Here is an 85,632-nt window from a genome sequence, read left to right on the forward strand (position 1 = left end):
CTCTGCCACCCAAATATCATCGTTCACCCGTCATGATTAACAGGATTCGGGGCAAAAATCCGATCAAAACGCCGATACAGCCAAAAATAAACGCGACTGTAGTACTAGGCGTCGTACTGTGCGCGCAGGAACGTGACGATCTCGCCGAGTTCGGCCTGCGAGATGGAATGGCCCATACCCTCGTAGATGCGCTCGGTGAGCGTGGAGTGCTCGGGCAGCCAGGCCTGGGTGCGGTCGACGGCATCCTGCGGGATGACCTGGTCGGCCGTGCCGCGGCCCCAGAAGACTGGGAGGCGTCGCTCGAGCAGGCGCTCGTCACCCGGGTGCTCGCTGCGCCCCACAAAGCCGGACAGCTGAACTGCGAACGCGAATCGGTCGGGTGACTGCCGCAGCAACTGGAGCGCCATCGCACCGCCCTGCGAGAATCCGAGCAGCCCGATGGACGAGGGCTGCTCGGGCAGGCCGTCCAGCCAGTCGAGCACTCCGCCGGCGGCCGCATCCAGGGCGTCGGCGCTCGGCGAGCCCGGGTTGACCTTGGCCCCGGCGGCGCCGATCGGGAACCAGGCCCAGCCCGGTCCGGCAGGCAGTGGCGCGCGCAGGGCGGCGATCACCGGATGCAGCGGCAGATGTGGCGCCAGCGAGAAGAGGTCCCCCTCGTGCGAACCGTAGCCGTGCAGGATGAGCAGCAGCGGTCGCCCGGTGCGGTCGGCGGCCGACGCGCTCCACAGCACGGCAGCCGGGTCGATGGGCTCGGCGCGCGGGACGGGGGTTCCGGGGGTGCGGCCGCCGGCCTCGGTGCCGTCGGTGTTGTTGCTCTCGGCGCCATCCTTGCCGGTGGGGGTGCTGTCGTTCTGGCCCATGGTGGTCCTTCTGTTCGAGGTCGACACCGGGAAACGCCGACGCATCAATCTTTCCACTCCCCGAGGGAGCGTCGGGATCGGTTGACAGGAGGCGGCAGTTGTCGTTAGCCGGCGGTATCCGTCGGCGTCCGTCGCTACCCGTGCATAACTCCTGCAATCTGCCGTGGGAGGGCGGAGACCGCCCCGAATTCCGGGGAAGCGGGCCGCCGCTCCGCCGAATTGCAGGAGTTACGCACACAGCCGGCCGTACTCCCGAATGGTTGGCGGCATCCGTCGCAGCCCGTGGCCAACTCAGGAGATCCCGGAAACGGAGGCCACGGCCGCGCAGAGTTCCGCGTAGCGCTGCGGAGTTCTGCGGAGAGTCGGAACCGTCCGCGCGTTTCTCCTGAGTTAGCCCCCGGCAGCGGTCGCAGGAGTCAGAGTCTCCGCGACGGACGCGACGGTGATCGCGGCGACCACCGACTCCTGCGCGGCGACCACCGACGCCTGCGCGGCGACGGATGTCCGCACCAGCTGGTCCACCGGCGAGGGGAGCGGACCCTATCGCGATCCCCACGGGGTGATGGCCATGGCCGCGCTTCCGTTTCCGTACTGTCGCTGTAAGTGTCGCTGTCGCTGTCGCTGTCGCTGTAGCTGTAGCTGTAGCTGTAGCTGTAGCTGTAGCTGTAGCTGTAGCTGTAGCTGTAGCTGTAGCTGTAGCCGTCCCCGTCCCCGTCCCCGCCCCCGTCCCCGTGGCCGCAAGCGCCCCGCCCGCGCCCGCTCTGCCGTCACATCGGCACTCGTGGCGCATCCGGGCGCAGGGTAAGACAGAATAGTTTCATGAGCGTGCGCACCCCTGACCCCGATCCGGACTGGACGCCTGGACCCGAGGGCGCAGGGCCGCCCAATATTAACCCGGGCTGGCTGAGCGACATCGAGCTGGCCGAAGTGCGCCGCCGACTGCCGATTCTCTACATCGAGGCGGTGCCCGTGCGCGTCGACGGCCTCGGCCAGGTCGTCGAAGTCGGCGTGCTCCTGCGCGCCCGGTCGACCGGCGAGATGACCCGGATGCTCGTGTCCGGCCGCGTGCTCTACGGCGAGACCCTGCGCGACGCCCTCTTCCGCCACCTCGAGAAGGACCTCGGCCCGATGGCCTTCCCGCAGCTGCCGATCAGTCCGGTGCCGTTCACGGTCGCCGAGTACTTCCCGATGCCGGGCATCACCGCGTTCACGGATGACCGCCAGCACGCCGTCTCGATGGCCTACGTCGTTCCCGTGACCGGCACCTGCGACCCGCGCCAGGACGCCCTCGAACTCACATGGATGACCCCGAAGGAGGCTGCCTCCGACGCGGTGGCAGCCGAGATGGAGGGCGGGCGCGGAGCGCTGCTTCGGATGGCGCTCGCCTCGGTCGGCCAGCTGCGCTAGCCGCGGCGGCGACTCGACGCGCGCTAACGAGCCGGCGCGCGACCGGCAGCGCACGCGCTGGCCGCTGGCCGCTGGCCGCGGCAGCCGGCCTCACGCACGCGGGAGCGTTGCCGCCGCGGGAGCCGGGCCGCCGGCTGCTGCTAGTCGTTCGTGACGAGTGACAGCCGGCGCGCCAGCGAGCGTGGCCGCACCAGTCGCACCTCGTGGAGTTGTTCGCCGAGCACTTCCTGATCCTGCTCGTGTCCGTCGGGGGCGTAGCCGTTGCGCTTGTAGAACGAGTGCGCGCGGGGGTTGACTTCGGCGACCCACAGGGAGGACGGGCCGTCGTCGACAACCGCATCGAAGAGCTGCTGGCCGATGCCGGTGCCGTGGTAGGCGTCGAGCAGGTAGATGAAGTAGAGCTCCATCGGCGCCGGCTTGTCGTCGTCGCGGGACGGCCCGCTGCCGGCGAATCCGACGATCTCGCCGTCGACGAGGGCCGCTACCTGGCGGTGGTTCGGTCCCTGCGCGCTGAACCGGCGCCACATGGCGGCTAGGCGGGCGGGCTGCAGCTGTTCGAGGGCGGCCTCGCTGAGCAACTGGTCGTAGGTTTCGTGCCAGCAGGTGGCATGCACGCGGCCGAGGCTGTCGGCATCCGATTCTGTGACAGGACGAAGGACTGCTGTGGTGACCATGACCCGAGACTAGCTCAGCCGCGCGGCTCCGAATGACGCTGCGCCGCCCCGACCGTGGCCGCCCCGCCGAGGGATGCCGGGCGACCCACGACTTCAGCTCTGCACGCCTGCTGCCGACTTCGCCGTTGAGCCGGGGAACAAGTGGCTAATTCCTGAGATCCGGTGTCGGCACGGTGGGTCTTCGCGTGATAGCGGGGCGGAGCATCCGTCACCGCCACGTTTCTCCTGAGTTGGCCACAAGGGGCCCTGCCCGCACGGGGGCGCCGGGCGCGTGTCGGTACTGCCCCGGCAACGCAAAACGGGCCGGCCTCCCCAGAGACCGACCCGTTCCACAGTGGAACAAACTCGCGGATGCCGCCTGGTGACTAGCCCTGCGCGCGGCGCGGAGCCGAGCGACGGGCGCCGCCGGAGGCACCGGCACCGCGCACGAGGCCGCCGACCTGGAGGCCGCCGGAGCGTCCACCCTGGGCCGGACGGCCCTGACCGTTGCCCGAACCCTGGCTGCGACCGGATGCCGCTGGCCGTCCCGAACGTTCCGGGCGCGCTCCACCGGTGGGTGCCACGGCATCGCTGCCGCGGTGTCCGCGGTTGCCGCGGGTCGCGCCGGCCCGGGCACCGCCGTCGCGGGGGCCGGAGTCGCGCTCGTCGCGGTTGACGCGCTTGCGCTGGGCGTTGGCGCCCTGCGAGCGGCCGCCCTGGGACTGGCCGTGCGGCTGCTCCACACGGGGGAGCGGCTTGACGTAGGCGGCGACGTCGCCGACAAGGGCGTCCACGGCGGGGGAGGCCGCGGTCACCCGCTGCGGGGTCACCTTGATCGCGGCCTTGCGCAGCAGCGCGTCGGTGTCGCGGCGCTGCTCGGGGAGAACCAGCGTCACGACGTCACCGGCGCTGCCGGCACGGGCGGTGCGGCCCGAGCGATGCAGGTACGCCTTGTGCTCGGCCGGCGGGTCGACGTGGATGACGAGTTCGATGTCGTCGACGTGCACGCCGCGAGCCGCGACATCCGTGGCCACGAGCACCTTGACGTCGCCGGCGCTGAACGCGGCGAGGTTGCGGTCACGGGCGACCTGAGAGAGGTTGCCGTGCAGGTCGACGGAGGGAATCCCGGCGTCGGTGAGCGACTTGGCGAGCTTTTTGGCCTGGTGCTTGGTGCGCATGAAGAGGATGCGGCGGCCGGAACCGCTCGCGAGCTTCTCGACGAGCGCCTTCTTCGATTCGACGCCGTCGATCTCGAACACGTGGTGGGTCATCGCGGAAACGTGGCTGTTGGCCTCGTCGACCGAATGCATCACCTCGTTGTGCAGGAAGCGGCGAACGATCTTGTCCACGCCGTTGTCGAGCGTGGCCGAGAACAGCAGGCGCTGGCCGCTGCTGGGCGTCTTGTCCATGATGCGAGTGACGACGGGCAGGAAGCCCAGGTCGGCCATGTGGTCGGCCTCGTCGAGCACGGTGATCTCGACGGCGTCCAGGCTGATGAAGCCCTGCTTCATCAGGTCCTCGAGACGGCCGGGGCAGGCCACGACGATGTCGACGCCGGCCTTGAGTGCGGAGACCTGACGGCCCTGGGAGACGCCACCGAAGATCGTGGTGGTGTTGAGACCGTAGGCCTCGGCCAGTGGGGTGAGCGCGTTGGTGATCTGCGTGGCCAGCTCGCGGGTCGGGGCGAGGATCAGGCCGAGCGGGCGGCCCGGACGACGTCGGCCGCCGGCGAGCTTGCCGCCGAGGCGCGACACCATGGGCAGGGCGAACGCGAGGGTCTTGCCGGAGCCGGTTTTGCCGCGGCCGAGCACGTCGCGGCCGTTCAGGGTGTCGGGCAGCGTGTCCACCTGGATCGGGAACGGGCTGTCGATGCCCTGCTCCGTCAGGATGGCGACGAGAGGGGCTGGCACGCCAAGCGCGCTGAAGGAAGTTTCTGACAAGGTGGTGCCTTTCGGGCATCAGATTCCCCAGGCATCCGTTCCGCACGGGCGGTAACTCGGAGCCTTGAGAGGATTCACATGGCGAAGGTGCCAATGGGCACATCCGTTCGCCGTAAGAAGGTTTGATTCGAAAAATCGGGCCGGCCCGGGTGGGCTGCCGCAATAAGAAGAGGGCGTTCTACGACGCAGCAAGCGCAACTACGCACTCGCAAGCTTCCATCTTAGCGGATGCTGTCAAGCCTCCGGGTCGAAGGCCCGTCCGGCGGGTGCCGTGGGGTGACGCTCCTCACCCGGTGCCAGTTCGCCGACGGGCACCTCCGCGGCCACGGTATTGCCGGCCTGGGGGAGCGGGCAGGCCCACATCGGGTCGTAGGCGCAGGACGGGTTGTAGGCGAAGTTGAAGTCGAGGATGATGCTGTCGTCGTCGGCCCCCGAGCCCAGGTCGGCGCCCTTGACCGTGTCGAGCAGGTAGCGGCCGCCGCCGTAGGTTCCGCCGGGCTTGCCCGCCAGACCGTCGCGCAGGGGTAGGAACAAGCCGCCGCCGTAGCTGGAGAGCCGCCAGAGGTCGATCGGTCCGAGGTACGGCAAGCGCACGGTCCCGACGAGGTCGAACGGCACCTTCCCATCGGATCCGGCGCCGGTTCCGGTGTCGACCGTGATGCGCACCGGATGCTCCGCACGGTGCACCTCGGCCTCGAACCGCCAGTCGGGGTCGTAGGCGGCGACCGGCAGCCCGGTGAAGCCGGCCCGGTCGTCGGGCATCAACGGTGAGGCGGAGTGCCCGCCGAACAGATCGTCCCGGCCGCTCCGCCACAACTCGTGGCCGGCGGCCGGGTCCTGCGCGCTGAGCTGGCGCACGCCGGCGTACAGCCCGAACACGCGCCGACGCCAGTCGGCCACCTGCAGGGCGCCGAGGGTGGTGGTCACGACGTCACGCCGGATTCGCGGGGCTCGGCGGCGCCTGGCCGGACCGGCTCGTCGACGCCGAGGTCGAGGCTCCAGTTCGGTGCGAGGCGCTTGAGCTGGTGCAGCCGCCACTGCCAGATCGACCAGAACACCGGCCAGCTGGCCAGGGTGAGCGCACCGGTGCGAAAGATCAGCTGGTCGCGGAAGAGCGTCTTCCCGGTGCCGGCCGGGTCGGGAGCCACGGCCATCCGGTGGTCCCAGAGCGTGACCGAGGCGAGCGGCCCTGACACGCCGCGGCCGGTGTCGCGCAGGATGCGCACCCCGTCCTTCCGGGTGGTCGCCATGGTGAGTCGAATGACCTGGTCGCCCATCGGCACCAGGCCGAGCGCGGTCAGGCTGACCGGATGCTCACCCGGCTCCCAGATGGTGGGGAAGCCATCCATCTCGAGCGATTCGACGCTCATCACGGGTGAGCTCACCTCGCGGAACACGGCGGGACTCCGCAGAGCTCGCCAGGCGGCATCGGGGGAGCAGTCGAGGATCTCTTTCAGAAGAACACGCATGACCCCAGTCTGTGGTGCCGGGGCATGCAGTACAACTAAGAGCGTGGCAATTCGATATTGGCTGGGCGTTGCCTCGCGCGAACACGTGCTGCGTGCCGTGGCGGTGGGGCTCGTTCAGGCCAGCCACGGGGCCCGGGCGGCGCTCGAGCAGATGGGCGAGTCCGACGGGGTGGTCTACTACTCCCCGAAGACGCACATCGACGGCGAGTCCCTGCGCGAGTTCACCGCGATCGGGCGCATCGCCCCCGGAATCGTGCACCAGGGGGAATCCGCCGCCCCGAGTTCGTACCGGCCGTGGCGACGCCACATCGACTACGAGACGGATGTCGTGGCCGCCTCGATCCGCCCACTCCTGTCGGTTCTCGAGTTCACCCGCAGCAACCCCGACTGGGGGTACCAGCTGCGGCGGGGGCTGCTCGAGATCTCCCGGCACGACTTCGAGGTGATCCGGCGCCAGATGCGCCGGGAGTAGCGCCTGACTCGGCCTGGTCGAGGTCCGCCTTCGGCGAGAGTCGTCGAAGCCGCCGAGGTGACCTGTCCCTGCTGCGATTATGGGCGGGATCGGCGATTTTCGAGAAGGTGCTGCCGCGTTCGGCGCCGGGTGGTGCGCATCCGTTCGGTACACTGAAGGCATGACTGGCGAGTTCTGGTGGGTGCCTTCGGCCGTCGTTTTCGGCGGGACGGCAGCGGTCGCCGTGGTGATCTCGATGATGCTGCGGCGCCGAGCTCAGGCGCGCGCCCGCGTCGACCAAACGCTGGCTGTCGAGCGCACCCGGGCTGCCGCCATCTCCCTCGTGCGCGCGGATGATCTGATCGAGGCGGCCACCGACGAACTCGGTTTCGCGGTCGCCCAGTTCGGGGAGAACGCCACCAGCGATTTTGCGGCCGCGCTCGACGCCTCCCGGCGGCAGGTGCGCGACGCCTTTCTGCTGCAGCAGAGGCTCGACGACAGCGTGCCCGACTCTGAGGGCGAGCGCCGCCGCTGGACCGAGCAGATCATCGTGCTCTCCGACGAGGCCGTCACACGTCTCGGTGCCGAGACCCGCGATTTCGACTCCCGGCGCGGTGTCGAACGGGATGCCCCGATTCTGCTCGAGAAGTTGCGGCGCCGCCTCGACCGGGTTGCCGACCGCGTGGCGGCCGGCACCGCCAGTCTCTCCCGGCTCAGTCGCACCTATGCCGCGCCCGCCCTGGCCCCGATCAGCGGCAACGTCGCCCGCGCCGAGGCGGCCCTCGTCGATGCCCGCCGGGCAGTGGATGCCGCGGCCGCGCGGCTCGCCCACGAGGCCACCGATCCGGTGGGCGAGCAGTTGCTTGCGGCCGAGCAGGCCCTGCACCACGCCGGCACACTCCTCGACGCGATCGAACTCGGCGAAGACCAACTGCACGTCGGGTTCGCCTCCCTGGCCCGTGCGCTCGATGGGGCCGATCTCGAACTGGCCGAGGTGCGCGCCCTGCGCGACGGGCACGAGGAGACCGCCGCGCGCGGCGAACTCAACCGTGTCGTGGCGGAGGCCGACCGCGTGGTGGGCGAGCTGCGGCATCCGTCGCGCCTGAGCGATCCGGCCGCCGACCAGGCCTGGCTGCGCACGGCGATGGACGGTCTTGACGTGATCCGTTCCGAGGCCCGTAACCGCCAGCTGCGGCTCGACAATGCCCGCGGTGCGCTGACCGGCGCCCTTCTGGCCGCGCGCAGCCAGATCACCGTGACCCGCGATTTCATCACCGCCCACCCCGGACGCGTGGGCGCGGAGGCGCGCACCCGCCTCGCCGAGGCCGAACGAAAGCTGAGCTTGGCGACGTCGGAGGCCGATCCGATCTCCGCCCTGGACACCGCGCGCAGTGCGATGACCCACGCCACGGATGCCGACGCCCTCGCCCGCTTCGACGCCCACTAGCGCTGCCCGGTGGCGCTGCCCACTAGCGCTGCCCGGTGGCGCTGCCCACTAGCGCTGCCCGGTGGCGCTGCCGCTACCCTGAGGGCGTGAACAACGCCGCGCCCCAGCAGAAGTACCAGGTCCGTTTCGACGTCGGCCTGGCCGGATTCCAGGCCCTGGCCGCCGCGGCCGACGTGGTCATCCTCGCCGACGCGCTGCCGTCGGTCGGCGCCGAGTCCGTGCGCCCGACCGCGCTGCTCGACCACGAGGTCATCGCCGCCAACCTCACCAACCGCACGAGCGTGGCGGAATGGGTGCTCGCCCGTCAGACGGAGAAGGGGGACCGGTTCTCCGTGGCCGTGATCATGGTGGGTGAGCGTCGACCAGACGGCGGCGCCCGGTTCGCGGTGGAGGATTTCCTCGCCGCCGGCGCCGTGATCGACGCCCTCGCCGCGCGCGGCATCGACCACTGCTCGCCGGAGGCCGCTGGGGCCGCCGCGGGTTTCGCGGGGCTCGCGCAGGCCGTGCGGCACCTGGTCACCGCGTCGGAGACCGCCCAGGAGCTGGTTGCCGCGGGACGGGCGGCCGAGGTGCAGGCGGCGGCGCGTCTCGACGCTCCGGCACTCCAGGCTGCGGCGGTCCGGGTTCCGGCGACGGATGTCCCGGCTCCCTCCCCGGGAATCTCCCGACTGCGGGAATTCGCGTTCCCGGCCTGAGGTTGCCCCTGACACGGCCGGCACCTTGACCGAACCTCTCGTTCGAACCTCACCGAAGGAACAACTCCCATGAAGGCAGTACTCAACGGCACCGTCATCGCCGAAGCACCCCAGTCCGACCTGCTCAAGATCGAGGGAAACTGGTACTTTCCGCCGGCGAGCGTGAACGCCGAGTTCCTTGTGAAGAGTCCCACGCAGTACACCTGCTCCTGGAAGGGCGAGTGCCAGTACTTCGGCGTCAAGGACGGCGAAACCCTGCTGCAAGACCGCGCATTCAGCTACCCGGCCCCGCCCGCGGCCTCGTTCGACCGGGTCGGTCAGGACTACAGCGACTACGTCGCCTTCTGGAAAGAGATCCGGGTCACCGAGTAGCCGACGCTAACCGGATTGCGGCTCGAGTAATCGGTGGTCGAGCCTCTCGAGACCGTAGCGCCCAGCTAGCCCGCGCTCGCCGCGGCAGCCTGCCGCCGTGCCGCGGCCGTGATCTCGCGTCGGGCCCATCGGATCAGGAACCGCTTGTCGAATCCGCGCACGCACAGCCCGCAGGCGAACGCCCGGGTCGGTTGCCGGTAGCGGTAGTGCACGTGCCCGGCCGGGCAGGTGCCGACCCACGGTGCCAGCTCGTCGGCGATTTCGCCGTCGTGGGTGCTTTTGCCGTCGTAGCCGAGGTCGTGGGCGATCAGCTTCCACTTCGGCCCGTGGCCGGCGCGCGGCCCGGCCAGGGCGTGCGCGACCTCGTGCAGCAGGATCTGGTGCACCTCGTCGTCTTCGTAGCGCGCCGCCAGGTAGCGGGAGACGGTGATGCGGCGCACGGTGAAGTTGCAGAGCCCCGCCCGCTTTTTCGCGTTGTCGAACGCGAAGGTCCAGCTGGGGTCGAGGTGCAGCGTGATCAGGGCGCTCGCCCAGTGCCGCACCCGCTCGAGGTCGGCCATCAGGGAGCCACGCTCACCTGGTAGAGACGATCGTCGCCGGGGTAGGGGGTGCCGCGGCCGTCCGTATTGTTGCTCACGAACCAGAGTGTGCCATCGGGCCCCGACACCACATCGCGCAGCCGCCCGAAGCTGTTCACAAACCAGTCGTCGACCTCACCTGAGGAGGGATCGATGCGCCAGAGCCTCTCGCCGCGCAGGGCCGCCATGAAGATGGTGTTGTTAACGATGGCGAGCCCGCTCGGGCTGGCCTCGCTCGTGGGCCACTGCTCTTCCGGGGCGAGGAAGCCGGGGTCTGCGTCCTGCCCCAGACCCTCGACGATCGGCCAGCCATAATTGCCGCCCGAGGTGATGCGGTTGAGTTCGTCCCAGGTGTTCTGGCCGAACTCGCTGGCCCAGAGCCGGCCGCTCCCGTCCCAGGCGATGCCCTGCGGGTTGCGGTGGCCGTACGAGTAGACGTAAGTGCCGAACGGGTTGTCGTCCGGCACGTCGCCGGTCGGTGTCATCCGCAGGATCTTGCCGCCGAGGGAGTCCAGGTCCTGGGCGTTCGCGGGATTCCCGGCATCGCCGGCCGTTGCGTAGAGAAGACCGTCCGGGCCGAAACCGAGGCGGCCGCCGTTGTGATTCCCGGCCTTCGGGATGCCGCCGAACACGGGTTCGGATGCGCCGAAGGTGTGGCTTCCGACCGCGCCGAGGAGAGGCATCCGCGCGATCCTGTTGTCGTCGGCGGACGTGAAGTAGGCGTACACCCACCCGGTTCCGCCCGGTGCGGCCGGGTCGGCCAGCGCGGCGAGGCCGAGCAGGCCGCCCTCCCCATCCGGGGTTGCCTCGGTGACCTGCCCGGCGTCACGCAGGCTGCCGTCGGGCAGGAGCTCGCGCACCAGCGTCGTGTCGCGTTCGCTGATCAGGGTGCCGCCGTTCGGCAGGCGCAGGATGGACCACGGGGCGTCCAGTCCGGACGCGATCACGACCGGGTCATCGACCGGCCGCACCGGTGCCCCGGCGGTGGCGGTCGGCCCGGGCGATCCAGGTGCCCCAGTGTCGGACGGGCCCGGCCGCGCTGGGGTCGAGGTCTCCGCCGAAGGCCCGGGTGCGTTCGCCGTGCACGCGCTGAGTAGCAGGATCGTACACAGCGCGAGTACCCCGGCCGCACCGCTGCGTGTCGGCATCCGCCCGTTCATGTGCCACCTCCATCGCGCCGGCGCGCTCGCCGGCTGGGTTCCAGCATGCCCCGGATTCCGGCTGCCGGGTGCGCAGCCCCGCCCGTGGACGACTCTTGCAAGTAGCCGGTAGCCGGTAGCCGGTAGCCGGTAGCCGGTAGCCGGTAGCCGGTAGCCGACAGCCGACAGCCGACAGCCGGCAGCCGGTCGGCAGACGGGCGGTCGGCAGACGGACGACGCCTCCCGGCGACACCAGGCACAGGGCCGCCATCCGGCGCGGCTCCGGCACGCTACGGCTTGGGGAGGGCCTGTCGCCGTTCGGCGATGAAGGACTCGACCACGGCGACGGCGACGAGCGCGCTTTCGAGGAGGGCAGGCGTGGCGCCAGCCTGTTCCCGAAGCGTCACCGAGGCCCGGAAGTCGGCCAGGGCGGCGTCGAGGTCGCCCTGTTCGAAGTGCACTTTGCCGCGACTTTCCCGGGCGAACGATGCCACGCCGGCCCATTCGTGCGTCTCGGACTCGAGCACGCAGTGGGTCAGCTCGGTCACCGCCTCGTCGAGCTTGCCCCGGAACTGCTGCACTTGGGCGCGACGGATGCGACTGAGGGCGAGTTCCTCCCTCGAACCGGTGAACCGGGACTGGCGCAACGCCGTGTTCGCCATGTCCCAGGCCTCGTCGAGCCGATTGGTCAGCCGCAACAGCACGACCTTCTCATTGAGAGCGGAAAGGCTGCGCAGCTCGCCGAGTTCTTCGAGGCGCAGCTCGGCGGCGGGCAGGTCGACTTTCTCACGCAGGGTGACGGCGTCATAGCCAATGATGATGGGCAGGGTGTGGTCCTGAGGCGAAGGCGGCACGTGCCGCGGGAGAAACGTGGTCACGTCCAGAGTAGCCCGGACCGGCCGGGCCGGTCCCCGATTGGGGGCGATCGGTGGCCATCCGTCGCTATCCCGCCGCTCAGCTGCCGAGCTGGAACACCGTGCGGCCGGGGAGCGGCGACGGGGTGGCCGTCGCATCCGTCGTGACCATCGCTGTCGCCATGAACTGGGTGAGCTCCGCGCCCTCGACCACCTTCGACGGATGCGGCCCGCCGGCCAGCAGCCGCGACACCCAGCTCGTGTCGATGGGGGTGTGCGCGGCGACGAAGACGATGTTGCCGAACCGGCGCCCCTTGAGCACCTGGGTCTCCGCGAGGGCGAGCACGTGCCCGAAGACGGCGGACAGCGTCGCGGCCTGCGAGCGGGCGAACGGCAGGCCGGGTCCGTCGGCGACGTTCACGACGAGCACGCCGCGAGGCGACAGGAGGGGAGCGGCCAGCTCGTAGAACTCGCGGCTGGTCACGTGGGCCGGGGTGCGGGCGCCGGAGAAGATGTCGACGACGACGAGGTCCACAGCGCCGTGCAGTCCGGCCGGCAGCTTGGCCAGCACCTCGCGGGCGTCACCGTGCCGCACGCGCAGCTGCGCCCGCTTGTCCCAGGGCAGCTCGCCGCGCACGAAGTCGATCAGGTCGCTCTCCAGCTCCACGACCTGCTGGCGGGATCCGGGCCGGGTGGCCTCGACATAGCGGGGAAGGGTGAGTGCGCCGGCGCCGAGGTGCACGGCCGTGATCGGCTCGCCGACCTCGCCGATCAGGTCGATCACGTGACCGATTCGCTGCACGTACTCAAAGAACAGTTCGCCCGGGTCGTCCACGTTCACGTTCGACTGGGGCGTGCCGTCCACGATCAGGTTGAAGCTGCCCGAGGTGAACCGGTCCGGCTCGATGACGGCATGGTGGCCGCTCAGCTTCAGGGTGATCGACGGATGGTGCGCTACAGGCCTGCTCATCCCTCAAGTCTGCGCCCTCCGCAGCCTGAATCGGAGCCGCCCAAAACCGGGTTATACCTGAGAATTTCCGGAACGTCAAGATTTGAGTGGACATGGCCGGGTAATCGGCATATAGTTGATCTTTGCGCTCCCAGACTAAACTCTGCCTTCATATTGCGGTCGGCTTTGCGTGCTCAAGCCACCTTGACGCATACCTCGTTCCAGGATTTCAGAACAACGGAATTTCGGAACTCGAGGGTCTGAGGAGTTCGTACTCGGTATTCCTTACTAACAGTGACTAGACCTGACGGGGTCCACGGAGGTTATTTCCTTGGCTGCTGCGCGCAACGCAACCACCAACTCACCCAAGAACGGACGTGCCGCTGGCCGTCTTTCGTTCGCGAAGATCACCGACAATCTGACTGTTCCGGATCTGCTTGCTTTGCAGACCGAGAGCTTCGATTGGCTCGTCGGTAACGACAACTGGAAACAGCGTGTCGCAGAAGGCCAGGCGGCCGGTCGTCAGGACCTGCCGACTCGCACCGGGCTCGACGAGATCTTCGAAGAGATCTCACCCATCGAGGACCTCGGCGAAACGATGCAGCTGTCGTTCACCAACCCGGAGCTCGAGCCGGAGAAGTACACCATTGACGAGTGCAAGGAAAAGGGTAAGACCTACTCCGCACCTCTCTATGTGAACGCTGAGTTCATGAACCACCTCACCGGTGAGATCAAGACCCAGACCGTGTTCATGGGTGACTTCCCGCTGATGACCCCCAAGGGCACCTTCGTGATCAACGGCACCGAGCGTGTCGTCGTGTCGCAGCTGGTCCGCTCCCCGGGCGTCTACTTCGACCGCCAGCAGGAGAAGACCTCCGACAAGGACATCTACTCCGCTCGCGTCATCCCGAGCCGCGGTGCCTGGCTTGAATTCGAGATCGACAAGCGCGACCAGGTCGGCGTTCGCATCGACCGCAAGCGCAAGCAGTCCGTCACCGTCTTCCTCAAGGCCCTCGGCCTGACGAGCGAAGAGATCCTCGAAGAGTTCAAGGGTTTCGCGTCCATCGAACTCACCCTTGAGAAGGACAACATCCTCACCAAGGAAGAAGCCCTCAAGGACATCTACCGCAAGCTGCGTCCGGGCGAGCAGGTTGCCGCCGAGGCCGCGCGTGCGCTCCTCGACAACTTCTTCTTCAACTCCAAGCGCTACGACCTGGCCAAGGTCGGTCGCTACAAGATCAACCGCAAGCTCGGCCTCGAGGCGCCCCTCGGCGACTCCGTGCTGACGCTCAAGGACATCCTGGCCACGATCAAGTACCTGGTTGCGCTGCACGACAACCAGACCACGATCGCCGGGGTCCGCGACGGCAAGCCGGCCGACATCCGCATCGACATCGACGACATCGACCACTTCGGCAACCGTCGTATCCGTGCCGTCGGCGAGCTCATCCAGAACCAGGTGCGCACCGGCTTGTCCCGAATGGAGCGCGTCGTTCGCGAGCGCATGACCACGCAGGACATCGAAGCGATCACCCCGCAGACCCTGATCAACGTGCGCCCCGTCGTCGCCGCGATCAAGGAGTTCTTCGGTACCTCGCAGCTGTCGCAGTTCATGGACCAGAACAACCCGCTCGCCGGACTGACGCACAAGCGTCGCCTGTCCGCGCTGGGCCCGGGTGGTCTGTCCCGTGACCGTGCCGGCGTCGAGGTGCGAGACGTTCACCCCTCGCACTACGGCCGCATGTGCCCCATTGAAACCCCGGAAGGCCCGAACATCGGCCTGATCGGTTCGCTCGCCTCGTTCGCGCGGATCAACGCCTTCGGTTTCATTGAGACCCCGTACCGCCGCGTCGTCGATGGCAAGGTCATGAACGACCAGATCGACTACCTCACCGCCAGCGAAGAAGACGAGTTCATCGTCGCCCAGGCGAACGCACCCCTCACCAAGGACTGGCACTTCGCCGACGCCCGTGTTCTCGCCCGCAAGAAGGGTGGAGAGGTCGACCTCTTCCCCGCGGAAGACATCGGCTACATGGACGTCTCGCCTCGCCAGATGGTGTCCGTCGCCACCTCGCTCATCCCGTTCCTCGAGCACGACGATGCGAACCGCGCCCTGATGGGTGCCAACATGCAGCGTCAGGCCGTCCCGCTCCTGATGAGCGAGAGCCCCCTCGTCGGTACCGGCATGGAGGTCTTCGCAGCCATCGACGCCGGTGACGTGCTCACCGCCGACAAGGCCGGCGTGGTGATGGAGGTTTCGGCCGACGTCGTCACCATCCAGCTCGACGAGGGCGGCACGCAGGAGCACTACCTGCGCAAGTTCGCTCGCTCGAACCAGGGCACAAGCTACAACCACCGCGTCATCGTGCAGGCCGGCGAGCGGATCGAAGTCGGCGAAGTCATCGCCGACGGCCCCGCCACCGAAAACGGAGAGCTCGCTCTCGGCAAGAACCTGCTCGTCGCGTTCATGCCGTGGGAAGGGTACAACTTCGAGGACGCGATCATCCTGAGCCAGAACCTGGTCAAGGACGACACCCTCTCCTCGATTCACATCGAGGAGTACGAGGTAGACGCTCGCGACACCAAGCTGGGCAAGGAAGAGATCACTCGCGACCTGCCCAACGTGTCGCCGGATCTGCTCGCCGACCTCGACGAGCGCGGCATCATCCGGATCGGTGCCGAGGTTCGCCCCGGCGACATTCTCGTCGGCAAGGTCACGCCCAAGGGCGAGACCGAGCTGTCCGCCGAGGAGCGCCTTCTGCGCGCCATCTTCAACGAGAAGAGCCGCGAAGTTCGCGACACCTCGCTGAAGGTTCCCCACGGTGAGCGCGGCACCATCATCGGCGTCAAGGTCTTCGACTCGCAGGACGGCGACGATGAGCTCGGCTCGGGCGTCAACCAGCGCGTTGCCGTCTTCATCGCCCAGAAGCGCAAGATCACCGAGGGTGACAAGCTTGCCGGCCGTCACGGCAACAAGGGTGTCATCTCCCGCATCCTGCCGATCGAGGACATGCCGTTCCTCGCCGACGGAACCCCGGTCGACATCATCCTCAACCCGCTGGGTATCCCGGGCCGCATGAACTTCGGCCAGGTCCTGGAAACCCACTTGGGCTGGATCGCCAAGCAGGGCTGGCAGGTGGAAGGCAAGCCCAAGTGGGCCGGCCGTCTGCCCGAGGCCGCGCACAGCGCAGCTCCGAACACCAAGGTCGCGACCCCGGTATTCGACGGCGCGCTCGAGATCGAGATCGAGGGCCTTCTCGACTCCACGACCCCGACCCGTGACGGTGACCGCCTGATCGACCGCACCGGTAAGACCCAGTTGTTCGACGGCCGCTCCGGTGAGCCGTTCCCCAACCCGGTCTCCGTGGGCTACATGTACATCCTGAAGCTCCACCACCTTGTCGATGACAAGATCCACGCCCGTTCCACCGGCCCCTACTCCATGATCACGCAGCAGCCGCTGGGTGGTAAGGCGCAGTTCGGCGGACAGCGTTTCGGTGAGATGGAGGTGTGGGCGCTGGAAGCATATGGAGCCGCTTATGCCCTGCAGGAACTCCTGACCATCAAGAGCGATGACATCCTCGGCCGCGTGAAGGTCTACGAGGCCATCGTCAAGGGTGAGAACATCCAGGAGCCGGGTATCCCCGAGAGCTTCAAGGTTCTGATCAAGGAAATGCAGTCGCTGTGCCTGAACGTCGAGGTGCTGTCGAGCGACGGCACCGCCGTCAGCCTGCGCGACACGGATGACGAGGTGTTCCGTGCTGCGGAAGAGCTTGGAATCAACATTTCCACCCGGTTTGAGTCGTCCTCGATCGACGACATCTAGGCCCGGCCGATGACGAACACTTCGAATACTTTCCAAGGAGAGAAATTGCTCGACGTAACCACATTTGACGAGCTTCGCATTGGCCTTGCGACCGCCGACGACATCCGTCGCTGGTCCCATGGTGAGGTCAAGAAGCCCGAAACCATCAACTACCGCACGCTCAAGCCGGAAAAAGACGGCCTGTTCGGCGAGCAGATCTTCGGCCCGTCCAGGGACTGGGAATGCTCGTGCGGCAAGTACAAGCGGGTGCGCTTCAAAGGCATCGTCTGTGAGCGTTGTGGTGTAGAGGTCACCAAGTCGTCGGTGCGCCGTGAGCGCATGGGCCACATCGAACTCGCCGCCCCGGTCACCCACATCTGGTACTTCAAGGGTGTCCCCTCACGTCTCGGCTACCTGCTGGACATGGCTCCGAAGGACCTCGAAAAGGTCATCTACTTCGCCGCGTACATGGTCATCACGGTTGACGAAGACGGCCGCCACCAGGACATGCCCGGCCTTGAGAACGAGCTCCGCCTCGAGATCAAGACCATCGAAGGCCAGCGCGATTCCCGGATCGCTGACCGTCTGCAGCGCCTCGAAACCGACCTCGCCGCACTCGAGGCCGAGGGCGCCAAGAGCGACCAGAAGAAGCGCACCAAGGACGCAGCCGAGAAGGAGATGAGCCAGGTCCGCAAGTCTCTCGACGAGCAGATCGCTCACCTCGAGCGCGTGTGGGAGGACTTCCGCACCCTCAAGGTCGGCGACCTCAAGCCCGAGGACTCGGTCTTCCACGAGCTGCAGGACCGCTTCGGCATGTACTTCGAGGCCTACATGGGCGCCGAAGCCATCAAGAAGCGCCTCGAGGCCTTCGACCTGGTCACCGAGAGCGAAAACCTGCACCTGCAGATCGCCGAGGGCAAGGGCCAGAAGAAGATCCGCGCGATCAAGCGCCTCCGCGTGGTCAACGCGTTCATCATCACCGGCAACTCGCCGGCCGCCATGGTGCTCGACGTCGTGCCCGTGATCCCGCCCGAACTGCGCCCGATGGTGCAGCTCGACGGTGGCCGCTTCGCGACCTCCGACCTCAACGACCTCTACCGTCGTGTGATCAACCGCAACAACCGCCTGCGTCGTCTGCTTGACCTCGGTGCCCCCGAGATCATTGTGAACAACGAGAAGCGGATGCTGCAGGAGGCCGTTGACGCGCTCTTCGACAACGGTCGTCGTGGCCGCCCCGTCACGGGTACCGGCAACCGCGCCCTCAAGTCCCTGAGCGACATGCTCAAGGGCAAGCAGGGTCGTTTCCGCCAGAACCTGCTCGGCAAGCGCGTCGACTACTCCGGCCGTTCGGTCATCGTCGTCGGCCCGCAGCTCAAGCTGCACCAGTGTGGTCTGCCCAAGCAGATGGCACTCGAGCTGTTCAAGCCGTTCGTGATCAAGCGCCTGATCGACCTGAGCCACGCACAGAACATCAAGGCCGCCAAGCGCATGGTCGAGCGGAGCCGCCCGCAGGTCTGGGACGTGCTCGAGGAGATCATCCGCGAGCGCCCCGTGCTGCTGAACCGTGCGCCGACGCTTCACCGCCTCGGCATCCAGGCGTTCGAGCCTCAGCTCGTCGAGGGTAAGGCCATCCAGCTGCACCCTCTCGTCTGTGCCGCGTTCAACGCCGACTTCGATGGTGACCAGATGGCAGTCCACCTGCCGCTGTCGATGGAAGCCCAGGCCGAAGCACGCATCCTGATGCTCGCCTCGAACAACATCCTGAAGCCGTCCGACGGTCGCCCGGTGACCCTGCCCACGCAGGACATGATCATCGGGCTGCACCACCTGACCACGCTCAAGGAAGGCGTCATCGGCGAGGGCCGTGCGTTCTCCTCGATCTCGGAAGCGATTCTCGCTTTCGACCAGAAGAAGGACGCGAACCAGGGCCTCGACCTGAACGCCAAGGTGCGCATCCGTCTGACCGACAAGTACTTCGAAGAGGGCACGCAGCCCGACGGCGTCGAACTCGTCAACGGTCAGGCCGTCGGAACCGTGCTGGTGACCACCACGCTCGGCCGCGCGATCTTCAACGAGGCCATGCCGGTCGACTACCCGTACTTCGAGAAGGTCGCCGACAAGGGCAGCCTCTCGGCGATCGTCAACGACCTCGCCGAGCGGTACCCGAAGGTGGAGGTTGCCGCGACGCTTGACCGCGTCAAGGACGCCGGTTTCTACTGGGCCACCCGGTCCGGTGTGACCGTGGCGCTCAGCGACATCCTGACCCCGCCGAACAAGCCGCAGATCGTTGCCGGCTACGAGAAGCAGGCCGCCAAGGTGCAGTCGCAGTTCGAGAAGGGTCTCACGACCGACCTCGAGCGTCGCCAGGAGCTCATCCAGATCTGGACCAAGGCAACCGAAGACGTTGCCGCGGCCATGCAGGAGAACTTCCCGGCCGACAACACCATCAACCGAATGGTCACCTCCGGCGCCCGTGGTAACTGGCTGCAGGTGCGCAACATCGCCGGTATGCGAGGCCTGGTCAACAACCCGAAGGGTGAGATCATCCCTCGCCCGATCATCTCGAGCTACCGCGAAGGCCTGTCCGTCGCCGAGTACTTCATTGCTACTCACGGTGCTCGTAAGGGTCTGGCCGACACGGCTCTGCGTACCGCCGACTCCGGGTACCTCACGCGTCGTCTCGTGGACGTCTCGCAGGATGTCATCATCCGCGAAGACGACTGCGGCACGACCAAGGGTCTGGAACTGCCGATCGCCGAGGTCAACGCGATGGGCGATCTCGTTCGCCACCCCAACGTGGAGAACGCGGTCTACGCTCGCAGCCTGGCCACCCCGGCGGTCAACGCCAAGGGCGAGGTTGTCGCCGACGCCGGCGACGACGTGGGCGACGTGCTCATCGACAAGCTGGTCGAGGCCGGTGTCGAAACCATCAAGGTGCGCTCGGTCCTGACCTGTGAGTCGGCCGTCGGTGTCTGCGCGGTGTGCTACGGCCGTTCGCTCGCCACGGGGCTGCTCGTCGACATCGGTGAGGCCGTCGGTATCATCGCCGCGCAGTCCATCGGTGAGCCGGGTACCCAGCTCACGATGCGTACCTTCCACACCGGTGGATCGGCATCCGCCGACGACATCACCCAGGGTCTGCCTCGCGTGCAGGAACTGTTCGAGGCCCGTACCCCCAAGGGTGCGTCGCCGATCGTCGACACCGCCGGTCGCATCACCATCGAAGACACCGACCGCAGCCGGAAGGTCATCTTGACCCCCGACAACGGCGATGAGCCGATTGCCTACCCGGTGCTCAAGCGCTCCACCCTCCTCGTCGAGGATGGCCAGCACGTCGAGCTCGGCACGCAGATCATCATCGGCGCCGTCGACCCGAAGGAAGTTCTTCGCGTCAAGGGTGTTCGCGCCGTGCAGAAGCACATCGTCGGTGGAGTGCAGGACGTCTACCGCTCGCAGGGTGTGCCGATTCACGACAAGCACATCGAGGTCATTGTTCGTCAGATGCTTCGCAAGGTGACCGTCGTCGAGCACGGCGACACCGGCCTGCTCCCGGGCGAGCTCGTCGACCGGTTGAAGTACAACGACCTCAACCGCACGGCGCTCACCGAAGGCAAGAAGACGGCTTCGGCCCGTCAGGAAGTCATGGGTATCACCAAGGCTTCGCTGGCGACCGAGTCCTGGCTGTCGGCCGCTTCCTTCCAGGAGACCACCCGGGTTCTGACCCAGGCGGCCATGGAAGGCAAGAGCGACCCGCTGATGGGCCTCAAGGAGAACGTCATCATCGGTAAGTTGATCCCGGCCGGCACCGGTCTTCCCCGCTACCGCGACGTCACCGTCGAGGCAACGGATGAAGCCAAGGCTGAGCGTTACCCGAACCGCATCTTCACCGATGATGCAGCGTTCAACGAGGGTGACCTGAGTTTTGTCGACTTCGACAGCTTCTCGTCGGATGACTTCACCCCCGGCACCTACAACTAGTCACTAGCGATAGGTTCCCTGGATGGCCCCCTGCTTCGGCAGGGGGCCATCCGCCGTTAACGGCCGGTGGTCGAGCAACCTCGCTAGTTGAGCAACCTCGCTGGTCGAGCATCCCCGGTGGTCGAGCTTGTCGAGACCCGAGCCTGTCGAGACCCGGGCCCGACGGCACCCGCGATAAGCTGACCAGAACTCTCTGGGGGTATCGCATGGCTGCAGGTCCGGTGTCCGCTTCGGCAATGACGCGTCGACGGATGTGGGTGCTCCTCGGCGCCGTCGGCTCCCTGCTGGTCATCGCCCTCGTCGTCCTACTCATCGTGTGGCGTGGCGGCGCGAGCACCCCCGGCGCCGTGGAGGACACCGGGCGCCCGCAGCCGCACTCGTCCCCGGCACCCCTGGCCCTCGCCGCGCTGCCGGAGCAGACGTCGGCGCCGGACGGGCCGCGTCCGTCGACCTGCGACGAGCTGTACAGCCCGGCGATCGTGTCTGCCTTCGGCGATCTCGTGCTCAACCCCGCCTGGGTCGCCGAGGAGAACTCGGGAGTCAACCGAGGGTCCGAAGACCAGGAACTCATTGCTCTGATCGACGCCGCCGGGAAACCCCTCACCTGTGTCTGGGCGAACGAGAACGGCGGATCCGGTCTGGGTCTCACCACGGAACTCGTGTGGGTCACCCCGGAGCAGTCGGCCGCAGTGCAGAGCCGGCTGACCGCGATCGGCATGAACTGTTATGAGGAACTCGGCGGCATGCGCTGCCTCATCGAGTCCACGAACGACGGTGAAATCACGGGTGAGTCGCACTTCCTTCGCGACGGCCTCTGGCTGGCCACCAGCTACTTCAATGCCGGACCGGACGGCTACACGCACGACATCATCGCCAATGTGTGGGCCGGTGCGTAGCGCACGCCCATCGATCGGCGGATCCGCGCAATTCCCGCAGCCGGTATTGTTGGAACAACGACCAGCACTGTTGCTTTTCGGAATCAAAGGAACAGCATGCGCGTGATTGGGCAGTTCGGTGCGACGCTGGTCGGCGCCGCAGGGGTCATTATTCTCGTCTCCTGGTATGTCGGCATCGGTTCTCTGCCGCCGGCGCTCGTCTCCCTACTGGCAATGAAGCCGATGGCGGCCGTCGGGCTCGTCTTGGTGTCAGTGGCATTGCTTGTTGTCGAACGTCGCCGGCTGACCCTGGCGCTGGGGCTGTCGGCCCTCGTGATCGGTGCTCTCACTTTCGCCGAGTTCGTGCTCGATCGTTCATTCGGCATCGATACGCTCCTGCCCGGAATCGACTTCGAGGGGCTGCCCGAGCGCATGGCGCCGTCCACGGCCGTAGCTCTCACCTTGCTCGGGGCATCCGTCGTCGCCAGCCGAGCCGTTCGATCCGCCCCGATGCTCGGTTTTGCCTTCGGGGCCCTGGGCGTCAGCCTCGTCGCGACCCTGGGCTACGCCTACGGTGTCTCCTCGCTCTATTCGATCGGCGGCTACACCAGCATGGCCTGGCCGACGGCCTTGGGGATTGCGATCCTGGCGGCGGCGCTGTTGTTCCAACGCCCCGATGCCGGCCTGATCGGCCTTCTCCGCGACGGGGGGAGCGCGGGCCGACTCCTCTATCAGGTACTCCCATTTCTTGTTCCGGGCCCGTTCGTGCTCGGTTGGATCCTGCTGTGGGGTGAGCGTCAGGGGTGGTATGACACGGAGTTCGGCGTTGCCGGCCTGGTCCTGGGTCTGACGGTACTCACCGGCGTACTGGCCTGGGTCGCGGCTAAACGGCTGCGCAACCTCGATCGCGAGCGCGATGCCGCCATGCACGCTCTCGCCGAGGCCAACCACACGCTGGAGGACACGGTCGAGAACCGCACCCGCCAGCTCGCGGAGACGGCCGACACGCTGCACACCCTGATCAAGATCGCACCGGTCGGAATAGTGCAGTTAGACGCCGAAGGCGGGCTCATCTCTGCCAACGACCAGTGGTTGGCGCTCAGCGGTCTCACCAAGGCCGAGTCGCGCCGCGACGGCTGGGCGAAGGCCGTGCATCCCGACGATGCGGAGCGCGTGGTCCGTGAGTGGCAAGCGAGCGCCGCCGCCGGCGTGGCCTACGAAACTACCCTGCGGTTCCGCACTCCGACCGGCCAGGTCAACTGGGTGCAGGTGAGCACCGCCCCAATGCGTGACAACCAGGGCATCATCGGGCACCTGGCCAGCGTCACCGATGTGACCGCCCAGCGTGCGGCCGAGAACGCGGCGGCGGCCGCCGCCGCCCGGTTCGAGGCCGCCTTCGCCTCCTCGCCGCTTGGAACGGCCATCGTGACGGTGGACGGTCAGATCGTGGCCGCCAACAAGCGGCTCCTGGGTCTGGCGGGACGCACCGACACCCTGGTGGCCGAGCAGATCGAAACGATCTTCATGCCGGCCGAGAACGGTGACGACGATCTGCCGGAGGGCGCTGGTCAGGGCGCTGCGTCCACCCGTCAGCGGCTGGACCGACGGATGCGCCACGGCGGCAACCAGGACACCTGGGTCAAGGTCAGCATCGCCGAGATCGCGGAGATCTTCGAGGGTGACCAGGCCGGAGGACTGCTCTACCAGGTAGAGGACATCACCGCCCGGCGCCTTGCGGAGGCACGGGTGGAGCACCTGGCCTTCCATGATCCGCTGACCAACCTGCCCAACCGCCTGCTGCTGCTCGACCGTTTGAAGCAGGCACTGCTGCAGGCGTCACGCCGGAGTCGCGGTGTTGCGGTGCTGTTCATCGACCTCGACCGGTTCAAGTTCGTCAATGACAGCCTCGGGCACCACGCCGGCGACGCGGTGCTGACCGAGGTTGCCATCCGCCTCCGGCAGAGCATCCGGGCCAGCGACACGGTGTCCCGGATCGGGGGCGACGAGTTCGTCGTGATCTGCCCGGATGTCGGTGGCAGCGAGGACGTGCACCGCATCGCCGATTCGATCCAGGCATCCATCGCGCGGCCGATCATGATCGGTGACCAGATCGCATCCGTCGATGCCAGCATCGGAATCGCCTTCGGCCTCGGGCACGACGACGCCGAGGTGCTCCTGCGTAACGCGGACCAGGCCATGTACCTGGCGAAGGATCGCGGACGCGCCCGCTACGAGGTCTTCGACGACGACCTGCGGTACCGCATCCATCAGCGGCTCGACAGCGAACTCGCCCTGCGCGACGCAGTCGACCTGGGCGAGATCGAAACCTGGTATCAGCCGATCGTGGATCTGCAGAACCACACCGTGGTGGCCACCGAGGCACTGGCGCGCTGGCGGAGGCCCGAACGCGGGCTCGTCATGCCGGGCGACTTCATTGCGCTGGCTGAGGAAGTGGGCCTGATCAAGGGGATCGGGTCGACCGTGCTCGGTCAGGCGTGCCGGGCGGCCACGGCGTTGGAACAGGGAATGGCGGTCAGCGTCAACGTGTCCGCGCGGCAGTTCGTGCAGGATGACTTCGGTGACGTCGTCAAACGGGTCCTCGCCGAGTCGGGCCTGCCACCGGAACGGCTCTGGCTGGAGTTGACCGAGAGTGCGGTGCTGGAGGCTATCGATTCCGCCGCCCGCACCTTCCAGGAGCTGCGCGGAGTCGGCGTGCGGCTGGCGATCGACGACTTCGGCACAGGGTATTCGTCGTTCACCCACCTGCGCGCGTTCACAGTCGACCTCCTCAAGATCGATCTGACGTTCATCCGAGACCTCGAGAGTTCCGATCACGATCGGGCGATCGTGGAGGGAATCCTGCGTCTGGCCGACTCCCTGAACCTGGATGTCGTCGCGGAGGGCATCGAAACAGCCTCGCAGCGAGACCTGCTGCGGGGGATGGGCTGCCGCTACGGCCAGGGCTACCTCTTCTCGAAGCCGGCCCCGAGCGCGTATCCCGCCCTGCTCGTCGCCCCCTGACCCGGGTCGTCGAGCCTCGACGTGCTGAGGTTTCCCGCACTCGGTGGTTGAGCCTGTCGAAACCCGGTGCGCCGCCCTCCCGAGGTTCCCCCACCGGTGGTCGAGCCTGTCGAAACCCGGTGCGCCGCCCTCCGGAGTTTCCCCGTCCGGTGGTTGAGCCTGTCGAAACCCGGTGCGCCGCCCTCCCGAGGTTCCCCCACCGGTGGTTGAGCCTGTCGAAACCCGGTGCGCCGCCCTCCGGAGTTCCCCCGTCCGGTGGTTGAGCCTGTCGAAACCCGGTGCGCCGCCCTCCCGAGGTTCCCCCACCGGTGGGTCGAGCCTGTCGTGACCAGTGACCAGTGACCAGTGACCAGTGACCAGTGACCAGTGACCAGTGACCAGGAGCACTCACCCGCACGACTCACCTGAGACTGCCCTACAACCCCGCCCTCTTGCTCGGCAACGCGACCAGAGTCTGCTCCAAATCGACCTCCACCGGTGGCCGCAGCCAGTACTGCGTCCCCGTTCGGATGATCGTCCAGTGCTGATTGTGCAGCAGCAGATGGTGCGGATGACACAGCAGGACGCCGTCGGCGAGATCGGTGTACCCGTTGTCCTTCAACCACTCGTTGATGTGGTGGGCTTCGTTCCAGGCGGGTGACCGGTCGCAGTCGATCCAGAGGCATCCGCCATCGCGTACGGCCATCGCGGCCCGCTGTTTCTCGGTGAAGAGTCGCGCCTCGCGGCCGACATTCACGATTAGCCCGTTGTCATCGAACTTGATTCCGCGGGTGCCGGTGTCACAAAGCAACCGGTCAATGGTTTCCTGCGAGATCGGGACCGGATTTCCGTCGATCAGCCCGTGCGCGGCTGTTTCGGCCGACCCGTGCTCGCTGACCTTCTCGGCCTGATCCGTCTGGCCGGTTTGATCCGCCTGGCCGGCCTGATCCGTCTGGCCGGCCTGATCCGCCTGGCCGGCCTGACCACCGTTGAGCGCCTTCTCGGTCACGATGACCCGCACCGCGGGCCGGCGCCCGCCGAACACTCGGCCCGGGTCGGCCTCCCCGGCGATCTTGAGCAGCTGTACGAGCGAGTCCGCGGCGATCTGCTCGTTCGTGCGCGGGTCATCTTGCATCTTCTTCGCCCATGAGGCCCGCTCCTTGTCGACGAAGCGCACCCCGCCACGGCGTGGGCCGGTGATGGAGTCGAAGGTGGAGAGCACGAACTCGCCGTCTTCGGGCGAGAACAGCCCGTTCAGGCGCACATTGCCGTTATTGAGCCGGTAGACCTTCAGGTAGCGGTCGTCGTAGGCCTGCTTCTCGCGGGCGGCGATGCCGGCCTCGTCGAGCGAGTCGCGCATCCGTCTCGCCCGTTTGAAGACCTCGTCGGCATTCAACGAGGCCGCCTCGACCAGCAGCGCCTCCAGCGCCGCACCGAGCCTCTCCGCCGTGACCGCCGCGTCGATCTGGCCGAGTCCCGCGCGGATCGACTCGGCCGCGTCGACAGACAGCGTTCCCGCGGTGACGGCCCGGGCGATCGGTGCCTGCCACGGCACCTTCGCCTCGAACCCCGCAACCTCGGCAGCGTCCCTGTCGGGCGAGGAGAGTGCCGCCTCGACACGCTTCTCCGCCGCCTCCGCGTCGGCCATCATGGTGCCGACGGCCACGAGCTTGTAGGCGTCACCCTTCGACGACCCGGTCCACTTCTGGATCAACGCCTCCGGTGAGAGAAACCCCTGCTGGGCCGCCAGCCCCGAGTGCCCGAGCTCCGGTCGGGACCTCTCGGCGATGGTCGCCGCCATCCAGACGGAGTAGGTGTCGAGGAGGCGGCGGGCCGAAGCGATTCGCGTCTGCCCTGTCAACACGTCAGCGTCGGGCAGGGCCGCAAGGTCGGCGCTCGAGGAGCCCAGCAGGGCCACGGCGTCGGCCGCCTGCCTGAGGTCTTCCGCGAGGTTGGTCATGTTACGAGGATACCTCAGCCCGCATCTGTTGTCGAGAGTTTCTCACCGAAATTGGTCAAGAATATCGAATTTGTATTCGATCAGAGACTGCCGCACGGGGGCCGTCCCTTGCCATCCGTTGCCTCAATTGAGACCCCGGCAATGGTGGAGGCACAACCTCGGAGGAGACGCCGATGAGTCCAGAGAATGCGGCCGAGAACGAGAGCGCCGCCGGCCACTCGTCCCCGGTAGGGGGCCCGCCAGCAGCCCGACGACGAGCCTGGATCGGACTGGCCGCATTCGCCTCCGCACTCCTCATTGTTCTCGTGGTGGCGCTGGTCTGGCGGGTCGGCGAAGGCTTTCCACGCGCAGTCGACGCCACCGGAACCGCCAATGGAACCGGCTCCGGCACCGGCACCGGAACCGGAACCGGCACCGGAACCGGCACCGGAACCGCCACAGTGCCGCCCACCCCAACCAAGACACCCGGCGCTACAGAATCGCCTGCCACGGTAACACCCACCCAGGCGCCCACGGCAAACCCTGAGCCGGGCCAATCCGCAACCGCTGCACCCGGGCAGGCCGCGGCGCCGGGCGTTCCGCGTCCGGCCACCTGCACGCAGCTCTACACCCCGGAAATGATCCATGCACTCGGCGACCTCACGCTGAATCCCGAGTGGAGTCAGGACCAGGACAACGGGGTGGCCCACGGCACGGATGACTCCGAGTTGCGGGCCCAGATCGACGCCCTTGACCACCTGACCTGCGTTTGGGCGAGCCCCTACGGGGGATCCGACACCGGCATCATCACCAACGTGGTCTGGGTGACCCCGGAGCAGAGCGCGGCCGTGGAGGCCAGGCTCGTCGCGAAGGGCCTGGAATGTTTCAACCAATCGGAGGGCCGCCGCTGCGTCATCCAGACGAACACGGTGGATGGCGCCTTCGGGGAGTCACATTTTCTGCGCAACGGCATCTGGCTCGCCACGAAGTACACGAACGCTGGCCCGCTGGGCTACACACAGAACATCATCGACAACCTCTGGATGGGTGTTTAGGCTGCGCAGAGCAGGCAGGCAGGCAGGGTGAAAATCGCCACAGGGGACGCCCCACGAGCCAACCCATTCCGCCTGCGATCCGCGGGCCGTAACCGAGTCGCTGCCGGGCCCCATTAGGATCACTAATCAGAGGCTTTTTTCGAGCCGTGCCCCCCTCATTGTGGGTCTGGCAAGACTTCCCGCCCCAGAGATAGCGTTATTCGTTACTTACTTGCCGAGCCTGTTCGAGAGGATCGCGTGGCCAGCCTCACCGAAATCTTGATCCTGCACGGCCTGCTTCCCATTGAGGAGCTGGACCACCTCATGGCCGGCGACCCCGCCGACGAGTCTGCCGTTCGCGCCCTCGTGGCCAAGGGCGTCATCACCGAGGTGCAGTTCGCCAAGGCTCGGGCCCAGCAGGCCAACCTGCCCTTCGTCGAGCTGATCGACTACCCGGTCGATCGCCTGGCGGTGTCACTCGTGCCGGTGGCCGTCTGCAAGCGCCACGAGGTGCTCCCGATCGCGGTCGACGATGGTCGCCTCATCCTGGCCATGGTCGATCCCGGCAACGTTTTTGCCGTCGACGACGTGCGCGAAGCATCACGGATGCGCGTCACCCAGGTTGTCGCCGAGCGCGCCGACCTGCTCGCCGCCATCACCCGCTACCACCGAGCCGACGACGAGCTCAGCGACCTCACCTCCACACTCGAGGAAGAGAACGCCGCCGCCGAGAGCACCTCCTTCGGCGTCTCCGATTCCATCGACGACGACGCCCCGATCGTGCGGTTCGTGAACCTGCTGGTCAGTCAGGCCATCCAGGACCTGGCCTCCGATATTCACATCGAACCCGGCGAGCACAACCTGCGGGTGCGCTACCGCATCGACGGGGTGCTGCACGAGATGCAGACCGCGCCGAAGAGCATCCAGAACGGCGTCATCTCCCGGCTCAAGATCATGAGCGATATCGACATCGCCGAGCGGCGCAAACCGCAGGACGGCCGCATGACCGTGCGCCACGCCGGCCGCCAGATCGATCTGCGCGTCGCGACCCTCCCCACCGTGTGGGGCGAGAAGGTCGTCATGCGTATCCTCGACAATTCGAACACGACCCTCGACGTGCGCGCGCTGGCCCTGCTCGAGCACAACTTCGAGGCCTACAAGACCTCGTACTCCAAGCCCTACGGCATGATCCTGATCACCGGACCCACCGGTTCGGGCAAGTCGACCACTCTCTATACGACCCTGGGCGCGGTCGCCCGCCCCGAGATCAATGTGATCACGGTCGAAGACCCGGTCGAGTACCGCATGGCGGGCATCAATCAGGTGCAGGTGAACCCGAAGGCGGGCCTCACCTTTGCGAGTGCGCTGCGTTCCATCCTGCGAAGCGACCCGGATGTCGTCCTGCTGGGTGAGATCCGCGACCACGAGACCGCACAGATCGCCATTGAGGCGTCGTTGACCGGGCACCTCGTGCTCTCCACCCTGCACACCAACGACGCGCCGAGCGCCATCACCCGGCTCACGGAAATGGGCATCGAGCCCTTCCTGGTGGGCTCTGCACTCGACTGCGTGGTGGCCCAGCGACTCGCCCGCCGTCTCTGCGATAAGTGCAAGACGCCATCCGCTCTGACCGCCGACTATCTGACGCGGCTGCGCTTCTCGTTCGACCTGGAGCGCCCGCTGCCCACGATCTTCGAGGCGGTCGGCTGCACGCAGTGCTCAAAGACCGGATACCGGGGGCGCATCGCCGTGCACGAGGTGATGACCGTGACCGAGGAGATCGAGCGGCTCGCCGTGGCCCGAGCATCGAGCGCCGAAATCGGCCGGGTGGCGCGCGAACACGGCATGATCACCCTCCGCGAGGATGGCTGGGCGAAGGCGCAAATGGGTTTGACATCGATCGAAGAAATCTTGCGAGTGGTCGCATAGTGCAAAAGGGGACATCTGCATGAGCCAGCCCATTTACGAAATCCCGGTCACGCCCCCAGGGGCTGCCGAGGGCAGCTGGCGCCTTGGCGATCCCGACCGGCGCAAAGCTGAACCGGTCGCAATGCCCGACGTTGACGCCACGACGATCGATACAGCCAACACCAGGGTCTACTCGCTCGATGAATTCACGGCCCCGGGAGGTCGTCGCTCCGCTGAACCACAGGCGATCGCCCCACAGGTTGCCAGGGCGGAAGCAAGACTCACCCCTGAGGAGCGCGCCGCCCTCGGCAACGCAGACCCCGACCTCGTGGCGGCCCTCGAGGAGGTCGTGATGTGCAATGCGTCCGACCTTCATGTCACGGCGGGTGCGCCACCCAGCATCCGCGTGGACGGCGGTCTCCGCCCCATCGAAGGGGTGCCACGATGGATGCCGGAGAAGGTCACGAAGGCCCTTTACAGCCTGCTGCTCCCCGACCAGCGCGAGCGGTTCGAGCGTGAACAGGAACTTGACTTTGCCTATACCGCTGGTGGGGCTCGCTTCCGTGTCAACTATTACCAGCAGCGCAACTCCATCGGTGGAGCTTTTCGTCTGATTCCCCGAGAGATCAAGCCGCTTGAGCAGCTCGGCGTGCCTGCTTCCATCGGCAAATTCGCTGGGCTCGCGCGCGGGCTTGTGCTCGTGACCGGACCGACGGGGTCCGGCAAGTCGACGACGCTCGCGGCACTCATCGACCTTGTGAACCGCACCCGAGCAGACCACATCATGACCGTGGAAGACCCGATCGAATTTCTGCACAGACATCAGAAATCACTGGTCAACCAGCGGGAAGTCGGCCACGACACGCACAGCTTCGCAAACGCTCTAAAGCACGTTCTGCGCCAGGACCCCGACGTGATCTTGATCGGCGAGCTCCGCGACCTGGAGACGATCTCGGTTGCGTTGACCGCTGCTGAGACCGGGCACCTCGTCTTCGCCACGTTGCACACCCAGTCCGCAGCGCAGACCGTCGACCGAGTGATCGATGTCTTCCCGCCTCACCAGCAGGGTCAGGTGCGCGCTCAGCTGGCCGCCACCCTGCAGGGTGTCGTCTGTCAGACGCTGGTCAAGAAGGCCAGCGGGAAGGGCCGTGTTGTCGCCACCGAAGTGCTCGTGACCACTCCCGCGATTGGCAACCTGATCCGCGAGGGCAAGACCTACCAGATCACCTCGATGATGCAGGCCGGTCGAGGGCTGGGCATGCACACGATGGACCAGCATCTGGCAGAGCTCGTCGATGCCGGCCAGATCACCCGTGAAGCGGCGCTCGAAAAGGCACAAGAACCCGATGCCATCGGCCAACTGATCCAACGCTCAGAGACCCCAAGCGATGAGATCGGACGAGCGATAGCTTCCGGTGGTATCGATTTCGGTGACTCCTACTCGCGGGACAAGCACTGATGGCAACAGTCCAGGCATTCACCTATAAGGGGCGCGATTCAGCCGGGAAGATCGTCAAGGGAAAGTTGGATGCCTCGAGCGAGGCAGCAGTAGCGTCCCGGCTTAATTCGATGGGCTTGTCTCCGATTTCGATTAGCGCCTCACCGGAGGGAACCGGACTAAGCCGGGAAATCACGATCCCGGGATTCAGCAAGGGCGTTGGCCTGAAGGACCTCGCCATCATGAGCCGCCAGATGGCGACCATGATCGGCTCTGGCTTGTCCCTATTGCGCGCGCTCAACATTCTGGCCGAGCAAACCGAAAGCGCAGCGCTCTCGAAGCTCCTCGTACTTGTGCGCGACGATGTCGAGTCGGGCACATCTATCTCAGATGCGCTCGGCAAACACAGCGAGTCGTTTCCGCCGATCATGGTCAACATGGTTCGGGCCGGTGAAACGGGCGGATTCCTCGACGGCGCTCTCGAGTCAATCGCTGCGAACTTCGAAAAGGAAGTCAAGCTCCGAAACACGATCAAGTCGGCGCTGACCTACCCCGTCATCGTGCTGCTGATGTCCCTCGCTGCCGTCATGATCATGCTGATCTTCATCGTGCCGATCTTTGAGGATATGTTCGCGGGCGCGGGCGACAAGCTGCCTCTCCCAACGATGATTCTGGTCTACCTTTCGCGCTCGATGACGTGGGTGGGGCCGCTTCTCGCCGTTGTCATCATCGCCTTCAGCGTCTGGTGGAAAAAGAACAAGAACACGGACAGAGTGCGGAAGTTCGTTGACCCTCTCAAACTCAAACTGCCGGTCTTCGGGCCGTTGGCAAAGAAGATCGCCGTCGCCAGGTTCGCTCGCAACTTCTCGAACATGATCGGCGCCGGCGTGCCGATCCTTCAGGCACTGAAAATCGTGGGCGAGACCTCCGGAAACTGGGTGATCGAGAACGCCCTGACCGAGGTCGCAGAATCGGTGCGCCAGGGCCACTCCATTTCCGCGCCGCTCCTGAACCAGCCGGTGTTTCCTCCTATGGTTACCCAAATGATCGCAGTCGGTGAAGACGCCGGCTCGCTCGAGGTCATGCTCGACAAGATCGCGGACTTCTACGATGACGAGGTTCAGTCGGCCACCGAGCAGCTCACCGCCATGATCGAGCCCCTCATGATCGCATTTCTGGGCGTCATTATCGGAGGCATGGTCATTGCTCTTTACATGCCGATCTTCGGCATCGCCGGCGCAATCGAATAATCGCCCAGAGCTTGCTGCGTGTTCCGTGATGACCGATGTGAATATTGACCCCCACGACTGGGGGTGTTTCGAATTCACATTGCCCTCTCTCGCGGGTCGTGGGGGGTTATCGCTGCCCATACAGTGGAATCCTGATCGGTTCCCGAAAACCGGTTCCTGTGCAACCACTCACCGATTGGAACTCATCGTGCTCACTCGCAGCCTCAACGCCCTCAACGCCCGACGCAAGAACCCTGACGCGAACGAAAAGGGCTTCACCCTGATCGAACTCCTCGTCGTCGTCATCATCATCGGCATCCTCGCCGCCATCGCAATTCCGGTCTACTTGGGCATTCAGAACAACGCCAAGGAGTCGGGCGTGCAGTCGGACGTGGCCAACGCCAAGATTGGCGTTGTCGCAATTCAGACGGACACGGGTGCGCTTCCGGCTGCTGGGACGATCGACCCATCAGCGAACTCTAAGTACGGCTTCACCAAGAGTGCAAACACCGGCGCCCTCACCTTGACCGTCGGAGCGGGCGCTGCATTCTGCGTGTCTGCACCCAGCACGACCTCTCCAGTAGTGACTTTCGCGGCTAGCGACCTTGTCGGCGCCAAGAAGGGCACTTGTTCGGCAGGCGCCTTCGTAGCCCCGTAAGGAAAGAGTCTCACGAGGAGAGGGACGTCACACGGATGTCCCTCTCCTCGCACTCAGCATCTACGCGGCCACCCACCTTAACTACTACCCGCCCCTACTTCGCGGGAGGTCAATCATGAAGCCCCTATGTTCCCACCTGCGCCTTCTCGGCGGCCGCGACCCGGGCTTGGGTCTAGTCGAAATCCTCGTCTCCATGATGATTCTCGCGATCTTGGCCGTCGCTGTCCTGCCAGTCCTAGTCCAAGGGCTGCGAACCTCCGGCAGCAACGCAACGCTGGCAACGGCGAGTCAGTTCGCCGGGCAAGAACTCGACCTGGTTCGAAGATATAATTCCGATTGCTCCACGGTCAGCACATTTGATGACGTACCTACGCGAGTCGCAGCTGACGCACGCGGCGTGTCTCTCGAGATCCGGCGCTCCGTTGGCGCCTGCCCGGCCGCTACTGCCTACCCGGGTGTAGTGCGGGTCAGCGTCGAAATCACCCGCGCGGGCATTCCATCGCCCATCCTCGCCAAAGCGACTACATTCGTGCTGCTCGAAGGGGCTGCGCCGTGATCCGCCGCCTACACGATTCCGATCGCGGGTTCACTCTGATCGAGCTGGTTGTGTCATTGGCAATCGGCGTACTCGGTTTGGTCATCGTCGGAGGCATGCTGATAGGCACGATGAAAGCACAATCGAGCGTTCGAGAGGCAGCTCAATCGAGTAACACTGGCCAGCTCGTCTCCAAAGCGCTTACCCGCGACGTGCGCGCGGCGCGTGAGTTGAGGGCCACACCCTCTTCCGCCGGTACATGCTTGTTGCGCCTCACGGTTGTTGATAACGCCCTTGCGACGCCGGTATCAGTGCGCTATGTGGCCTGGTATTTCGGTAACGGGGAAATTCGCTCCACGCGTTCAGCATCCGCGATCGCGGTTCCAGCTTCCCCTAGTGACGTCGCGACTTGGACGTTATTTGCTTCCGGGGTCAGCCGGGCAAATTCAACGCCGGTGTTCAGCGCGAGTGGCCCTCAAGTCGTGCTCAGTTTCAGGGTTGCTGGCTCCTCCGGTGCGCCCGTTCTCATACAAACGACTGCAGCCAGCCGACAACCGATGCCTACACCAGGCCCAGGAGTGAGCCCGCCATGTTCATAACCAGAGAACTGTCTCGAGTCCGTCGTGGTGAACGCGGGAGTGCACTGGTGGCGGTGTTGGGTCTCATGATCGTCCTCTCGATCGTGACAATAACGATTGGCGCGGTGACTGTTCAATCAGCAGGAACGACGACCTCGTCCCGCGCCGGCGTGCAATCCCATGCGGCCGCAGACGCCGGCATCGATGTTGCTCTCGCGCGGCTGAAGACCACAAACGGCTGCACGACGGGGGGGAACGTTCTGACCTCGACAGTGGTGCCCGTCTTCACCTCGACAATCGGCTATTCGTTGAACGCCGGGTCGACCTGGACAAACGGGTGTCCGCCGGTCAGCGCGACCCACGTTCGCATTACGTCTGTCGGAACTGCCGAGCAGCTCGGTGTAGCGCGGGCCAGCTCAGGGGACAAGAGCACAGTTCAGGCCATCTACAAGTGGGTGCCGATCATCGTTCAGGTACCCATCGATGGAGCCGCCGTGTACGCCAACTCCGTCGATGGGGTCCTCAAGAAGTTCAACCTCAGTTCGGCGGACAACAGCGTTGCGACGTCTGTAATGGTGAAAACGGGCGACGTCGAATGCACGAACAACGCAAAGATCGGTGGTGATTTGATCCTGGGTGATGGCAACGCGAAGCTGAATGCGTGCGACGTAGCGGGGAAAATTCATGTCAATGGCAACGTCGTCATTGACTCGAGCAACGTCGGCGGGTCAATTTGGGCGACCGGGACGCTCTCCATTGCGGGCAGTACTTACAACACTGCGACCGTTAGGTCCGGCGCAACGGTGCCCATTCCTGCGATCCCGAACTGGACCGATATCAAGTGGGATCCCGCGCAATGGACCGGGATGGGGTACAACATCGTCAATTGGACAGGCTCGTGCGACATCAGCAAGAACAACGCGGCGGGTACAAAGTGGGCACAGATCGCGACCTACATCACGCCAACCGTCGTCAATTTCTTGAACGCGTGCCCCAACGTCCCGGTGACGACCAGCAATAGCATGGACTATGTCGATCTGAAATCGAACATCGTGTTGGTGGCGAACCAGTTCACGTTCGACAAGCTGTATTTCACCAACCTGAGCCTCCCCGTAACGCCGCGCACGCTGACCTTCCTTGTTCCTGACGACGTGCCTGATGGGCAACCAACCTGCAGCCCTACCGCTCCGAGCACCCTGAAGGGCGATATCTTCCTGACAAACGAAACAGATTTCGGAACCAATATCGCAGCGATGGTCTATACACCATGCAAGATCCGGAGCAATCGCAACGGCTTCCGTGGTCAGTTGTATGGGGGGGAGGTGGAGTTCAACCAACAGGCCTCCCTTGAATTTGTACCCGTTGGTGTGCAAGGGATCGATCTAAGTGGCGGCCTGACGAATCCCGTTCAAACGGGAGCGAAATTGGGCGATCCTCTCAGCACGCTGGATGTTGGGTGATTTACGCAGTACTCCCGCTGGTCGGTGCGGGAATCTTCGGGGCATTGATCGGCTCTTTCCTTAACGTTGTGATTTTCCGCGTTCCTGCCGGGCGGTCCATCATTGCACCGCCCAGCGCGTGCGGCTCATGTGGTGCCGGTATCCGCCCCTGGGATAACGTTCCCGTGCTCTCGTGGGTGCTTCTGCGTGGTCGATGCCGGGATTGCGCGGCATCGATTTCCGCAAGGTACCCCCTTGTCGAACTGGGCACGGCTCTGTTCTTCGTGGTCGTTGCCATTCACTTTCTTAGCGCACCATCCGACGTTCCCGGTGCAGGCGCCGCGGTCTTCACGGTCCTCGCGTACCTGTATCTGGCCGCAGTCAGCGTCACGCTCGCACTGATCGACTTCGACACTCATACGTTGCCCAACCGGATCGTGCTGCCGACCTATCTGGTTGGTTTTGCGCTGCTCGGCGGGGCAGCAGTCGCTGGCGGTGATCCCTCTGCGCTGATACGGGGGATATTGGGGCTCGCCATCCTTTGGGCTATCTACCTGGGCCTCGCGCTCATCTACCCAGGAGGAATGGGCTTCGGCGACGTCAAACTTGCCGGCGTCCTCGGACTATTTCTCGGTTGCCTCGGCTGGGGAGAGCTCATAGTCGGGGGTTTTGCGGCATTCTTGCTGGGGGGCATCTTCGGCCTTGGACTGCTACTGACGAAACGCGCCAGCCGGAAAAGCGGGATTCCGTTCGGCCCGTGGATGCTGGGCGGGGCCTGGGTCGGAATCTTCTTCGGGGATCAGCTGTGGCAAGGCTACTTGTCGCTCCTCGGTGTGGCGTAGCAATGACTATCAAATAGGTTAGAGAGAGCAGGATGCAGTGGCAACGAGCGTCGTAGGGATTGACATCGGCAGCGCCGCGCTTCGGGCCGTGGAATTGGCCGATCCGGCCAAGGCGAAGCCGACTTTACTGCGGTACTTCGAGGTCCCGTTGCCCGACGGTGCCGTCAGCCGCGGTGAGGTGCTTGAGCCGAACACGGTCGCGGGCGCACTCAAGCTGTTGTGGTCTCAGGGCGGATTCAAGTCGAAGGACGTCGTACTCGGGATGGGAAACCAGCGAGTGCTCGCCCGCGACCTGACCGTTCCGAAGATGTCGCTGAACCGCATCCGTGAGTCCTTGCCGTTCGAAGTGCAGGACATGCTTCCAGTCCCCGTCGCGGACGCCCTCCTTGACTTCTATCCCATCTCTGAATCGACCGGGCAGAACGGGCTGGTTGTTAACGGTCTGCTCATTGCGGCCGTGAAAGAAGCAGTGCTGGGCAACGTCAAGGCCGCCCAGTTAGCCGGGCTGACTACAGTTGACGTTGATCTCATCCCGTTCGCACTCAGCCGGGTGCTGGTGACCCGCCCGCAAATCACGGGCACGGTTGCCCTCCTCGATCTAGGGGGAAACACCAGCAGCGTCGTGATCATCAAGGATGGAGTTCCCCAGTTCGTGAGAATCATCCCGACGGGCGGCGACGACCTCACCGAGGCTCTCCGCAACGGGCTTGAAGTGGACGCGGTGCAGGCCGAATCGATCAAACGCACCCGGGGGTTAGCCACGGGCGCCGTTCCGTCGGCGGACCAGCCGGCAATCGAAATCATCTATCAGGTGACGAGTGAACTGTTGACGAGTCTCCGCAACACCATCAACTACTACGGAAATACACGGCCGGCTGATCAGGTGCAGCGGATTGTACTCACCGGGGGAGGATCGCTCCTCAACGGCTTTGCCGCAGCGTTGGCGGAATTGACGCGCTTGGACGTTTCGATGGCGGATCCGTTCTCGACAGTGTCTTTGGCCCGTTCGGTTGACGAAAAGGCGCTGCGAGGAAGCAGCTCAGCTTTCACTGTCGCGCTGGGCCTTGCGTTGGGGAGCGCAACATGAGTGGCGACAAACGCAAAGAGACACTGGTCATCGGCGGAGAACCGCGGGTAGACCTGCTTCCGATTGAGGTCCGAAAGGAACGCACAGCGAAAGTTATGCGCAGGCGCCTCGCTCTCGGCGTAGTGGGCGTGCTTGCTCTCGTGATCGTCGGATCCGTCGCAGCAACGGCCTTGTCCTTAGAAGCTCAAATGCGCTTGGCGGACGAGCAGGCGCGTACGGCCGGTCTCCTGGTAGAGCAGTCGAAGTACATCGAAGTGCGGAAGGTGCAAGACCAGGTCACCCTCGTCGAGGCGGCTCAGCAGGTCGGCTCTTCAACGGAGATCGACTGGAAGAAATACCTTGAGAACGTTCAAGCGACCCTGCCCCCGGGCGTGACGATTGACGGCATCGCCGTCGATTCGGCCTCGCCGCTCGCGATCTATGATCAGCCGACCCTGCCACTACAGGGTGCGCGCGTCGCCACGGTTGGCTTCACTGCGACAAGCGCTGTTCTTCCCGATGTTCCGACCTGGCTGAACGCGCTCGCGACGTTGCCGGGGTATGCCGACGCCCTTCCGAGTTCGGCCAACCTGGACGAGGCAACCAACACCTACAAAGTGAATATCACTATGCACATCAACGACGCCGCCTTCTCGAAGCGCTTCGCGACGGAAGGCAAGTAGCCATGGACAAGAACCGGCTCTGGATGATCGGCTCCGCGCTGATGATGGTTCTCGTCATTGCGCTGGGCTGGGTCATCGGCCTCCAGCCCCAGTTTGCGGCTATCGCGACTGCGAACGATCAGCGTGTTTCAGTCGAGCAGACCAATGTGGGCCACCGGGCTTCCCTGGCCAAGCTCAAGGAAGACTTCAAGGGAATCGACGGTCTCAATCAAAAACTTGCGTCTCTGAACAAGTCCGTTCCGTCTGGCACCAACGCGCCTGACTACGTCGATCAGCTCGACGCCCTGGCGAACGCGAACCAGGTCACCCTCAAGGGCCTCACCATCGCCGATGCGGAGGCCTACACACCCGTTGCACTCGTGGCCCCCGTTGCGCCCGCGGCCGAAGCCGGGGCCCCCGAGCCCAGCCCGGCTCCAACAGCGACCCCGGCACCGACTGCCGCACCGGGATCCCCGCCCGTAACCAACGCCGGAATCACGGCATCCAATTTCGCTTCGCTCTCGGTCCAGATCACTGTGTCGGGGACCTACAGCAACGTGCTCAATTTCGTGAACGGCCTGCAGATGGGCCCGAGACTATTCCTCGTTACTGGTCTGACTACGACTTCAGCGACGTTGAGTTCGGCGCCCGTCGGTGGCACCGCGGCACCGCAGCCGTCTGCCGAACCTGGAAACGATGGCCTCGTCGACGGGTCGATTTCGGGCCTCATCTACTCGATCGTGGCATCACCTGCCCCGCTTGCAGTCACGGGAGAATAGGGCGCCGCGTCCGGCCGAGCCTCCCCCGACCGGGGAGTCGCATTGCTACAGTTGCTCCTGACCGTTACGGCCTCGGCCACAAGGAGCGCATCATGAGTAACACCACACCCCCCGAGGGCAACCGCAACTACGACCACGACCCGGAACCGGTCGACAACGTCGGCCACGCCGAGCACACGGATGCCCCCGACTACACCGGGTCAGGCTCACACTCCGCGCCGGCCGACTCAGGCGACGCGACCGACGCTGCAACTCTGGCACCGGCATCCGCTCACGGCGAGCCCGTCGGCGAACCCGTCTCCTACGACGCCCCCGAGACCCATACTCCCGCTCCTGGCACCCACGACGCCTCCCGTGAGCCCGCGACGGCCGCCTACGTGCCCGCCGCCTCCGTGAACAGCACTCCTGCGAACAGCACCGCTTCGAACAGCACGGCCGAGACCCAGCGCATCGACCCGGTCGACACCCGGGCCGACGCTCCCACCGCGTCCCACACCCCCACGAACACCACAGTTCAGCCCCCCATCTACATCCAGGCGCCGACCGCTCCGAAGTACAAGAGCAACCGCGGCCCCGGCGTCGTGATCGCGTTGCTCTCCACCGTGATCTTCGCGGTGCTCTACGCGCTCGTCGCCTTCGCCCTCTCCGGCATCGGCAGCCTGTCGATCTCCGAAACGGCCACGAAGTTCACCGAGTTCATCGTGCTGCCCATCTTCTACGTGCCGGTCATCTTCTTCTTCGTCGCGTTCGCCCTGCTGGTGCTGCTCGTGAACCGCGGCGGCTGGTGGGCCTACGTGCTCTTCGGCTTCCTGGTGGCCGTGGTCGTCTACTTCTCCTACATCGGGGCGGCGCTCCTGAGCGTGCAGGCGTGGAACTTCACGCCCGACCAGGCCGCACGCTTTATCAGCCAGCAGTGGCTGAACCCGGGAGCCATCGCCGCCGCGATCGTCGCCCGCGAGGTGCCGATCTGGGCCGGCGCCTGGATCGCCCGCAACGGCCGCTCCATCACCGAACGCAACGCCGCATCGAAGGCCGAGTACGACCGCGTCCTCGCCGCCGGACCGCAGGGCATCCGCAGCAACTAGTCGGTCGACGCCCGGCGCACACCACGCGCCGGGCCCCGGCAGGCACGCCAGCAAGGGGGAGCGATGCGGGACTACCAGCAATACGCGACGGTCGTCGCCGTCTTCGCCGCGGTGCTCCTCGCCGCGCTCCTCGTCGCGGCCTTCGGCCTGATCAGCCTGCTGGTCGACACGGATGTCATCAGTGACCCGAACGCCGGACCCCTCGTCGGGCCGATCATGACCGCCGCCGCCGTGGTGCTGGTGCTCATCCTGATGCTCCTCCTGGGGTTGCGCACCAGGCCGGAGAACCAGCGGATCGCCGTCGGGTACTCCCTGGGCACCGGATTCGCCGCGATCGGGGTCTTCGTTCTGGTGGGCGGGGTGCTCTACGCGCTCGGCACCGGCGTGCCGGCCGACACCGCCGGGCTCCCGGGCGACAGCGTCGGGTTCGCGGCCTCGGTGCTGCTGGGCCCGTTCGCGGTGACCACTGGCATCCTCGCCTTCATCATCACCCTGCTCTACTCGCTGGTCCTGGCCTCACGGATGCCCGAACGCGGCCCGCCGAAATGGCCGTGGGAACGCGATGATGACTGAGATGCCGGCCTAGAAATTCACCGACCGCGCAGCGGCTCGATCGAGTACCCTTGATGTCCATGGACGGTTCCATCGAGTCGCGGGTCAGCCATCAGGTTGACGACTGGCTGACCTGGCTGCCCCGGTGGCGCCCGGGCACGCATCGCGGCCGCACCCGACTGTGCCGCACCTGCTTCGGGTCGCCGGTCATCGCGGCCGCTGGCCTGACGACAGATGTCCCGCACGCCGTGCAGCACGCCCTCGCCATGCGCCTGAAGCACTTGATCGACGCAGAGGTCGACGAGTTCACCGAGACGCACTTGCCGCTGTTGAGCCGGGAGATCCAGCTGAACGAGGAGCGCAAGGCCGCGTCGGCCTACCACCCGGCCGAGGGCCTCGACCCGGCCTACACCGGCCTCGACCTCGACCCGCCGGCCGCGCCCGACGCCCCCTACCTGTTCACGTTCGCCGAACTCGCCCGGCCGGAGGCATCCGTCGCCGCGCCCCTCGCCCCGGCTCCCTTGACCGACGCGGAGAAGGCGGCCATCCGCGCCGAGGTCGCCCGCGCCGACGCACACGCCGCCCTGGTCGGCGGCCGGGTCTGCGCCGAGCTGGTTCGGCACCGCGAACGGATGCGCACCGCCGTCGCCGAATTCGTCGAACCCTGGGTGCTCGCTCTCCTCGCCGACCTCGACACCGCGCTCGATTCCCCGCTCTGGCCCCGGAGCATCTGAACAACTCCTGAACGAACCCCTCGGACCATGTGATCCATTTGACCGGGTTGCCACCGCCGAGTTAGTATTTCGGGGTGTGCGCTGTGTCGTGCGCTTGAGTTATGCCATCGCGATCTTGTCGTGCCGCACCTTAGGCGCCTCGATCTGGCACTCACACAGGGTTTGCTCTCCGAGCAGCCCCCACGGCATACCTGCCTCAGCTTGCGGAATTCATTCCGTGTGTCGGTGGGTCCAGATGAACTCGATCGGGCCGGAAACGGATCGATTCGAATGCTAACCATCAATGAGCTGTCACCGTGCAGCAATAACAAGGAGTAATTAGTGCCCACCATTCAGCAGTTGGTACGAAAGGGCCGCAGCCCCAAGGTCACCAAGACCAAGGCGCCCGCCCTGAAGTCCAACCCCCAGCAGCGCGGCGTGTGCACCCGTGTTTACACGACCACGCCGAAGAAGCCGAACTCGGCTCTCCGCAAGGTCGCCCGCGTCAAGCTGTCGAACGGTACCGAGGTCACCGCCTACATCCCCGGCGAGGGTCACAACCTGCAGGAGCACTCCATGGTGCTCGTCCGCGGTGGTCGTGTTAAGGACCTCCCCGGTGTTCGATACAAGATCGTTCGCGGCGCACTGGACACCCAGGCCGTCAAGAACCGCAAGCAGGCTCGTAGCCGCTACGGCGCCAAGATGGAGAAGAAGTAATGCCTCGTAAAGGCCCAGCGCCCAAGCGTCCCGTTATCGCTGACCCGGTATACGGCGCCCCGATCGTCTCCCAGCTCGTCAACAAGATCCTCCTCGACGGCAAAAAGGGCCTCGCCGAGCGCATCGTTTACGATGCACTCGAAGGCGTCGTTGCCAAGAACGGTGCGGATGCCGTCGTCACGCTGAAGAAGGCACTCGACAACGTTCGCCCGACCCTCGAGGTGCGTTCGCGCCGCGTCGGTGGTTCCACCTACCAGGTGCCCGTCGAAGTGAAGCCGCACCGCGCCAACACCCTGGCTCTGCGCTGGTTGACCAGCTACGCCAAGGCCCGTCGCGAGAAGACGATGACCGAGCGTCTCACCAACGAAATCCTCGACGCATCCAACGGCCTCGGTGCCGCTGTGAAGCGCCGCGAGGACACGCACAAGATGGCCGAGGCGAACAAGGCCTTCGCACACTACCGCTGGTAGTCGCGTTCCGGAGTCCGGGCTCTTGGTGATGGAGCCTGTCGAGATCGAATCTCGACAAGCTCGATCACCGAAGCCCGGATATCGGATGCCCTGTTTCGCCCCAAGCACCATAAGCAAACTTCCGGAGGACCCCCGTGGCACTTGACGTGCTCACCGACCTGAGTAAGGTCCGCAACATCGGCATCATGGCTCACATTGATGCTGGCAAGACCACCGTCACTGAGCGCATCCTGTATTACACGGGTGTCAATCACAAGATCGGCGAGACGCACGACGGCGCCTCGACCATGGACTGGATGGCGCAGGAGCAGGAACGTGGCATCACCATCACGTCTGCCGCGACGACCTGTTTCTGGGCTGAAAACCAGATCAACATCATCGACACCCCCGGCCACGTCGACTTCACCGTCGAGGTGGAGCGTTCGCTCCGCGTCCTCGACGGCGCTGTCGCAGTGTTCGACGGCAAAGAGGGCGTTGAGCCCCAGTCCGAGACCGTCTGGCGCCAGGCCGACAAGTACGACGTGCCCCGCATCTGCTTCGTCAACAAGATGGACAAGCTCGGCGCCGACTTCTTCTACACGGTCGACACGATCGTCAAGCGCCTCGGCGCGAAGCCGCTCGTCATCCAGCTGCCCATCGGCGCCGAGAACACCTTCGAAGGCGTTGTCGACCTCGTCGAAATGCGCGCACTGACCTGGCGTGGCGACTCCAAGGGTGACGTCGAGATGGGCTCCAAGTACGCCATCGAAGAGATCCCCGCCGACCTCATCGAGCAGGCTGCGGAGTACCGCAAGCTGCTCCTCGAGACCGTCGCCGAGACCGACGACGACCTCATGGAGAAGTACTTCTCCGGCGAAGAGCTCACCGTCTCCGAGATCAAGCACGCGATTCGGGGGCTCACGGTCGCCAGCGAGATCTACCCCGTCCTCTGCGGTTCCGCGTTCAAGAACCGTGGCGTTCAGCCGATGCTTGACGCAGTCGTCGACTACCTCCCCACCCCGCTCGACGTGCCGGCCATCGAGGCCCACGACGCGCGCGATGAGGAAAAGGTCATCATGCGTCACCCCGACGCGACGGAGCCGTTCACGGCCCTCGCGTTCAAGGTCGCCGTCCACCCGTTCTTCGGTCGTCTGACCTACGTTCGCGTGTACTCCGGTCACCTTGACTCCGGTGCCCAGGTCGTCAACTCGACCAAGGGTAAGAAGGAGCGCATCGGCAAGATCTTCCAGATGCACGCCAACAAGGAGAACCCGGTGGCCTTCGTGACCGCCGGTCACATCTACGCGGTCATCGGCCTCAAGGACACCACCACAGGCGACACCCTGTGCGACCCGAACGCGCAGGTCGTGCTCGAGTCGATGACGTTCCCTGACCCGGTCATCGAGGTTGCGATCGAACCGAAGACGAAGCAGGACCAGGAAAAGCTGGGTCTCGCGATCCAGAAGCTGGCCGAAGAGGACCCGACCTTCCGCACCGAGCAGAACCAGGAAACTGGTCAGACGGTCATCAAGGGAATGGGCGAGCTTCACCTGGACATCCTGGTCGACCGGATGCGCCGTGAATTCAACGTCGAGGCCAACGTCGGCAAGCCCCAGGTCGCGTATCGCGAGACCATCCGCAGGGCGGTCGAACGTCACGACTACACGCACAAGAAGCAGACCGGTGGATCCGGGCAGTTCGCGAAGATTCAGATCGCGATCGAGCCGCTCGAGATCACTGCCGATAAGAGCTACGAGTTCGTCAACAAGGTCACGGGTGGCCGCATCCCCCGGGAATACATCCCCTCGGTGGACGCAGGAATCCAGGATGCGCTGCACGTCGGCGTCCTGGCCGGCTACCCGATGGTGGGCGTCAAGGCAAGCCTGCTTGACGGCGCCGCGCACGACGTCGACTCCTCGGAGATGGCGTTCAAGATCGCCGGTTCGATGGGCTTCAAGGAAGCCGTTCGTAAGGCTGACCCTGTCCTGCTCGAGCCGCTGATGGCCGTCGAGGTTCGTACGCCCGAGGAATACATGGGCGACGTCATCGGCGACCTCAACTCGCGTCGTGGACAGATCCAGACCATGGAGGACGCTCAGGGCGTGAAGGTAATTCGCGCCAACGTGCCGCTGTCGGAGATGTTCGGATACATCGGTGACCTGAGGTCGAAGACCTCGGGCCGCGCGGTGTACTCGATGACCTTCGAGAGCTATGCGGAGGTCCCCCGGGCCGTGGCCGAAGAGATCATCCAGAAGAACAAGGGCGAGTAGCCCGCGGCCTTCCGGTCTCTTACGGGCCTTCGGGCCCAAATCGCTTCGGCCTCCCGGCCCTAGTAGCATAAGTACACAAATCCAGCAGTTCCACCGGCCGCAAACCAGCGGTCGATGGAGCCATGAGTCCTAGGAGGACCCACAGTGGCCAAGGCCAAGTTCGAGCGGACCAAGCCGCACGTAAACATCGGAACGATCGGTCACGTTGACCACGGAAAGACCACGCTGACTGCAGCGATCTCCAAGGTCCTCGCCGACACGTACCCGTCCAAGACGAACGTTCAGCGCGACTTCGCGTCGATCGACTCTGCTCCGGAAGAACGCCAGCGCGGTATCACGATCAACATCTCGCACGTCGAGTACGAGACCGAAAAGCGTCACTATGCGCACGTCGACGCACCCGGCCACGCTGACTACATCAAGAACATGATCACCGGTGCTGCTCAGATGGACGGCGCGATCCTCGTGGTTGCCGCTACTGACGGCCCGATGGCTCAGACCCGTGAGCACGTTCTGCTTGCGAAGCAGGTCGGCGTGCCGTCCCTGCTCGTCGCACTGAACAAGTCCGACATGGTTGACGACGAAGAGATCCTTGAGCTCGTCGAGCTCGAGGTTCGCGAACTCCTCTCCGCCCAGGGCTTCGACGGCGACAACGCTCCCGTCGTGCGCGTCTCCGCTCTCAAGGCGCTTGAAGGCGACGAGAAGTGGGTTGGCAACATCCTTGAGCTGATGAAGGCTGTCGACGACTACTTCCCGGAGCCCGTCCGCGACAAGGACAAGCCCTTCCTGATGCCGATCGAGGACGTCTTCACGATCACCGGTCGTGGAACCGTCGTCACCGGCCGCGCCGAGCGTGGAACCCTCAAGATCAACTCCGAGGTCGAGGTTGTCGGCATCCGCCCGACCATCAAGACCACGGTCACTGGTATCGAGATGTTCCACAAGCAGCTCGACGAGGCCTGGGCCGGCGAGAACTGTGGTCTTCTTCTTCGTGGCACCAAGCGCGAAGACGTCGAGCGCGGCCAGGTTGTCGTCAAGCCGGGTTCGGTCACGCCGCACACCGACTTCGAGGGCACCGCGTACATCCTGTCAAAGGATGAGGGTGGGCGTCACAACCCGTTCTACGCGAACTACCGTCCGCAGTTCTACTTCCGCACCACGGACGTCACCGGCGTCATCACGCTGCCTGAGGGCACCGAGATGGTCATGCCCGGCGACACCACCGACATGAACGTCGCGCTGATTCAGCCGATCGCCATGGAAGAAGGCCTCGGCTTCGCCATTCGTGAAGGTGGCCGCACCGTCGGCGCCGGAACGGTGACCAAGATCATCAAGTAGTTCCCTTCGCCGGTTCGGTCACCTCGGTGATCGAGCCGGTCGAGATCAAGGGGTCTGTCCTTCGGACAGGCCCCTTTTTCGTCCCCCTCTACCGGGGCATTTGATCCTGAATCGCCCAGGAACTAGCCTCTCTTAGAACCCCAACCGCCCCAGATCGGAGCACCCCGTGAATTTCAACGACATCAGCCGCAAGGCGCAGGAGTTCCTCAAAACGGAGAAGGGCGAGAAGGTCGCCGACAAGATCCTCGACGGGGGTGCCGCCGCCGCGAACAAGGTCACCGGCAACAAGCACGCCGACAAGATCCAGGATGCCCGCGACAAGGCGGACAAGCACCTCGGCCGCGGTGACGGCCCGACCGACCGCGGCGCGCAAGGCACTGACCCCGACGCACGCTAGCCCGGGCCGAGCTCGCCGCGCTCACCGCTCCGCGGGTCGTGCGCCGGTTCGCGCGTGGCATGCCACCCGCGAACCGGCGCAGTGTCCGCGAGCCGGCGCAGTGTCCGCGAGCCGGCATCCGACCTGTTCTCCACAGGCGCTTCGGCCGGAGCGGAGTGTGCAGGTGCCCGGGTTGAGGCGTTGACGGAGACGCAGCAGTGCACAGTGGCCGGATGCCTGACTCACCTGACGAGCACTTCTCACCCAACGGCCTCCTCCTCTCGTCCGATCTCCGCAGAGCCTTCGGCGCCGACCTTCGTCTCCGCCGCCTCGCGGGCAGAGGCGAATTGCACCGTCTGGCGCGCGGCCAATACATCGACGCCACGCTGTGGGCCGCGCTAAACAGCGATCAGCGGTACGCGCTCCGAGTGCGCGGTGCGGCGGAAACGCGGCAGACCGAACTGGTGCTCTCCCACCAATCCGCTGCCGTTCTGTGGGCACTCCCTACCCTCTTCGGCTGGCCACTCGAGGTTCACTTCCTCACCGAGCGCACCCGGGGCGGTCGCTCCACCCCGGGAATCCGAAAACACGCGACGGGCCTGGACCCGACGGATGTCACCACGGTCAACGGGCTCCTGGTCACCACCATCGAACGCACCGTGATCGACCTGGCGGCCACTCTGGATCTGAAATCCGCGGTGGCCATCGCGGACCGCGCCATTGCGGTGGATCGTACCGGGCGCTTTCGGCCGCTGACCACCAGAGTCAGGCTGCTCGAGACCTGGGAACGGATGCTGCCGTTCCGCGGGTCGGTGCGGGCGCGGGCCGTGATCGACTTCGCCTCGACGCTGTCTGGGTCACCCAACGAGTCTGGAAGCCGCGTCAATGTGGCGCTGAACGGCTTTCCGGAGCCGGTGCTGCAGCATCCGTTCGTTGTCGATGGCAAGACGGTTTTCACCGACTTCTATTGGATCGCCGAGCACTCGGTGGGGGAGGCCGACGGCAAGCGCAAGTACTTCGACCCCGTGATGCTCGACGGCCGGACAACAGCGCAGGTGGTCTACGACGAGAAACGCCGGGAGGATGGCGTGCGACGCCAGGTGCACGCGTTCACCCGCTGGGACTTCCCGGTCGGGATGAGCCAGAGCCGGCTTCGCAGCCGGCTGCTGCAGTTGGGGCTGCCGACCGGACGCCCGCGACTTCAATTTCGGTGAGGTGCGGTGCTTCTCGGTGCTTCCCGGGTGGTGCGCGCATGCTGCGCCGCTGCGCTGGTGGCGTGCCACGCGCGGAGCGGCGCAGCACCCGCGCGAAGTCCGGATAGCAACGGCGACGCGCCCGGGAGGAGCGTCGGTGAAGCCGCGGAACGACGCGGATGTGCCGACACGCCGCGCGCGACACGCCCGGGTTGCACAATGACCCGACCCTGTGGCAGACTCTTCTAGTTCAACACTTTCGACTGCCGCGCTGCACGCGGTGTCGGGATCACTGCCAGGCAGTGCATAGCTTGTGCCGTTCGCCGTAAAAGGCGCCAGGTGCACAGTTAGGCCGCGGGTAGCAGGACATAGCTCAAACCAACAGCCGGGAAAGCTGGGTAAAGCCATGCCTTCCCCCATGCGCGAGTGTGGAGAAGCGGGTTGGCTCGGCGAGACCGCACCGCGGCCCCGCCGAAATTGACAGATGAACAGTGGTGCGACAGCAGCAGTGCTACTACGGCGTCCAATGCAACCCTCGGGATGTAAGAAGCCTTGACAAGAAAGCGAGTTCGACATGGCGGGACAGAAAATCCGCATTCGACTTAAGTCGTATGACCACGAGGTCATCGACATCTCGGCGCGCAAGATCGTCGACACAGTGACCCGCGCGGGTGCGACTGTCGTCGGCCCCGTGCCGCTTCCGACCGAGAAGAACGTGGTGTGTGTCATCCGTTCGCCTCACAAGTACAAGGACAGCCGGGAGCACTTTGAAATGCGCACCCACAAGCGTCTGATCGACATCATTGACCCGACCCCGAAGGCCGTCGACTCGCTCATGCGTCTCGACCTGCCGGCCGACGTCAACATCGAGATCAAGCTCTAGGGCCCGCGATGTCTTACGCAGATACCAAGACCACCAAGGGTCTCCTCGGCAAGAAGCTCGGCATGACGCAGGTATGGGACGAGAACAACAAGCTCGTTCCCGTCACCGTCATCGAGATCTCGCCCAACGTTGTCACCCAGATCCGCAGCAAGGACATCGACGGCTACGCCGGCGTCCAGATCGCTGCTGGGGCCATCGACCCGCGCAAGGTGAACAAGCCTTCCGCCGGACACTTCGAAAAGGCAGGCGTCACGCCTCGCCGCCACCTCACCGAGCTCCGCACTGCGGATGCCGCTGACTACACCCTGGGCCAGGAACTCACCGTTGACGGTGTGTTCGCTGCCGGCACCAAGGTCGACGTCATGGGCACCAGCAAGGGTAAGGGTTTCGCCGGTGTTATGAAGCGTCACAACTTCAAGGGTGTTTCCTCCTCTCACGGTTCGCACCGTAACCACCGCAAGCCCGGTTCCATCGGTGCTTCCTCGACCCCGAGCCGTGTCTTCAAGGGCATGCGCATGGCCGGTCGTATGGGTGGCGAGCGCGTCACTGTGCTGAACCTCAAGGTTCACGCCGTGGATGCCGAGAAGGGCCTCCTGCTGGTCAAGGGTGCCGTTCCCGGCGCCAAGGGCCGCCTCGTATTCGTCCGCAATGCAGTGAAGGGAGCCTAGTCGTATGACTACCTCACTCGATCTCATCGATGCCAAGGGTAAGAAGGCCGGCTCCGTTGAGCTGCCCGCCGAAATCTTTGACGTTCAGACCAACGTCCCGCTGATCCACCAGGTCGTCGTCGCGCAGCTCGCTGCCGCACGTCAGGGAACGCACAAGACCAAGCGTCGTGGCGAAGTTTCCGGCTCCGGCCGCAAGCCGTTCAAGCAGAAGGGAACCGGTCGCGCCCGTCAGGGCTCGATTCGCGCCCCTCAGATGACCGGTGGTGGCATCGTCCACGGACCGACCCCGCGTAACTACGAACAGCGCACTCCCAAGAAGATGATCGCGGCAGCACTGCGCGGATCCCTTTCTGACCGCGCTCGTGGTGACCGCCTGCACGTCGTGACCGCACTCTTCAGCGCCGAGACGCCCAGCACCAAGGGCGCCATCGAGCTGCTCAGCCAGATCGCCAGCAGCAAGCACGTGCTGGTCGTCCTGGAGCGCACCGACGAAATGACGCTGCGCAGCATCCGCAACCTGCCGACGGTGCACGTTCTGCCGTGGGACCAGCTGAATGCCTATGACGTGCTCGTCAGCGACGACATTGTCTTCACCAAGGGCGCGTTCGACGCGTTCGTGGCGAGCAAGACCAAGAAGGAAGAGGTGTCCGCATAATGGCTACCCCGATCAACAAGGATCCCCGCGACGTCATCATCGCTCCGGTCGTCTCTGAGAAGAGCTATGGCCTGATCGACGAGGGCAAGTACACCTTCATCGTGGACCCGCGCTCGAACAAGACCGAAATCAAGCTCGCGATCGAAAAGATCTTCAAGGTGGAGGTCGCTTCGATCAACACCATGAACCGTATCGGCAAGACGCGTCGCACGAAGTTCGGTCAGGGCAAGCGCAAGGACACCAAGCGTGCCATCGTCACGCTCAAGTCCGGTTCCATTGACATCTTCACGGCCGTCGGCTAAGCGGCGCGGACTAGAGGAATAAGAAATGGCTATTCGTAAGTTCAAGCCCACGACTCCCGGTCGTCGCGGTTCATCTGTTGCAGACTTCGCAGAGATCACCCGCTCCACGCCGGAGAAGTCCCTGCTTCGCCCCCTGTCCAAGACCGGTGGCCGTAACAACCAGGGTCGCATCACCACCCGTCACATCGGTGGTGGACACAAGCGCCAGTACCGTCTGATCGACTTCCGTCGTAACGACAAGGACGGCGTCAACGCCAAGGTCGCTCACATCGAGTACGACCCGAACCGCACGGCGCGCATCGCGCTCCTGCACTTCATGGACGGCTCCAAGCGCTACATCATCGCCCCGAACAAGCTGAACCAGGGCGACATCGTAGAGTCGGGCGCCGGTGCTGACATCAAGCCCGGCAACAACCTGCCGCTGAAGAACATCCCCACCGGTACCATCATCCACGCGGTCGAACTGCGTCCGGGCGGTGGCGCCAAGATGGCCCGCTCCGCCGGATCGTCCGTTCGCCTCGTTGCGAAGGATGGCATCTACGCCCAGCTGCGCCTGCCGTCCGGAGAAATCCGCAACGTCGACGCCCGCTGCCGCGCCACGATCGGCGAGGTCGGCAACGCCGAGCAGTCGAACATCAACTGGGGCAAGGCCGGCCGTATGCGCTGGAAAGGCGTTCGCCCGACCGTTCGTGGTGTTGCCATGAACCCGGTCGACCACCCGCACGGTGGTGGTGAGGGTAAGACGTCCGGTGGACGTCACCCCGTCAGCCCTTGGGGCCAGAAAGAAGGGCGTACCCGCCACCCGAACAAGGAAAGCGACAAGCTCATCGTTCGTCGCCGTACCGTCGGCAAGAAGCGTAAGTAGGAGTAGACGATGCCACGCAGTCTCAAGAAAGGCCCGTTCGTTGACGACCACCTGCTTCGCAAGGTTGTCAAGGCGAACGAAGCCAGCAGCAAGAACGTAATCAAGACCTGGTCGCGCCGTTCGATGATCATCCCCGGCATGCTCGGGCACACCATCGCCGTGCACGACGGACGCAAGCACATCCCGGTGTTCGTCACCGAGAGCATGGTCGGGCACAAGCTCGGCGAGTTTGCGCCCACCCGCACCTTCCGTGGACACGTGAAGGACGACAAGAAGGGCCGTCGCCGCTAACGCGGGGACGTGAAGGAGGATAAGAAATGGTGGAGTCGATCGCACGCGTGCGTCACATCCGCGTTACCCCCCAGAAGGCTCGTCGCGTCGTCAACCTGATCCGCGGCAAGCAGGCCTTCGAGGCTCTGGGAATTCTGAAGTTCGCGCCGCAGGGCGCGAGCGACCCGGTGTACAAGCTGGTTGCCTCGGCAATCGCCAACGCCCGAGTCAAGGCTGATGCAGCCAACACCTTCCTCGACGAGCAGGACCTGTTCGTCAGCCAGGCGTTCGTTGATGAGGGTACGACCCTCAAGCGTTTCCAGGCCCGTGCACAGGGTCGCGCATTCCAGATCAAGAAGCGCACGAGCCACATCACGGTTGTGCTCGCCACTCCTGAGGAGGGTACGAAGTAATGGGTCAGAAAGTAAACCCCTATGGCTTCCGTCTGGGAATCACGACCGACCACGTGTCGCGTTGGTTCTCTGACAGCACGAAGCCGGGCCAGCGTTACAGCGACTTCGTCGCTGAGGACGTCAAGATCCGCCGCCTGTTGAGCACCAGCCTCGACCGCGCCGGCGTGTCCCGCATCGAGATCGAGCGCACTCGTGACCGCGTTCGCGTCGACATCCACACCGCCCGTCCGGGCATTGTGATCGGTCGCCGCGGCGCGGAGGCCGAGCGCATCCGCTCCGACCTCGAGAAGCTCACCGCCAAGCAGATCCAGCTGAACATCCTCGAGGTGAAGAACCCCGAGGTGGACGCTCAGCTCGTCGCCCAGGGCATCGCCGAGCAGCTTTCCGCTCGTGTGGCATTCCGCCGCGCGATGCGTAAGGGCCTGCAGGGTGCCCAGCGCGCCGGCGCCAAGGGTGTTCGCATCCAGGTGTCCGGTCGTTTAGGTGGCGCCGAGATGAGCCGTTCGGAGTTCTACCGCGAAGGCCGTGTGCCCCTGCACACCCTGCGCGCGAACATCGACTACGGCTTCTACGAAGCCAAGACCACCTTCGGCCGCATCGGCGTGAAGGTCTGGATCTACAAGGGCGACATCACCAACAAGGAACTCGCTCGCGAGCAGGCCAACGCTAAGTCGTCCCGCCCCGAGCGTCGTGACGACCGACCGCGTCGTGCGCCCCGCGCAGAGGCAGCGGCACCGGTTGCAGCAGGAGTTGAGGCATAACCATGTTGATTCCACGCAGAGTCAAGCACCGCAAGCAGCACCACCCGGGCCGTACCGGCCACGCAACCGGTGGTACCGAGCTGTCGTTCGGTGAGTACGGCATCCAGGCCCTCACCCCCGCGTATGTGACCAACCGTCAGATCGAGTCCGCTCGTATCGCGATCACCCGTCACATGAAGCGCGGCGGCAAGGTCTGGATCAACATCTACCCGGACCGTCCGCTCACCAAGAAGCCGGCCGAAACCCGCATGGGTTCCGGTAAGGGTTCCGTCGAGTGGTGGGTTGCCAACGTCAAGCCCGGTCGCGTGCTTTTCGAACTCAGCGGTGTCACCGACATCGTTGCCAAGGAAGCGCTGACCCGCGCTATTCACAAACTGCCCTTGAAGGCACGCATCATCAAGCGCGAGGAGGGCGACGCATAATGGCGATCGGATCCAAGGAGCTCGCCTCAGTCGAGCTCGACACTTTTGAAAACGAGCGGTTGTTCGATGAGCTGAAGAAGGCGAAGGAAGAACTCTTCAACCTTCGCTTCCAGTCGGCCACCGGCCAGCTCGAGAGCCACGGCCGCCTCCGCGCGGTCAAGCGCGACATCGCTCGCATCTACACGGTTCTCCGTGAGCGCGAGTTGGGTATTCGCCCGACTCCCGCACCAGTCGAGGCTCCGGCCAAGGCTGAGAAGAAGACCAAGAAGGCCAAGCCTGCTGTGAAGTCTGACGACTCCGCTGAGGCCGACGCCGCCCAGACGAAGGAGGCCTAGTCATGGCGAAGACTGACGATAAGGTCGTCGCTGTCGAGGCTGAGGCTCTCGTTCGCGGCTACCGCAAGACGCTGCGTGGTTACGTGACCAGCGACAAGATGGACAAGACCATCGTTGTCGAGGTCGAAGACCGCGTGAAGCACCCGTTGTACGGCAAGGTCATCCGCCGTACGTCCAAGCTGAAGGTCCACGACGAGGCGAACATCGCCGGCGTCGGCGACCTGGTCCTGATCAGTGAGACCCGTCCGCTGAGCGCCACCAAGCGCTTCCGCCTGGTCGAGATCCTCGAGAAGGCCAAGTAAGCCTCGCGCTTACTTGATAGAAGGAGTTAAAAAGTGCTTCAGCAAGAATCACGACTCAAGGTTGCCGACAACACGGGTGCCAAGGAGCTGTTGACCATTCGCGTGCTCGGCGGCTCCGGCCGTCGCTACGCCGGACTGGGCGACACGATCGTCGCCACGGTCAAGGACGCGATCCCGGGCGGCAACGTCAAGAAGGGCGACGTCGTCAAGGCCGTCGTCGTTCGCGTCAAAAAGCAGACCCGTCGTCCAGACGGTTCGTACATCAAGTTCGATGAGAACGCCGCAGTGATTTTGAAGAACGAAGGTGACCCCCGCGGCACCCGAATCTTCGGACCGGTCGGTCGCGAGCTTCGCGACAAGAAGTTCATGAAGATCATCTCGCTGGCACCGGAGGTTATCTAAATCATGGCCAGACTCAAAAAGGGTGACCTCGTAGAGGTCATCACCGGCCGCACCCAGGCCCGCGGCGGAGACCGTGGCAAGCAGGGTAAGGTCATCGCCGTCCTGGTGGAGAAGAACAGGGTCCTCGTCGAGGGAATCAACTTCGTCACCAAGCACGTCCGCGTGGGCCAGACCCAGCGCGGCACCAAGACCGGCGGCATCGAGACCATGGAGGCACCGATTCACGTGTCCAACGTGGCCCTCGTCGACCCGGAGACCAAGAAGCCGACTCGCGTCGGCTTCCGCCTCGAAGAAGTAACGAAGGATGGCGTCACCAAGACGGTCCGCATCCGTTACGCCAAGAAGTCAGGGAAGGACCTCTGATGACCGACACTTCAGTTGCAGCAACAGAAGCAGAAGCGACCGTCGAGGCAGTCCTGCCGCGTCTCAAGCAGAAGTACCGCGACGAGATCATGGCTCAGCTCAGCAAGGACCTCGGTTTCACCAACGTTCACCAGATTCCGAATCTGGTCAAGATCGTTGTGAACATGGGTGTCGGCGAGGCAGCACGCGACGGCAAGATCATGGATGGCGCCGTCTCCGACCTCACCAAGATCACCGGTCAGAAGCCGCAGGTCACCAAGGCCCGCAAGTCGATCGCGCAGTTCAAACTGCGCGAAGGACAGCCCATCGGCACGCACGTCACACTTCGTGGCGACCGCATGTGGGAGTTCCTCGACCGGCTCCTGAGCCTGGCGCTTCCGCGCATCCGCGACTTCCGCGGTCTGAGCGACAAGCAGTTCGATGGCAGCGGTAACTACACCTTCGGTTTGACCGAGCAGGTCATGTTCCACGAAATCGACCAGGACCGGATCGACCGTATCCGCGGTATGGATATCACGGTTGTGACGACGGCCAAGAACAACGAAGAAGGTCGCGCGCTGCTCAAGGCGCTGGGCTTCCCGTTCAAGACGGCCGAAAACACCAAGTAAAGTAGCTCTTTGGCTCTTGTAGTAAAAAACCCGGGGCTGGACAACCGTCCAGCCCCACCACGACCAAGGTCGTCACCCGTGTAAAGGATGAACGAAACCAGGCGAGAAAGGCACCACAAATGACAATGACAGATCCGGTCGCAGACATGCTGACCAGACTGCGCAACGCTAACTCGGCGTTCCACGACACCGTGTCCATGCCGCACAGCAAGCTCAAAGCGAACATCGCGGACATCCTCAAGGCCCAGGGTTACATCTCGGCATGGGACGTCAAGGATGCAGTGGTCGGCAAGACCCTCACGCTCAACCTCAAGTTTGGTCCGAACCGCGAGCGTTCCATCGTCGGCATCAAGCGGGTTTCCAAGCCCGGCCTGCGCGTGTACGCCAAGTCGACCGAAATCCCCACCGTTCTCGGTGGCCTCGGCGTTGCCATCCTGTCCACCTCCAGCGGTCTGCTCACCGACCGTCAGGCCGAGAAGAAGGGCGTAGGCGGAGAAGTACTCGCCTACGTGTGGTAGCTGACAATGTCACGTATTGGAAGACTCCCCATCCCGATTCCCGCGGATGTCACGGTCGCCACTGAAGGCCAGCGCGTCAACGTCAAGGGTCCGAAGGGTGAGCTCGCGCTCACCGTCGCGAACCCCATCGAGGTCAAGATCGAGGACGGCCACGTCGTCGTCACCCGCCCGAACGACGAGCGCAACTCGCGTTCGCTGCACGGATTGACCCGCACGCTGATCGCAAACCAGATCATCGGGGTGACGGTGGGTTACACCAAGTCCCTCGAGATCGTCGGTACCGGTTACCGCGTCGCCCAGAAGGGCAGCTCGATCGAGTTCGCCCTCGGCTTCTCGCACCCGGTCCTCGTCGAGGCACCTGCCGGTATCACCCTCACCGTGGAGAGCGTCAACCGCCTCACGGTCGGTGGCATCGACAAGCAGGCTGTCGGCGAGGTCGCCGCCAACATCCGTAAGATTCGCAAGCCGGAGCCCTACAAGGGCAAGGGTGTGCGTTACGCCGGCGAGATTGTTCGCCGCAAGGCCGGAAAGAGTGGTAAGTAACCATGGGTCTCGGAACTAGAGGTAAGAGCAAGGCTGCTGCCCGCGGACGCAGGCACACACGTCTTCGCAAGAAGATCGAGGGGACCGCGCTTCGTCCGCGTCTCGTCGTGACCCGTTCGGCTCGCCACGTGTTCGTGCAGGTCGTCGATGACAGCAAGGGCTTCACCCTTGCCTCGGCGTCCACGCTCGAAGACGGTCTGCGCACCTTCGATGGTGACAAGACCGCCAAGGCCCGTAAGGTCGGCGAACTCGTCGCCGAACGTGCGAAGGCCGCCGGCATCGAAGCCGTCGTATTTGACCGTGGCGGAAGCAAGTACGCAGGACGCGTCGCTGCGATCGCCGATGGAGCTCGAGAGGGTGGATTGAACCTGTGAGCACTGAAACCGCTAGCACAGCAACCAAGGAGACCGTGGTGGCTGCAGAGGCACCCGTCGAAACCGCTGCCTCAACGGCACCTGCCCAGAACGAGCCTCGTGAGGCTCGTCGTGGCGGCCGTGAGCGCAACCCGAACAAGGACCGCGGAAGCCGCGATGCCGACAAGAGCCAGTTCCTGGAGCGCGTCGTCACCATCAACCGCGTTTCCAAGGTGGTGAAGGGTGGTCGTCGCTTCAGCTTCACCGCCCTCGTCGTCGTCGGTGACGGAAACGGCCTCGTCGGCGTTGGATACGGCAAGGCCCGCGAGGTGCCGACCGCCATTTCCAAGGGTGTCGAGGAAGCGAAGAAGAACTTCTTCCGCGTGCCCCGCGTCGGCCTGACCATCCCGCACCCCGTGCAGGGTGAAGCCGCAGCCGGCGTCGTCCTGCTGCGTCCCGCCGCTGCCGGTACCGGCGTCATCGCCGGTGGCCCGGTGCGCGCCGTTCTCGAGTGCGCAGGCATCCACGATGTCCTGAGCAAGTCGCTCGGTTCGTCGAACACCATCAACATCGTTCACGCCACCGTCGAGGCCCTGCACCAGCTCGAAGAGCCGCGTGCGGTTGCCGCTCGTCGTGGCCTCGCGTACGAAGACGTCGCTCCGGCGCGCTTCCTGCGTGCCGACGCCGCCGCAGCAGCAGCTGCAGCGGCAGCAAAGGCAGGTGCCTGATGGCTCGCCTCAAAGTGACACAGATCAAGTCCAAAATTAGTGAGAAGCAGAACCAGCGCGACACGCTTCGCAGCCTGGGTCTCAAGCGCATTGGCGCGGTCACGATTCGCGAGGACAACTCGCAGAACCGCGGCTACGTCAACACCGTTGCTCACCTCGTAAAGGTCGAGGAGATTGACTAATGGCTGACGAGAAGGAAGCTGCCACCGCAGCCGCCAAGCCCGCCACTGCAAAGAAGGCAGCCCCCAAGAAGGCAACCACCGCCAAGGTCGCAGTGAAGTCTGCTCCGACCGAGAAGCGCGAGCAGGTCCTGAAGGTTCACCACCTTCGCCCCGCCCCCGGAGCCAAGAAGTCGCGCATGCGCGTCGGTCGTGGTGAAGGTTCCAAGGGTAAGACCGCCGGCCGTGGTACCAAGGGCACGAAGGCGCGCTACAACGTGCGCATCGGGTTCGAGGGTGGCCAGATGCCGCTGCACATGCGTACTCCGAAGCTGCGCGGGTTCAAGAACCCGTTCCGCGTCGAGTACCAGGTCGTCAACCTCGAGAAGCTCGCCGAGCTGTACCCGAACGGCGGCGATGTAACCATCGCCGACCTGGTCGCCAAGGGTGCCGTTCGCGACAACGAGAAGGTCAAGGTTCTCGGCAATGGTGACATTGCGGTTAAGCTGAACATTGCAGTGGATAAGGTCTCCGGCTCAGCAGAGCAGAAGATCGTCGCTGCGGGTGGCTCAATCAAGTAAGTCCGTAGACGCTGAGCGAGCTTGTCGAGGCCACCAATCGAAATCTTTCGATGCTGGACTCGACAAGCTCGTTTTTCACGTTATTAACTGGAGGCATTGTGTTCAGCGCCATCGCGCGGATCTTCCGCACACCCGACCTGCGCAGGAAAATCGGGTTCAGCCTGGGTATCGTCGCCCTGTTCCGACTGGGTTCGTTCATTCCTGCCCCCTTCGTCGACTTCGGAAACGTTCAATCGTGTCTGGCGGCGAACCAGGACGCCAGCGGCCTCTACGAGCTCGTGAACCTCTTCAGCGGCGGCGCTCTGCTGCAGCTGTCGGTCTTCGCGCTCGGCATCATGCCGTACATCACGGCCTCGATCATCGTGCAGCTGCTGCGCGTGGTCATCCCACACTTCGAGACCCTGCACAAGGAGGGCGCGTCCGGACAGGGCACGCTCACCCAGTACACCCGGTACCTCACCATCGCCCTCGCGATCCTCCAGTCGACGACGCTGATCACCGTGGCCCGCAGCGGTGCGCTCTACGGCACGTCCGCCAGCGCCGAGTGCTCCCAGTTGCTCACCAACGACGCCTGGTACGCCATCATGCTGATGGTCATCACCATGACCGCCGGCACCGGCCTGATCATGTGGATGGGCGAGCTCATCACCGAGCGCGGCATCGGCAACGGCATGTCGCTGTTGATCTTCACCTCCATCGCTGCCCTGTTCCCCGGTTCGCTGGCCTCCATCGGCCAGCAGAAGGGCCTTGACATCCTGATGATCGTGATCGCGGTCGGTCTGGTCGTGGTAGCGGCCGTGGTCTTCGTCGAGCAGTCCCAGCGTCGCATCCCGGTGCAGTACGCCAAGCGGATGGTCGGACGCCGCACCTACGGCGGCAACAACACGTACATCCCGATCAAGGTGAACATGGCCGGCGTCGTGCCCGTCATCTTCGCGTCGTCGCTGCTGTACCTGCCCGCCCTGATCGCACAGTTCAACCAGCCCGCCGCCGGACAGGCGCCGGCAGCATGGGTCAACTGGGTCACCAACAACCTCACGCAGGGCAACGACCCGCTCTACATGGCGCTGTACTTCCTCCTCATCGTCGGATTCACCTACTTCTATGTTGCGATCACCTTCAACCCCGAAGAGGTCGCTGACAACATGAAGAAGTACGGCGGATTCATTCCGGGCATCCGTGCCGGTCGTCCGACCGCCGAATACCTGGACTTCGTTCTCACCCGGGTGACGCTGCCCGGTGCCCTGTACCTTGGCCTGATCGCCCTGTTGCCGCTGATCGCGTTCTCCGCGATCGGAGCCGACCAGAACTTCCCGTTCGGTGGAGCCAGCATCCTGATCGTCGTCGGTGTCGGACTCGAGACGGTCAAGCAGATCGATGCGCAACTCCAACAGCGTCACTACGAAGGGCTCCTCCGATGACCCGTTTGCTGCTGATCGGCCCGCCTGGCGCGGGCAAGGGAACCCAGGCGGAGCGCCTGTCCGAGGCGTTCGATGTTCCGGCCATCTCGACGGGTGACATTTTTCGCTTCAACGTGAAGAACGACACCGCGCTCGGGCTCCAGGTCAAGGCATTCATGGATGCCGGTGCGTACGTTCCCGATTCCCTCACCAACGAGATCGTGTCCGACCGGCTGCAGAAGCCCGACGCCGTGCAGGGGTTCCTCCTCGACGGCTACCCGCGTACGCAGGAACAGGTCCTGGAACTGGACCGGCTGCTCGAGGCCGACGGTACCGCACTCGATGCCGTCGTGCTGATCGTCGCCGACACCGAGGAGGTCGTCGCCCGGCTTCTCAAGCGTGCCGCCGAACAGGGTCGTGCGGATGACACCGCCGACGTCATCCGGCACCGGCTCGCCGTTTACGAGGAGCAGACCGCTCCACTGATCGACATCTATTCCTCCCGCGGCCTCGTGGTCACGGTCGACGGCCTCGGAGCCGTCGATGAGGTGACCGGTCGCATCCTCGAGGCCCTGGCCCAGCGCGGAGTCGCCGTGCCCGTGACCAGCGGAGACGCAGCCAGCGCCTCCTAACCCGGTCGTGCACGTTCAGCGGGCACGACCTCAGCAGTTTGCAGAGATTTTCACAATGAGCCTTCGACGATCCATCTACAAGTCGCCGGCGCAGATGCGGTTGATGATCGCGCCCGGACTGGCCACGGCCGCATCCCTGGATGCGGCCCGTGCGGCCATCCGGGTCGGCGCGACAACGCTCGACCTCGACGCCGCGGCCGAAGCCGCCATCGTCGCTCGGGGCGGCCTGCCCAACTTCAAGCTGGAGCAGGGCTACGACCACACGGTCTGCGCTTCCGTCAACGACGATGTCGTTCACGGAATCCCGGGGGCGCGCGTGTTGGCCGCCGGCGACATCGTGTCGATCGACAGTGGGGCCATCATCGATGGCTGGAACGGTGATGCGGCCTTCTCCTTCGTGATTCCGGACCCGGACCGGCCTGAGGTCGTGACCGAGCGTGAGAAGCTGTCGCACGTCACGGAGCAGTCGTTATGGCACGGGATCGCCCGGCTTTCGGAGGCGCGGCACCTGAATGAGGTCGGCGACGCCATCGAGGACTACGTCGAGTCCCAGGGTGACTACGGAATCCTCACCGATTACGTCGGTCACGGCATCGGCCGGTCCATGCACGAGGCTCCGCCGGTGTTCAACTACCGGGTGCGTCAGAAGGGGCCGGACGTGAAGCCCGGTCTCGTGATCGCGATCGAGCCCATGGTCGTCCTAGGAGCCATCGAGACCTACGTGCGCGACGACGACTGGACCGTCGCTACCAGCGATGGCCTGGCTGCCGCGCACTGGGAGCACAGTGTGGCCGTGCACACGGACGGCATCTGGGTGCTGACCGCTGCCGACGGCGGCGCAGCGGCGCTGGCCCCGTTCGGTATCACCCCCGTTCCGCTCGCGTAATCGCACGCTCCCTGAATCAGCCACACTCGGGGGCGGGAACTTGGTCTCCACGGTTGCCCGGACGCGGGAGGATGGAGGAGAGGGCACAGCGTCCTCTCGATTCAGGGGAAAGCGATTCCATGAAGATTCTCGTCGTCTGCGGTGCCGGAGCCTCCAGCGCCTTCGTTGCACACCGGGTTCGCCACACCGCGGCGGGCCGTGGTCTGGATGTGCACGTCTCCGCGGGCAGCGAATCGGATCTGCCGTCCTCCCTCGGCCCGGTCGACGTGCTCCTGGTGGGTCCCCACCTGGCACCCCGGTTCGAGAAGATCCGCGCGCAGGCCGTGCGCGCCGGGGTCGGCGTCGCACTGCTCGAGGCCACTGTCTTCGCGTCGCAGAACGGCGACGAGGCACTCGACGCCGCCATCTATGCCTACAAGACGCGCGACTGGGCCGAAACGGCGAAGTAGCGCGATGACGGGCGAAATTCTCGAACTGGGCAACGTGATGGCCGCCGGATCGGCCACGGGAAGGTTCGACGCCATCCGGGAGGCCGGCGGGCTGCTCGTCGAGGCAGGTGCGGTGAGCGATGACTACATCGACGCGATGTGCGACCGTGAAGCCAGCGTGTCGACCTACATGGGAAATTTCCTTGCCATCCCGCACGGGACCAACGATGCCAGGGAATCCATCGTCCGATCGGCCCTGTCACTCGTGCGGTACGCCGAACCGATCGATTGGAACGGCCAGCAGGTGCGTTTTGTGGTCGGGATCGCGGGGCGTGGCAACGAACATCTCGACATCCTGCAGAAAATCGCGATCGTCTTCTCGGACGCGGACGAGGTTCAGAAACTGATCGACGCCGGCACGGCGGAGGACATCCTCATGCTCCTCACGGCGAATGCCGGGAATCCCGTTCCGGATTATAGGGAAGAATTGCCAAAAGGCAACTCAGTACCATAGAGTAAATCCTTGGTGTCTGATGCCCGCGTAGGCGGCGTGTCATTTCATCACAATCCACGCACGACCAGCAATCAATACCCTAGCGATAGTGAGTTATGGCCAAAAAAGACGGTGTCATCGAAATCGAGGGCGCAGTAGTCGAAGCTCTTCCCAACGCGATGTTCCGCGTTGAGCTGACCAACGGCCACAAAGTTCTTGCCCACATTTCAGGCAAGATGCGTCAGCACTACATCCGTATCCTCCCGGAGGACCGCGTGATCGTCGAGCTGAGCCCGTACGACCTGACTCGCGGCCGGATCGTTTACCGCTACAAGTAGAGAGTGCTGTAAGTAACGGCCCGAGGCGTTCCTGGGGTACGAAGACAGCGAATACAAGGACACACCATGAAGGTCAAGCCCAGCGTCAAGAAGATCTGCGACAAGTGCAAGGTCATCCGCCGTAACGGCAACGTGATGGTCATTTGCGAGAACCCTCGTCACAAGCAGCGTCAGGGCTGATCGCGGCCCGTTCGATCTCGGTCGAACCCGTCGCGATGCAACTGAATACAGAAAATAGCAGTGCCGGGAACCCTGCGGGGGGACACCATCGGTTGGAGGCCGATGAACAGGCACTGTTACAGACCTCCACTCATATACAGGAGAAGCCACAATGGCACGTCTAGCCGGCGTTGATATTCCTCGCGATAAGCGCGTGGAAGTTGCACTGACTTACATCTTTGGTGTTGGCCGCACGAGGGCACTCAAGACCCTCGCCGACACTGAAATCGATGGAAACATCCGAGTCAAGGACCTGAGTGACGAGCAGCTCGTCGCCCTCCGTGACTACATCGAAGGAACCTTCAAGGTTGAGGGTGACCTCCGCCGTGAGGTTGCCGCTGACATCCGCCGCAAGGTCGAGATCGGCAGCTACGAGGGCATCCGCCACCGCAAGGGCCTGCCCGTTCGCGGCCAGCGCACCAAGACCAACGCTCGCACCCGCAAGGGCCCGAAGCGCACCGTAGCCGGCAAGAAGAAGGCGCGCTAGGCCTCGGCCTGGCCCGCCAAAGCCTTTAGGATTCAGGAGAAATTCATGGCAGCACCAAAGTCGGCCGTTCGGAAGCCGCGCAAGAAAGAAAAGAAGAACATCGCTGTGGGCCAGGCCCACATCAAGAGCACCTTCAACAACACCATCGTCTCGATCACTGACACCACCGGTGCGGTCATCAGCTGGGCGTCCTCAGGTGGAGTTGGCTTCAAGGGGTCGCGCAAGTCGACCCCGTTCGCCGCACAGCTGGCTGCCGAGTCGGCCGCCCGCCAGGCGCAGGAGCACGGAATGAAGAAGGTTGACGTCTTCGTCAAGGGACCCGGATCGGGCCGCGAGACCGCGATCCGTTCGCTCCAGGCCGCCGGCCTCGAGGTCGGTTCCATCAACGATGTCACCCCCCAGGCGCACAACGGATGCCGTCCGCCCAAGCGTCGTCGCGTCTAACCAACCGGCATCTCGCCATCGGCCGGGCCCGTCAGCAGACGGGCCCGGCTGTGGCGGGTCGTGGGGCATCACCCCTCCCTCGTTCGACGATGTGCTCGATTGTCGGGCTTGTCGAGAGACACACAACTCAAAACCTCGCCACGCAAGTGTCATATAGCGGACACTTAGCCGAAAGGAATCAACAGTGCTTATTGCACAGCGCCCCACGCTCACCGAAGAGAACATCTCGGAGTTCCGATCCAGGTTCGTCATCGAACCTCTTGAGCCTGGTTTCGGTTACACCCTCGGCAACTCCATGCGCCGCACCCTCCTGTCCTCGATCCCCGGAGCCGCTGTCACCAGCATCCGGATCGACGGTGTGCTGCACGAGTTCAGCACCGTTCCCGGTGTCAAGGAAGACGTCACCGAGATCATCCTGAACATCAAGGGCCTCGTCATCTCCAGTGAGCACGACGAGCCCATCACCGCGTACCTGCGCAAGCAGGGTGCCGGCCAGGTCACGGCCGCCGACATCTCGGCTCCGGCCGGGGTCGAGGTCCACAACCCCGAACTGGTCATCGCAACGCTGAACGACAAGGCCAAGTTCGAACTCGAGCTGACCATCGAGCGCGGCCGCGGCTACGTGTCGGCCACCCAGAACCGCAACGAGTACTCCGAGGCCGGCCAGATTCCCGTCGACTCGATCTACTCGCCCGTGCTCAAGGTGACCTACCGCGTCGAGGCGACTCGTGCCGGTGAGCGCACCGACTTCGACCGCCTCGTCGTTGACGTGGAGACCAAGTCGGCGATCTCGCCTCGCGACGCCATCGCATCCGCCGGTCGCACCCTGACCGAGCTGTTCGGTCTGGCCCGCGAGCTGAACACCGCCGCAGAGGGCATCGAGATCGGCCCCGCGCCGGTCGACGCCGTCCTGTCGACCGAACTGTCGATTCCGATCGAAGACCTCGATCTGTCGGTTCGCTCGTACAACTGCCTCAAGCGCGAGGGCATCAACAACGTCAGCGAACTGGTCGCCCTCTCGGAGACCCAGCTGATGAACATCCGCAACTTCGGACAGAAGTCGGTGGATGAGGTCAAGGACAAGCTCGTTGAGCTTGGCCTGTCCCTGAAGGACTCGGTGCCCGGATTCGACGGTGCCCACTTCTACAGCGGCTACGACGAAGAAACCATCTAAAGCAGTCGTTCAGACTGACTTTCGACTTTGATACTGGAGATAACCAATGCCTACGCCCACTAAGGGAGCCCGCCTCGGAGGCGGACCGGCCCACGAGCGCCTCATGCTCGCCAACCTGGCCGCATCCCTGTTCACCCACAAGTCCATCAAGACGACCGAGACGCGCGCCAAGCGCCTGCGTCCGGTCGCCGAGCGACTGATCACCTTCGCAAAGAAGGGCGACCTTCACGCCCGCCGTCGCGTGCTCGCCACCATCGGCGACAAGACCGTCGTGCACGAGCTCTTCACCGAGATCGCACCTCAGGTCGCTCTTCGTGAGGGCGGCTACACCCGCATCACGAAGCTCGGCTTCCGCAAGGGTGACAACGCTTCGATGGTGCAGATGGAGCTCGTTCTCGAGCCCGTCACCCCGAAGGTCAAGCGCTCCTCCGTCAAGGCTGCTTCCAAGCCTGCCGCGGCAGCGCCCGTTGTCGAGGCTCCGGCCGAGGTCGTCGCCGAGGACGCAGCGCAGGGCGCTGACGTCGTCGAGGGTGACGTCGCCGCCGACGCTGAGGAATCCAAGTAAGCACACTGTGCTGACTCGGCCCAGCTGAATCGCTGCGTTGAATCGAAAGGGGCCCGACTTCGGTCGGGCCCCTTTTCCGTGCCCGGGCAACGGCCTATCGTCCCTGCGGCACCCCGGCTACGGTATGCGCCATGGAACGCCCGACTGGAACCCGGACTGCGACCCCGAGCAGGAGCGTGGCACTGCCGATCGACGCGCTTGGGGCGTCCCATCCGGAGATCGTAAGGTGGCGTCCGGCAACGGTGGCGGACGTCGATGACCTGTGGCGGTTCACCCGGATCGTGGGGAAGGCAGACCATCCCCACCACCTGACGACGCGGGAGGGAATCGTGCGGGACTTCGGCCTGTCGTACTTCGACCCGGAGCAGGACTCCCTGATCGGGGTCGCTCGCGACGGCACCCTCGCGGCGACGGGGATGGTGATGGCGCCGCCTCGGCGCGAGACCCTGGCCCGATCGATCCTGGTCGGCGGGGTGCACCCGGACTACCGCGGGCGCGGTATCGGCCAGGAACTGCTCACGTGGCAACTGGGCCGGGCCGAGCAGCAGCTGGCCATCGCGGCCCCCGCAGTTCCGCGATGGATCCTGGCCTACACCGACGAGGCCGCCTACCGCAGCGTCCGGTTGTTCCGGCGCCTGGGCATGGAATGCGCGCGGTACTTCCAATCACTCGAGCGGCGCCTCGACCAGCCGATCCCGGAGATCGACCTTCCGGGCGACGTCCGCGTCATCCGGTACACCCCGCAACTTTCCCGGGCCGCTCACGCGGCGCGGAACTCGTCGTTCCGGGACCATTGGGCGAGCCAGCCGATGAGTGACGAAGCCTGGGACTCCTTCGTGACGAGTCGCATATTCCGCCCCGACCTCTCGTCTCTGGCCCTCGCGGCCGGTCGCGACGGATCCCAGCAGGTCGTGGGGTTTGCCCTCGCCACGGTCAACCAGGACGACTGGGTCAACCAGGGTTACACCGGCAGCCACGTCGACCTCGTCGGCGTGATCGACGGATGGCGCGGCAAGCGCATCGCGCGGGCCCTGCTGTCCGCGCACCTGCGCGCCGCACGCACCGAGGGTCTGGCTCGGGCGACCCTGATCGTGGACTCCGAGAGTCCGACCGGCGCGCTCAACCTATATCTGGGGATGGGGTTCACGCCCACCACCCGCAGGCTGGCCTTCACCGTCGAACTCTAGCGCTCCCCGGTCACGGCAGCAGCAGCGGCGGCCGGGGAACCGCTGACCCGGCAGGGTCCGGCAGGCGATACACCTCGAGGCCCGGCTCCGGCGGGGGCTCGGCGAGCCGTTTCAGTGCGGCTCGAATGGCGTCGGCGTAGATCCGGCCGCCGGCCGGACCGGGATGGATGTTGTCCTCGGCGAGCACCTCGGTGTGCGGCGCGATCGCGGCGTGCCAGTCGGCCAGCTCGACCTGGCGGTGACGCGCCGAGAACCGGGCCAGGTCTTCGTTCACCCCGGCCGTCCAGTCACGCTCCGCGAAGGCAGTGACCAGGATCAGCTCCCGGTCAGGGCCGATCACGGTGCGGATCGCCGCCAGCTGACTCGCCCGGATCGGGCCGTTGGTGCCGAGACCGACGACGACGACCGGCCGAAGGGTGCCCGCCTCGGCCTGGGCGGCCAGGATGTCGGGAGCGGCCCCCATGCCACGGGACACAGTGGCGTCGATCGCGATCCCCGGAAAGTCCGCCTGCAACTCGGCTGCCGACGCGAGCATGACCGAGTCGCCCACCGCCGTGATCAGGTCCCCGGGCGCCGGACGGTCAAGGGCGCTGGCGGCCGGCCGGGACGTGCGCCGGGCGGCCTGCTCGGCCTGCCGTTCCGCAGCATCCACCGCCTTCTCGCCGCGTTCGATCTCGTTCTGGGCGCTCGTCTGGGTGGGAGCGGTGACCAGGGCCGCGGTCGTGCCGGTCGTCAGGAACAGGGCGGTGGCGCCGACCAGGCCGAGGAGGACGAACCGGCCGCGCACCCCCGTCATGCGGGAATTGAGACGACGGATGCTGCCGCGCACCCCCGTCGTGCGCACCGGAAGTTCGAGCCAGCGGTACGACGCACCGGCCGCCAGCAGTGTCAGCGCGCCTGCCAGCATCCCGACTCCAATGCCCGTCAGCACGGGCTGTGACACGCCGGCCGCAGGCCACGCCGCCTGAACGAGCACGAGCACCGGCCAGTGCCACAGGTAGATGCCGTAGGAGCGTTCGCCCAGGTAGCGGAGCGGCCCGGTGTCCAGCGCCGGGCCGAAGCCGGGCCCGCGCACGGCCGCCCAGATCACGACCGCGGTCAACAGGCTCACCAGCAGCAGTCCGCCGCGATAGGTCACCATCCCGGTGTCGGGCAGGGTGAGCGCCGCGACCAGCAGCCCGGCGAGGGCGGCCACGCCCAGCCGCGAGCGCCAGCGGCCGAGCAGGGCGGCGAGGCGGGGAGCCGGACCGCTCGGGAAGCCGGAACGGCGCAGCAGCAGGGCGAGCGCCGCGCCGGTGAAGAGCCCGAAGCTATGCGTGTCCGAGCCGTAGTACACCCGGGTGGGGTCGACGGCCTCGTACAGCAGCCCCATCCAGGCGGCGGAGGCCAGAGCCAGGGCGGCGACCAGTGCCAGGCGCAGCCAGCCGTTCCGCACCAACAGGAGTCCGAGGAGGGCGAACGGCCAGACCAGGTAGAACTGCTCCTCGACCGCCAGCGACCACAGGTTGCGGAACAGTTCCGGCGCCGTGGCGCTGAAGTAGCTCGCCGAGCCGGCGATCGACACCCAGTTGTAGCCGAAGGTGATCGCGCCGACCAGCTGCCAGCCGAGGCCCACCAGCACGTCCCCGCCGATCAGCCAGGCGGCCGTGCACAGAATCAGCACCAGTGGGATCAGCGGCGGCACCAGGCGCAGGGCCCGTCGTTTCCAGAAGCGGCCGAGCGCGATCCGTCCGGTTTCGTCCCGTTCGCCGATAAGCAGACCCGTGATCAGGAAGCCGCTGATCACGAAGAAGACGTCGACCCCGATGAACCCGCCGGGCAGGACCGCCGGGAAGAAGTGGAACACGACGACCAGAGCCACGGCGATGCCACGCAGGCCGTCGAGACCGGCCAGGCGTTTCGGGTGGACGCTCACGGAGTGCGGATGAGCGTCAGAGGGCGGGGGCTGCAGGGTTTCATGGCGGGGAGGACCGAAGTCCGGGTTCAACGATAACCCGGACCGGACCGTACACTTACCTCCGTGATTCTTCCCCCGGCGCCCGACGAGACCCAAGCAGCGGGCACCACTCGGATCAGACTCGACATCGCCTACGATGGCACCGGCATGAGCGGCTGGGCGACGCAGCCGGGCCTCCGCACGGTGCAGGGCCAGATCGAGGCCGGGCTGGCGGGCATCCTGCACAGCCACCCGCCGACCCCGATTCTGACCGTGGCCGGGAGAACGGATGCCGGCGTGCACGCCACCGGACAGGTCGCCCACTTCGATCTGAACCCCGACCAGGCCGACGGTCTGGTGCGCATCTCCCGCGGCAAGGGCCGGCCTCCGACGCCGCTGGCGGTCATGGTGCAGCGGCGGCTCAGCGGCATCCTCGTCACCCAGCCCGAAATCGTGATCAAGTCCTCCGTTCTCGCCCCGCCCGGGTTCGACGCCCGGTTCTCCGCGCTCTACCGGCGCTACGAATACCGGATCGCCGACTCCGTCATCGGGCACGACCCGCTGCAGCGGTTCCGCACCACCTGGCACGGCTTCGCCCTCGACGTGGACGCCATGGACGCGGCAGCCGCGACGCTGATCGGCCTGCACGACTTCGCCACCTATTGCAAGCCGCGTCCGGGCGCCACGACGATCCGCACCCTGCAGGAGTTCCGCTGGCGCCGCGATCCGGATGGCGTACTCGTCGCATCCGTTCAGGCCGACGCCTTCTGCCACAGCATGGTGCGTGCGCTGGTCGGCGCCTGCGTCGCCGTGGGGGAGGGCCGCCTGGCCGGGGTCCGCCTGGTAGACCTCCGGATCGAGCGGGCCCGCACCAGCGAGTTCAAGGTGATGCCGGCCCAGGGTCTCGCGCTGCTGGAGGTCGGCTATCCGGCCGACGAGCTGCTCGCCCTGCGGGCCCGGGAGACCCGCGCTCGCCGGGAACTCATCGACGACACCGAGTAGCCCGGGAATTGCGTTGCCGGGCCCACCGCGTTAGTGTTATTCCTTGGTGTCTGTGCGTTGCAGCCAGACACACGAACGTGAGCCCTCCATCGATCGTGTTCCCCCTCTGGGAACACACCCGGAGCGGGATTCACGAACACCTCCGTTCGAAACCAGAAAGCAGTTCAATAGTGACGCGCACTTATACCCCCAAGGCAAGCGAAGTCCAGCACGACTGGGTCGTCATCGACGCCACCGACATCGTGCTCGGTCGTCTTGCCAGCCACGCCGCCATTCTCCTTCGCGGGAAGCACAAGGCCACGTTCTCTCCCCACATGGACATGGGCGACTTCGTCATCATCGTCAATGCCGAGAAGATCGCCCTCACCGGCAAGAAGCTCGACCTGAAGATGGCGTACCGCCACTCCGGTTACCCGGGCGGCCTGACGGCCACCAACTACTCGGAGATGCTCGAAAAGCACCCGACCCGTGCGGTCGAAAAGGCCATCCGCGGCATGCTGCCGAAGAACACCCTCGGCCGCGCACAGCTGGCCAAGCTCAAGGTCTACGCCGGCCCGGAGCACCCGCACGCCGCGCAGCAGCCCAAGCCGTACACCCTCGCCCAGGTCGCTCAGTAGCGCCGGCCTCCAGACTTTTCGATTCTAAGAAAAAAGGATTCACACCATCGTGGCGAAAATCGCAGATCAGATTGACCAGGCTCCGGAGAGCTACTCGACCGAGACTCCGACCGAGACTGTAACCAAGGCGCCCCGCGCCATCCTCAACGTTCCCGGCGCAGCCGTCGGCCGTCGCAAGCAGGCCATCGCCCGCGTGCGCATCGTCCCCGGCTCCGGCACCATCACGGTCAACGGCCGCGAGTTCGAAGACTACTTCCCGAACAAGCTGCACCAGCAGCTCATCAACGACCCGTTCAAGGTTCTCGACCTCATCGGCAGCTACGACGTCATCGCCCGCATCACCGGTGGTGGCCCGTCCGGCCAGGCCGGCGCCCTGCGTCTCGGCATTGCGCGTTCGCTCAACCAGATCGACGAAGAGAACAACCGCGCCATCCTGAAGAAGGCCGGCTTCCTCAACCGTGACGCTCGCGTCAAGGAGCGCAAGAAGGCCGGACTCAAGAAGGCCCGCAAGGCGCCTCAGTTCTCGAAGCGCTAAGTCGAGAGTCGGCACTGTAAAGATGCCTCGGCTATTCGGCACGGACGGCGTCCGGGGTCTGGCCAACCGTGAACTCACGGCTGGCCTCGCCCTGGGCCTCGCCCAGGCCAGCGCGGCGGTCCTCACTCAGGGCCGCCGCGCGGAGTTGCGCCGCGCAGCGGGCCGTCGGCCCGTCGCGGTGCTCGCTCGGGATCCCCGGATCTCCGGCGAATTCATTTCGGCCGCGGTCGCTGCCGGGCTGGCGAGTTCCGGCGTCGATGTGCTCGACGCGGGCGTCATCCCGACCCCCGCCGCCGCTTTCCTGATCGCCGATATCGGCGCTGACTTCGGCGTGATGATCTCGGCCTCGCACAACCCCGCCCCCGACAACGGCATCAAGTTCTTCGCCTTCGGGGGAACGAAGCTTCCCGACGATGTCGAGGACCGGATCGAAGAGCACCTGTCGCTGGACATGCTCACACCGATCGGCGGCGACGTCGGTCGCATCAGCCGCTTCGCCGATGCGGAAGACCGCTACGTCGTGCATCTGCTCGGCACCCTGCCGCACCGTCTGGACGGTATCCACGTCGTGCTCGACTGCGCACACGGCGCCGCCGCCGGCGTGTCGCCGCAGGTCTTCACGGATGCCGGTGCCACCCTCACGGTCATCGGCGCCGACCCCGACGGCAACAACATCAACGACGGAGTGGGCTCCACCCACCTCGACAACCTCGCGCGCGCCGTGCTCGAAGCAGGCGCCGACGTCGGAATCGCCCACGACGGCGACGCGGATCGCTGCCTGGCCGTCGACCGCGACGGCAACATCGTCGACGGCGACCAGATCATGGCGATCCTCGCGGTGTCCATGGCCGAGCGCGGGGTGCTGAAGGACCGCACCCTCGTGGCCACGGTGATGAGCAACCTTGGCCTGCGCAAGGCCATGGCGGCCAATGACATCCGCATGGTCGAGACCAAGGTCGGCGACCGCTACGTGCTCGAAGAGCTCAACATCGACGGGCTGTCCCTCGGCGGCGAGCAATCCGGCCATGTGATCATGACCAAGTTCGCCACGACCGGTGACGGCATTCTGACCGGGCTGCACCTGGTCGCCGAAATGGCCCGCACCGGCAAGACCCTCGCCGAGCTCGCCTCGGTGATGACGGTCTTCCCGCAGATCCTGGTCAACGTGCGCGACGTCAACCACCACGGGTTGAACACCAACGAGGTCATCGCGGAGGCCGTCCGCGCCGCCGAGGCGGAACTCGGCGACACCGGCCGGGTGCTGCTGCGCCCGTCGGGGACCGAGCCCATGGTGCGCGTCATGGTCGAAGCGGCCGACCAGGTCACCGCTGACCGGCTCGCGCACGAGCTGGCCGACATCGTGCGCCTGCAGCTCGCCCTCTAGTCGCGAGGACCCTCCCCGCCGTGCAAGCGGCCGAGCGGGCTCTCCCTGTGCGGGTCGGGCCCTGGGCGGGTCGGCCCTGTGCGGGTCGGCCCTGTGCGGGTCGGGCCCTGTGCGGGTCACACCTTGCGCAGCAGCACCTTGGAGACGGAGTGGTTCGGGTCCTTGCGCAGCACGAGGGTCGCCCGAGAGCGGGTCGGCCGGATGTTCCGCAACAGGTTGGGTTCGTTGATCTCGGTCCAGATCTCCCGGGCCCGGCTCCGCGCCTCGGCCTCGGTCATGCTCGCGTACCGGTGGAAATACGACTTCGGGTTGCTGAACGCGCCGCGCTGCAGCTTGAGGAAGCGCTCCTCGTACCAGCGCTCGATGTCCTGCGTGCGCGCGTCCACGTATACCGTGAAGTCGAACAGGTCACTGACAGCGAGCCCGTGACCCGGCCCGGGCGGCTGCAACACGTTGAGTCCCTCGACGATCAGGATGTCAGGCTGCCGCACCACGATCTGGGCGTCGGGAACGATGTCGTAGCTGAGATGTGAATAGAACGGCGACCGCACCTCGGCGGCGCCGCTCTTGACCGCGGCGACGAAGCGCAGCAGGGCGCGTCGGTCGTAGGACTCGGGGAACCCCTTGCGGTCCATCAGGCCCCGCCTTGTGAGTTCCGCGTTGGGCAGCAGAAAGCCGTCGGTGGTCACCAGCTCGACCCGCGGCGTGTCCTCCCAGCGGGCGAGCAGCTCGCGCAGCAGGCGGGCGATGGTGGACTTGCCCACCGCGACCGACCCGGCGACTCCGATCACGAACGGCGTGCGCTGGGCACGCTCCCCGAGAAAGTCGCTCGTGGCGCGGTGCAGCTGCCGGGCTCCGGCGGCGTAGAGGTTCAGCAGGCGGCTGAGCGGCAGGTAGACATCCGTGACCTCTTGCAGGTCGAGCGGCTCACCCAGCCCGCGCAGCTGCACGATCTCCGTCTCCCGTAGTGGAAGCCGGGTGGTTGGCGCGAGGGCGGCCCAGTCTGCCCGGTCCAGTTCGACGAAGGGAGTGCTGTGGCCGTTGTTCCAGGGACTCGCAACCGGATCGGACATTCCACCGAGCTTACTCGGACTAAAATCGGACCCATGTGTGGAATCGTCGGATACGTAGGAGACAACAAGAGCGTTCAGGTCCTGATGGGAGGTCTGCGGCGGCTCGAATATCGCGGGTACGACTCCGCGGGCATCGCCGTCATCGATTCTGAGGGCACCCTCAATACGTCCAAACGCGCGGGAAAACTGGCCGTGCTGGCCGCCGAACTCGCGGCGAACCCGATCAACAACGGCAACACCGGGATCGGACACACCCGGTGGGCCACCCACGGTGCGCCGACCGACTCGAACGCGCACCCGCACCTGGGCGACAACGGCAAGCTCGCCCTGATCCACAATGGCATCATCGAAAACTTCTCCGTACTCAAGGACGAACTCCTCGCCGAGGGCTTCACCTTCGAGAGCGAGACCGACACCGAGGTCGCGGCCATCCTGCTCGGCCGGGAATACCAGCGCGTCGGAGACCTGGGCGCGGCGTTCCGCGCGGTCGTCTCCCGCCTGGACGGCGCCTTCACCCTCCTCGCCGTGCACCAGGACCAGCCCGGCATCGTCGTCGGCGCCCGCCGCAACTCCCCGCTCGTGATCGGCCTGGGCGACGGCGAGAACTTCCTCGGCTCCGACGTCGCGGCCTTCGTCGAATACACCCGCCGCGCGGTGGCCATCGGCCAGGACCAGATCGTCACCATCACGCCCGACCTCGTCACCGTCACCGACTTCGACGGCAACGCCGTCGAGGTGGAAGAATTCGACATCGCCTGGGATGCCTCCGCGTCCGAGAAGGGCGGCTGGTCCAGCTTCATGGCGAAGGAAGTCTCCGAGCAGCCGGATGCCGTGCGCAATACCCTGCGGGGCCGCATCCACGAGGGCAAGGCCGTCGTTCCCGAGCTGACCGAATTCGGAGACGACGTGCTCGCGGGCATCCGTCGCATCGTGATCATCGCCTGCGGAACGGCCGCTTACGCCGGTCAGACGGCGAAGTACGCCATCGAAAAGTGGGCCCGCGTGCCGGTCGACGTCGAGCTCAGCCACGAATTCCGCTACCGCGACCCGATTCTTGACCCCGAGACCCTGGTCATCTCGATCAGCCAGTCCGGCGAGACCATGGACACGCTGATGGCCGTCAAGTACGCCCGGGAGGCGGGCGCGAAGGCCATCTCGATCTGCAACACCCAGGGTGCCACCATCCCGCGTGAGTCCGACGCGGTCATCTACACGCATGCCGGTCCCGAAGTGGCCGTCGCCTCGACGAAGGCGTTCGTCGCCCAGATCGCCGCCCTCTATCTGTTCGCGCTTCACCTGGCGCGAGTGCGGGGGAGCCTGACCGAGGCCGAGCAGGTGGAGCAGGTCGTCGAGCTGCAGGGCATCCCGGCGAAGATCGCGACCACCCTGCTGCAGGAATCGACCGTCCACGAACTGGCCAACTGGATGAGTGACACCCGGGCCGTGCTGTTCCTCGGCCGGCACGTGGGCTTCCCGATCGCTCTCGAGGGGGCGCTCAAGCTCAAGGAGCTCGCCTACATCCACGCGGAGGGTTTCGCCGCCGGAGAGCTCAAGCACGGGCCGATCGCTCTGATCGAGCCCGGCCAGCCGGTCTTCGTCGTCGTGCCGAGCCCGCGGGGCTCCGCGCACCTGCACCCCAAGGTGGTCTCGAACATCCAGGAGATCCGGGCCCGAGGTGCGCGCATCATCGCGATCGCCGAAGAGGGCGATGTCGCGGTGCTGCCGTTCGCGGACACCGTGATCCGCATCCCGCTGGCAGCGCCGCTGTTCGAACCGCTTCTGGCCGTCGTGCCGCTGCAGATCTTCGCCATGGAACTCGCCACGGCGAAGGGACTCGACGTGGACCAGCCCCGTAACCTGGCCAAGTCCGTCACCGTCGAATAGTGCGAGTCGAGTAGTCGGAGGGCAAAACAGGGTGCAGAGGATGACGGCATGATCCGGGGCATCGGGGTCGACATCGTCGACCTCGCCCGCTTCGAACGGCAGGTCCTGCGCACGCCCGGGCTGATTCGTCGGCTCTTCACGGAAGCCGAGCGCGAGTTGCCGCTGCACTCCTTGGCCGCGCGCTTCGCGGCCAAGGAGGCGCTCATCAAGGCGCTCGGCGAGAGTGCCGGCGCCAGTTGGCAGGAGATGGCAGTCGTGACCGATGCCCACGGCAACCCGGGCTTCGTCCTGCACGGAGCCGCCGCGGCCGCGTTGACGGCCCGCGGCATCGACACGGTCCACCTGACCATGACCCACGACGCCGGCGTGGCCTGCGCCTTCGTGGTCACGGAGGGTGCGGCATGACCGGGTACCGCGAAGCCGTCGTCGACCTGCGCGCGGTCTACGCGAACGTCGTGCACCTCAAGCAGATGGCCGGCACCCCGCACCTGATGGCCGTGGTCAAGGCCAACGCCTACGGCCACGGGGCCGTTCCGGTCGCCCGCACCGCGCTCGCGGCCGGCGCCGACTGGCTCGGGGTGGCCGACATCGACGAGGCGCTCGAACTGCGGGCCGCCGGCATCGACGCGCCCCTTCTGGCCTGGCTGCACGATCCGGATGCCGATTTCACCGCCGCCATCGCCCGGAACATCAGCCTCGGGCTGTCCTCGGCGCGGCAGCTGCGCCAGGTCGCAGGCGCCGCCACCGCTCTCGGCCGCGTGGCCGATGTGCACCTCAAACTGGACACCGGACTCAACCGCAACGGCGTGCACGAACCGGACTGGGCCGAGACGTTCGCCCTGGCGGCCGAGCTTGAGCAGGCCTCCCGCCTGACCGTGACCGGGATCTTCAGCCACCTGTCGAACGCGTCCCCGGCCGATGACGCCGAGGCCGTCGAACGCTTCGAACGCGGCGTCGCCCTCGCCGTCGACGCCGGGTTGACGCCGCCGCTGATCCACCTGGCCTCCACGGCGGCGGCGCTGCGGGTGCCGGCCGCCCGTTTCTCGATGGTGCGGGTGGGCATCGGCATCTACGGGCTGTCGCCGTTCCCGGACCAGACCTCCCGGGAGCTCGGCCTCACCCCGGCGATGACGCTGCGGGGTCGCGTCGCCGCGGTGCGGCCCGTGTCCGCGGGTGCCGGGGTGTCCTACGACTACCTCTGGCGGGCGCCGGTCGACGGCCACCTCGCCCTCGTGCCGCTCGGCTACGCGGACGGCGTGCCGCGTCAGGCCTCCGAAACCGCGCAGGTCGACATCAATGGCCACCCTCATCCGCTGGTCGGGCGCATCGCGATGGACCAGTTCGTCGTGGACGTCGGCCAGACGAGTGTGGCGGTCGGCGACGAGGTGGTGCTGTTCGGCAACCCGGAGACGGGTGTGCCGAGCGCCACCGACTGGGCCGACGCCGCCGGCACCATCAACTACGAGATCGTCACCCGGATCGGCCGCCGGGTTCCCCGCAGCTACCGGGGCGAGATCGGCAATGCGGCCGGCGGCTCGGACCGGCCCGCTGCGGTCGATGGCGTGGGCCGCCCCGGCACCGGTTCCCGCCCCGGCACCGGTTCCCGCCCCGGCACGGGTTCCCGCCCCGGCACGGGTTCCCGGCCCGGCACCGAGGCCCGGCCCGGCACCGGTTCCCGCTGATGCGCACCGTCATCCCGGACGCCGCCGAAATGCACGAGTTCGGCCGCACGGTCGCGGGGCTGCTGCGGGCCGGTGACCTGATCGTGCTGACCGGACCGCTCGGCGCCGGGAAGACGACCTTCACCCGCGGTCTGGGGGAGGGTCTGCAGGTGCGCGGCTCGGTCACGAGCCCCACATTCGTGCTGGCGCGCACGCACCCGAGCACGATCGGCGGGCCACCGCTCGTGCACGTCGACGCCTACCGGCTCGGAAGCGCCCTCGAGCTGGACGACCTCGACATCGATTTCGCCCGGTCGATCGTCGTGGTCGAGTGGGGCCGCGGGATGCTCGACGGCATCGCCGACTCCTGGCTCGACATCGAGATCGAACGGCCGGTCGGGGCCTCGGAGGCGGCCGCATCCGTCGTCGCCGACGACACCGAGGTGCTCGACATCGACGAGCCGCGCACAGTCACGGTCACCCCGCACGGTCCCCGCTGGCCGGACGAATTCGACGGAGATTTTGCTCGCACGAGCCCATAACGGGCCGAATTCGGCGCTACACCCCAAAATCTCCGTCGAATTCGTTCGAGGCAGGCCGAGAGCAAAAGCGGCGGAACGGCCGAACAGCGAACCGGCGGCACAGCGAATCGGGCACAGCGAATAGGCTGGTGAGGTGCTTCTCGCCATCGATACCTCCGCCGGAACGAGCGTCGCGGTCGTGGACCTCGCCCGAGGCGTCATCGCCGAACGCGCCACCGACGACACCATGCGCCACGCCGAGGTGGTCGGTCGCCTGATCGCCGACTGCCTCAGCGACGCGGCCGTGCCGATCAGCGACCTCTCCGCAGTGGTCGGCGGCATGGGCCCCGGCCCCTTCACCGGCCTCCGCGTGGGCATCGCCGCCGCCCGGGTCTTCGCGCTCGGCGCCGGGGTGCCCTTCGTGCCCGTCGTCAGCCACGACGCGCTCGCCTTCGGCCGCTACCGGGCCGGGCACACCGGCCCGCTCGTGGTCGTCACCGACGCCCGTCGCCGCGAGGTGAACTGGTCCGTGTACAGCGGGGCGGATGCCCAGGGGCTCCCGATCCGGGTCGTCGCACCGGGCGTGACCCGGCCGGCCGTGCTGCTGGAGCCGGACTGGGCGCACGCCGGGGTTCCCCGGTTCGACGCGGTCACCGTGTCCGCCGGAGAGCTGGGGCAGGTAGCCGAGCTGATGTGGGCCCACCGGCGCCCGTTCGCCGCCGACGAGGCGCTCTACCTGCGCTCGCCGGATGTCACCCTGTCCAACGGTCCGAAACGGGTCAGCTGATGACCTGGCAACTGCGGCGCGCCCGAGCCGCCGACGTGGACGCCATCATGGCGCTCGAGACCCGCATTTTCGTCAACGATGCGTGGTCCGTCCAGGCGATGGCCCAGGACGTGGTCAACCCGAACTGCTACTACTTGGTTGCCTTCCCGCCCGACGAGCCCGATCGAATCGAGGCCTATGCCGGGCTGCAGGCCCCCCAGGGCGCGCGCGAGGGCGACATCCAGACCATCGCGGTCACCGAAGAGGCCCGCGGCCGCGGCCTCGGCCGCACCCTGATGCTCAGCCTGATCACCGAGGCCCGTAAGCGGGGCGTGCGGGAGGTCTTCCTCGAGGTGCGCGCCGACAACCCGCCGGCCCAGGAGCTCTACCGCCGGCTCGGCTTCGAGGAGTTGGGCATCCGTCGCGGCTACTACCAGCCCGACAACGTCGACGCGATCGTGATGCGCCTGCACGTTCCTGGCCCCAAGATGCAGACGACGCCGGCAGATGCCGAACCGGAGGCCGCCGAATGACCGCCCTGACCGACCCGACCGCCCTGACCGCCCTGACCGCTCTGAACCGCGTCAACCCGCTCGTGCTCGGCATCGAGACCTCCTGCGACGAGACGGGGATCGGGATCGTGCGCGGCGCCACCCTGCTCTCGAACACGATCGCGTCGTCCATGGACGAACACGCCCGCTACGGCGGAGTCGTGCCGGAGGTGGCCGCGCGCGCGCACCTCGAGGAGCTCGTTCCGGCGATCCGGGCGGCGACGCTGGAGGCCGGGATCCGTCTGGAGGACATCGATGCGGTGGCTGTGACCTGTGGTCCCGGCTTGGCCGGCGCGCTCATGGTCGGGGTCGGGGCAGCCAAGGCGCTCGCGATCTCTCTCGGCAAGCCGATCTACGCGGTCAACCACCTCGTCGGCCACGTGGGCGCCGATGTGCTCCGCCTCGGCCCCGACGACATGACGGAGCCGCTTGAGTATCCCACGATCGCCCTCCTGGTCAGCGGCGGCCACACCTCCCTGCTGCTGGTGCGCGATCTGGTCTCCGACGTCGAACTACTCGGGGAGACCATCGACGATGCCGCCGGCGAGGCCTTCGACAAGGTGGCCCGCCTGCTCGGCCTGCCCTACCCGGGCGGACCCCAGATCGACCGGGCCGCGCTGGCCGGCAACCCCACCGCCATCCGTTTCCCCCGTGGTCTGAGCCAGACCAAGGACATGGCCAAGCACCGATATGACTTCTCGTTCTCGGGGCTGAAGACGTCGGTGGCCCGCTGGGTCGAGCAGAAACGCGACGCGGATGAGCCGGTGCCGTTGGCCGACGTTGCCGCCAGTTTCCGGGAGGCGGTCGTCGACATCCTGCTGACCAAGGCCATCGCGGCCTGCGTCGACCTCGGCGTGCCGAGACTCCTGCTCGGCGGCGGCGTGATCGCCAACGCCCGGTTACGCCAGGTGGCCCAGGAACGCACGGATGCCGCCGGCATCGCCCTGCGCATCCCGCCGTTGTCGCTCTGCACCGACAACGGCGCCATGATCGCGGCCCTCGGGGCGCAACTGATCATGGCCGGGCATCCGCCCTCGGCGCTGGACTTCGGGGCGGATTCCACCCTCCCGGTATCCGAGATCCAGGTCTGAAACCCCCTCCCACCGGTATTTCGCCCTCGGGCGGGTATTCTGGCTTCGGCGGGTGCCGTTTGTCTCGGCGCTCGACATCCTGTCCGACCGTGTGCCAGGTCAGCAGCCCAGACGCACCATTCCCGCCAGACGTACCATTACCGCCAGACGCACCATTCCCGAAGGAGCAATCGACATGACCGACCCCAACCAGCCGCCGGTTACCCCGCCCATGTTCCAGCCGCCGGCAGCGCCCGCGAACCCCGCGGACACCATCCCCGCGCAGGCCGCCCCTGCCTACACCCAGCAGGGCTACCCGCAGCAGGCCCCGTCCGAGAAATACAACGTGCTGTCCATCGTGTCGCTCGTGACGTCGGTGCTCGGCATCTCCCTGGTCGGCATCATCACCGGCCACATCGGGCTGAGCCAGATCGGGAAGACCGGAGAAAAGGGTCGTGGACTCGCGATCGCCGGCCTCATCGTCGGCTACGCGGGCCTGGCGGCTCAGCTCCTGGCCGTGGTCCTGCTGATCCCGTTCCTGATCGCGATCGCCAACGACCCGACCCTGCTCAATACCTACTGACCCGGGCCCTGCTGTTTCGTGGCCACGGGGAGAGACCCCGCGCCGATGGCCGGTGACCCGATATGCGACAGCGACGCACTCCGTCGTTTCGGAAAGGAATGAATTCGCATGAGCGATTCGAATATCCCCAGCAACCCCGACGTGCCCCACGTGCCTGACGTGCCCCAGGTGCCCGACGTGCCACAGGTCCCCGACATCCCGCGCGACGAGCAGGGCGCGCCCGCCGCCCCGACTCCGCCGCCGGCCTACGGAGCCCCGACTCCGCCGCCGGCCTACGGAGCCCCGACTCCGCCGCCGGCTTACGGCGCCTCGACTCCGACTCCGCCGCCGGCTTACGGCGCCTCGACTCCGACTCCGCCGCCGGTCTACGGCGCTCCGACGGCGACCCAGGCGCCGGCCTACGGCACCCCGTATTCGGCGTCCTATGGTGCCCCCATCGCGAAGCAGCCGATCCTCAGCATTCTGGCGCTGGTGGCCGGCGTCATCGGCCTGCTCGGCTCGCCGATCGTATTCCTCCCGATCGTGGGCGGCATCCTCGGGCTGTTCATTCCCGCCGCTGCCGTCGTTCTGGGCTTCCTCGGCAAATCGAAGGAACCGCAGGCCCGGGGCTTCTGGCTGACCGGACTCATCACCGGGTTCATCGGCGTCGGGATGGCGCTGGTCAGTATCGTGATCTGGTCCGTCTTCTTCGCCACCGTCCCCAACTCGTCGTTCTGAGCCGGAGATAGCAGCGGGGATGATGGGGGAGGAACGGGACCCGTCCCGCGATGGCGACTTCCGGGCCGACCTCACCCGGCGTCCGGCACCGGCCCCGGGCGAGTTGGACTATGCGTCAACCGTCACCGCCCCCACGGAGTGGGTGCCGTACGTCTACACCGACAGCGAGCTGCGCGCTCAGGCGGGCCGGCGTGGCCTGTCCATCGCCTCGCTCGTCTTCGGGTTGCTCGGGTTACTGATCGCCGTGTTCGGCGTCTGGGGCGCGGCGCTCTCCCTCGCCGCAGTCGTGCTGTCCGTGATGGCCCGCCTGACCGAACGACGTGCCGGCACCGTGTGGGCCTACGGGCTGCTCACGGGGCTGGCCGGACTCGTCCTCGCGGTCGGGTGGGTGCTGATCGTCACGCAGGTGCTGACGATCGTGCCCGGCTGAGCCGGGCGCGCCTCGACCTGCGGCCTCGACCTTCCTGCTCCATCTGCGGCTCAGTCGAGCGGCGGAACCCGCTCCACGAGCAGGGCCACTCGCTGTCCCGCTGCCCGGGTGAGTACGAGCGTCGCCGACTCGGGGCCCTTGAGCTTCAGCCGGGTACGCAGAGTGGCCGGGTCGACATCCACGCCGCGTTTCTTGATCTCAAGCGTGCCGATCCGACGTTCCTGCAGCGCCAGCCGCAGCTTCTTCTCATCGACCGGCAGCACCTCCAGCACCCGGAACGCGGTGGCGAACGGCGTGCGATGCAGGGTCTCGGAGGTGAGGTACGCGATCCCCTCGCTGAGCATCAGCGCGTCGAGCGAGCGGGCAAGATCGCCGATCAGGCGGGCACGGATGATCGCGCCGTCCGGCTCGTACAGGTAGTCGCCCAGCACACCGACCGGTGCATCCTCGCTGTCGCGGGGCGCGGTCAGTTCGTTCGTCCCGGTCCGGCCGAGCAGCAGGGCGGAGCGACGGATGCCGGGGCGCGCCAGCGCTCCGAACCACAGCCCCATCTCCACGAGCCTGCCGTCCACCGAGACCCATTGCGCTTCGGCCTCGGCGGGGATCAGATCGCGGTCGTGTCCCGGACCGAGCTTGACGCCGATGGGCATCCGCTCACTGAGGCCGAAGACGAAATCGAGGTGGGGGGAGTAGTCCTCCGGCCTGGTGAGGCGGGAGGTGTTGGAGTGCCCGGCGGTGCGCCGGGCCGGATCGAGCCAGGCGGCGTCGAATCCGGTGAGGTCGACGTCTTCCGCGGCCGAGTGCAGAACGCTTGCATTCTCGAACGGAGCCAGGTTGTAGCTGGCGACGGTCGCGGTCACCTCGTCGGCGTCCACCGCCGTCACCGTGAGGTCCATGGCGGCCAGGGCCATGGCGTCGCCGCCGATCCCGCAGCCGAGGTCGACGACCCGGTTCAGGGTAGCGCCGGTGAAACGGCCGGCGTGCAGCGCGGCCACCCGCAGCCGAGTGGCCTGCTCGAGGCCGGCCTCCGTGAACAGCATGCGACCGGCGAACTCACCGAACTTGGGCAGGGCCTTGGCCCGGAGCCGGGACTGGCTGAGCACCGCGGTGACCAGGTCGGGGCTGTGCCCGGCCTTGCGCAGTTCGCTCACCACCCGCACGACGTCGGCGGCCGGGTCATACGGCGGCAGCGAGTCCAGCAGACGCAAACCGCCCGGCGATAACAGCTCGACGAGCTCTGAGCGTTCCATCGTGCAAACCTATCAACCCCTCGCATCTGGCACTCACGTTGCGTGAGTGCCAGATGCGCCCTAAACTCGATCTAGCACTCTCGCTGTGAGTCTGCTAACTATGTCTTAGCTAAGAAAGAGGTCAACCGTGTCGGTCTCCATCAAGCCGCTCGAGGATCGCATCGTCATCAAGCAGGTCGACGCAGAGCAGACCACCGCTTCAGGTCTGGTCATTCCTGACACCGCCAAGGAAAAGCCCCAGGAGGGCGAAGTTGTCGCAGTCGGCCCCGGCCGCATTGACGACAACGGCAACCGCATTCCGCTCGACGTCGCCGTCGGCGACAAGGTGATCTACTCCAAGTACGGCGGAACCGAAGTCAAGTTCGGTGGCGAGGATCTCCTCGTCCTGTCGGCTCGCGACGTGCTCGCAGTCGTCGTTCGCTAGTCACACCCACTGATCGGTAGAATCCCGGATGGCCTGGCCATCCGGGATTCTTCGTTAAGAAAGGCCCGCCCGTGGAGCAAGGCCCTCCCTCACCCGAGAACCTCAACCGGGCCCGTCCTGCCCGCCCGGCGCGGTCCGAACAGAGCAAGGGACTGATCTACGCGGTCCTCGCCTACGCACTCTGGGGCGCGTTGCCGCTCTACTTCCTGCTCCTCGCCCCGAGCGGGGCGTTCGAGATCGTGGCCTGGCGTGTTCTCTTCTCCCTGGTGTTCTGCGCGCTGCTCATCACGGTCACCCGCAAGTGGCGGTCGTTCGCCGGCCTGCTGCTGAGACCTCGCATCGTCTTCGCCATGGGTCTGGCCGGCCTGCTCATCTTCGTCAATTGGCAGACCTACGTCTTCGCCGCCCTCAGCGGACACGTGGTCGAGGCTGCCCTCGGATATTTCATCAATCCGATCGTCACCGTCTTCCTCGGCGTCATCCTGCTGCGGGAAAAGCTGCGGCTGCTGCAGTGGGTGGCCGTGGGCATCAGCCTCGGGGCCGTCGTCGTCCTCACCGTCGGCTACGGCTCGCTGCCGTGGGTGTCGCTCATCCTCGCGTTCTCGTTCGGCTTCTACGGCCTGATCAAGAAGCGCGTCGGCCGCGACGTCGACGCCGTCGCCGGCCTTACCCTCGAAACGGTCTGGCTCGCGCCCATCGCCGTCGTGCAGCTGATCGTGGTGGGCTCCGTTTCCGGTCTCACCTTCGGGACCGTCTCCACCTGGCATACCCTGGGGCTGCTGGCAGCGGGCGTGGTGACCGCCGTCCCGCTCCTGTTTTTCGCCGCCGCGGCCCGGCGGCTGCCTTTGACGTACATGGGCCTGATCCAGTACTTCGCGCCCATCCTGCAGTTCCTGGTCGGCGTCTTCGTGCTGCTCGAGCCGATGCCGCCCGAGCGCTGGCTCGGGTTCGCCTTGGTCTGGGTGGCGCTGGTCGTCCTCACGACCGACATGGTCCTCACCGGGCGCGCGCCCCGGCGTGCGTCCCTGGAACCGGCCTGAGCCCGGCTACGCTCGGGGGCGCACCTCGTACCTGAAAGGACACCGGATGCGCGCTGCGTCGAGTTCCCTGCCAGTCAGCCTGATCGGGGGGCTCGCCTGTGTTCTTCTGCTCTCCGGTTGCACAGCGGAGGCCGCGCCGCCGGTGGCCACGCCCACCGTCGCACCCGTCGTGGTCGCACCGTCCGGCGACGGGACCGTGCGCATCGGCACCCTGTTCCCCATGACGGGCCCGGCGGCCGCCAGCGGAGCGGCGCAGGTGGCCGGCACGGAACTGGCCGCCCGGGAGATCACCGAGCAGGGCCGAATCCTCGGTACTCCCATCGAGATCGTCCACCGCGACTCCGCCGTCGACGCGGCGACGGCGCTGACCGACCTGCTGGCCCGCGGCGTCGACGTCGTGCTCTGGGACGCCACGGTCCCGATGCCGGACGACCTGGCCGCTGCCGTTCTGGCGGCGCCGGCGGCGCTGCTGGCGCTCGGCGACTTCGCGAACGGCGGCACACCCCTGGCCGCCAGCGGCGGCTTCGCGGCGCGCCTGCGCACTCTGGATCCGGGGTTGGTCGACACCGCCGGCGGGGGCGAGGCCTATGACGGGGTCGTCCTGAGCGCCCTGGCCGCGGCGCGGGCCGGAGACGACGGCGCGGCGTCGATCAGGCCGGCCCTCGACCAGGTCAGCACCGGGGCGGTCGCCTGCGCATCCTGGGGAGAATGTGCGGCCGCGCTGGCCGATTCGCAACAGATCGCCTATGCGGGCGTCACCGGCCGCCGATCGTAACGATTTGGTCTGCGTTACACGGATGTAACACGGTTGCCTTGTTTCGCGCGATTCCTGTCAATAATGTGACAGGACGGCAGTCATTCGACCGCTGGCATTTCTCATTCCTAGTCCCAAGGAGCAACATGAGCGTATTCGCGAAGGCCTCGGCCTCCCGCTCAGTCCGGGCAGTCGTCACTGGAGTCGCCATGGTCGGCGTCAGTGCACTTCTGCTCACCGGATGCAGCAGCAACACTGCAGAACCGGCTGAATCGGAAGCCCCCGCCGCGAGCGGAGACGCCCAAGCCATCACGGCCGGCGACCGCGACCTCACCCTGAAGATCGGCACCATCCTTCCCCAGAGTGGTGCCCTGGCCTTCCTCGGCCCGCCCGAAGAAGCCGGGGTCGCACTGGCCGTCAAGGACATCAACGACGCGAATCTTGGACTCACCGTCGAGGCCATCTTCCGTGACTCCGGCGACACCACGACGGACACCGCGACCGGTTCGGTGACCGACCTCCTCTCGCAGGACGTCTCGGCCATCATCGGTGCAGCATCCTCCGGCGTCTCCAAGACCGTGATCGACCAGATCACCGGCGCGGGTGTCGTGCAGTTCTCGCCGGCCAACACCTCGGCAGACTTCACGAAGTACGCCGACAAGGACCTCTACTGGCGCACCGCCCCGTCCGACCTGCTGCAGGGTGAAGTCCTGGGCACGCAGATCGCCGACGACGGCAACGCCACCCTCGGCCTGATCGTGCTCAACGACTCGTACGGCACCGGCCTCGCCGAGTCCACCACGGCGGCCTTTGAGGCTGCCGGCGGCGAGGTCGTCGCCACGTCGCTGTTCAACGAGGGTGACTCCAACTTCGCGGCTCAGATCTCCGAAGTGACCGCCGCCAACCCCGACGCGATCGCCCTGATCACGTTCGACCAGGCCAAGGTCATCACCCCCGCGCTGGTCGGCTCCGGCTACCCGGGCGGCAACCTCTACTTCGTGGACGGCAACCTGTCCGACTACAGCAAGGACTTCGACGCCGGCATCATCACCGGAGCCAAGGGCACGCTGCCGGGCCTCGACGTGGGAACCCTCGGCGACTTCACCGAGCGTCTCAAGGAGCTCGACCCCACCCTGACCGACTTCAGCTACGCGGCCGAGTCCTACGACGCCGTCATGCTCGTCGCTCTGGCTGCCTTCGCGGCCAATGACGTCTCGGGTGAGGCCATCTCCAAGCACCTCCGCCAGGTCTCTGGTGGAACCGGCGACGGCACCGCGGTCTCCGACTTCACCGCGGCGGCCGAAGCCCTCGCAGCCGGCGACCAGGTCGACTACGACGGCTTCTCCGGCCCGGTCACGTTCGACGAGAACGGTGACCCGACCGAGGCAACCATCGGCGTCTACGAGTACCTCGAGGACAACACGTACAAGCGCATCAACTAGTCACCGATCAGTCGCCCATCGGCAGCTGAACTGGAAGGGCCCCGACTTCGGTCGGGGCCCTTCTTCGTGCGCCCGGCAACTTGTCTAGTTCGACAGTCTCGGTCGAGTTCGTCCCGCGCGCGCAGCGACGTCGACCGGAGCCGTCGAACTCGCGCCGAACTCGGCGGACCGGGCACGGCGGACCACACACGGCGGACCGGGCACGGCGGACCGCACACGGCGGACCGGGCACGGCGGACCGGGCACGGCGGACCGGGCACGGCGGACCGGGCACGGCGGACCGGGCACGGCGGACCGGGCACGGCGGACCGGGCACGGCGGACCGCACACGGCGGAC

At 65.9% G+C, this 85,632-nt stretch carries 94 protein-coding genes; 80 read left to right on the forward strand and 14 right to left on the reverse strand.

All coding sequences use genetic code 11. The features are described from left to right. Positions 1-104: 104 nt before the first annotated feature. On the reverse strand, positions 105-860 hold the full coding sequence (locus E3T28_RS01760; protein WP_134427327.1) for an alpha/beta hydrolase: 756 nt from the start codon (positions 858-860) through the stop codon (positions 105-107). Positions 861-1,250: 390 nt separating this feature from the next. Further along, entirely contained in the window at positions 1,251-1,382 is a 132-nt protein-coding gene (locus E3T28_RS17525; protein WP_277613352.1) for a hypothetical protein, read from the reverse strand. Positions 1,383-1,679: 297 nt separating this feature from the next. On the opposite strand from E3T28_RS17525, the gene E3T28_RS01765 reads away from it, so the two are divergent. Further along, positions 1,680-2,267 carry an NUDIX hydrolase family protein gene (locus E3T28_RS01765; protein WP_134427330.1) on the forward strand — a complete coding sequence of 196 codons (588 nt, stop codon included), beginning with the start codon at positions 1,680-1,682 and terminating at the stop codon, positions 2,265-2,267. A 140-nt stretch (positions 2,268-2,407) separates the two neighbouring features. Here the strand turns inward: E3T28_RS01765 and E3T28_RS01770 are convergent, their stop codons facing one another. From E3T28_RS01770 to E3T28_RS01785, 4 genes are all read right to left on the reverse strand, one after another. Beyond that, a complete protein-coding gene (locus tag E3T28_RS01770) occupies positions 2,408-2,941 on the reverse strand; it encodes a GNAT family N-acetyltransferase (protein ID WP_134427333.1) in 534 nt (177 codons plus the stop codon). Positions 2,942-3,306: 365 nt separating this feature from the next. Next, positions 3,307-4,860: a DEAD/DEAH box helicase gene (locus E3T28_RS01775; RefSeq protein WP_134427336.1), complete on the reverse strand. Its 1,554-nt coding sequence runs from the start codon at positions 4,858-4,860 to the stop codon at positions 3,307-3,309. A 234-nt stretch (positions 4,861-5,094) separates the two neighbouring features. Then, positions 5,095-5,787: a DUF1684 domain-containing protein gene (locus tag E3T28_RS01780; protein WP_134427339.1), complete on the reverse strand. Its 693-nt coding sequence runs from the start codon at positions 5,785-5,787 to the stop codon at positions 5,095-5,097. Next, positions 5,784-6,329 carry a hypothetical protein gene (locus E3T28_RS01785; protein ID WP_174776818.1) on the reverse strand — a complete coding sequence of 182 codons (546 nt, stop codon included), beginning with the start codon at positions 6,327-6,329 and terminating at the stop codon, positions 5,784-5,786. Before E3T28_RS01785 ends, E3T28_RS01780 begins: the two co-directional genes overlap by 4 nt. A 43-nt stretch (positions 6,330-6,372) precedes the next feature. Here E3T28_RS01785 and E3T28_RS01790 point away from each other — a divergent pair, with 43 nt between their 5' ends. From E3T28_RS01790 to E3T28_RS01805, 4 genes are all read left to right on the forward strand, one after another. Then, positions 6,373-6,801: an EVE domain-containing protein gene (locus E3T28_RS01790; RefSeq protein WP_241979123.1), complete on the forward strand. Its 429-nt coding sequence runs from the start codon at positions 6,373-6,375 to the stop codon at positions 6,799-6,801. 160 nt (positions 6,802-6,961) lie between these two features. Beyond that, entirely contained in the window at positions 6,962-8,227 is a 1,266-nt protein-coding gene (locus E3T28_RS01795; protein WP_134427345.1) for a hypothetical protein, read from the forward strand. Positions 8,228-8,313: 86 nt separating this feature from the next. Further along, positions 8,314-8,922, forward strand: coding sequence for a 2-phosphosulfolactate phosphatase (locus E3T28_RS01800; RefSeq protein WP_134427348.1), 609 nt, complete (start codon positions 8,314-8,316; stop codon positions 8,920-8,922). Positions 8,923-8,991: 69 nt separating this feature from the next. Then, complete coding sequence (locus E3T28_RS01805) at positions 8,992-9,294, forward strand: DUF427 domain-containing protein (RefSeq protein ID WP_134427352.1); 303 nt, start codon at positions 8,992-8,994, stop codon at positions 9,292-9,294. Between the two features lie 65 nt (positions 9,295-9,359). Here the strand turns inward: E3T28_RS01805 and E3T28_RS01810 are convergent, their stop codons facing one another. The 4 genes from E3T28_RS01810 to E3T28_RS01825 all read right to left on the reverse strand — a co-directional run bounded on the left by E3T28_RS01810 (position 9,360) and on the right by E3T28_RS01825 (position 12,835). Beyond that, complete coding sequence (locus E3T28_RS01810; RefSeq protein ID WP_134427355.1) at positions 9,360-9,854, reverse strand: SprT-like domain-containing protein; 495 nt, start codon at positions 9,852-9,854, stop codon at positions 9,360-9,362. Next, the gene (locus E3T28_RS01815; RefSeq protein ID WP_134427358.1) at positions 9,854-11,020 is read right to left on the reverse strand and encodes a PQQ-dependent sugar dehydrogenase; all 1,167 of its coding nucleotides are present in this window, start codon (positions 11,018-11,020) and stop codon (positions 9,854-9,856) included. The genes E3T28_RS01810 and E3T28_RS01815 overlap by 1 nt, the downstream gene beginning before the upstream one ends. A gap of 281 nt (positions 11,021-11,301) precedes the next feature. Then, on the reverse strand, positions 11,302-11,889 hold the full coding sequence (locus tag E3T28_RS01820; protein ID WP_241979124.1) for a tetratricopeptide repeat protein: 588 nt from the start codon (positions 11,887-11,889) through the stop codon (positions 11,302-11,304). A 76-nt stretch (positions 11,890-11,965) separates the two neighbouring features. Beyond that, complete coding sequence (locus E3T28_RS01825; protein ID WP_134427361.1) at positions 11,966-12,835, reverse strand: spermidine synthase; 870 nt, start codon at positions 12,833-12,835, stop codon at positions 11,966-11,968. A 310-nt stretch (positions 12,836-13,145) separates the two neighbouring features. On the opposite strand from E3T28_RS01825, the gene rpoB reads away from it, so the two are divergent. The 4 genes from rpoB (at position 13,146) to E3T28_RS01845 (ending at position 24,493) form a co-directional block, all read left to right on the forward strand. Next, on the forward strand, positions 13,146-16,640 hold the full coding sequence (gene rpoB, locus E3T28_RS01830; protein ID WP_134427364.1) for a DNA-directed RNA polymerase subunit beta: 3,495 nt from the start codon (positions 13,146-13,148) through the stop codon (positions 16,638-16,640). A gap of 45 nt (positions 16,641-16,685) precedes the next feature. Beyond that, complete coding sequence (locus E3T28_RS01835) at positions 16,686-20,597, forward strand: DNA-directed RNA polymerase subunit beta' (RefSeq protein ID WP_134427367.1); 3,912 nt, start codon at positions 16,686-16,688, stop codon at positions 20,595-20,597. A gap of 236 nt (positions 20,598-20,833) precedes the next feature. Then, complete coding sequence (locus E3T28_RS01840) at positions 20,834-21,493, forward strand: hypothetical protein (RefSeq protein WP_134427370.1); 660 nt, start codon at positions 20,834-20,836, stop codon at positions 21,491-21,493. Positions 21,494-21,589: 96 nt separating this feature from the next. Further along, complete coding sequence (locus E3T28_RS01845) at positions 21,590-24,493, forward strand: putative bifunctional diguanylate cyclase/phosphodiesterase (RefSeq protein WP_134427373.1); 2,904 nt, start codon at positions 21,590-21,592, stop codon at positions 24,491-24,493. A gap of 415 nt (positions 24,494-24,908) precedes the next feature. Here E3T28_RS01845 and E3T28_RS01855 read toward each other — a convergent pair whose 3' ends face one another. After that, a complete protein-coding gene (locus E3T28_RS01855) occupies positions 24,909-26,432 on the reverse strand; it encodes a DUF222 domain-containing protein (protein ID WP_134427379.1) in 1,524 nt (507 codons plus the stop codon). A gap of 173 nt (positions 26,433-26,605) precedes the next feature. Here E3T28_RS01855 and E3T28_RS17050 point away from each other — a divergent pair, with 173 nt between their 5' ends. The 53 genes from E3T28_RS17050 to E3T28_RS02120 all read left to right on the forward strand — a co-directional run bounded on the left by E3T28_RS17050 (position 26,606) and on the right by E3T28_RS02120 (position 65,655). Next, positions 26,606-27,466 carry a hypothetical protein gene (locus tag E3T28_RS17050; RefSeq protein ID WP_134427382.1) on the forward strand — a complete coding sequence of 287 codons (861 nt, stop codon included), beginning with the start codon at positions 26,606-26,608 and terminating at the stop codon, positions 27,464-27,466. A 237-nt stretch (positions 27,467-27,703) separates the two neighbouring features. Next, positions 27,704-29,374 carry a GspE/PulE family protein gene (locus E3T28_RS01865; protein ID WP_134427385.1) on the forward strand — a complete coding sequence of 557 codons (1,671 nt, stop codon included), beginning with the start codon at positions 27,704-27,706 and terminating at the stop codon, positions 29,372-29,374. Positions 29,375-29,393: 19 nt separating this feature from the next. Next, entirely contained in the window at positions 29,394-30,812 is a 1,419-nt protein-coding gene (locus tag E3T28_RS01870; RefSeq protein WP_277613353.1) for a type IV pilus twitching motility protein PilT, read from the forward strand. Beyond that, positions 30,812-32,041 carry a type II secretion system F family protein gene (locus E3T28_RS01875; protein WP_166786896.1) on the forward strand — a complete coding sequence of 410 codons (1,230 nt, stop codon included), beginning with the start codon at positions 30,812-30,814 and terminating at the stop codon, positions 32,039-32,041. Before E3T28_RS01870 ends, E3T28_RS01875 begins: the two co-directional genes overlap by 1 nt. 187 nt (positions 32,042-32,228) lie before the next feature. After that, positions 32,229-32,678: a type II secretion system protein gene (locus E3T28_RS17530; protein ID WP_277613354.1), complete on the forward strand. Its 450-nt coding sequence runs from the start codon at positions 32,229-32,231 to the stop codon at positions 32,676-32,678. A 115-nt stretch (positions 32,679-32,793) separates the two neighbouring features. After that, the gene (locus E3T28_RS17690) at positions 32,794-33,234 is read left to right on the forward strand and encodes a type IV pilus modification PilV family protein (protein ID WP_134427390.1); all 441 of its coding nucleotides are present in this window, start codon (positions 32,794-32,796) and stop codon (positions 33,232-33,234) included. Continuing rightward, a complete protein-coding gene (locus tag E3T28_RS17695) occupies positions 33,231-33,812 on the forward strand; it encodes a PulJ/GspJ family protein (protein ID WP_166786898.1) in 582 nt (193 codons plus the stop codon). The genes E3T28_RS17690 and E3T28_RS17695 overlap by 4 nt, the downstream gene beginning before the upstream one ends. Beyond that, on the forward strand, positions 33,803-35,251 hold the full coding sequence (locus E3T28_RS01895) for a hypothetical protein (RefSeq protein WP_135102465.1): 1,449 nt from the start codon (positions 33,803-33,805) through the stop codon (positions 35,249-35,251). Before E3T28_RS17695 ends, E3T28_RS01895 begins: the two co-directional genes overlap by 10 nt. Beyond that, on the forward strand, positions 35,248-36,072 hold the full coding sequence (locus tag E3T28_RS01900; protein ID WP_134427396.1) for a prepilin peptidase: 825 nt from the start codon (positions 35,248-35,250) through the stop codon (positions 36,070-36,072). Before E3T28_RS01895 ends, E3T28_RS01900 begins: the two co-directional genes overlap by 4 nt. A 37-nt stretch (positions 36,073-36,109) precedes the next feature. Then, positions 36,110-37,159 (forward strand): type IV pilus assembly protein PilM, encoded by a 1,050-nt coding sequence (gene pilM / locus E3T28_RS01905; RefSeq protein ID WP_134427399.1) that lies wholly within the window; start codon positions 36,110-36,112, stop codon positions 37,157-37,159. After that, on the forward strand, positions 37,156-37,821 hold the full coding sequence (locus E3T28_RS01910) for a hypothetical protein (protein WP_134427402.1): 666 nt from the start codon (positions 37,156-37,158) through the stop codon (positions 37,819-37,821). Before pilM ends, E3T28_RS01910 begins: the two co-directional genes overlap by 4 nt. A gap of 2 nt (positions 37,822-37,823) precedes the next feature. After that, the gene (locus tag E3T28_RS01915) at positions 37,824-38,579 is read left to right on the forward strand and encodes a hypothetical protein (RefSeq protein ID WP_134427405.1); all 756 of its coding nucleotides are present in this window, start codon (positions 37,824-37,826) and stop codon (positions 38,577-38,579) included. Between the two features lie 92 nt (positions 38,580-38,671). After that, positions 38,672-39,664 carry a hypothetical protein gene (locus E3T28_RS01920; protein WP_134427408.1) on the forward strand — a complete coding sequence of 331 codons (993 nt, stop codon included), beginning with the start codon at positions 38,672-38,674 and terminating at the stop codon, positions 39,662-39,664. A 63-nt stretch (positions 39,665-39,727) separates the two neighbouring features. Continuing rightward, a complete protein-coding gene (locus E3T28_RS01925) occupies positions 39,728-40,237 on the forward strand; it encodes a DUF6121 family protein (protein WP_134427411.1) in 510 nt (169 codons plus the stop codon). 59 nt (positions 40,238-40,296) lie between these two features. Further along, on the forward strand, positions 40,297-40,950 hold the full coding sequence (locus tag E3T28_RS01930; RefSeq protein WP_134427414.1) for a spermidine/putrescine ABC transporter substrate-binding protein: 654 nt from the start codon (positions 40,297-40,299) through the stop codon (positions 40,948-40,950). A gap of 321 nt (positions 40,951-41,271) precedes the next feature. Then, complete coding sequence (rpsL, locus tag E3T28_RS01935) at positions 41,272-41,646, forward strand: 30S ribosomal protein S12 (protein WP_055811472.1); 375 nt, start codon at positions 41,272-41,274, stop codon at positions 41,644-41,646. Then, the gene (gene rpsG, locus E3T28_RS01940) at positions 41,646-42,116 is read left to right on the forward strand and encodes a 30S ribosomal protein S7 (RefSeq protein ID WP_066597688.1); all 471 of its coding nucleotides are present in this window, start codon (positions 41,646-41,648) and stop codon (positions 42,114-42,116) included. Before rpsL ends, rpsG begins: the two co-directional genes overlap by 1 nt. Positions 42,117-42,250: 134 nt before the next feature. Then, positions 42,251-44,365: an elongation factor G gene (gene fusA, locus E3T28_RS01945; protein ID WP_134427417.1), complete on the forward strand. Its 2,115-nt coding sequence runs from the start codon at positions 42,251-42,253 to the stop codon at positions 44,363-44,365. Positions 44,366-44,509: 144 nt separating this feature from the next. Beyond that, positions 44,510-45,703 (forward strand): elongation factor Tu, encoded by a 1,194-nt coding sequence (gene tuf, locus E3T28_RS01950; RefSeq protein ID WP_104171753.1) that lies wholly within the window; start codon positions 44,510-44,512, stop codon positions 45,701-45,703. Between the two features lie 166 nt (positions 45,704-45,869). Further along, positions 45,870-46,100 (forward strand): Rv0909 family putative TA system antitoxin, encoded by a 231-nt coding sequence (locus tag E3T28_RS01955; RefSeq protein ID WP_134427420.1) that lies wholly within the window; start codon positions 45,870-45,872, stop codon positions 46,098-46,100. A 212-nt stretch (positions 46,101-46,312) separates the two neighbouring features. After that, on the forward strand, positions 46,313-47,293 hold the full coding sequence (locus E3T28_RS01960; RefSeq protein ID WP_134427423.1) for a hypothetical protein: 981 nt from the start codon (positions 46,313-46,315) through the stop codon (positions 47,291-47,293). A 553-nt stretch (positions 47,294-47,846) separates the two neighbouring features. Beyond that, on the forward strand, positions 47,847-48,155 hold the full coding sequence (gene rpsJ, locus E3T28_RS01965; RefSeq protein WP_035834607.1) for a 30S ribosomal protein S10: 309 nt from the start codon (positions 47,847-47,849) through the stop codon (positions 48,153-48,155). Positions 48,156-48,163: 8 nt separating this feature from the next. Next, complete coding sequence (gene rplC / locus E3T28_RS01970; RefSeq protein ID WP_134363320.1) at positions 48,164-48,823, forward strand: 50S ribosomal protein L3; 660 nt, start codon at positions 48,164-48,166, stop codon at positions 48,821-48,823. A gap of 4 nt (positions 48,824-48,827) precedes the next feature. Next, the gene (gene rplD, locus E3T28_RS01975; RefSeq protein WP_134369263.1) at positions 48,828-49,478 is read left to right on the forward strand and encodes a 50S ribosomal protein L4; all 651 of its coding nucleotides are present in this window, start codon (positions 48,828-48,830) and stop codon (positions 49,476-49,478) included. Beyond that, positions 49,478-49,780: a 50S ribosomal protein L23 gene (gene rplW, locus E3T28_RS01980; RefSeq protein WP_104100968.1), complete on the forward strand. Its 303-nt coding sequence runs from the start codon at positions 49,478-49,480 to the stop codon at positions 49,778-49,780. Before rplD ends, rplW begins: the two co-directional genes overlap by 1 nt. A gap of 25 nt (positions 49,781-49,805) precedes the next feature. Beyond that, positions 49,806-50,645, forward strand: coding sequence for a 50S ribosomal protein L2 (rplB, locus tag E3T28_RS01985; RefSeq protein ID WP_104100967.1), 840 nt, complete (start codon positions 49,806-49,808; stop codon positions 50,643-50,645). A gap of 9 nt (positions 50,646-50,654) precedes the next feature. Continuing rightward, the gene (gene rpsS, locus E3T28_RS01990; RefSeq protein ID WP_104100966.1) at positions 50,655-50,936 is read left to right on the forward strand and encodes a 30S ribosomal protein S19; all 282 of its coding nucleotides are present in this window, start codon (positions 50,655-50,657) and stop codon (positions 50,934-50,936) included. 26 nt (positions 50,937-50,962) lie between these two features. Beyond that, positions 50,963-51,328: a 50S ribosomal protein L22 gene (gene rplV, locus E3T28_RS01995; protein WP_104100965.1), complete on the forward strand. Its 366-nt coding sequence runs from the start codon at positions 50,963-50,965 to the stop codon at positions 51,326-51,328. Further along, positions 51,328-52,089 carry a 30S ribosomal protein S3 gene (rpsC, locus tag E3T28_RS02000; RefSeq protein WP_134363322.1) on the forward strand — a complete coding sequence of 254 codons (762 nt, stop codon included), beginning with the start codon at positions 51,328-51,330 and terminating at the stop codon, positions 52,087-52,089. The genes rplV and rpsC overlap by 1 nt, the downstream gene beginning before the upstream one ends. 2 nt (positions 52,090-52,091) lie before the next feature. Continuing rightward, positions 52,092-52,511 (forward strand): 50S ribosomal protein L16, encoded by a 420-nt coding sequence (gene rplP / locus E3T28_RS02005; protein ID WP_104100963.1) that lies wholly within the window; start codon positions 52,092-52,094, stop codon positions 52,509-52,511. Then, entirely contained in the window at positions 52,511-52,846 is a 336-nt protein-coding gene (gene rpmC, locus E3T28_RS17535; protein ID WP_134427426.1) for a 50S ribosomal protein L29, read from the forward strand. The genes rplP and rpmC overlap by 1 nt, the downstream gene beginning before the upstream one ends. Before the next feature lie 2 nt (positions 52,847-52,848). After that, positions 52,849-53,148: a 30S ribosomal protein S17 gene (gene rpsQ, locus E3T28_RS02015; RefSeq protein ID WP_134427429.1), complete on the forward strand. Its 300-nt coding sequence runs from the start codon at positions 52,849-52,851 to the stop codon at positions 53,146-53,148. Between the two features lie 33 nt (positions 53,149-53,181). Further along, positions 53,182-53,550 (forward strand): 50S ribosomal protein L14, encoded by a 369-nt coding sequence (gene rplN / locus E3T28_RS02020; protein WP_134365618.1) that lies wholly within the window; start codon positions 53,182-53,184, stop codon positions 53,548-53,550. Positions 53,551-53,553: 3 nt separating this feature from the next. Continuing rightward, the gene (gene rplX / locus E3T28_RS02025; protein ID WP_134369268.1) at positions 53,554-53,913 is read left to right on the forward strand and encodes a 50S ribosomal protein L24; all 360 of its coding nucleotides are present in this window, start codon (positions 53,554-53,556) and stop codon (positions 53,911-53,913) included. Then, a complete protein-coding gene (gene rplE / locus E3T28_RS02030) occupies positions 53,913-54,521 on the forward strand; it encodes a 50S ribosomal protein L5 (protein WP_134427431.1) in 609 nt (202 codons plus the stop codon). The genes rplX and rplE overlap by 1 nt, the downstream gene beginning before the upstream one ends. A gap of 119 nt (positions 54,522-54,640) precedes the next feature. Further along, on the forward strand, positions 54,641-55,039 hold the full coding sequence (rpsH, locus tag E3T28_RS02035; protein WP_104100957.1) for a 30S ribosomal protein S8: 399 nt from the start codon (positions 54,641-54,643) through the stop codon (positions 55,037-55,039). A 6-nt stretch (positions 55,040-55,045) separates the two neighbouring features. Then, positions 55,046-55,582, forward strand: a complete 537-nt coding sequence (gene rplF, locus E3T28_RS02040; RefSeq protein ID WP_104100956.1) for a 50S ribosomal protein L6 — start codon at positions 55,046-55,048, stop codon at positions 55,580-55,582. 2 nt (positions 55,583-55,584) lie between these two features. Further along, entirely contained in the window at positions 55,585-55,956 is a 372-nt protein-coding gene (gene rplR, locus E3T28_RS02045; RefSeq protein WP_134363329.1) for a 50S ribosomal protein L18, read from the forward strand. A 35-nt stretch (positions 55,957-55,991) separates the two neighbouring features. Continuing rightward, positions 55,992-56,663, forward strand: a complete 672-nt coding sequence (gene rpsE, locus E3T28_RS02050; RefSeq protein ID WP_104101028.1) for a 30S ribosomal protein S5 — start codon at positions 55,992-55,994, stop codon at positions 56,661-56,663. Beyond that, positions 56,663-56,845 carry a 50S ribosomal protein L30 gene (gene rpmD, locus E3T28_RS02055; RefSeq protein WP_174235710.1) on the forward strand — a complete coding sequence of 61 codons (183 nt, stop codon included), beginning with the start codon at positions 56,663-56,665 and terminating at the stop codon, positions 56,843-56,845. The genes rpsE and rpmD overlap by 1 nt, the downstream gene beginning before the upstream one ends. Continuing rightward, on the forward strand, positions 56,845-57,402 hold the full coding sequence (rplO, locus tag E3T28_RS02060) for a 50S ribosomal protein L15 (RefSeq protein WP_134427434.1): 558 nt from the start codon (positions 56,845-56,847) through the stop codon (positions 57,400-57,402). The genes rpmD and rplO overlap by 1 nt, the downstream gene beginning before the upstream one ends. A gap of 98 nt (positions 57,403-57,500) precedes the next feature. Continuing rightward, on the forward strand, positions 57,501-58,823 hold the full coding sequence (gene secY / locus E3T28_RS02065; RefSeq protein ID WP_134427437.1) for a preprotein translocase subunit SecY: 1,323 nt from the start codon (positions 57,501-57,503) through the stop codon (positions 58,821-58,823). Continuing rightward, entirely contained in the window at positions 58,820-59,434 is a 615-nt protein-coding gene (locus E3T28_RS02070) for an adenylate kinase (protein WP_174776812.1), read from the forward strand. The genes secY and E3T28_RS02070 overlap by 4 nt, the downstream gene beginning before the upstream one ends. A 55-nt stretch (positions 59,435-59,489) precedes the next feature. After that, a complete protein-coding gene (gene map / locus E3T28_RS02075; RefSeq protein ID WP_134427440.1) occupies positions 59,490-60,320 on the forward strand; it encodes a type I methionyl aminopeptidase in 831 nt (276 codons plus the stop codon). A 119-nt stretch (positions 60,321-60,439) separates the two neighbouring features. After that, positions 60,440-60,769 carry a PTS sugar transporter subunit IIB gene (locus E3T28_RS02080; protein ID WP_134427443.1) on the forward strand — a complete coding sequence of 110 codons (330 nt, stop codon included), beginning with the start codon at positions 60,440-60,442 and terminating at the stop codon, positions 60,767-60,769. A gap of 4 nt (positions 60,770-60,773) precedes the next feature. After that, positions 60,774-61,262, forward strand: coding sequence for a PTS mannitol transporter subunit IIA (locus tag E3T28_RS02085; RefSeq protein WP_134427446.1), 489 nt, complete (start codon positions 60,774-60,776; stop codon positions 61,260-61,262). A 95-nt stretch (positions 61,263-61,357) separates the two neighbouring features. Further along, positions 61,358-61,579, forward strand: a complete 222-nt coding sequence (gene infA, locus E3T28_RS02090; protein WP_022883252.1) for a translation initiation factor IF-1 — start codon at positions 61,358-61,360, stop codon at positions 61,577-61,579. A gap of 66 nt (positions 61,580-61,645) precedes the next feature. Beyond that, positions 61,646-61,759 (forward strand): 50S ribosomal protein L36, encoded by a 114-nt coding sequence (gene rpmJ, locus E3T28_RS02095; protein WP_035834639.1) that lies wholly within the window; start codon positions 61,646-61,648, stop codon positions 61,757-61,759. Positions 61,760-61,910: 151 nt separating this feature from the next. Beyond that, entirely contained in the window at positions 61,911-62,285 is a 375-nt protein-coding gene (gene rpsM, locus E3T28_RS02100) for a 30S ribosomal protein S13 (protein ID WP_104100946.1), read from the forward strand. Between the two features lie 45 nt (positions 62,286-62,330). Continuing rightward, positions 62,331-62,729, forward strand: coding sequence for a 30S ribosomal protein S11 (rpsK, locus tag E3T28_RS02105; protein WP_055821293.1), 399 nt, complete (start codon positions 62,331-62,333; stop codon positions 62,727-62,729). Positions 62,730-62,913: 184 nt separating this feature from the next. Then, on the forward strand, positions 62,914-63,903 hold the full coding sequence (locus tag E3T28_RS02110) for a DNA-directed RNA polymerase subunit alpha (protein ID WP_134365630.1): 990 nt from the start codon (positions 62,914-62,916) through the stop codon (positions 63,901-63,903). A gap of 46 nt (positions 63,904-63,949) precedes the next feature. Continuing rightward, positions 63,950-64,468: a 50S ribosomal protein L17 gene (gene rplQ, locus E3T28_RS02115; RefSeq protein ID WP_134427448.1), complete on the forward strand. Its 519-nt coding sequence runs from the start codon at positions 63,950-63,952 to the stop codon at positions 64,466-64,468. Between the two features lie 131 nt (positions 64,469-64,599). After that, positions 64,600-65,655 (forward strand): GNAT family N-acetyltransferase, encoded by a 1,056-nt coding sequence (locus E3T28_RS02120; RefSeq protein WP_134427451.1) that lies wholly within the window; start codon positions 64,600-64,602, stop codon positions 65,653-65,655. A 10-nt stretch (positions 65,656-65,665) separates the two neighbouring features. Here E3T28_RS02120 and E3T28_RS02125 read toward each other — a convergent pair whose 3' ends face one another. After that, on the reverse strand, positions 65,666-67,570 hold the full coding sequence (locus E3T28_RS02125) for an acyltransferase family protein (protein ID WP_134427454.1): 1,905 nt from the start codon (positions 67,568-67,570) through the stop codon (positions 65,666-65,668). A gap of 189 nt (positions 67,571-67,759) precedes the next feature. Between E3T28_RS02125 and E3T28_RS02130 the strand changes: the two genes are divergently transcribed. The 4 genes from E3T28_RS02130 (at position 67,760) to glmM (ending at position 71,129) form a co-directional block, all read left to right on the forward strand. Next, positions 67,760-68,593 (forward strand): tRNA pseudouridine synthase A, encoded by an 834-nt coding sequence (locus E3T28_RS02130; protein WP_134427523.1) that lies wholly within the window; start codon positions 67,760-67,762, stop codon positions 68,591-68,593. Between the two features lie 170 nt (positions 68,594-68,763). Continuing rightward, entirely contained in the window at positions 68,764-69,210 is a 447-nt protein-coding gene (gene rplM / locus E3T28_RS02135; protein ID WP_134363342.1) for a 50S ribosomal protein L13, read from the forward strand. A 49-nt stretch (positions 69,211-69,259) separates the two neighbouring features. Beyond that, complete coding sequence (rpsI, locus tag E3T28_RS02140; protein WP_134427457.1) at positions 69,260-69,745, forward strand: 30S ribosomal protein S9; 486 nt, start codon at positions 69,260-69,262, stop codon at positions 69,743-69,745. A gap of 22 nt (positions 69,746-69,767) precedes the next feature. Then, complete coding sequence (glmM, locus tag E3T28_RS02145) at positions 69,768-71,129, forward strand: phosphoglucosamine mutase (protein WP_134427460.1); 1,362 nt, start codon at positions 69,768-69,770, stop codon at positions 71,127-71,129. Between the two features lie 116 nt (positions 71,130-71,245). On the opposite strand, the gene coaA is transcribed toward glmM, so the two are convergent. After that, positions 71,246-72,202 (reverse strand): type I pantothenate kinase, encoded by a 957-nt coding sequence (coaA, locus tag E3T28_RS02150; protein ID WP_134427463.1) that lies wholly within the window; start codon positions 72,200-72,202, stop codon positions 71,246-71,248. Between the two features lie 33 nt (positions 72,203-72,235). On the opposite strand from coaA, the gene glmS reads away from it, so the two are divergent. The 10 genes from glmS to E3T28_RS02200 all read left to right on the forward strand — a co-directional run bounded on the left by glmS (position 72,236) and on the right by E3T28_RS02200 (position 80,385). Further along, on the forward strand, positions 72,236-74,086 hold the full coding sequence (gene glmS / locus E3T28_RS02155; RefSeq protein ID WP_134427466.1) for a glutamine--fructose-6-phosphate transaminase (isomerizing): 1,851 nt from the start codon (positions 72,236-72,238) through the stop codon (positions 74,084-74,086). Between the two features lie 48 nt (positions 74,087-74,134). Continuing rightward, positions 74,135-74,491 carry a holo-ACP synthase gene (locus E3T28_RS02160; protein ID WP_134427469.1) on the forward strand — a complete coding sequence of 119 codons (357 nt, stop codon included), beginning with the start codon at positions 74,135-74,137 and terminating at the stop codon, positions 74,489-74,491. Further along, positions 74,488-75,768, forward strand: a complete 1,281-nt coding sequence (gene alr / locus E3T28_RS02165) for an alanine racemase (RefSeq protein ID WP_134427472.1) — start codon at positions 74,488-74,490, stop codon at positions 75,766-75,768. The genes E3T28_RS02160 and alr overlap by 4 nt, the downstream gene beginning before the upstream one ends. Beyond that, the gene (tsaE, locus tag E3T28_RS02170; protein ID WP_134427475.1) at positions 75,768-76,289 is read left to right on the forward strand and encodes a tRNA (adenosine(37)-N6)-threonylcarbamoyltransferase complex ATPase subunit type 1 TsaE; all 522 of its coding nucleotides are present in this window, start codon (positions 75,768-75,770) and stop codon (positions 76,287-76,289) included. The genes alr and tsaE overlap by 1 nt, the downstream gene beginning before the upstream one ends. 133 nt (positions 76,290-76,422) lie before the next feature. Then, positions 76,423-77,055, forward strand: a complete 633-nt coding sequence (gene tsaB, locus E3T28_RS02175) for a tRNA (adenosine(37)-N6)-threonylcarbamoyltransferase complex dimerization subunit type 1 TsaB (protein WP_134427478.1) — start codon at positions 76,423-76,425, stop codon at positions 77,053-77,055. Next, on the forward strand, positions 77,055-77,567 hold the full coding sequence (gene rimI, locus E3T28_RS02180; RefSeq protein ID WP_134427481.1) for a ribosomal protein S18-alanine N-acetyltransferase: 513 nt from the start codon (positions 77,055-77,057) through the stop codon (positions 77,565-77,567). Before tsaB ends, rimI begins: the two co-directional genes overlap by 1 nt. Then, positions 77,564-78,676 carry a tRNA (adenosine(37)-N6)-threonylcarbamoyltransferase complex transferase subunit TsaD gene (gene tsaD / locus E3T28_RS02185; RefSeq protein WP_134427484.1) on the forward strand — a complete coding sequence of 371 codons (1,113 nt, stop codon included), beginning with the start codon at positions 77,564-77,566 and terminating at the stop codon, positions 78,674-78,676. The genes rimI and tsaD overlap by 4 nt, the downstream gene beginning before the upstream one ends. 175 nt (positions 78,677-78,851) lie before the next feature. After that, positions 78,852-79,238 carry a DUF4190 domain-containing protein gene (locus E3T28_RS02190; RefSeq protein ID WP_134427487.1) on the forward strand — a complete coding sequence of 129 codons (387 nt, stop codon included), beginning with the start codon at positions 78,852-78,854 and terminating at the stop codon, positions 79,236-79,238. Between the two features lie 108 nt (positions 79,239-79,346). Beyond that, positions 79,347-79,955, forward strand: a complete 609-nt coding sequence (locus E3T28_RS02195; protein ID WP_134427490.1) for a DUF4190 domain-containing protein — start codon at positions 79,347-79,349, stop codon at positions 79,953-79,955. 19 nt (positions 79,956-79,974) lie between these two features. Beyond that, the gene (locus E3T28_RS02200; RefSeq protein WP_134427493.1) at positions 79,975-80,385 is read left to right on the forward strand and encodes a hypothetical protein; all 411 of its coding nucleotides are present in this window, start codon (positions 79,975-79,977) and stop codon (positions 80,383-80,385) included. Positions 80,386-80,435: 50 nt separating this feature from the next. Here the strand turns inward: E3T28_RS02200 and E3T28_RS02205 are convergent, their stop codons facing one another. Then, positions 80,436-81,635, reverse strand: coding sequence for a class I SAM-dependent methyltransferase (locus tag E3T28_RS02205; RefSeq protein ID WP_134427496.1), 1,200 nt, complete (start codon positions 81,633-81,635; stop codon positions 80,436-80,438). 127 nt (positions 81,636-81,762) lie between these two features. On the opposite strand from E3T28_RS02205, the gene groES reads away from it, so the two are divergent. From groES to E3T28_RS02225, 4 genes are all read left to right on the forward strand, one after another. After that, the gene (gene groES / locus E3T28_RS02210) at positions 81,763-82,059 is read left to right on the forward strand and encodes a co-chaperone GroES (protein ID WP_066597535.1); all 297 of its coding nucleotides are present in this window, start codon (positions 81,763-81,765) and stop codon (positions 82,057-82,059) included. A 71-nt stretch (positions 82,060-82,130) separates the two neighbouring features. Then, positions 82,131-83,099: an EamA family transporter RarD gene (rarD, locus tag E3T28_RS02215; RefSeq protein ID WP_134427499.1), complete on the forward strand. Its 969-nt coding sequence runs from the start codon at positions 82,131-82,133 to the stop codon at positions 83,097-83,099. Positions 83,100-83,145: 46 nt separating this feature from the next. Then, entirely contained in the window at positions 83,146-83,874 is a 729-nt protein-coding gene (locus E3T28_RS02220; protein ID WP_134427502.1) for an ABC transporter substrate-binding protein, read from the forward strand. A 125-nt stretch (positions 83,875-83,999) separates the two neighbouring features. Continuing rightward, positions 84,000-85,295, forward strand: a complete 1,296-nt coding sequence (locus tag E3T28_RS02225) for an ABC transporter substrate-binding protein (RefSeq protein WP_134427505.1) — start codon at positions 84,000-84,002, stop codon at positions 85,293-85,295. The last annotated feature ends 337 nt before the right edge of the window (positions 85,296-85,632 follow it).

It is taken from the genome of Cryobacterium sinapicolor (assembly GCF_004403465.1).
GTDB classification, from domain to species: domain Bacteria; phylum Actinomycetota; class Actinomycetes; order Actinomycetales; family Microbacteriaceae; genus Cryobacterium; species Cryobacterium sinapicolor.

Bases quoted from the DNA above. Each gene is read 5' to 3' on its own strand.
- E3T28_RS01760 (WP_134427327.1), bottom strand. From the start codon at position 860: ATGGGCCAGAACGACAGCACCCCCACCGGCAAGGATGGCGCCGAGAGC.
- E3T28_RS01765 (WP_134427330.1), top strand. From the start codon at position 1,680: ATGAGCGTGCGCACCCCTGACCCCGATCCGGACTGGACGCCTGGACCC.
- E3T28_RS01770 (WP_134427333.1), bottom strand. From the start codon at position 2,941: ATGGTCACCACAGCAGTCCTTCGTCCTGTCACAGAATCGGATGCCGAC.
- E3T28_RS01785 (WP_174776818.1), bottom strand. From the start codon at position 6,329: ATGCGTGTTCTTCTGAAAGAGATCCTCGACTGCTCCCCCGATGCCGCC.
- E3T28_RS01795 (WP_134427345.1), top strand. From the start codon at position 6,962: ATGACTGGCGAGTTCTGGTGGGTGCCTTCGGCCGTCGTTTTCGGCGGG.
- E3T28_RS01805 (WP_134427352.1), top strand. From the start codon at position 8,992: ATGAAGGCAGTACTCAACGGCACCGTCATCGCCGAAGCACCCCAGTCC.
- E3T28_RS01810 (WP_134427355.1), bottom strand. From the start codon at position 9,854: ATGGCCGACCTCGAGCGGGTGCGGCACTGGGCGAGCGCCCTGATCACG.
- E3T28_RS01815 (WP_134427358.1), bottom strand. From the start codon at position 11,020: ATGCCGACACGCAGCGGTGCGGCCGGGGTACTCGCGCTGTGTACGATC.
- E3T28_RS01825 (WP_134427361.1), bottom strand. From the start codon at position 12,835: ATGAGCAGGCCTGTAGCGCACCATCCGTCGATCACCCTGAAGCTGAGC.
- E3T28_RS01840 (WP_134427370.1), top strand. From the start codon at position 20,834: ATGACGCGTCGACGGATGTGGGTGCTCCTCGGCGCCGTCGGCTCCCTG.
- E3T28_RS01845 (WP_134427373.1), top strand. From the start codon at position 21,590: ATGCGCGTGATTGGGCAGTTCGGTGCGACGCTGGTCGGCGCCGCAGGG.
- E3T28_RS01855 (WP_134427379.1), bottom strand. From the start codon at position 26,432: ATGACCAACCTCGCGGAAGACCTCAGGCAGGCGGCCGACGCCGTGGCC.
- E3T28_RS17050 (WP_134427382.1), top strand. From the start codon at position 26,606: ATGAGTCCAGAGAATGCGGCCGAGAACGAGAGCGCCGCCGGCCACTCG.
- E3T28_RS01870 (WP_277613353.1), top strand. From the start codon at position 29,394: ATGAGCCAGCCCATTTACGAAATCCCGGTCACGCCCCCAGGGGCTGCC.
- E3T28_RS01875 (WP_166786896.1), top strand. From the start codon at position 30,812: ATGGCAACAGTCCAGGCATTCACCTATAAGGGGCGCGATTCAGCCGGG.
- E3T28_RS17690 (WP_134427390.1), top strand. From the start codon at position 32,794: ATGAAGCCCCTATGTTCCCACCTGCGCCTTCTCGGCGGCCGCGACCCG.
- E3T28_RS01895 (WP_135102465.1), top strand. From the start codon at position 33,803: ATGTTCATAACCAGAGAACTGTCTCGAGTCCGTCGTGGTGAACGCGGG.
- E3T28_RS01910 (WP_134427402.1), top strand. From the start codon at position 37,156: ATGAGTGGCGACAAACGCAAAGAGACACTGGTCATCGGCGGAGAACCG.
- E3T28_RS01915 (WP_134427405.1), top strand. From the start codon at position 37,824: ATGGACAAGAACCGGCTCTGGATGATCGGCTCCGCGCTGATGATGGTT.
- E3T28_RS01920 (WP_134427408.1), top strand. From the start codon at position 38,672: ATGAGTAACACCACACCCCCCGAGGGCAACCGCAACTACGACCACGAC.
- E3T28_RS01925 (WP_134427411.1), top strand. From the start codon at position 39,728: ATGCGGGACTACCAGCAATACGCGACGGTCGTCGCCGTCTTCGCCGCG.
- E3T28_RS01930 (WP_134427414.1), top strand. From the start codon at position 40,297: ATGGACGGTTCCATCGAGTCGCGGGTCAGCCATCAGGTTGACGACTGG.
- rpsG (WP_066597688.1), top strand. From the start codon at position 41,646: ATGCCTCGTAAAGGCCCAGCGCCCAAGCGTCCCGTTATCGCTGACCCG.
- E3T28_RS01960 (WP_134427423.1), top strand. From the start codon at position 46,313: ATGCCTGACTCACCTGACGAGCACTTCTCACCCAACGGCCTCCTCCTC.
- rpsJ (WP_035834607.1), top strand. From the start codon at position 47,847: ATGGCGGGACAGAAAATCCGCATTCGACTTAAGTCGTATGACCACGAG.
- rplC (WP_134363320.1), top strand. From the start codon at position 48,164: ATGTCTTACGCAGATACCAAGACCACCAAGGGTCTCCTCGGCAAGAAG.
- rplD (WP_134369263.1), top strand. From the start codon at position 48,828: ATGACTACCTCACTCGATCTCATCGATGCCAAGGGTAAGAAGGCCGGC.
- rplW (WP_104100968.1), top strand. From the start codon at position 49,478: ATGGCTACCCCGATCAACAAGGATCCCCGCGACGTCATCATCGCTCCG.
- rplB (WP_104100967.1), top strand. From the start codon at position 49,806: ATGGCTATTCGTAAGTTCAAGCCCACGACTCCCGGTCGTCGCGGTTCA.
- rpsS (WP_104100966.1), top strand. From the start codon at position 50,655: ATGCCACGCAGTCTCAAGAAAGGCCCGTTCGTTGACGACCACCTGCTT.
- rplV (WP_104100965.1), top strand. From the start codon at position 50,963: ATGGTGGAGTCGATCGCACGCGTGCGTCACATCCGCGTTACCCCCCAG.
- rpsC (WP_134363322.1), top strand. From the start codon at position 51,328: ATGGGTCAGAAAGTAAACCCCTATGGCTTCCGTCTGGGAATCACGACC.
- rplP (WP_104100963.1), top strand. From the start codon at position 52,092: ATGTTGATTCCACGCAGAGTCAAGCACCGCAAGCAGCACCACCCGGGC.
- rpmC (WP_134427426.1), top strand. From the start codon at position 52,511: ATGGCGATCGGATCCAAGGAGCTCGCCTCAGTCGAGCTCGACACTTTT.
- rpsQ (WP_134427429.1), top strand. From the start codon at position 52,849: ATGGCGAAGACTGACGATAAGGTCGTCGCTGTCGAGGCTGAGGCTCTC.
- rplX (WP_134369268.1), top strand. From the start codon at position 53,554: ATGGCCAGACTCAAAAAGGGTGACCTCGTAGAGGTCATCACCGGCCGC.
- rplE (WP_134427431.1), top strand. From the start codon at position 53,913: ATGACCGACACTTCAGTTGCAGCAACAGAAGCAGAAGCGACCGTCGAG.
- rpsH (WP_104100957.1), top strand. From the start codon at position 54,641: ATGACAATGACAGATCCGGTCGCAGACATGCTGACCAGACTGCGCAAC.
- rplF (WP_104100956.1), top strand. From the start codon at position 55,046: ATGTCACGTATTGGAAGACTCCCCATCCCGATTCCCGCGGATGTCACG.
- rplR (WP_134363329.1), top strand. From the start codon at position 55,585: ATGGGTCTCGGAACTAGAGGTAAGAGCAAGGCTGCTGCCCGCGGACGC.
- rpmD (WP_174235710.1), top strand. From the start codon at position 56,663: ATGGCTCGCCTCAAAGTGACACAGATCAAGTCCAAAATTAGTGAGAAG.
- rplO (WP_134427434.1), top strand. From the start codon at position 56,845: ATGGCTGACGAGAAGGAAGCTGCCACCGCAGCCGCCAAGCCCGCCACT.
- E3T28_RS02070 (WP_174776812.1), top strand. From the start codon at position 58,820: ATGACCCGTTTGCTGCTGATCGGCCCGCCTGGCGCGGGCAAGGGAACC.
- map (WP_134427440.1), top strand. From the start codon at position 59,490: ATGAGCCTTCGACGATCCATCTACAAGTCGCCGGCGCAGATGCGGTTG.
- E3T28_RS02080 (WP_134427443.1), top strand. From the start codon at position 60,440: ATGAAGATTCTCGTCGTCTGCGGTGCCGGAGCCTCCAGCGCCTTCGTT.
- E3T28_RS02085 (WP_134427446.1), top strand. From the start codon at position 60,774: ATGACGGGCGAAATTCTCGAACTGGGCAACGTGATGGCCGCCGGATCG.
- infA (WP_022883252.1), top strand. From the start codon at position 61,358: ATGGCCAAAAAAGACGGTGTCATCGAAATCGAGGGCGCAGTAGTCGAA.
- rpmJ (WP_035834639.1), top strand. From the start codon at position 61,646: ATGAAGGTCAAGCCCAGCGTCAAGAAGATCTGCGACAAGTGCAAGGTC.
- rpsM (WP_104100946.1), top strand. From the start codon at position 61,911: ATGGCACGTCTAGCCGGCGTTGATATTCCTCGCGATAAGCGCGTGGAA.
- rpsK (WP_055821293.1), top strand. From the start codon at position 62,331: ATGGCAGCACCAAAGTCGGCCGTTCGGAAGCCGCGCAAGAAAGAAAAG.
- rplQ (WP_134427448.1), top strand. From the start codon at position 63,950: ATGCCTACGCCCACTAAGGGAGCCCGCCTCGGAGGCGGACCGGCCCAC.
- E3T28_RS02120 (WP_134427451.1), top strand. From the start codon at position 64,600: ATGGAACGCCCGACTGGAACCCGGACTGCGACCCCGAGCAGGAGCGTG.
- E3T28_RS02130 (WP_134427523.1), top strand. From the start codon at position 67,760: ATGAGCGGCTGGGCGACGCAGCCGGGCCTCCGCACGGTGCAGGGCCAG.
- glmM (WP_134427460.1), top strand. From the start codon at position 69,768: ATGCCTCGGCTATTCGGCACGGACGGCGTCCGGGGTCTGGCCAACCGT.
- coaA (WP_134427463.1), bottom strand. From the start codon at position 72,202: ATGTCCGATCCGGTTGCGAGTCCCTGGAACAACGGCCACAGCACTCCC.
- glmS (WP_134427466.1), top strand. From the start codon at position 72,236: ATGTGTGGAATCGTCGGATACGTAGGAGACAACAAGAGCGTTCAGGTC.
- E3T28_RS02160 (WP_134427469.1), top strand. From the start codon at position 74,135: ATGATCCGGGGCATCGGGGTCGACATCGTCGACCTCGCCCGCTTCGAA.
- alr (WP_134427472.1), top strand. From the start codon at position 74,488: ATGACCGGGTACCGCGAAGCCGTCGTCGACCTGCGCGCGGTCTACGCG.
- tsaE (WP_134427475.1), top strand. From the start codon at position 75,768: ATGCGCACCGTCATCCCGGACGCCGCCGAAATGCACGAGTTCGGCCGC.
- rimI (WP_134427481.1), top strand. From the start codon at position 77,055: ATGACCTGGCAACTGCGGCGCGCCCGAGCCGCCGACGTGGACGCCATC.
- tsaD (WP_134427484.1), top strand. From the start codon at position 77,564: ATGACCGCCCTGACCGACCCGACCGCCCTGACCGCCCTGACCGCTCTG.
- E3T28_RS02190 (WP_134427487.1), top strand. From the start codon at position 78,852: ATGACCGACCCCAACCAGCCGCCGGTTACCCCGCCCATGTTCCAGCCG.
- E3T28_RS02195 (WP_134427490.1), top strand. From the start codon at position 79,347: ATGAGCGATTCGAATATCCCCAGCAACCCCGACGTGCCCCACGTGCCT.
- E3T28_RS02200 (WP_134427493.1), top strand. From the start codon at position 79,975: ATGATGGGGGAGGAACGGGACCCGTCCCGCGATGGCGACTTCCGGGCC.
- E3T28_RS02205 (WP_134427496.1), bottom strand. From the start codon at position 81,635: ATGGAACGCTCAGAGCTCGTCGAGCTGTTATCGCCGGGCGGTTTGCGT.
- E3T28_RS02220 (WP_134427502.1), top strand. From the start codon at position 83,146: ATGCGCGCTGCGTCGAGTTCCCTGCCAGTCAGCCTGATCGGGGGGCTC.
- E3T28_RS02225 (WP_134427505.1), top strand. From the start codon at position 84,000: ATGAGCGTATTCGCGAAGGCCTCGGCCTCCCGCTCAGTCCGGGCAGTC.